The organism is Citrobacter sp. Cpo142 (genome assembly GCF_030332425.1).
Lineage (GTDB): Bacteria > Pseudomonadota > Gammaproteobacteria > Enterobacterales > Enterobacteriaceae > Citrobacter > Citrobacter portucalensis.
The window spans coordinates 1-85,651 of sequence record NZ_JAOWHW010000140.1; the positions used below are offsets into that span (position 1 = coordinate 1).

Annotated in this window: 84 protein-coding genes, 2 tRNA genes, 5 pseudogenes and 1 riboswitch; of the genes and pseudogenes, 42 read left to right on the forward strand and 49 right to left on the reverse strand. The window is 50.9% G+C overall.

Annotated elements, in window-relative coordinates; translation table 11 throughout:
- The 7 genes and pseudogenes from OGY18_RS20590 to csgB form a co-directional block, all read right to left on the reverse strand.
- Window positions 1-580: pseudogene (locus OGY18_RS20590) on the reverse strand (IS110-like element IS4321 family transposase); the annotation flags it as partial.
- A 54-nt stretch (window positions 581-634) separates the two neighbouring features.
- A pseudogene (locus OGY18_RS20595) lies at window positions 635-901 on the reverse strand (phospholipase D family protein); the annotation flags it as partial.
- Complete coding sequence (ymdB, locus tag OGY18_RS20600; RefSeq protein ID WP_003832103.1) at window positions 834-1,376, reverse strand: O-acetyl-ADP-ribose deacetylase; 543 nt, start codon at window positions 1,374-1,376, stop codon at window positions 834-836. The pseudogene OGY18_RS20595 and the gene ymdB, both read right to left, overlap by 68 nt.
- A 100-nt stretch (window positions 1,377-1,476) precedes the next feature.
- Window positions 1,477-1,797: a YmdA family protein gene (locus OGY18_RS20605; protein WP_003832101.1), complete on the reverse strand. Its 321-nt coding sequence runs from the start codon at window positions 1,795-1,797 to the stop codon at window positions 1,477-1,479.
- Window positions 1,798-1,947: 150 nt separating this feature from the next.
- Window positions 1,948-2,280: a curli assembly chaperone CsgC gene (csgC, locus tag OGY18_RS20610; RefSeq protein ID WP_020996502.1), complete on the reverse strand. Its 333-nt coding sequence runs from the start codon at window positions 2,278-2,280 to the stop codon at window positions 1,948-1,950.
- Between the two features lie 60 nt (window positions 2,281-2,340).
- Window positions 2,341-2,790, reverse strand: coding sequence for a curli major subunit CsgA (csgA, locus tag OGY18_RS20615; protein ID WP_008784338.1), 450 nt, complete (start codon window positions 2,788-2,790; stop codon window positions 2,341-2,343).
- A 40-nt stretch (window positions 2,791-2,830) separates the two neighbouring features.
- Window positions 2,831-3,286, reverse strand: a complete 456-nt coding sequence (gene csgB, locus OGY18_RS20620; protein ID WP_032941802.1) for a curli minor subunit CsgB — start codon at window positions 3,284-3,286, stop codon at window positions 2,831-2,833.
- A gap of 760 nt (window positions 3,287-4,046) precedes the next feature.
- On the opposite strand from csgB, the gene csgD reads away from it, so the two are divergent.
- The 4 genes from csgD to csgG are packed head-to-tail and all read left to right on the forward strand — an operon-like array spanning window position 4,047 to window position 6,398.
- Window positions 4,047-4,697: a biofilm master transcriptional regulator CsgD gene (gene csgD / locus OGY18_RS20625; protein WP_003832092.1), complete on the forward strand. Its 651-nt coding sequence runs from the start codon at window positions 4,047-4,049 to the stop codon at window positions 4,695-4,697.
- Window positions 4,698-4,701: 4 nt separating this feature from the next.
- Complete coding sequence (csgE, locus tag OGY18_RS20630) at window positions 4,702-5,100, forward strand: curli production assembly/transport protein CsgE (protein ID WP_003832091.1); 399 nt, start codon at window positions 4,702-4,704, stop codon at window positions 5,098-5,100.
- A 25-nt stretch (window positions 5,101-5,125) separates the two neighbouring features.
- Window positions 5,126-5,539: a curli production assembly/transport protein CsgF gene (gene csgF, locus OGY18_RS20635; RefSeq protein WP_003832089.1), complete on the forward strand. Its 414-nt coding sequence runs from the start codon at window positions 5,126-5,128 to the stop codon at window positions 5,537-5,539.
- A 25-nt stretch (window positions 5,540-5,564) separates the two neighbouring features.
- Window positions 5,565-6,398 (forward strand): curli production assembly/transport protein CsgG, encoded by an 834-nt coding sequence (csgG, locus tag OGY18_RS20640; RefSeq protein ID WP_003036082.1) that lies wholly within the window; start codon window positions 5,565-5,567, stop codon window positions 6,396-6,398.
- A gap of 46 nt (window positions 6,399-6,444) precedes the next feature.
- Here csgG and OGY18_RS20645 read toward each other — a convergent pair whose 3' ends face one another.
- From OGY18_RS20645 to ghrA, 4 genes are all read right to left on the reverse strand, one after another.
- On the reverse strand, window positions 6,445-6,927 hold the full coding sequence (locus OGY18_RS20645) for a DUF1097 domain-containing protein (RefSeq protein ID WP_032934412.1): 483 nt from the start codon (window positions 6,925-6,927) through the stop codon (window positions 6,445-6,447).
- Between the two features lie 101 nt (window positions 6,928-7,028).
- Window positions 7,029-7,583 (reverse strand): TorD/DmsD family molecular chaperone, encoded by a 555-nt coding sequence (locus OGY18_RS20650; RefSeq protein ID WP_003832084.1) that lies wholly within the window; start codon window positions 7,581-7,583, stop codon window positions 7,029-7,031.
- A 23-nt stretch (window positions 7,584-7,606) separates the two neighbouring features.
- Window positions 7,607-8,344 (reverse strand): phosphatase, encoded by a 738-nt coding sequence (locus tag OGY18_RS20655; protein ID WP_079937993.1) that lies wholly within the window; start codon window positions 8,342-8,344, stop codon window positions 7,607-7,609.
- Between the two features lie 208 nt (window positions 8,345-8,552).
- Window positions 8,553-9,491, reverse strand: coding sequence for a glyoxylate/hydroxypyruvate reductase GhrA (gene ghrA, locus OGY18_RS20660; RefSeq protein WP_149281719.1), 939 nt, complete (start codon window positions 9,489-9,491; stop codon window positions 8,553-8,555).
- 236 nt (window positions 9,492-9,727) lie between these two features.
- On the opposite strand from ghrA, the gene OGY18_RS20665 reads away from it, so the two are divergent.
- A tRNA-Ser gene (locus OGY18_RS20665) sits at window positions 9,728-9,815 on the forward strand.
- Between the two features lie 509 nt (window positions 9,816-10,324).
- Here the strand turns inward: OGY18_RS20665 and phoH are convergent.
- The 6 genes from phoH to putP all read right to left on the reverse strand — a co-directional run bounded on the left by phoH (window position 10,325) and on the right by putP (window position 16,666).
- Complete coding sequence (gene phoH, locus OGY18_RS20670; RefSeq protein ID WP_006685183.1) at window positions 10,325-11,113, reverse strand: phosphate starvation-inducible protein PhoH; 789 nt, start codon at window positions 11,111-11,113, stop codon at window positions 10,325-10,327.
- Window positions 11,092-11,388 carry a hypothetical protein gene (locus tag OGY18_RS20675; protein ID WP_188048023.1) on the reverse strand — a complete coding sequence of 99 codons (297 nt, stop codon included), beginning with the start codon at window positions 11,386-11,388 and terminating at the stop codon, window positions 11,092-11,094. The genes phoH and OGY18_RS20675 overlap by 22 nt, the downstream gene beginning before the upstream one ends.
- Before the next feature lie 247 nt (window positions 11,389-11,635).
- Entirely contained in the window at window positions 11,636-12,919 is a 1,284-nt protein-coding gene (efeB, locus tag OGY18_RS20680) for an iron uptake transporter deferrochelatase/peroxidase subunit (protein ID WP_286554218.1), read from the reverse strand.
- Between the two features lie 5 nt (window positions 12,920-12,924).
- Window positions 12,925-14,052 (reverse strand): iron uptake system protein EfeO, encoded by a 1,128-nt coding sequence (efeO, locus tag OGY18_RS20685; protein ID WP_003832073.1) that lies wholly within the window; start codon window positions 14,050-14,052, stop codon window positions 12,925-12,927.
- A gap of 58 nt (window positions 14,053-14,110) precedes the next feature.
- On the reverse strand, window positions 14,111-14,944 hold the full coding sequence (gene efeU, locus OGY18_RS20690; protein ID WP_003036041.1) for an iron uptake transporter permease EfeU: 834 nt from the start codon (window positions 14,942-14,944) through the stop codon (window positions 14,111-14,113).
- A 213-nt stretch (window positions 14,945-15,157) separates the two neighbouring features.
- Window positions 15,158-16,666 (reverse strand): sodium/proline symporter PutP, encoded by a 1,509-nt coding sequence (gene putP / locus OGY18_RS20695; RefSeq protein WP_032936247.1) that lies wholly within the window; start codon window positions 16,664-16,666, stop codon window positions 15,158-15,160.
- A 422-nt stretch (window positions 16,667-17,088) separates the two neighbouring features.
- On the opposite strand from putP, the gene putA reads away from it, so the two are divergent.
- Together putA and OGY18_RS20705 are read left to right on the forward strand one after the other, a co-directional pair.
- A complete protein-coding gene (gene putA / locus OGY18_RS20700) occupies window positions 17,089-21,051 on the forward strand; it encodes a trifunctional transcriptional regulator/proline dehydrogenase/L-glutamate gamma-semialdehyde dehydrogenase (RefSeq protein WP_286554221.1) in 3,963 nt (1,320 codons plus the stop codon).
- A gap of 59 nt (window positions 21,052-21,110) precedes the next feature.
- Complete coding sequence (locus tag OGY18_RS20705) at window positions 21,111-21,506, forward strand: lysozyme inhibitor LprI family protein (RefSeq protein ID WP_286554224.1); 396 nt, start codon at window positions 21,111-21,113, stop codon at window positions 21,504-21,506.
- Here OGY18_RS20705 and rutR read toward each other — a convergent pair.
- The 3 genes and pseudogenes from rutR to OGY18_RS20720 all read right to left on the reverse strand — a co-directional run bounded on the left by rutR (window position 21,503) and on the right by OGY18_RS20720 (window position 23,449).
- The gene (gene rutR, locus OGY18_RS20710) at window positions 21,503-22,141 is read right to left on the reverse strand and encodes an HTH-type transcriptional regulator RutR (RefSeq protein WP_003036026.1); all 639 of its coding nucleotides are present in this window, start codon (window positions 22,139-22,141) and stop codon (window positions 21,503-21,505) included. The genes OGY18_RS20705 and rutR overlap by 4 nt on opposite strands.
- A 58-nt stretch (window positions 22,142-22,199) precedes the next feature.
- A pseudogene (locus OGY18_RS20715) lies at window positions 22,200-23,114 on the reverse strand (DMT family transporter).
- 161 nt (window positions 23,115-23,275) lie between these two features.
- Complete coding sequence (locus tag OGY18_RS20720; RefSeq protein WP_003036022.1) at window positions 23,276-23,449, reverse strand: con-10 family general stress protein; 174 nt, start codon at window positions 23,447-23,449, stop codon at window positions 23,276-23,278.
- Between the two features lie 386 nt (window positions 23,450-23,835).
- Here OGY18_RS20720 and wrbA point away from each other — a divergent pair, with 386 nt between their 5' ends.
- Window positions 23,836-24,432 carry an NAD(P)H:quinone oxidoreductase gene (gene wrbA / locus OGY18_RS20725; protein WP_003832057.1) on the forward strand — a complete coding sequence of 199 codons (597 nt, stop codon included), beginning with the start codon at window positions 23,836-23,838 and terminating at the stop codon, window positions 24,430-24,432.
- Between the two features lie 20 nt (window positions 24,433-24,452).
- Entirely contained in the window at window positions 24,453-24,680 is a 228-nt protein-coding gene (locus OGY18_RS20730; RefSeq protein WP_003036015.1) for a YccJ family protein, read from the forward strand.
- A gap of 38 nt (window positions 24,681-24,718) precedes the next feature.
- On the opposite strand, the gene agp is transcribed toward OGY18_RS20730, so the two are convergent.
- From agp to OGY18_RS20770, 8 genes are all read right to left on the reverse strand, one after another.
- Window positions 24,719-25,960 (reverse strand): bifunctional glucose-1-phosphatase/inositol phosphatase, encoded by a 1,242-nt coding sequence (gene agp / locus OGY18_RS20735; RefSeq protein ID WP_061067653.1) that lies wholly within the window; start codon window positions 25,958-25,960, stop codon window positions 24,719-24,721.
- An 87-nt stretch (window positions 25,961-26,047) separates the two neighbouring features.
- Window positions 26,048-26,755 (reverse strand): ArsR/SmtB family transcription factor, encoded by a 708-nt coding sequence (locus OGY18_RS20740; RefSeq protein ID WP_286554226.1) that lies wholly within the window; start codon window positions 26,753-26,755, stop codon window positions 26,048-26,050.
- Between the two features lie 69 nt (window positions 26,756-26,824).
- Window positions 26,825-27,580 carry a sulfite exporter TauE/SafE family protein gene (locus OGY18_RS20745; protein WP_286554227.1) on the reverse strand — a complete coding sequence of 252 codons (756 nt, stop codon included), beginning with the start codon at window positions 27,578-27,580 and terminating at the stop codon, window positions 26,825-26,827.
- Window positions 27,581-27,713: 133 nt separating this feature from the next.
- Window positions 27,714-28,220, reverse strand: coding sequence for a protein disulfide oxidoreductase (locus tag OGY18_RS20750; RefSeq protein WP_048214488.1), 507 nt, complete (start codon window positions 28,218-28,220; stop codon window positions 27,714-27,716).
- Window positions 28,210-28,833 (reverse strand): DsbA family protein, encoded by a 624-nt coding sequence (locus OGY18_RS20755; RefSeq protein ID WP_149384712.1) that lies wholly within the window; start codon window positions 28,831-28,833, stop codon window positions 28,210-28,212. Before OGY18_RS20755 ends, OGY18_RS20750 begins: the two co-directional genes overlap by 11 nt.
- Window positions 28,830-30,710, reverse strand: a complete 1,881-nt coding sequence (locus OGY18_RS20760) for a protein-disulfide reductase DsbD family protein (RefSeq protein ID WP_286554228.1) — start codon at window positions 30,708-30,710, stop codon at window positions 28,830-28,832. The genes OGY18_RS20755 and OGY18_RS20760 overlap by 4 nt, the downstream gene beginning before the upstream one ends.
- 48 nt (window positions 30,711-30,758) lie before the next feature.
- Window positions 30,759-31,121: a hypothetical protein gene (locus tag OGY18_RS20765; RefSeq protein ID WP_003832041.1), complete on the reverse strand. Its 363-nt coding sequence runs from the start codon at window positions 31,119-31,121 to the stop codon at window positions 30,759-30,761.
- 70 nt (window positions 31,122-31,191) lie between these two features.
- Window positions 31,192-31,596, reverse strand: a complete 405-nt coding sequence (locus tag OGY18_RS20770) for a VOC family protein (protein ID WP_003832040.1) — start codon at window positions 31,594-31,596, stop codon at window positions 31,192-31,194.
- A 395-nt stretch (window positions 31,597-31,991) separates the two neighbouring features.
- Here OGY18_RS20770 and dsbA point away from each other — a divergent pair, with 395 nt between their 5' ends.
- The 4 genes from dsbA (at window position 31,992) to OGY18_RS20790 (ending at window position 34,841) form a co-directional block, all read left to right on the forward strand.
- Window positions 31,992-32,615 (forward strand): thiol:disulfide interchange protein DsbA, encoded by a 624-nt coding sequence (gene dsbA, locus OGY18_RS20775; RefSeq protein WP_218667509.1) that lies wholly within the window; start codon window positions 31,992-31,994, stop codon window positions 32,613-32,615.
- A 204-nt stretch (window positions 32,616-32,819) separates the two neighbouring features.
- Window positions 32,820-33,740 (forward strand): curved DNA-binding protein, encoded by a 921-nt coding sequence (gene cbpA, locus OGY18_RS20780; RefSeq protein WP_003832035.1) that lies wholly within the window; start codon window positions 32,820-32,822, stop codon window positions 33,738-33,740.
- Window positions 33,740-34,033, forward strand: a complete 294-nt coding sequence (gene cbpM, locus OGY18_RS20785) for a chaperone modulator CbpM (RefSeq protein ID WP_003832033.1) — start codon at window positions 33,740-33,742, stop codon at window positions 34,031-34,033. The genes cbpA and cbpM overlap by 1 nt, the downstream gene beginning before the upstream one ends.
- Before the next feature lie 121 nt (window positions 34,034-34,154).
- The gene (locus OGY18_RS20790) at window positions 34,155-34,841 is read left to right on the forward strand and encodes a Crp/Fnr family transcriptional regulator (protein WP_286554229.1); all 687 of its coding nucleotides are present in this window, start codon (window positions 34,155-34,157) and stop codon (window positions 34,839-34,841) included.
- A 47-nt stretch (window positions 34,842-34,888) separates the two neighbouring features.
- Here the strand turns inward: OGY18_RS20790 and OGY18_RS20795 are convergent, their stop codons facing one another.
- The 5 genes and pseudogenes from OGY18_RS20795 to OGY18_RS20815 all read right to left on the reverse strand — a co-directional run.
- On the reverse strand, window positions 34,889-35,725 hold the full coding sequence (locus OGY18_RS20795; protein WP_126318540.1) for a nucleoside-specific channel-forming Tsx family protein: 837 nt from the start codon (window positions 35,723-35,725) through the stop codon (window positions 34,889-34,891).
- A gap of 95 nt (window positions 35,726-35,820) precedes the next feature.
- Complete coding sequence (gene tsgA, locus OGY18_RS20800; protein WP_063941861.1) at window positions 35,821-36,975, reverse strand: MFS transporter TsgA; 1,155 nt, start codon at window positions 36,973-36,975, stop codon at window positions 35,821-35,823.
- Between the two features lie 38 nt (window positions 36,976-37,013).
- A complete protein-coding gene (gene deoD / locus OGY18_RS20805) occupies window positions 37,014-37,721 on the reverse strand; it encodes a purine-nucleoside phosphorylase (RefSeq protein ID WP_286554230.1) in 708 nt (235 codons plus the stop codon).
- Window positions 37,722-37,833: 112 nt separating this feature from the next.
- Window positions 37,834-37,989, reverse strand: a complete 156-nt coding sequence (locus OGY18_RS20810; protein WP_154816728.1) for a hypothetical protein — start codon at window positions 37,987-37,989, stop codon at window positions 37,834-37,836.
- 14 nt (window positions 37,990-38,003) lie between these two features.
- Window positions 38,004-38,065 (reverse strand): annotated as a pseudogene (locus OGY18_RS20815) (hypothetical protein); the annotation flags it as partial.
- A gap of 148 nt (window positions 38,066-38,213) precedes the next feature.
- On the opposite strand from OGY18_RS20815, the gene OGY18_RS20820 reads away from it, so the two are divergent.
- The 8 genes from OGY18_RS20820 to OGY18_RS20855 all read left to right on the forward strand — a co-directional run bounded on the left by OGY18_RS20820 (window position 38,214) and on the right by OGY18_RS20855 (window position 45,408).
- The gene (locus tag OGY18_RS20820) at window positions 38,214-38,753 is read left to right on the forward strand and encodes a GNAT family N-acetyltransferase (protein ID WP_188048025.1); all 540 of its coding nucleotides are present in this window, start codon (window positions 38,214-38,216) and stop codon (window positions 38,751-38,753) included.
- A 211-nt stretch (window positions 38,754-38,964) separates the two neighbouring features.
- A riboswitch (cobalamin riboswitch) is annotated at window positions 38,965-39,187 on the forward strand.
- Window positions 39,188-39,408: 221 nt separating this feature from the next.
- Complete coding sequence (locus OGY18_RS20825) at window positions 39,409-40,464, forward strand: ABC transporter substrate-binding protein (RefSeq protein WP_286554231.1); 1,056 nt, start codon at window positions 39,409-39,411, stop codon at window positions 40,462-40,464.
- Between the two features lie 66 nt (window positions 40,465-40,530).
- Window positions 40,531-41,598: a FecCD family ABC transporter permease gene (locus tag OGY18_RS20830; RefSeq protein WP_003832023.1), complete on the forward strand. Its 1,068-nt coding sequence runs from the start codon at window positions 40,531-40,533 to the stop codon at window positions 41,596-41,598.
- On the forward strand, window positions 41,595-42,410 hold the full coding sequence (locus tag OGY18_RS20835; protein WP_286554232.1) for an ABC transporter ATP-binding protein: 816 nt from the start codon (window positions 41,595-41,597) through the stop codon (window positions 42,408-42,410). Before OGY18_RS20830 ends, OGY18_RS20835 begins: the two co-directional genes overlap by 4 nt.
- Window positions 42,411-42,420: 10 nt before the next feature.
- Window positions 42,421-42,861 (forward strand): pseudoazurin, encoded by a 441-nt coding sequence (locus OGY18_RS20840; RefSeq protein ID WP_286554233.1) that lies wholly within the window; start codon window positions 42,421-42,423, stop codon window positions 42,859-42,861.
- A gap of 27 nt (window positions 42,862-42,888) precedes the next feature.
- Window positions 42,889-43,440: a ubiquinol-cytochrome c reductase iron-sulfur subunit gene (petA, locus tag OGY18_RS20845; RefSeq protein WP_003832018.1), complete on the forward strand. Its 552-nt coding sequence runs from the start codon at window positions 42,889-42,891 to the stop codon at window positions 43,438-43,440.
- Between the two features lies 1 nt (window position 43,441).
- Window positions 43,442-44,602 (forward strand): cytochrome b, encoded by a 1,161-nt coding sequence (locus OGY18_RS20850; protein ID WP_286554234.1) that lies wholly within the window; start codon window positions 43,442-43,444, stop codon window positions 44,600-44,602.
- A gap of 2 nt (window positions 44,603-44,604) precedes the next feature.
- Window positions 44,605-45,408 (forward strand): cytochrome c1, encoded by an 804-nt coding sequence (locus tag OGY18_RS20855; RefSeq protein ID WP_149384717.1) that lies wholly within the window; start codon window positions 44,605-44,607, stop codon window positions 45,406-45,408.
- A gap of 153 nt (window positions 45,409-45,561) precedes the next feature.
- Here the strand turns inward: OGY18_RS20855 and OGY18_RS20860 are convergent.
- Window positions 45,562-45,649 (reverse strand) — tRNA-Ser (locus OGY18_RS20860).
- A 142-nt stretch (window positions 45,650-45,791) separates the two neighbouring features.
- Entirely contained in the window at window positions 45,792-47,420 is a 1,629-nt protein-coding gene (locus OGY18_RS20865) for an ABC transporter substrate-binding protein (RefSeq protein WP_286554236.1), read from the reverse strand.
- 270 nt (window positions 47,421-47,690) lie between these two features.
- Between OGY18_RS20865 and yccA the strand changes: the two genes are divergently transcribed.
- A complete protein-coding gene (yccA, locus tag OGY18_RS20870) occupies window positions 47,691-48,350 on the forward strand; it encodes an FtsH protease modulator YccA (RefSeq protein ID WP_008784297.1) in 660 nt (219 codons plus the stop codon).
- Between the two features lie 88 nt (window positions 48,351-48,438).
- Window positions 48,439-48,768: a sulfurtransferase TusE gene (gene tusE / locus OGY18_RS20875; protein ID WP_008784296.1), complete on the forward strand. Its 330-nt coding sequence runs from the start codon at window positions 48,439-48,441 to the stop codon at window positions 48,766-48,768.
- Here the strand turns inward: tusE and yccX are convergent.
- Window positions 48,765-49,046: an acylphosphatase gene (gene yccX, locus OGY18_RS20880; RefSeq protein WP_003832008.1), complete on the reverse strand. Its 282-nt coding sequence runs from the start codon at window positions 49,044-49,046 to the stop codon at window positions 48,765-48,767. The genes tusE and yccX overlap by 4 nt on opposite strands.
- A gap of 94 nt (window positions 49,047-49,140) precedes the next feature.
- Here yccX and rlmI point away from each other — a divergent pair, with 94 nt between their 5' ends.
- Together rlmI and hspQ are read left to right on the forward strand one after the other, a co-directional pair.
- Window positions 49,141-50,331 carry a 23S rRNA (cytosine(1962)-C(5))-methyltransferase RlmI gene (gene rlmI, locus OGY18_RS20885; protein WP_008784294.1) on the forward strand — a complete coding sequence of 397 codons (1,191 nt, stop codon included), beginning with the start codon at window positions 49,141-49,143 and terminating at the stop codon, window positions 50,329-50,331.
- 57 nt (window positions 50,332-50,388) lie between these two features.
- Entirely contained in the window at window positions 50,389-50,706 is a 318-nt protein-coding gene (gene hspQ / locus OGY18_RS20890) for a heat shock protein HspQ (RefSeq protein WP_003035905.1), read from the forward strand.
- A gap of 67 nt (window positions 50,707-50,773) precedes the next feature.
- Here hspQ and OGY18_RS20895 read toward each other — a convergent pair whose 3' ends face one another.
- Window positions 50,774-51,187 carry a CoA-binding protein gene (locus OGY18_RS20895; protein ID WP_032942909.1) on the reverse strand — a complete coding sequence of 138 codons (414 nt, stop codon included), beginning with the start codon at window positions 51,185-51,187 and terminating at the stop codon, window positions 50,774-50,776.
- Window positions 51,188-51,359: 172 nt separating this feature from the next.
- On the opposite strand from OGY18_RS20895, the gene csgI reads away from it, so the two are divergent.
- Together csgI and mgsA are read left to right on the forward strand one after the other, a co-directional pair.
- Window positions 51,360-52,022, forward strand: coding sequence for a curli synthesis inhibitor (gene csgI, locus OGY18_RS20900; RefSeq protein WP_008784291.1), 663 nt, complete (start codon window positions 51,360-51,362; stop codon window positions 52,020-52,022).
- Between the two features lie 93 nt (window positions 52,023-52,115).
- On the forward strand, window positions 52,116-52,574 hold the full coding sequence (gene mgsA / locus OGY18_RS20905) for a methylglyoxal synthase (protein ID WP_003035897.1): 459 nt from the start codon (window positions 52,116-52,118) through the stop codon (window positions 52,572-52,574).
- Between the two features lie 32 nt (window positions 52,575-52,606).
- Here the strand turns inward: mgsA and helD are convergent, their stop codons facing one another.
- Window positions 52,607-54,661 (reverse strand): DNA helicase IV, encoded by a 2,055-nt coding sequence (helD, locus tag OGY18_RS20910; protein ID WP_149281423.1) that lies wholly within the window; start codon window positions 54,659-54,661, stop codon window positions 52,607-52,609.
- A 125-nt stretch (window positions 54,662-54,786) separates the two neighbouring features.
- On the opposite strand from helD, the gene OGY18_RS20915 reads away from it, so the two are divergent.
- The gene (locus OGY18_RS20915; protein ID WP_240389120.1) at window positions 54,787-55,233 is read left to right on the forward strand and encodes a YccF domain-containing protein; all 447 of its coding nucleotides are present in this window, start codon (window positions 54,787-54,789) and stop codon (window positions 55,231-55,233) included.
- Window positions 55,234-55,251: 18 nt separating this feature from the next.
- On the forward strand, window positions 55,252-57,405 hold the full coding sequence (yccS, locus tag OGY18_RS20920; RefSeq protein ID WP_003831997.1) for a YccS family putative transporter: 2,154 nt from the start codon (window positions 55,252-55,254) through the stop codon (window positions 57,403-57,405).
- Here yccS and OGY18_RS20925 read toward each other — a convergent pair.
- Complete coding sequence (locus tag OGY18_RS20925; protein ID WP_003831996.1) at window positions 57,383-57,997, reverse strand: TfoX/Sxy family DNA transformation protein; 615 nt, start codon at window positions 57,995-57,997, stop codon at window positions 57,383-57,385. The two genes, yccS and OGY18_RS20925, sit on opposite strands and share 23 nt — an antisense overlap.
- A 217-nt stretch (window positions 57,998-58,214) precedes the next feature.
- On the opposite strand from OGY18_RS20925, the gene sulA reads away from it, so the two are divergent.
- Together sulA and ompA are read left to right on the forward strand one after the other, a co-directional pair.
- Window positions 58,215-58,724 (forward strand): SOS-induced cell division inhibitor SulA, encoded by a 510-nt coding sequence (gene sulA, locus OGY18_RS20930; protein WP_008784287.1) that lies wholly within the window; start codon window positions 58,215-58,217, stop codon window positions 58,722-58,724.
- A gap of 357 nt (window positions 58,725-59,081) precedes the next feature.
- The gene (ompA, locus tag OGY18_RS20935) at window positions 59,082-60,110 is read left to right on the forward strand and encodes a porin OmpA (protein WP_286554241.1); all 1,029 of its coding nucleotides are present in this window, start codon (window positions 59,082-59,084) and stop codon (window positions 60,108-60,110) included.
- 88 nt (window positions 60,111-60,198) lie between these two features.
- Here the strand turns inward: ompA and matP are convergent, their stop codons facing one another.
- Window positions 60,199-60,651, reverse strand: a complete 453-nt coding sequence (matP, locus tag OGY18_RS20940; RefSeq protein WP_003831992.1) for a macrodomain Ter protein MatP — start codon at window positions 60,649-60,651, stop codon at window positions 60,199-60,201.
- Between the two features lie 185 nt (window positions 60,652-60,836).
- Between matP and OGY18_RS20945 the strand changes: the two genes are divergently transcribed.
- Complete coding sequence (locus tag OGY18_RS20945; RefSeq protein WP_286554243.1) at window positions 60,837-62,597, forward strand: AAA family ATPase; 1,761 nt, start codon at window positions 60,837-60,839, stop codon at window positions 62,595-62,597.
- 68 nt (window positions 62,598-62,665) lie between these two features.
- Window positions 62,666-63,184, forward strand: a complete 519-nt coding sequence (fabA, locus tag OGY18_RS20950; RefSeq protein WP_003035875.1) for a bifunctional 3-hydroxydecanoyl-ACP dehydratase/trans-2-decenoyl-ACP isomerase — start codon at window positions 62,666-62,668, stop codon at window positions 63,182-63,184.
- 107 nt (window positions 63,185-63,291) lie between these two features.
- On the opposite strand, the gene rmf is transcribed toward fabA, so the two are convergent.
- From rmf to rlmKL, 6 genes are all read right to left on the reverse strand, one after another.
- On the reverse strand, window positions 63,292-63,459 hold the full coding sequence (rmf, locus tag OGY18_RS20955; RefSeq protein WP_003035871.1) for a ribosome modulation factor: 168 nt from the start codon (window positions 63,457-63,459) through the stop codon (window positions 63,292-63,294).
- 256 nt (window positions 63,460-63,715) lie between these two features.
- Window positions 63,716-64,279, reverse strand: a complete 564-nt coding sequence (gene pqiC / locus OGY18_RS20960; protein WP_003831985.1) for a membrane integrity-associated transporter subunit PqiC — start codon at window positions 64,277-64,279, stop codon at window positions 63,716-63,718.
- A complete protein-coding gene (gene pqiB, locus OGY18_RS20965) occupies window positions 64,276-65,916 on the reverse strand; it encodes an intermembrane transport protein PqiB (RefSeq protein ID WP_149281421.1) in 1,641 nt (546 codons plus the stop codon). The genes pqiC and pqiB overlap by 4 nt, the downstream gene beginning before the upstream one ends.
- 4 nt (window positions 65,917-65,920) lie before the next feature.
- Window positions 65,921-67,174, reverse strand: coding sequence for a membrane integrity-associated transporter subunit PqiA (gene pqiA, locus OGY18_RS20970; RefSeq protein WP_003831981.1), 1,254 nt, complete (start codon window positions 67,172-67,174; stop codon window positions 65,921-65,923).
- Window positions 67,175-67,189: 15 nt separating this feature from the next.
- Window positions 67,190-69,097 carry an ABC transporter ATP-binding protein gene (locus OGY18_RS20975; RefSeq protein WP_286554245.1) on the reverse strand — a complete coding sequence of 636 codons (1,908 nt, stop codon included), beginning with the start codon at window positions 69,095-69,097 and terminating at the stop codon, window positions 67,190-67,192.
- Between the two features lie 12 nt (window positions 69,098-69,109).
- On the reverse strand, window positions 69,110-71,218 hold the full coding sequence (gene rlmKL, locus OGY18_RS20980; RefSeq protein ID WP_003035856.1) for a bifunctional 23S rRNA (guanine(2069)-N(7))-methyltransferase RlmK/23S rRNA (guanine(2445)-N(2))-methyltransferase RlmL: 2,109 nt from the start codon (window positions 71,216-71,218) through the stop codon (window positions 69,110-69,112).
- Between the two features lie 98 nt (window positions 71,219-71,316).
- Here rlmKL and OGY18_RS20985 point away from each other — a divergent pair, with 98 nt between their 5' ends.
- Entirely contained in the window at window positions 71,317-72,423 is a 1,107-nt protein-coding gene (locus tag OGY18_RS20985) for a YcbX family protein (RefSeq protein WP_286554248.1), read from the forward strand.
- On the opposite strand, the gene zapC is transcribed toward OGY18_RS20985, so the two are convergent.
- On the reverse strand, window positions 72,420-72,962 hold the full coding sequence (gene zapC / locus OGY18_RS20990) for a cell division protein ZapC (protein ID WP_003035852.1): 543 nt from the start codon (window positions 72,960-72,962) through the stop codon (window positions 72,420-72,422). The two genes, OGY18_RS20985 and zapC, sit on opposite strands and share 4 nt — an antisense overlap.
- 165 nt (window positions 72,963-73,127) lie before the next feature.
- On the reverse strand, window positions 73,128-74,138 hold the full coding sequence (gene pyrD / locus OGY18_RS20995; protein WP_003831973.1) for a quinone-dependent dihydroorotate dehydrogenase: 1,011 nt from the start codon (window positions 74,136-74,138) through the stop codon (window positions 73,128-73,130).
- Window positions 74,139-74,381: 243 nt separating this feature from the next.
- On the opposite strand from pyrD, the gene ssuE reads away from it, so the two are divergent.
- Genes ssuE through ssuB form a run of 5 tightly spaced genes read left to right on the forward strand, consistent with a single transcriptional unit; the run spans window position 74,382 to window position 78,632 of the window.
- Window positions 74,382-74,957 (forward strand): NADPH-dependent FMN reductase, encoded by a 576-nt coding sequence (gene ssuE, locus OGY18_RS21000; protein WP_148362161.1) that lies wholly within the window; start codon window positions 74,382-74,384, stop codon window positions 74,955-74,957.
- Window positions 74,950-75,924, forward strand: coding sequence for a sulfonate ABC transporter substrate-binding protein (locus OGY18_RS21005; protein ID WP_148362162.1), 975 nt, complete (start codon window positions 74,950-74,952; stop codon window positions 75,922-75,924). The genes ssuE and OGY18_RS21005 overlap by 8 nt, the downstream gene beginning before the upstream one ends.
- Window positions 75,921-77,066, forward strand: a complete 1,146-nt coding sequence (gene ssuD, locus OGY18_RS21010; protein ID WP_286554252.1) for an FMNH2-dependent alkanesulfonate monooxygenase — start codon at window positions 75,921-75,923, stop codon at window positions 77,064-77,066. Before OGY18_RS21005 ends, ssuD begins: the two co-directional genes overlap by 4 nt.
- 10 nt (window positions 77,067-77,076) lie before the next feature.
- Window positions 77,077-77,868 carry an aliphatic sulfonate ABC transporter permease SsuC gene (gene ssuC, locus OGY18_RS21015; protein WP_126318591.1) on the forward strand — a complete coding sequence of 264 codons (792 nt, stop codon included), beginning with the start codon at window positions 77,077-77,079 and terminating at the stop codon, window positions 77,866-77,868.
- Window positions 77,865-78,632, forward strand: a complete 768-nt coding sequence (gene ssuB / locus OGY18_RS21020) for an aliphatic sulfonates ABC transporter ATP-binding protein (protein WP_286554255.1) — start codon at window positions 77,865-77,867, stop codon at window positions 78,630-78,632. The genes ssuC and ssuB overlap by 4 nt, the downstream gene beginning before the upstream one ends.
- Before the next feature lie 71 nt (window positions 78,633-78,703).
- On the opposite strand, the gene pepN is transcribed toward ssuB, so the two are convergent.
- Entirely contained in the window at window positions 78,704-81,316 is a 2,613-nt protein-coding gene (gene pepN / locus OGY18_RS21025) for an aminopeptidase N (RefSeq protein WP_149335624.1), read from the reverse strand.
- A gap of 266 nt (window positions 81,317-81,582) precedes the next feature.
- Here pepN and pncB point away from each other — a divergent pair, with 266 nt between their 5' ends.
- The 3 genes and pseudogenes from pncB to OGY18_RS21040 all read left to right on the forward strand — a co-directional run.
- Complete coding sequence (pncB, locus tag OGY18_RS21030) at window positions 81,583-82,785, forward strand: nicotinate phosphoribosyltransferase (protein WP_003836860.1); 1,203 nt, start codon at window positions 81,583-81,585, stop codon at window positions 82,783-82,785.
- Between the two features lie 166 nt (window positions 82,786-82,951).
- Complete coding sequence (gene asnS / locus OGY18_RS21035; RefSeq protein WP_020996514.1) at window positions 82,952-84,352, forward strand: asparagine--tRNA ligase; 1,401 nt, start codon at window positions 82,952-82,954, stop codon at window positions 84,350-84,352.
- Window positions 84,353-84,952: 600 nt separating this feature from the next.
- Window positions 84,953-85,567 (forward strand): annotated as a pseudogene (locus OGY18_RS21040) (porin); the annotation flags it as partial.
- Between the last annotated feature and the right edge of the window lie 84 nt (window positions 85,568-85,651).

An 85,651-nucleotide genomic window follows, 5' to 3' on the forward strand; every position in this document is an offset into this window, starting at 1 on the left:
CTTTAATCTGCTCAACAAGATAGTGATAATGCTGTTGTAATTTCAGCAGTAACTGGCTGAGATAAAGAGGCAAACTACTGTCCTCAAGAAGGGTACTCAGTCGACTAATAACGGCAGCACCTCGCGGAACGCTGATACCAAATTCCAGCAGAAAAGCATGCATCTGATTAGTTGTTTTCACCTTATCCTGAACCAGGGATTCACGGACACGATGCAGAGCTCGCATTGCCTGCTGAGATTCGGTTCTGGGCTGCACGAAACGCATAGATGGACGTGATGCTGCTTCACAGATAGCTTCAGCATCAACGAAGTCATTTTTGTTGCTTTTAACGAATGGGCGGACAAATTGCGGTGATATCAGCTTTGGAAAATGCCCTAACTCTTCCAGCTTGCGTGCCATAAAGTGAGAACCGCCACAGGCTTCCATCGCGATGGTTGTTGCCGGGCATGTCGCCAGAAATTCGATTAGCTTTGGTCGGGTGAATTTTTTACGGTAAACGGCCTTCCCACGATGATCCTGACAATGAATATGGAAAGAGTTCTTACCCAGATCGATACCAATAAGCGCAATGTTTTCCATGATGGTTCTCCGAATGAAAGCCTGTCCTCAGCATAGTACTGGGAAGGAGGGAGTGACCATCTCATTAAATAACAATAGCCCGGACATGTCGCTTTCCCAGATGTAATACTGAACATCCAGGGTTCGTTCCGCCATTTCCGTCAACCGATAGCGAGCAGCAAACGCATCCAGGCTGTCATCCAACGTCAGAATGCCGCATTCTCCCGGGTGGTTTACGCATAGCGGCGTGATGGCACGCTCAAGTCGCGTCATATCAGTCCGTGCGTTCATCGCCTTGTTGGGTAAGTAATCTCTTGTATAGTCGAGCGTTTTCTTCATCAAAGCACACGAAGTATATTTGATCGGGAAGCGTACGCCGGGTGATAAATTTCAACACCGTTTTCACCGCGATCTCTGCTGCTGCAGCGCGTGGGTAACCATAAGCACCGGTGCTTATCGCTGGAAAAGCAATGGATTGATAACCATTGGCTAAGGCCAGTTGCAATGTATTTAGATAGGCCTCTTCAAGTCGTTCAGCCTCGTGGTGATCACCGCCTTGCCAGACGGGCCCTACGGTGTGAATAACTGCTTTTGCCGGAAGCGCGCCAGCCAGCGTGATAACGGCATGCCCGGTCGGGCATTCTCCCTGTTGTTGTATAACCTGTTTGCAGGCCTCCAACAACGCAGGCCCGGCAGCACGATGAATCGCGCCATCGACTCCACCTCCTCCCAGTAACGAGGAGTTGGCCGCATTGACGATCACATCTACCGCGATCGTCGTAATGTCGCCCTGTAACACATGAACACGCGATTGCATAAGTTCCCCCTGACAAAACACTCTCCGTTAAGTGTACAGCAGGGTTTTCCTTGAAATCTCATTTTTTAGCCATAAGCGTGCATACCTACGCCAGAATGATTCATTTATATTCAATATTCAGAATAGCCATGCTTTTCTGTTCATTGAGGTAATGCATTTTCACCGTGGCAATTTGTTGCACACTCTGAGGCGCTGTCGTGACCTGTTGCAGGTCGTAGAGACTATTACTCATCGTGCCATCACGCATACATGACAATTCAATCTGTTGTTGTCGAGTGTTAACGTCGCAAGGTGCTTCAACTATTGCACCACGAAAATGAATAACCCCGCCGGGTAAGATTTGCGTCGCCATTGCGGGGAGGGTTAAAAGAGAAAAAGCCCACAAACCGGTATTTAAAATACGCTTTAAGAATGTACACATAAGGGTTCCTCAATGATTAATCATCCTTGAGGGATCACAATGATCCTTCACCGCTGCGAGTTACGATCAAATAAAACGTTTGTTCGTTTCTATATTCATAGAACAGCACCGCACTCCCAGCCACACCCTTAATGCAAATCCGGCAAAAAATTATGGGTGACTGTTTGAGTCAGGCCATTGTTGCGACAGATGCAGAGACTGCCCGTCAGAAACGGTAACGATAATTTTAACCGAATCCTCCGGTGAAATATTAAAGCTCATTTTTGTTAATTCAATTGGCCGATTAGCAGGGACCGAAAGGCTTGTTTTCTGCTGTGACTGACTTTGTCCGCCCTTTCCTTTACGTACGGCAAGAACTTGCACTTCACATACGCACGGTTGAGCTAATGTCACCTGAGGAATAATGGTGTACATATCACCTTGCTGAGTTGTATTGAATGTTATTTGATTTGCCAACGCGGCAATGAGTAATAGCGTGTGCATAATATTCTCCCGAAAAAAAACAGGGCTTTCGCCCTGTTTATTATCAGTCAGAAAACTGAATTAGTGCTGGTTAGCTGTAGCATTGTTGCCATAACCAACCTGCTGAATCAGCACATTGGAGTCAGACGCTGTCTGATTAACCACAGCACCGTTACGACCACCGAACTGAGTTACGCTGATATCAGCATTTTTTGCATTCCACTGATTGATATCAGCACTGTTCTGGAAGCCGGTCTGTTTCAGGCTAATGGTACTGTCATCAGCACCTTGGCCGACGGTCGCACCGTTACCATGTCCGTGTTGTGTGATAGTCACGTCTGATTTACGTGCATCACTTTGCAGCGCATTCGCAACGTTACTAGAGCCAAATTGGTAAATACTCATTGAAGAGTCCGGGCCATAGTTGCTACCGCCACCATGATGATTACCGCCCCATTGCGGAACAACACCTGCCAGAGCACTGCCAGAAACTACGATTGCTGCGAATGCTGCCACTTTTAAAAGTTTCATGGTAAACCCCCATCGGATTGATTTAAACGTCGTTTATGGATTAGCGTTGAGTAACGCGAATTGCCATTTGCGACTGTCTCTGCACCACAACTGCTGTTTTTTGTGTACCGTACTGGGTAATATTGGCTTTATTACCAGAGCCTTTCTGGATAATCATCGCCGTATTACCGTAAGAGCTTTGTTTAATACTCGCATCATTAGAGCTACCCGTTTGATCAATATATGCAAAGTTATTTGATCCCGTCTGATCTGTTTTCGCCCGGTTACCTGAACCTTCTTGCGAAATGACCGACAATAACTTAGTGCCCTCCTGGCGAGTATTTGCACTATTAGCAGTACCAACCTGACCAATAATGGCTGCCTGATTAAATGAAGACTTACTTAATTCATTTACCGCAAAGTTATATTCTGAATTAGCTAAATCATAACTGGTTGCGGATGCAATCCCAGGCACACCCAGTATTGTAAACATCATAAATAACAACTTGTTTTTCATGTTGTCACCCTGGACCTGGTCATACTTGAAGTTAAATTAATTACCACTCAAATTGTTGTTAACATGACTTACATTTGTTAACGCCACGTTACGATGAAGAGTATGTCCGTGGAAACATTTTAAATAACTCACCCGCGAGTGGTATTTTTATATCCGGATTCACACCAAAGTACTAATTAACAGTGAATAACATCGCTTCAGGTCTGGATTTTATTTTTATTTTGCTATCAGTAATGAATTTCTATGCAGTCACTGAGAAAGTGCATTTTGCACGATATCAGGGCCTCTCAGTACAACGTCGAGATAGACATCGGTACAAGTCGTGACAAAGGTCATTTTTTTCCATCTAAAATTGACCAACGTAAATTGAGACAAGGATTTTAGAATTCATTAGAAATTTAAAACTCAACAATTATTAATTAAATGACTTAAAATCAATGTGTTACTATAATTTGTATGATTTTTTAAATCTATGCAGCAAAGGTAAAATGTACAACTTTCCTATCAAATCTAAACTCTAATAAAACCATAAAATCACATTTTAATATATAATTTTACAAGCTGTTACATGTTTAACACTTGCTTTAAGATTTGTAATAGCTAGATTGAAATCAGTTGAAGTCCATTTGTTTTAATATTTTCACCCCTTTGGGTCGATATTTTATATCTACACAGCAGTGCAACATCTGTCAGTACTTCTGGTGCCTCTATTTTAGTAGAGACAGCTGTCAGGTGTGCGACTAAAAAGTGGAGTTTCATCATGTTTAATGAAGTCCATAGTATTCATGGTCATACATTATTGTTGATCACAAAACCTTCTTTGCAGGCAACTGCATTATTACAGCATTTAAAACAATCACTGGCACTCACCGGAAAACTACATAATATTCAACGTTCTCTGGATGATATATCCTCCAGCTGCATTGTTTTACTGGATATGATGGAGGCAGATAAAAAACTGATCCATTACTGGCAAGATAATTTGAGTAGAAAAAACAACAATATAAAGACGTTATTGTTGAATACTCCTGATGATTACCCTTATCGGGATATCGAAAACTGGCCGCATATCAATGGTGTTTTTTACGCAACTGAAGACGAGCAGCGTGTTGTAAGCGGCTTGCAGGGTATCTTGCGCGGTGAATGTTACTTCACGCAAAAACTTGCCAGTTATCTGATCACGCACTCTGGAAATTATCGTTATAACAGCACGGAGTCGGCACTGCTGACGCACCGTGAAAAAGAGATCCTTAATAAATTGCGTATCGGCGCCTCAAATATTGAAATCGCTCGCTCACTGTTTATCAGTGAAAATACGGTAAAAACACATCTTTATAATCTTTTCAAAAAGATAGCTGTCAAAAATCGTACGCAGGCGGTCTCATGGGCCAATGATAACCTCAGGCGATAAAGCCATGAAACGCTATTTGACCTGGATTGTGGCAGCAAATTTATTCTTTGCTGCCGGGAGTCTGCACGCAGCGACAACCGTAGAGGTGGAGGTTCCCGGACTGTTAACTGACCACACTGTATCTTCAATAGGTCATGATTTTTATCGGGCCTTTAGTGATAAGTGGGAAAGCGAGTACACAGGAAACTTAACCATTAATGAAAGACCCAGTGCGCGTTGGGGAAGTTGGATCACCATAACGGTCAATCAAGACGTTATCTTCCAGACTTTTTTATTCCCAACGAAAAGAGACTTCGACAAAATAGTTGTCTTCGCATTGGCAGAAACTGAAGAAGCATTAAATCGCCGGCAAATAGACCAAACACTATTAAGCACTAGCGATTTAGCGCGTGATGAATTCTAAAACATGATTTTGTCCGGAGGCTTTCATGCGTGTTAAACATGCAGTGGTTTTGCTCATGCTAATTTCACCATTAAGTTGGGCCGGAAACATGACGTTCCAGTTTCGCAACCCAAACTTTGGTGGCAACCCGAATAATGGTGCTTTTCTGTTGAACAGCGCCCAGGCCCAGAACTCATATAAAGATCCAAGCTATGACGATTACGGTATTGAAACCCCGTCAGCTCTGGATAACTTTACTCAGGCGATTCAGTCACAAATTCTCGGTGGCCTACTCACCAACATTAATACCGGTAAACCAGGAAGAATGGTGACCAATGATTTTATCATTGATATCGCCAACCGGGACGGACAACTGCAATTGAATGTCACCGACAGGAAATCGGGGAAAACTTCGACTATTGAAGTGTCGGGTTTACAAACACAGTCGACCGACTTCTAAGTTATAGCCACGAAAGGAAATAATCATGCAGCGTTTACTTATCATGGTGGCAGTAATTTTACTCAGCGGATGTTTAACAGCCCCGCCTCAAGAAGCCGCTAAGCCGACATTAATGCCCCGAGCCCAAAGCTATAAAGACTTGACGCATCTGCCTATGCCTACAGGTAAGATCTTTGTGTCGGTATACAACATTCAGGATGAGACTGGCCAATTTAAACCTTACCCGGCAAGTAACTTCTCAACCGCCGTCCCGCAAAGCGCCACGGCTATGCTTGTCACCGCATTGAAAGATTCTCGTTGGTTCGTCCCACTGGAACGTCAGGGGTTACAGAACTTGCTTAACGAACGCAAAATCATTCGTGCAGCTCAGGAAAACGGTACGGTTGCGATTAATAACCGGATCCCGCTACAGTCCCTGACCGCGGCAAACGTCATGGTGGAAGGGTCAATTATCGGTTATGAAAGCAACGTTAAATCCGGTGGTGTCGGTGCACGTTATTTTGGTATTGGCGCCGATACGCAATACCAGCTCGACCAGATAGCGGTAAACCTGCGCGTAGTTAACGTCAGCACCGGTGAGATCCTGTCGTCAGTGAATACCAGTAAAACCATTCTGTCTTATGAAGTACAGGCTGGGGTGTTCCGCTTTATTGACTACCAGCGTCTGTTGGAAGGTGAAATTGGTTACACCTCTAACGAACCGGTTATGCTTTGTCTGATGTCAGCGATTGAAACGGGCGTTATCTTCCTGATTAATGACGGCATCGATCGCGGATTGTGGGATTTGCAGGATAAGAAACAAGTTGATAATGACATTCTGGTTAAATACCGTCATATGTCGGTACCGCCAGAATCCTGATGGGTCTATACAGCATAAAAAGCGTGAGGAAATCCCTCACGCTTTTTTATTTACTGGTCAGCGTCGACGATATTCTATTTTCACGGCGAGATGCCAGCCACAGACCACTGTTTTTCATCGCATAGCCGAATACCAGACCCAGTGCCAATGACGGAACAACCAGTCGCCAGTCCCCCTGCCCTGCAAATGTTGCACATGCGCCAATGAACGTGCCCGGTACAAATGAAAGCAACCATTGCTTTGCCTGGATACACATCAGAAACGCGACAATTCCTGTCATGACATAACCAATAATGTCCATATGCGGAGCAAGCGCGCTACCGTTAATAATCACCAACGCCCACACCACACCGCTTAACAGCGTACACGCCGAGATCCACAGTCCTTTTAACCCACCTTGCGGGCAGGCGAAATAAGCCGTACAACCCAGAAAGCCAGCCCAACTGAGTAAACCAAGAGAAACGGCCACCCATCCCCAGATCCCGGAGAGAATGCCCGTTGTGATTGCAATTGAGAGAAGTATGTTCATGCCGCGCATCTTAGCAGAAAAACGGCATGGGAATGAGATCGCGCACACAATTTATGCAAGCTTATAAATTGAGTTGCACTATTAAGTGATACACATCACATTTATTCGTCTGTATCTTCCTGCAATTCGTCCCACATCGCACCAATGGCATCACGCGTCAGCGGTGCTATCGTACGCCAGAAAGGCGTGTTCGCGTGCGCTTCAACTTTTCCAAGGAACGTACCGCACCAGGGCAGCAAGTAGTCTACAAACAAGGTTTCAAGCGCCTCACTTTCATCTTCCGCAGACTGGTCCTCAAGCCATGAAGCCGCCAGCAACAGCGTACCAATGTGATCTGCCGGTGTATCAGCCAGCGGCATGCCCCGGGCTGAAAGAAATGCACGAACATCGGATTCTTTCGCCCCTTCTACCCAGGCACTACGATAAGGCGGCACTGCACACTCGTCACCGACAAACAGCGCGTTGTAATCTGCAGCCAGCTGGGGCATATCGCAGCTCTTCTGTAAACGGGTGAGCAGTTCGTCCTGTTCCAGCGGCCAGTTGGCTGACAGTTTACCTTCACTAATCAGGGTAAACAGGGGAACCAGTAAAGGGTCCTGCGGTTGGCGGTAAAATAGCGAGCCCAGTACACGACACAGGATAGAAAACTCGTTCATTGATATATTCCAGTTAGTAACAATTACAGTTCAGCAAATTCCGCGATCGGCTCCATGCCTCGCGATTCCAGAAACGCCAATAGACGTTTAGGTGTGACGTTTAAAATTCTGTCTTCAGGGAAATTAACATCATCCAGGATTTTACGGCATTCGCCAAATTCTCCCAGCGTGAAAGCAGTATGTGAATCCGACCCTAACGCCACCCAGCCGCCGGCATCACGCACAGCCGCAGCAACCGCGCGACAATTATCCTCACTGCCCTTACGCGAATGCAAAAACGAAGAGTTATTGATTTCCAGTGCAACCTGGTACTTCGCCGCCGCCTGCGCAATTGCAGTAATATCAACGGGATACTTGGGATTTCCCGGATGGCTAATGATGTGCACATTGCCGCTGGCCATCGTGGCTATCATTGCCTGGGTGTTGGTGTCTTTATCGTGAGGTGCAAAAACCGGCTCATGGAAGCCCGCAATAATGAGGTCCAGGGAGGTAAACATCGGACCTGAACAGTCAATTTCACCTTCAATATTCTTAATATTGGCTTCTATTCCGCGCAGGATCCCCACGCCATCCACGACACGCGGCCAAATACGCATATTGATAAAGTGCCAGTGGTGAGGCGCATCCGCCATGTCCGGTCCATGATCGGTAATGGCAAACAGCTTGATGCCTTTGCGACGAGCTTCCGCGATGTAATCACTTAAGGTGCTGTAGGCGTGGGTGCTGGCGACGGTATGCATATGCAGGTCAACGGGATACATAACTCTCTCCTGTAGTCATTTTCCGTCAAGGATAGCAGGTATCGCCGCCATTAATACCCTAAATAATGCGAGTTACAGGCAGGCGGCAAGGGAGTGATGTCCGATGAGCTTTGTAGTAGGTGATTGGATGAACAACCGCAGCCAACGCACATGCAGCTTGAAGTATGACGGGTATTTTAGCTGAAACCCGGCACTTGCCGGGTTACCATCAATATCCCCGAACGCGATCGACCTGACCCGTTACGGATTTCCCATTTTCCAGCTCCAAAATCGTCCGGGAAATATAGTCCACTGCCTCTGCTGGTCGCGTTACCGCGGCAATATGCGGCGTCATTGCCACACGCGGATGCTTCCATAGCGGACTGGTTTCCGGCAGCGGTTCACGGCTATAGACATCCAGCATGGCACCTTTCACCTTGCCGCTGTCCAGCGATGCCAGAAGATCGTCTTCATTGAGATGAACACCACGCGCCAGGTTCAGTACGTACGCACCATCCTGCAACTGGCTGAGTAAACCCGCGTTAATAATGCCTACGGTTTCTGCCGTATTAGGCAGGAGGTTGATCAGCACACGAGTTTGACTCAAAAACGCGCCCAGTTCCTCAGTACCGGCGAAGCTTTCCACGCCAGACCAGGATTTACGCGTACGACTCCAGCAGCGCAGTGGGAATCCCCATGCTTGCAGGCTTTCGGCAACTTTTGCGCCCAATACCCCTGCCCCCATGATCCCGACGGTAAACTCCTCGCGAGTATATTCTGACAACGGTTGCCATTTCGCCTGATTTTTCAATGCCTGATAATCATCAAAGCGACGAAACCAGTGCAGCACCTGACTGACCGCATATTCCTGCATTTGCAGGCCCATACCCGTATCTTCCAGCCGGAAAAGCGGGATCGACGCATCCAACATTTCCGGATGAGCATTGAGTTTACTGAGAATAGAATCGACGCCCGCGCCCAGCGCAAATACGGCTTTTAATTTTCGTCCTGCGAGCATTTCAACCGGCGGATGCCAGACCAGCGCATAGTCAGCATGTGCATTATCACCCGCTTTCCACTCACGTACGTTCGCACCAGGTATTGCCTTTGCCAACGCATTAATCCACCAGGTCGTATCGAATGTTGGGTGATAGAAAATTATATCCATATTGTCTCCTGAACATTGTTGTGCGGAACTTTCTCGCACTTATTATCATCATTTTTCGAGGGAACATCAGAGTAGCAAATTTTAGGATGCTGGCAAAAAAAACAATTCCCGCTTATTTATGCTCCATGTTGCTTGAAGTTTGTGTAAATGCACATTTTTTTCAAAAAGTTGATTGACGGCGGGGCGGTGTTTCCCCTACATTAGCGCCCGTTCCAGTAGCACAGGGACAACAATATGGTGAGGTGTCCGAGTGGCTGAAGGAGCACGCCTGGAAAGTGTGTATACGGCAACGTATCGGGGGTTCGAATCCCCCCCTCACCGCCATATTTTAAGAAGAGCTCGTACGAAAGTACGGGCTTTTTTTTCGCATGTTGCACATCTGCGGGGGGATGAGAAGCCCCGACCGGGGTTCGACTACTGGCGCAGCCAGTTGGACAGACCGGGAGCGCAGCGAACGGGCTGCCCCGCAGGGGCGAGCAAAGCGAGTCAATCCCCCCCTCACCGCCATCTTTTAAGAAGAGCTCGTACGAAAGTACGGGCTTTTTTTTCGCATGTTGCACATCTGCGGGGGGATGAGAAGCCCCGATCGGGGTTCGACTACTGGCGCAGCCAGTTGGACAGACCGGGAGCGCAGCGAACGGGCTGCCCCGCAGGGGCGAGCAAAGCGAGTCAATCCCCCCCTCACCGCCATATTTTAAGAAGAGCTCGTACGAAAGTACGGGCTTTTTTTTCGCATGTTGCACATCTGCGGGGGGATGAGAAGCCCCGACCGGTCATGTACTGGCGTCAAACAACAAAGCCCGGTTTCCCGGGCCTTGAAGACGGAGTACATATCAGTTGTAAGCGTTGAGCGTCCGCTGACAAAGCGCAGAGCGGACGCAATCGTCTTTATTGAAACGAACAATCCCAACCATCTCATCTTCTTCGAAACGGGCCAGCGCATCGCTAAGCCCTGAGCGAACGTGGGCTGGTAGATCGCACTGGGTCACATCCCCATTCACAATTACCGTCACATTCTCCCCGAGGCGGGTCAAAAACATCTTCATTTGCGCCGCAGTGACGTTCTGAGCCTCGTCAAGAATGACCACTGCATTTTCAAATGTACGTCCACGCATATAGGCGAACGGCGCGATTTCCACCTTACCAATCTCAGGTCGCAGGCAATATTGCATGAAGGAGGCTCCCAGCCGTTTCACCAGCACGTCATACACGGGGCGAAAATAGGGAGCGAACTTCTCGGAAACATCTCCAGGTAAGAAGCCGAGGTCTTCATCAGCTTGCAGAACTGGACGGGTTACAATGATCCTGTCCACGTCTTTATGGATCAGGGCCTCTGCTGCTTTTGCCGCGCTGATCCAGGTTTTACCACACCCGGCTTCACCGGTGGCGAAGATCAGCTGTTTACTCTCGATAGCATTCAGGTAGTGCGCCTGAGCTTCATTCCGCGCCGTGATTGGCGTGGCGTCGCGACTGTCACGCGCCATACCAATCGCTTCTACGCCGCCCATCTGCACAAGCGAGGTGACCGATTCATCTTCACGTTGCTTATGGCTACGCGAATCCCGCCTCAGCACACGTTTTGCTTCACGACGAGCTTTGATCACTGCTTTTTGTCTTCCCATGGATAGCACCTTGAGTTGTAGGTATACATCACACGCGCCGTTGGCGGCACGATTATGCGCACGAACATCTGAGGGTTGGCTTCCTTGTAAGCCATTGCTTGCTTTCGGATAAGACGCCACACACGGCTACGCGCACCGCACAGGGCGTCAGTAACAAGGATAAGAAGTGAATGAGAGAGAGATTTAGCGGTGACGAGGTGGCTACCGGAAGAGAAACGTCCGCGTAAGGTACTGCTGTTACTGTGAAAAACGTGTCCAGTACAGGACTTTTCCATTCGCGATCTCCATAGTGAATGACTATCACCGCCGGGAACTACCGCTATTACTTATAAGTACATCATAACCTTTCGCTAATGCAACAATATTTTTACTTGTTGTTAACTTAAATTCTATCTTATCACCAGAAACAGTTTCTTACCCAGAGATGACAGAATTATTTCAGTCGCATACCGATCATAAAAAATAGTTTGTTCCTTCATCAAGATGTCAGGAAAAACCCCGCTGTACTGCGGGGCATAATCATCAGGCTTCGAGCAGAGACTGTCCCAGATAATTGTCTGCAGTTTTAACACCCGACAAAGCAAAAAAATATCCCCCACCAATCGGTTTGACATACTCTTCGAGCGCTTCACCGTTCAGACGTTTCTGCACCGTCAAAAATCCTTTTTCCAGATCGTGTTGATAGCAAACAAACAACAGCCCCATATCCAGTTGACCGGAATTAGTCACACCGAGCGAATAACTGTAGCCACGACGCATCATCAGGCTCGAGTCGGTTTCTTTCGTGCGTGGGTTTGCCAGGCGGATATGGCTGTCGAGCGCAATCACTTCGCCTTCAGGATCGCTGGCATAGTCAGGCACATCATGCTCATGCCGCATACCCAGCGGCGCGCCGGTGTGTTTATCGCGACCAAAAATCGTTTGCTGCTCTTTCAGCGGCGTACGATCCCAGAACTCAACGCGAAACTGAATGAGCCTGACGGCCTGATAGCTACCGCCTTGTGCCCAGGCAGGCTCGCCCTGCCCGTCCGTAACCCACACCACGTCTTGCATCAACTTCGCATCCGCAGCGTCCGGATTCGCGGTGCCGTCTTTAAAGCCAAGCAAATTGACCGGGGTCTCTTTGCCTTTACTACGTGCGGCGTGATCGGAAATAAAACCTTCACGTTTCCAGCGCACGCTAAGGAGATCGGGCGTATGTTTAATGATATCGCGCAACGCGTGGATGACGGTGTCCTGGGTGTTGGCACAAATCTGCAGCAGCACATCGCCATGGCACAGCGCCGCATCCAGCGAATCATTCGGGAAACGGGTCATTTTTTGCAGCTTTTTCGGCATCTGCGATTTCAGGCCATAGCGTTCATCAAACAGCGAGGAGCCGACTGACAACGTCATCGTCAGGTTGTCTGGCGCAATGTATGCGCCGAGGATACCTGAATCCATAGGGGGGAGACGCGGATTCGGCGTATCCGGCGCCGGTCCACCGGTGGTCAGAAACGCAAACCGGCTGGTCAGCAACCGGAATAACCGCTCAAGATCGGCCTTATCGCTGGCGAGAACATCGAATGCCACCAGCATCATTGATGCCTGCTGCGGCGTCAGGATCCCCGCCTGATGCTGACCATAAAACGGCTGCGCTTCACTACGTGCATCCGGAGACAACGTGCCCGGCGCGCTTTGTGATTTTTGCGCGTGGGCAACCGGACACCCACCCGCCAGCGCCAGCGCCCCACCCAGGGCGCCCATCCCTTTCAGTAAACGTCGGCGTGACGGTTCGCTCACGCCGTTTTCATTATCTTGCTGCATAGTGCTTAGTCCAGACCCAGAACACCGCGTAATTGCGACAAATCTTCCGCCAGCGTCGTGATTGGCCCTTTCAGTGCATTACGATCGGCATCAGTCAGTTTGTCATAGGTTTCAAAGCCGTCTTTGGTACGGTACTTGCTCAGAATGGTATCGACCTTTTTGAAGTTCGCATCCACCTTCGCAAGCAGTTCAGCATTGGATTTTTGCAACTGAGGACGCAGGAGATCGACAATTTTCTGCGCACCATCAACGTTGGCCTGGAAATCCCACAGATCGGTATGGCTATAGCGATCTTCTTCCCCACTGATTTTGCTGGCAGCAACTTCTTCAATCAGTCCTGCTGCCCCGCCAACAACTTTAGACGGTGGGAAAGCCAGCTCGCTAATACGCGTTTGCAGGTCAAGAACATCGCTGTTTAATTGGTCGGCGTACTTATCCATACCTTTGGTGGTATTGTCGCCAAACAGCGCTTTCTCCAGGCGGTGGAAGCCGGTGAATTTAGGATCGGCGGCTTTTTGCTCATAATCATCTTCACGTGCATCGATGCTGCCATCGAGATCGGAGAACAGTTCAGCAATCGGTTCAATACGCTCATAATGCTGACGGGTTGGCGCATACAGCGATTTCGCTTTTTCCAGATCGCCAGCTTTAATCGCATCGGTAAAGGCTTTGGTGCCCGCAACCAACTGCGCGGTTTCGGCTGTCACATAGGCTTTGTATTCGGTAATCGCGCCGCTCAGACTCAGCAGAGCATCGCTTTGCGCGGCATCCGCCGTTGCGCTACCTTTTACGATCAGTTTGCCTTTCGGGTTAGTCAACAGGCCGCAGGTCATATCATATTCGCCCGGCTGGAGGTTAGCGGTCATTTTCTGGCTAAAGCCCGGTGCAATGTTTTCGCGCTCTTCAACCACCATAACGCCTTTGAGGATCTCCCACTCCAGCGCTTTCTGGCTATGGTTCTGGATGATGAACTGCGTTTTCCCTGCATTAACCGTGATAGTCATCGGTTCACATTGTTTGTCGTTAACCGTGACTTTCACCTGCGGAATATCGGCAGCTTGTGCATTAAAAGCGGAGGCAAACAGCGCGGCGATACCTAGCTGCAGCGCACTACGGCGAAAATTAAACGTCATAACCTATCCCTATAAATAAGTATGTTGTAACTAAAAAGTATTCTGCATCGCGTTTTTATCAAGGTGCGGTACGCGATGCCGTAGTGCCTGAACGCGGCGGTAACGCAAACATAATCAACGCCGGAATCAGGTAGATAAACCAGACAGCGACTTCACTAACGCTTGGCGCTTCCTGATAGCCGAAAATGCCTTCCATCAATGTGCCAAACAGCGAATGCGTCGACAGCACGCTGCTCAGGTCAAACGCCACATCCTGAAAATGATTCCACAACCCAGCTTCGTGGAAAGCACGGATTGCCCCAGCAGCAAGACCGGCAGCCACCAGCAAAATGAACAGGCTGGTCCATTTGAAAAATGCCCCGAGATTGAGGCGAATGCCGCCGAGGTAAATCAGGTAACCCAGTACCACCGCGGTAGCCAGTCCCAGCATCGCGCCTAACGGCGGCCAGATACCTACATCCTGCTGGAATGCTGCCAGCAGGAAGAACACCGACTCCAGCCCTTCACGGGCAACAGCAAAAAAGACCATCATCACCAGCGCCCAGCCGTGATGGTTGCCACGCTGCAACGCGTTATCGACAGCCTGTTCAAGCTGGACTTTGACGTTGCGGGAAACTTTACGCATCCAGAATACCATCCAGGTGAGGATCACCACGGCAATGACCGCCACGATGCCTTCAAACAGCTCCTGTTCTTTTTGCGGAAATTCACCGGTGGTTTCGTTGATGAAAATTCCTAACGCCAGACATAACGCCGCCGCCAGCAGAACACCAATCCACATCACACCAATCCATCGACCACGCTGAGTCCGTTTCAGGTAGCTGGCAATCAGGCTGACAATCAGCGCGGCCTCTAACCCTTCGCGCAACATAATTAGAAATGGAACAAACATGCGAAGAACCCTTAAACGTTATTCTCGGTCAATTGATGAAAAGAAAAGTAAATTACAGTGATAGTGATTATCATTACAGCAAAGAAAAACTCAAGCAGAATGTTTTGAGAATGATGACTTAATGTAAACAGTTAGGCGGGTAATGATTATGCAGGTTTGCGGGGGCACAATAAAAAGCCCGCGCGCAGCGGGCTTTCAGGGACAGGAGATAAATTATTCTGCCTGTAAACGCGATGGCGGAGCTGAGTGATAATGCGCATCAGCCTCGGCAAAACGTTGCTGCATAGCCGTTGATGGCGCTTTACCCAACAGGCTGAAGACCACAATACCGATGCTGCCGAAAACAAAGCCCGGGATAATTTCATACAGACCTAGCCAGGCAAACTGCTTCCAGACGATTACCGTCACCGCACCGATGATCATCCCTGCCAGCGCGCCGTTACGGGTCATACGCGACCACATTACCGAGAACAGAACCACCGGACCAAACGCCGCGCCGAAGCCCGCCCAGGCGTAGCTTACCAGACCCAGCACGCGGTTCTCCGGGTTCGCCGCCAGCGCGATAGACACCAGCGCCACGACCAGCACCATGATGCGGCCAATCCATACCAACTCTTTCTGGCTGGCATTTTTACGCAGGAACGCTTTGTACAAATCTTCGGTGATTGCGCTGGAGCACACCAGCAGCTGGCAGCTCAAGGTCGACATAACCGCAGCGAGGATCGCAGACAGCAGAATACCGGCAATCCACGGGTTGAACAGGATTTGCGCCAGTTCAATAAACACACGCTCGGCGTTCTGGTTAACGGCACCGGCAAGCTGTGGGTTGTTGTTAAAGTAAGCAATACCAAAGAAGCCCACGGCCACGGCACCTGCCAGACACAGGATCATCCAGGTCATACTGATACGGCGAGCATGAACGATGCTATGGTGGGAATCTGCTGCCATAAAGCGCGCCAGAATATGCGGCTGGCCAAAGTAGCCCAGACCCCAGCCCATCAGGGAAATGATGGCAACAAAATTCAGCCCTTTGAACATATCCACGTTCTCAATGCTCTTTTGTTTAATCACTTCCAGCGAATCTTCAAATCCACCCACGCCAATAATGACCATTACCGGCGTCAGGATCAGAGCAAAGATCATCAGGCTGGCCTGGACGGTATCGGTCCAGCTAACCGCCAGGAAACCACCAATAAAGGTATAAATGATCGTCGCGGCCGCCCCTGCCCACAGCGCTGTTTCGTAGCTCATGCCAAAGGTGCTTTCAAACAGACGCGCCCCTGCCACAATCCCTGAAGCACAATAGATGGTGAAAAACAGCAAAATAACCAGCGCGGAGATAATACGCAGAATTCGGCTTTTATCTTCAAAGCGACCGGTAAAGTAATCCGGTAACGTCAGCGCATTGTTATTGTATTCGGTATGTACGCGTAAACGTCCGGCCACCAGCTTCCAGTTGATCCATGCGCCCAAAATAAGGCCGATGGCGATCCAGCTTTCTGAAATCCCCGACAGGAAAATCGCGCCGGGCAAACCCATCAGCAACCAGCCGCTCATGTCAGATGCCCCAGCGGATAACGCGGTCACGAATGGACCCAGACTGCGTCCACCCAGAATGTAATCGTCAAAGTTTTTGGTTGAACGCCATGCAATAAACCCTATCAATATCATGCCGAAAATATAGACACAGAATGTCACTAACATCGGTGTGCTAATAGCCATCAAAACTCTCCAAAATTATGTATCAGCAATGCCGTGGCTTGCCGTTTTATTACCCTGCCGGAACGTGGCAAAGATATCTATGTTGACCAGGGCGACCGTATCCTGCCGGAAGCGATGGTTATTCACAATCGATTTAACACACCATTTACATCAAATTTGATCCAGAGTAGATAGCATTTTTCTGTAGGTTGCACTCTCTCACATTTTTTTCGGTTGCACCTTTTAAAAGTGTTAACTACCGCAGAGAAAAAGATTCTGTAATTTTTACAGCCCATATCATAAGAGTCATTTTTATTAACATTTCATTCATTTCCAAGCTTGCAAACCAAGTCACATTTAACACGGTTGCACAAAGTTGCAACATGGTGGATATTTCTCGGTAACTATCAGACCCGTATTTCAGTACAACAGGAGTAAACGGCATGGGAACCACCACGATGGGGGTTAAGCTGGATGACGCCACTCGCGAGCGTATTAAAACAGCAGCATCACGAATCGATCGCACGCCACATTGGCTGATCAAACAAGCCATCTTTAATTATCTCGAAAGACTGGAAAATGACGACGCGCTTCCTGAACTACCGGCTCTGCTGGCGGGTGCCGCGAATGAGGGTGAGGAGTCAACCACGCCACAGAATGAAGCACATCAGCCTTTCCTGGAGTTTGCCGAACAGATCCTGCCGCAGTCTGTTTCCCGCGCAGCAATCACCGCCGCGTACCGCCGAGCCGAAACCGATGCCGTGCCAATGCTGATGGAGCAGGCTCGTCTGCCGCAACCCATCGCAGAGCAAGCGCACAAGCTGGCGTACGATCTGGCTGACAAACTGCGTAACCAGAAGACCGCCAGTGGCCGCGCCGGGATGGTACAAGGTTTATTGCAGGAATTCTCCCTTTCTTCACAGGAAGGCGTCGCGCTGATGTGTCTGGCCGAAGCCCTGCTGCGTATTCCAGATAAGGCCACCCGCGATGCGTTAATTCGCGACAAAATCAGCAACGGCAACTGGCAGTCGCACATTGGACGCAGCCCGTCTCTGTTCGTCAACGCAGCGACCTGGGGGCTGTTGTTTACCGGTCGTCTGGTTTCTACGCATAACGAAGCCAGCCTCTCACGCTCACTCAACCGTATTATCGGCAAGAGCGGTGAACCACTGGTGCGTAAAGGCGTCGACATGGCAATGCGCCTGATGGGCGAACAGTTCGTCACCGGAGAGACTATTGCCGAAGCGCTGGCTAACGCCCGTAAACTGGAAGAAAAAGGTTTCCGCTACTCTTACGACATGCTGGGCGAAGCGGCTCTGACCGCCGCCGATGCCCAGGCTTACATGGTTTCGTACCAACAGGCAATCCACGCCATTGGTAAAGCCTCTAACGGCCGCGGCATCTATGAAGGGCCGGGCATTTCTATCAAGCTGTCGGCGCTGCATCCGCGTTATAGCCGTGCGCAGTATGACCGCGTGATGGATGAACTCTATCCGCGTCTGAAGTCGCTTACTTTGCTGGCCCGCCAGTACGACATCGGTATCAATATCGATGCTGAAGAGGCCGACCGACTGGAGATCTCCCTCGATCTGCTGGAAAAACTGTGCTTTGAACCTGAACTCGCGGGCTGGAACGGTATCGGCTTTGTTATTCAGGCCTACCAGAAGCGCTGCCCGTATGTTATCGACCACCTGATTGACCTCGCCACGCGCAGCCGCCGTCGCCTGATGATCCGCCTGGTTAAGGGCGCCTACTGGGATAGCGAAATCAAACGTGCCCAGATGGATGGCCTGGAAGGTTATCCGGTCTATACCCGTAAGGTCTACACCGACGTTTCCTATCTGGCCTGTGCGAAAAAACTGCTTGCGGTACCGAATCTGATCTACCCGCAGTTCGCCACCCACAACGCCCATACGCTGGCGGCGATTTATCAGTTGGCCGGTCAAAACTACTATCCTGGTCAGTACGAGTTCCAGTGCCTGCACGGTATGGGCGAACCGCTGTATGAGCAGGTCACCGGTAAAGTTGCCGATGGCAAACTGAACCGTCCATGCCGCATTTATGCACCGGTAGGCACGCATGAAACGCTGCTGGCATATCTGGTGCGTCGTCTGCTGGAAAACGGCGCCAACACTTCATTCGTCAATCGCATTGCAGACACTACCCTGCCGCTGGATGAACTGGTAGCCGATCCGGTCGAAGCCGTTGAAAAACTGGCGCAGCAGGAAGGCCAGGCCGGTCTGCCACATCCGAAGATTGCCCTGCCGCGTGATCTGTACGGTAAAGGCCGAGAAAACTCAGGCGGTCTGGATTTAGCAAACGAACATCGTCTGGCCTCGCTGTCCTCTGCCCTACTCAACAGCGCACTGCAAAAATGGCACGCAAAACCGATGCTCGAACATCCGGTTGCTGACGGTGAAATGACCCCAGTCGTCAACCCGGCCGAACCGAAAGACATTGTCGGTTACGTGCGTGAAGCAACCCACAGCGAAGTGGAACAGGCATTGCAGAACGCGGTAAATAACGCGCCGATCTGGTTCGCCACACCGCCACAAGAGCGCGCCGTTATTTTGCATCGCGCCGCCGTTCTGATGGAAGGCCAGATGCAGCAGTTAATTGGCATTCTGGTGCGCGAAGCAGGCAAAACCTTCAGCAACGCCATTGCGGAAGTACGCGAAGCGGTTGACTTCCTGCACTATTATGCCGGTCAGGTCCGCGATGACTTCGATAATGAAACCCATCGTCCGTTAGGGCCGGTGGTCTGTATCAGCCCGTGGAACTTCCCGCTGGCCATTTTCACCGGGCAGATTGCCGCTGCGCTGGCGGCGGGCAACAGCGTGTTGGCAAAACCCGCGGAACAAACTCCGCTGATTGCCGCCCAGGGTATTGCCATTTTACTCGAAGCAGGTGTGCCGCCAGGCGTGGTGCAACTGTTGCCTGGTCAAGGCGAAACGGTCGGGGCACAGCTCACTTCCGATGAGCGCGTACGCGGCGTCATGTTTACCGGCTCAACGGAAGTCGCCACGCTGTTGCAACGCAATATCGCGACCCGCCTCGATGCTCAGGGGCGCCCAATCCCGCTTATCGCCGAAACCGGCGGGATGAACGCCATGATCGTCGACTCTTCTGCGTTAACGGAACAGGTCGTGGTCGACGTTCTGGCTTCTGCCTTTGACAGCGCCGGACAGCGCTGCTCCGCGCTTCGCGTCCTGTGTCTGCAGGACGATGTCGCCGACCATACGCTGAAAATGCTGCGTGGCGCGATGGCGGAATGTCGCATGGGTAACCCGGGCCGTCTGACCACCGATATTGGACCGGTAATCGATGAAGAAGCCAAAGCCAATATTGAGCGCTATATTCAGGCCATGCGCGCTAAAGGGCGTCCGGTGTTCCAGGCCGTGCGCGAAAACAGCGACGATGCGCGTGAATGGCAAACCGGTACCTTTATCGCGCCGACGCTTATCGAGCTGGAAAGCTTCGACGAATTGCAAAAAGAGGTGTTCGGTCCGGTACTGCACGTGGTGCGTTACACCCGCAACAATCTGGGCAGCCTGATTGAGCAAATTAATGCCTCCGGCTACGGCCTGACGCTGGGCGTGCACACCCGTATCGATGAAACCATCGCCCAGGTCACGGGTTCGGCACATGTGGGGAACCTGTACGTTAACCGCAATATGGTCGGCGCCGTCGTCGGAGTGCAGCCATTCGGTGGCGAAGGCTTGTCAGGAACCGGGCCAAAAGCGGGTGGACCGCTGTATCTGTACCGCCTGCTGGCAAACCGTCCGGAAAATGCGTTAGGCATTACGCTTGCCCGTCAGGATGCCGAATACCCGGTCGATGCACAGCTTAAAACGGCGCTCGTTCAGCCGCTGGAAGCGCTTAGCGAATGGGCAACCGATCGTCCAGCACTGCGTGCGCTCTGCCAACAGTTTGGTGAACTGGCGCAGGCCGGAACGCAACGCCTGCTGCCAGGACCCACCGGCGAGCGCAATACCTGGACGCTGTTGCCGCGCGAACGCGTGCTGTGTATCGCCGATGACGAACAGGACGCACTGGTACAAGTTGCCGCTGTAACTTCCGTTGGTAGCTTAATCCTGTGGCCAGATGATACGTTCCATCGCGACCTGGCAAAACGCCTGCCAGCCGCGGTTTCCGGGCGCATTCAGTTTGCCAAAGCGGACAACATCGCCATGCAGCCGTTTGATGCGGTTATTTTCCACGGCGATTCCGATCAGCTTCGCGCACTGTGTGAAGCAGTGGCGGCCCGCGAAGGGGCGATTGTGTCAGTCCAGGGCTTTGCCCGCGGCGAAAGCAATATCCTGCTGGAAAGGCTGTATATTGAGCGCTCCCTGAGCGTCAATACCGCCGCAGCCGGGGGGAACGCCAGCCTGATGACAATCGGCTAAGGTTGTGGTTAATTAAGGCTCCGGTAACGGGGCCTTTTTTTATGAAGCCAGAGGGAAGCATGAAACGAATCGTACTGACATGTGCAGCGCTGCTGCTGAGCGGCCAGGCGCTGGCGGATGACTGCGCCAACGCGAACACGCAGATTGAGATGAACACCTGTGCGGCAGAGCAGTATAAGGCGGCCGACGCCAAACTTAATGAAACGTACCAGAATGCGCTGAAGCGCGCCGCCCCAACCCAGCGCGATTTACTGAAAAAAGCGCAAATATCATGGATAACTTTGCGCGATGCGGACTGTGCGTTAATCAGTTCTGGCACCGAGGGCGGTAGCGTTCAGGCGATGATTTCCAGCCAGTGCCTGATGGATAAGACCAACGAGCGCGAAGCGTTTCTCGCCTCGCTCTTGCAGTGTGAAGAAGGCGATTTAAGCTGCCCGTTACCACCGGCCAGTTAACGCACGCGGATCCCTTCAATAATCATCCGCTGTACGCTCTCCACCGTTTGGTTAAAAAAGGCTTCATCACGCAGCGTTGCGCCCGTCACCGCCTCTACCTGTGGGGCAAAGTCGGCGTAGTGCTGAGTTGAAGCCCAAATCATAAAAATCAGATGATGCGGATCGACCGGAGCCAGTTTTCCGCTTTTGATCCAACCGGCAATCAGCGCAGATTTCTCATCAATTAGCGTTTTGAGATCCCCCTCCAGTTCTGCCATCAATAAAGGCGCTCCGGCCAGCATCTCCATACAAAACAGCCGTGAGGCCTGAGGGTAATCGCGCGACACTTCCAGCTTAAGGCGAATGTATTCTTTAATGGCCACCAGCGGTGCAAAGTCTTCGCGAAAAGCTTTCAATGGAGCTAGCCAGATGTCGAGGATCTGCCGTAAAACGGCGATATAAAGCACCTCTTTTGACGGGTAGTAATAAAGTAAATTGGTTTTTGACACGCCCGCCTGCTCTGCCACCTGCTCCAGGCGAGTGCCGTGGATCCCATATTGGGAGAAGATATTTAATGCCGCGGTTAAGATGGCCTGGCGTTTTGCACTGACGGCCTGCGAGCGCTTACCTGTTTTTTTCTCTGCGCGTTGGACCATGCGCCCTCTCCTTCTTGTGAGGGCGTCAGCATACCAAATCACGCGGTGAATGGTTAAATTAAAGCGATTCCGGCGGCGCCTCTTGTCCAAGCGCTTTTTTCTTTTTGAACTTCAGCTCGCTGACCAGTACGCCAACAATAATGAATGCCGCACCAAGCAATGCAAGTAGCGGTAAACGTTCACCCGCCAGACGGCCAAAGATCCCCGCCCACACCGGCTCACCGGTATAAATAACCGTCGCGCGCGTCGGCGAAACGCTACGCTGCGCCCAGTTCATGGTGACCTGAATAATCGCGCTGAAAATCCCCAGCCCCAGCGCCACCACCAGCAATCCCGTAGACATTGGCGGCACGGTCTATCCGGCCGGTCCCATCGCCATAAATGCGACTATCGAAGCGGTTGCCAGTTGCACTACCGTTACCCGACGTACATCCACTTTTCCCGCCCACGCGCTAATCAGGATAATTTCTGCCGCAATCGCCACCGCGCCGGCGAGCGTGATCCACTCGCCTTCGCCTAAAGCCAGTAAATTGCCTCCCGGTCCGGCAAGAAAAATCAATCCGATAAAGGCCAGCACAATGCCGACGCACGGCATCAGGCCAGGCATGCGCCCCAGGCATAGCCATTGTAAAAGCGGCACCAACGGTACGTACATCGCGGTAATAAACGCCGATTTACTGCTGGGAATAAACTGTAGCCCCCAGGTTTGCAGGCTATAGCCCAGCGCAATTGAGATACCGATTGCAACCCCAGCTTTGACTTCCAGCCACGTCAGCTTATGCAATGTGTGTAACGACAAAAGCGCGACCGCCAGCGCGGCAGTGGCAAAACGCACACCGACAAAGAAAAAAGGCCCGCTCAGGGTAACGGCATATTGCACTGCCAAAAATGTGCCCCCCCAGAACATGGTGATCACAATGAGGATCGCTTCCTGAGGTTTAACAGAGAAGGAATAACGAGAAAGTAATGACATGAGACACCCGATTAACTGAATGTCATTAGTCTGCGTTGCGTTTTGTTACAGTTCAACCTTGCAGACAAAAAAAACCGCCGGAAGGACCCGGCGGCGGTGGCTACGTAACGTCTGTCTCTGATACTCAGCCGTCACGACATATCTGACAGATAGCCCGACAATTACGATTTGTTGTTGCCGTGGCTATTTTTGCCCCCTTTTTTGCCTGCCTCTGAAGCGCGTTGCGGGTCATTCTTAAAGTTGCCCCCGCTGTGCTGGCCACCTTTTCGACCTGCTTCTGATGCTCTTTCGCGGTCTTCCGCAAAGTTGCCGGAACCGCCCCGATGGTTTGCCATTACTGACCTCCGTCATTGATTAGACATCATATTGCATAGGTACTGAGGAGTGATACCTCACGCAGCGTTACGGGCGATGCCCTGAAAATAACTGCGTGGGATTAAGCATAGTGAAGCGTGGACCGGGAAGACGCTAACTGTAATATCCTGCAACAGGATCAAGAGTGGCAAAGAAATAATCACCCCAAGAAATCAATAAGTCTTTCTTATGACTACCGAATTCTACCCGGTTAAATATGTATCATTTTGCTACAAAGCAGGTTGTTATAAAAATTGTTATAAATCAAAGAAGTGATTGTGAAATTTGCACTCCTGACAGTACGTCATATCTTTAAAGGTAGGTAGCGAGTCGCTACGGACACGGTTAACTCGAGGAGTAGTGTAAAATGGCAAAAGTTCTGGTGCTTTATTATTCCATGTACGGACACATTGAAACTATGGCCCATGCAGTCGCAGAAGGCGCAAATAAGGTAGATGGCGCGGAAGTGATTATTAAGCGCGTACCAGAGACCATGCAGCCTGAGATTTTCCTTAAGGCTGGCGGCAAAACACAAAACGCACCAGTCGCAACCCCGCAAGAACTGGCTGATTACGACGCCATCATTTTTGGTACCCCCACGCGCTTTGGCAATATGTCCGGTCAGATGCGTACCTTCCTCGACCAGACTGGCGGGCTGTGGGCCTCTGGCGGCCTGTACGGCAAACTCGCCAGCGTATTCAGCTCAACGGGAACCGGCGGCGGTCAGGAACAAACCATTACATCCACCTGGACTACGCTTGCCCACCATGGGATGGTGATTGTGCCTATCGGTTACGCGGCGCAAGAGCTGTTTGATGTCTCTCAAGTTCGCGGCGGTACCCCTTACGGTGCAACCACCATTGCCGGAGGCGACGGCTCCCGCCAGCCAAGTCAGGAAGAATTATCTATCGCCCGCTATCAGGGTGAATATGTCGCAGGTCTGGCAGTAAAACTCAACGGCTAATCTTCAACAGGAGGATTCGAATGCCAACTCAAGAAGCGAAAGCCCATCGCGTCGGCGAATGGGCAAGTCTGCGCAATACATCGCCGGAAATAGCCGAAGCCATTTTTGAAGTCGCACATTATGACGAGAAACTGGCGGAAAAAATTTGGGAAGAAGGTAGCGATGAGGTACTCATCAAAGCCTTTGAAAAAACAGACAAAGATTCGCTCTTTTGGGGTGAACAGACTATCGAACGTAAAAACGTCTAGTGCTCAGACTCCCCCGCGAACACGGGGGAGTTTTTCTTTTACTTAGCCGCCTCATTCAGCACGCTGTCGAACTTATCTATCGGGCAAAAACCATCCGCATCTATCGGACATCCTTTCAGCTCCAGCGTTACGCGCTGCGCAGGGGATTTCAGCGTCAGGACATCTGCATTACGCAACTGCTGCGAGCTCTGATACACATACTCGATTTTCATCAGATCACGATTTGCGTTGCTGTCATGCCAGCGCTGGAAAACGATCTTCCCGCCAATCGGCGTACGCTCGTTCTGATCGTGAAGCTGGTACGGTTTAAAATCCAGCGCGGTGAGCAGCGAAGCGATATTTGAATCATGCCCCACCAGCACGGTTATTTTCGGTGCTTTCGCGCGTTCAGTAACCAGCGCATTATCAATATATTTCACCAGTGGTTTGGCGACGTTCTGCGCCACTTCCGGGGAGGTGAACAGGCTATCCTGATAGCCGTTTTTCAGCTTCGACAGAACCTTCCACTGCTGATCGGATTTAATCTCGCCCCAGGCAACTTTGTCCATTGGGAAGCCTTCGTAATATTGCAGCGTGAAGGCATCAACCAGCGAATTCCCCACCTTCAGCGGCCCCGAAACGCCTGGCTCCTGCTGGTATTTCGCACTAAACGTATCTTTGGCATCGGTCAGGGAACACTGCTGTTTTTCTTTGCAGGACGGAGAGTCTTTGTAGTCGGTCATTTGCTCAAGCAACTGATAGCTATCGTTGAGCTGCATTTTACTACGCTCTTTCTCCATGGCCTGAACGGCCTGCTGGCTGAAGGCAGCGGAATCATCGGTGATCACCGGGTTAAAGGTGGGATCCATGGTGCCCATTTTTTCCTGATGATGGACCGGAACGTCACACCCCGGAAAAGCTCCGGTGACAAAGAACTGCGCCGTGGCGACCGTACGCTGCAGGCTGTTAGCGTAGGTATAAACCGTGTCCGGCGCTGGGCATTCGCCCGATTTCACCATCCCCTGCTCTGCCAGCCACTCTCGCATGTAGTGGCCCATATAGATTTCCAGCACACCGCCTTTAGTAGTGAGTTGTCCGCCGGGGACATCCCATTCTGGCCATTGTTTGGGGGTGGACTGTTCAAGAACGCTGCCATTATTGGCTAAAGGTGCACGTAAGTTATGCCGACTCATCATCAATACTTGTTGAAGCTGATACCCTTCCGGCGCGGTCTGCGCCTGCGCGGCGGTTGACAATAATACAGCCCCTGCCACGGCTGCGGCGATTAACGATTTATTCATCCCTACGACCTCTTGTTGTTATCAATCACAACAGAGTGTGACAGAAATATGACATATTTCCGGGAACGCTTTCGCAAAACAGACCATCTAGCGTGTCGTTTTAACACCAAACTCGGTTTCGAGTTTACGAATGCCAAGAGGTGTGAAGATGACATGGCGGCTGCCCTGTTCGGTTTTTATCCATCGCTGTTCACTGAACCAGCGCAGCAGCGTTGCGCCAAGCACACCACCAGGATGATAACGTCGTTCGCTCCAGTCCAGACAACCGCAGGTTAACTTCCGCCGGGATGAGCCCGCCGCCAGGACAGTCCCCATCTGTGCCAGCTTTTCCAGCCCAAGAGGAGTCAGCGTTTCACCATCCGGCGTTAACCACTGACGGGAAACCAGCGTATCGAACAACCTCACCGCGACCTCTCCGGCGAGATGGTCGTAGCAGGTGCGGGCATGCCGCAAACCTGACGGTGTAGTGATTCTGCGGGGCGTTGATGTCGCCCACGCAACGCCCATCAGACGTTCCAGCAGTTCAGCGATATCGGAACCTGCCAGGCGGAAATAACGATGTCTGCCCTGCGCCAACGCGACAACAAAACGTTGTTCGCACAGACGCGCCAGATGCGCGCTGGCGGTCGACGCGGATATATCCGCCACCGCGCTGAGCTCAGTTGCAGTCCAGGCGCAGCCATCCATTAGGGCGCACAACATACGCGAGCGCGATTTATCGGCCATCACTGCCGCAGTGAGTGCCATTTTCGACTCCAGATCGCCCTCTTCTTCATGTAATATCACGGATGCCATAACGACCTCATTGGCCCTGAATCTCTGAATTAACGATGCCATGAAAGTCGCGCAAAGTCACCGCACCGGTCACACAGCACGCAGCATCATCTCTGTACCCAACCCGACCAGACAAAACAGAAAACAGCGTTTAAACACGAGCGGAGAAATAACCCTTCGCACACGGGTACCTATCCATTGGCCAATCAGCGCAGGAACAATGGCCAAAGCCGACAAACTTAGCGATTGTATGGGCAGCGCGTTGTGCCACCACAGACCCAGCGCCAATGCCAGGGTCGAAAAGGTAAAAGAGATCCCGAGCGCCTGCACCAGTTCATCTTTCTCAAAGCCGAGGGACTGGATCCAGGGCACGGCGGGCATCACAAACACCCCGGTTCCGCCGGTCAATAAGCCGGTCACAAATCCAATAACGAGGGAGTATGGTTTTTCACGCTGCGGGGCCACCGCGATTTTCTTTCCCGCCAGCGTCCAGATAGCGTAGGCCACCAGCGCCACGCCGAGCGCAAACTGGGTACGGGTGGTGTCACCCCCGGTAATCCAGGTGCTGGCAAGCAGAGTCGCCATTACCACTGTCAGCAGCATTGGCCACAGTCGTCTGAGTAATTGGCGTGTATTTCCACCACCGCCAAACTGGAACAAATTGCTTATCAGCGACGGCAATAGCAGCATGGCCGCCGCGGCAACCGGCGAAATAAGCGATCCGAGGATCCCCATGGCCACGGTGGGCAACCCCATACCCGTAACGCCCTTCACCATCCCGGCGAGGACAAATGTGGCGGCAATCATCACCACCAGAGCGGGTCCAAACGCGAAAGAACTCGTCATGTTGCACTTTCCTGAAAAGAGAAGATGACTGATTCTGGACGTTAATCACCGTGTTTGCTTCGCCAGGCAACGAAATATGCCTTTCTGGGGAGGGCGACGTGATAAAAAATGCCGGGTTTCCCCGGCACATTAATCAGAACGTTTTCGCCCACCACAACCGAAGTTTCATGCCCCAGTAGCTGGTCCAGCCGCTGGTGGTTGATACCACCCGACCTTGTGACATCACCACCAGCGTGGGCGTGACGCTGATTGCCCAACTGCGGGAAATGGCCCCGTTAGCATCATTGATGACCGGAAAGTCCACGCCTTTACGCGACAGCCAGCGAGATACCTCAGCTTCATTTCCGGAACGTAACGCAATGGTCATCACATTTTCCCCTTCCGAACGCAGCCTGGCGACTTCCGGCGTCGTGAAGCGGCATACGCCGCACCAGCTCGCCCAGAAATAAAGCAACACCGGCTCGTCTTTGCTGAGCGCCGCCAGCGTGACGGTTTCACCATCCAGCGTTTGTAAAGGCGTGCTGTCAAAGGAGGCAGGGAGCTGCGGCGCGCGCCAGGCATCCATCAACAGCATCGCCCCCGCTAACAGCGCCAGTAAGATCAGCCCTTCGCGCAGCCAGCGGCGCAATTTACTGAGCATTGGCCGCCGCCAGTTTTTCTTTTACCACTTCCTCAAGGGTTTCCCACGACACTGCACCGGGAATAAGTTCATCACCAATAATCGTTGCGGGAGTTCCCTGCACACCCACCAGTCTCGCCAGTTGCAGGTTAGTACTCAGCGTTTCAGCACTTTGGGCATCCAGCGTCACCGGACTGGCCCCCGATTTTTCCTGCGCCTGTTTGATACTGACGTCGGTATGGTAGCCCTTCTTCTGCATCAGTTTTTCATGTAGCGCCAGAAACTGTTGCGGATGCTGATGCCAGGTGGTCAACACGGTCCGCGCCGCCAGTTCCGAGCTTTCACCTTTAAACGGCAGCGGTTTAATCACTACCGCCACTTCAGGATATTTCTGCACAATTTTTTCCAGCATTGGATCCAACTGCTTGCAGTATGGGCAGTTGTAATCGGTGAAGTTTATCAGAGTCAGTTTCGCCTGCTTCGCGCCAATACGCGGGCTGTTGGGATCGTTAAACAAGGCTTCCTGAATTAATGCTTCAATTTGCTTTTCCTGTTCCGGGGTAAACGGCGCAGGCTCTTTCGCGATACTGACGGCAGAAAACAGGGTTAACAGCAGAACAATCATCATTTTCATGGGGTTACTCCTTTGGCATCATTCAACGTTTGCAGTACCGCATCGCGGGTTAACAACGTGGGTAACGCCTGGCCATCCGGCAGACCGGGGCCATAAATTTGGTTATACGGCACAGCAACCTGGCCGCGTTTTTTTAGAAATTCGGTAATAGCTTCAGAAGGGAGTGTCCAGTCGCCGCGCAGCGCCACCACATCCGGCTGTTGCAATGCGGCCTGTACGTCTTCTTTATGCAACACGTTGTATTTGTTTACCTTACAGGTGATGCACCAGTCGGCTGTGACGTCAATGAACACGCGCTTATGTTGCGCCAGCGCACCCTCAATCGCCTGCTCGCTTAGCGGTTGCCAGTTGACGCTTTCTTTAGCGCTACTTTGTCCGCTAAACCCCATGTGTGGGAGCAGTAACGTCGCAAGCCAGATAGCCGAACCCAGCATCATCACGCCAAGCAGACGCCGCAAAATATTCATCCAGCGTCCTGGCCGCGGCAAACGCAGCGCCAGACCGGGACGCAGGGCCACCAGCAGCCACGGTAAGCTCATCCCCAGCCCAAGTGCGATAAACAGTCCCCACAACGTTGGCAGCGAAGCGGTCAATGCCACCGCCACCGCCGTTCCCAGGAACGGAGCGCTGCACGGCGTGGCAAGTAGTGTCGCAAATGCACCTTGCCAGAAATGTCCCGACAGACCATTACCGCCGTGAGTCGCCAGCGTGGTGGTCATCGCAGAAGGGAGTCGGAATTCAAACCACCCGAACAGGCTGGCGCTGAACGTCAGCATCACCAGTACCATGACGCCAATGAACCACGGATTCTGAAACTGGATCCCCCAGCCAAGCGCCTGATTGGTTAAACGCAGCACCGTCATCAATAGCGCCAGTGCCATAAACGAGACCAGTATTCCGGCTACCGATGCGAGGAACTGACGACGGATCTGGCGACGACTTTTTTCCTCGACCAGCAAAATAGAGCCTAACTTCATGCCCAGAACCGGTAACACACAAGGCATCAGATTGAGGATCAAACCACCCAGCAGTGCCATGAGCACCACTTGCCACAGTGGGAGTGAGGCGTTCTCAACAACCGGGGCTTCGCCAATCGCCAGACGACTCTCCTGGGCAACACCGTTATCTGCCAGCACCAGCGTGACTGACTTACCACGCAGATCCGGCGCGCCTTCTCCCCAACCATCATGTACAGGTATCGTGGCGCGTAACGTCTCCCCCTCAACATGGATTTGCGGCATGCCAAAATCCGTATCATCAACAGCATCCAGATACAGCCCCGGTGCAGTCCAGCCTCCCGCACGGTGAGCCTCGACGACTAACTCTCCCGCCCGTGCGCCAGCGCTCAGAGTATCGGTCAGGCCGCTGGCAAGTGGGATCTGTCCCATCGCCTGAGCATATTCATGTGCAAAAGTCGGGTCCTGGGCTGTGGGCGTCACGGAAAAAGGAAAATCCGTCAACAGGCAAACGTTGCTACAGGTAGATAGCGTCAAAACGCCGCTGAGCGTGGCGGGCGCTCTACCGCGCACCACCATCGGAAACGTCACCTTATCGTGATACCCCTGGGTAGTGATATTGGCGACCTCAAAACGAGCAGGGGTTGGCCAGGACCAGTCGACCGCAGGCATTTCCCCTTTCCAGGCGATAGCAGGCGCAACGCCCCCCTCGCCCGGAGAACGCCAGTAGGTTTTCCAGCCGTCCTCCAGTTTGACATCCAGCAGCAGACGGGTTTCTCCGCCTGCGGACGTATCAGCGCGTAACCGCACGCTGGCGTGATCGTTATCGGGTGAACGCAGCCAGCCGGGTTCAGCCGCCCAGGATACGGGCAGCCATAGCAATAACAGACAGAGCAACGCCTGTCTGAAAACAGTCATCATAGTTTTTCTCCGTGAATAATTATCTAACAGTCAGCAACGGCTGTTCTGTCATTCACGGAAGACGCAAAATCGGAGATGCACCCGGAGAGTGGGCGGCGAGATGGCTCGCGGTGGGAAAAAAGGTAGACGAAACGCCCGTACTGGCGCCAGCAATGACAGCAGCAGGCACAGCACCAGAATAGCACCTTCAAACAGTACGGGTGGCGCAGCCAGTAATGACTTCGCGCTCAGTTCACAAGGGGTAACGGGTGAGGCCTCGTCGGTCTGCACTTGTGCGCTGGCGGCAACGCTTGTAACGGCGGTATCCATCTGCAACGCGTGCAGGCCCGCCATGCGTTGTGCGGTGCAAACCATCACCACAACACATGCCAGACAGAGGAACCACCATCCCATCCGTTGACGTTTCGCCATTATACCCTCACTCATTGATGCGAGTTATCTTAACCACTCGCCAGGTTTTGGCAACCTTTACGCTGTAAAGTTATGTCCTGCTATCTGCTGGATATACCGCGATTTCAATCAGATTGAGATCGGGATCCCTGACATACACCGAGCGAATAGGTCCTGTCGCACCGGTACGTGCAACGGGCCCTTCAATAATCTCGACTCCGTGGGTTTGAAACGTCTCCATCACCTCTTCCAGCGTACGCGTGGTGATAAAACACAAATCCAGCGCCCCCGGCGTTGGCGCGTAGGCTTTGGGTTCAAACTCTTTTCCCCGAATGTGGAGATTGATTTTCTGATTGCCAAAGACGAAGGCTTTCCGACCTTGCGCGAAGGTTTCCAGCCTCATGCCTAAAAGCTCGACATAGAAACGAACGCAAGCCTCTTCATGATTGGTGGTTAGTACCAGGTGATCCAGGTGGTCAATCATAGCGATATCCATTTGGGTTGCTCATCTCTGACACTTACCCTATTCATTCACGCACGACAAGAAAAAGAAAATCTACGGGGGTATTTGCAGAACTTAGCGCAATACCTTGCTATTCACGCTTTAAAAACGAAATGATAATTAATCATATTACGTCTTCTTTTATTACACTATAACATTGCTAAAAATACCCCTGAAAATATCACACAAGTTATCATTCACTATTTACGAAGAATGCATGTAGATAATTCAATGACAGCACACAAATAATGCCCGCTACGTACTGATGCGTAAATGAAAGTAAGGGTCAGCGTATTTTCAGAAGATTCCATTATTATATCCAGGCGCAATGAATAACGTATTCATTAGCAGAAGATTTGTTTATTAAATGTTATTTAGAGTATATGGAAATGAAAAAATATTTATTACCCCTGATTGGGTTACTTTTTACAGTTAGCGCTCAGGCAGCATCATTTACCGACGGCAAAGAGTATATCACCCTGGAAAAACCTGTCGCTTCCGCACCGCCGGCGCTGAAGTTTTTCTCATTCTACTGCCCTTCCTGTTATCAGTACGATGAAGTTTTTGAAATCACTGATAACGTGAAAAAAGTATTGCCTGCAGATGTCAAACTCACCGAATACCACGTCGACTTTTTAGGTCCGCTGGGGCAAGACATGACGCACGCCTGGTCCGTCGCCATGCTGTTAAATGTACAAGATAAAGTTAAGCCATTGCTTTTTGATGCCGTTCAGAAAAAACAAACCGTTAAAACAGCGGACGATATTCGTAACGTATTTATCAGCGCGGGCGTCAGCGCCAGTGATTATGATGCGGCATGGAATAGCTTTGCCGTGAAATCACTGACCGCTAAGCAGCAAGAAATGGCGAAGGCAGTTGATTTAACCGGTGTGCCCGCCATTTTTATCAACGGCAAATATATGATCAATCCAAAAGGACTGAAGTCAGATGATCTTAATGCATTCGTGCGAAACTATGCTGATACGGTCCGCTTCCTGATAAGCAAATCCTGATGTTTAGCTAATCTCACTTTTCGCACCACACAACAGACGCTATAACGTTAAATGCGCCGTTGGTGGTGCGCAACCCCATCGTTTATCGCAATATCCTCCCTTCCCGGTTGGCATTCGCCGTTATCAGGATTACCCTAAACTTAGCGGTGATACCTGTTGTCAGGGTTCACCTTCTGCAAGTGTTGATTTACACGAGAGAACGCTATGGAATTAAAGGATTATTACGCCATTATGGGCGTGAAACCGACAGACGATCTCAAGACAATCAAGACCGCCTATCGTCGACTCGCCCGTAAATATCATCCTGATGTCAGCAAAGAGACTGACGCGGAGGCCCGGTTTAAAGAGGTTGCAGAAGCCTGGGAAGTATTGAGTGATGAGCAGCGACGCGCCGAGTATGACCAGCTGTGGCAGCACCGCAACGACCCACAGTTCAGCCGTCAATTCCAGCAAGGAGAGAATCAAAGCTACAGCGCCGAAGATTTCGACGATATCTTCTCCTCCATTTTTGGTCAGCGTGCGCACCAGTCGCGCCAGCGCCCTGCCAGCCGCGGGCACGACATCGAAATCGAAGTTGCCGTATTCCTCGAAGAAACGCTTACTGAGCATAGCCGCACTATCAGTTACAACCTGCCAGTCTACAATGCGTTTGGCATGGTAGAACGAGAAATTCCTAAAACGCTGAATGTGAAAATTCCGGCTGGCGTCGGTAACGGCCAGCGCATCCGTCTGAAAGGCCAGGGCACCCCCGGCGAAAACGGTGGGCCGAACGGTGATTTGTGGCTGGTGATTCATATTGCGCCGCATCCGCTGTTCGATATCGTTAATCAGGATCTGGAAGTTGTCGTTCCCCTCGCGCCGTGGGAAGCTGCGCTGGGTGCGAAAGTAACCGTTCCGACGCTGAAAGAGAGCATCCTGCTGACCATTCCTGCAGGCAGCCAGGCCGGTCAGCGGCTACGCATTAAAGGCAAGGGTCTGGTAAGTAAAAAACATACCGGCGATTTGTATGCGGTGATCAAAATAGTCATGCCACCGAAACCTGACGACGCCAGTGCCGCCCTGTGGCAACAACTGGCGGATGCACAAAAGACCTTTGATCCGCGCAAAGAGTGGGGGAAAGCATAATGGCTAACGTTACCGTCACTTTTACCATTACCGAATTTTGTCTGTACACCGGTGTGTCAGAAGAAGAGCTGCATGAGATTGTCGGCTTAGGGGTGATAGAACCCCATGAAGACGAGACGTTTGACGATCATGCGCTGACTGTAATGCGTCGCGCGGTGCGCCTTCGTCAGGAGCTGGAACTTGACTGGCCAGGGATTGCCGTTGCGCTGACGTTGCTGGAGGAGAACGCTCAGTTACGCCAGGAAAACCGCCTGCTGCGCCAGCGCCTGTCTCGCTTTATCAGCCATCCTTAGTGTGTCAGGACCAGCATGGTGCTGGTCCTTTTATTATCCGCCCCGCGCTCTTAATGACATTGCCCAGCAGATGGCATACAGTCTGAGATAAGAATTATCTTAAACAATAAGACGTTGAGTCATGCAGCTTAAACCCCTCACGAAAGGTCGTTTTCACAACATCTGGCAGCAGGATGATGCCTTGATTGAGAAGATATTTCAGGAACTGCTCTCTGAAACGCAGATTATCCAGGAAGATGAGTATCTATACCGCCAGGGACAGGTTGTCGATCGACTGATCATGGTGCAATCCGGAAGAATTTCGCTGCGTTACAGCGCGGAGAATGGTCGCCGATTCCAGTTGGGCGCCATGGAATGCGACGAGCAGCTGTTTGGTGAAATGGAGTTTTTTACCGGGTATCGCTGCCAGCTTGATATCGTCGCGGAAGAACCACTGACCGTAGCGGTGTGCAGCTGTGACCGTCTGGAAGAAGCGCTGAATCAGCATCCCAGACTGGCGATATTTTTTGCCAGTGCAATGGCGATTGATTATCAGGATATGCTGGAAATCTTCCTGCACCGGATGCCCTACCCTATCGTACATAACGTGGCGTATGACCTGTATCGCCAGCATCAGAACAAGCAGCCGATGGATGGTTTCCATAAAAAATACCAGGAAGCTGAGCGATTCGGCACAACCGACCGGGTCTATCGGCGGGCGGTTAAAGCGCTGACGGATGCCGGGCTGGTAACGCGAACGAAGCAAGGACTGGAAATTAAGGATCTGGATGGGCTGCGTAAATTTCTCGGCAATGACATCATTGACTGACACACCAATTCTCGTAAACAGAGCATTGGTGTGTCATTTCGGCGCAATCAGAACTTATAGGTGAGATTGAAATAGTGACCGAGCCCGGTGGTTCGCCCTGCTCCGCCGTGGTTTTCCATCAATGCCATGTTACGGAAATACTTCAGGCCATAACCGACTGCATAATGCTCTGAATGCCAGTAGATACCGTTATACCATTCAATCGCGTTATTGCTATATAACGGTTGATTAGCAATCTTATTCGCGGCGAACTGGTAGTCAAAGTACCCCTGATAGTTCAGATAACTGCCGTTGGCAAAGGTATAGAATGGCGTCGACCAGTTAGTCGAGAACATGTAACCATCCCACTTTCCTTCGTTATCCGCACCGTAGTTTTCACGAACATAATGCGCATAGATGTTCATTCCCACCAGACCAAACCACGGGACCTTCACATCTGTACCCAGACCAACGTAATGTTCAAATAATTCCCGGTCGCCAATGTTATTGACCGTTGCAATATAGAATTCGTTAAACGGCCCAACGGATAAATCTTTATTAAAAATGGCGTCCAGGGAAAAACGTGGAGATATCTTGGCAAAGAAGTTATCACCACCGTGACGATCGTCCTTCTCGCGATCCAAAATATCAAAGAAATCCACATAACCGTACAGATCGATAATGCCAGAGCGTGCACCAAACTCCAATTCCAGATAGGTGTCATTGCGAATACCATATGGCACTTTCGCGTCCACACTTTGCATTAAGTTCATCTGCATCCAGTTAAAATCATTTTTACGGATGTTGCCATCAGTATAGTCAGCCGCGAATGCTTGCATACAGCTCATTGCCACTACTGCACCCAGGATTGTTTTTTTAATCATTAATTTATTCTTTTTCAGCATTTTCAATTCCTTTGAGTAAGGTTGAGTATCGCCTCACCATATAAATGGTGTGGCGACTGGCTATTTAATTAAAGAGGTAAGTATTATTAGTGCTTTTAATTACGTTTGAGTTTTAATGTCGCCATTAACATAACAAAGATAATTAAATACAACACCGGTATTGCGTACATAATTTTCTGTAATCCCATTGTTTTTTCCATGAGCGCGCTGATCGCCGGACTAAACATGGCCCCGGCACTGCCGCTAATTAAAATATAAGAAACGTTCTGACTGCTCGCACGCTTCACGAAAGAAACACCATAGGCAATAAATGAGTTATACAGCGCAGCACAGACAAAGCCGTAGCTGTAGGCCAGATAATCAAGCCCGGAGATATTATCCTTCGTGACGATAATTGTGGTAATAATGCTAGCCAGCAAAATAATACTTAGCAGGAAATAATGTATCTTCACCCGAGAAACAATGACGGTTGATACTAATGCCCCGACCAGCGCAGCGCCCCAGTATTGCGTAATAATATTTCCTGCTTCTTCAAAGGGAATGCCAAATTTGTTCTTCACAAATAATGGTGCCCAGGTCAGGAAGGTGTACAGCGCCAGCATACCTAAGAACAGGCCAATGCCTCCGCTGATAATCCCTGGATTCCACTCCGATTTTACCTTGTCTGTCCGATCTGCCGTGGGCGACGTCTCGCAGGCAGTAAAGCGGGTGAGCGCCACAACGCCCAGCGTGAGTAAGGCCACCATACCCACGCTCAGATAGCTGTAACTCCACGACATATTGTGCGTCAGGGCGAAGGTGGTGATCAGCGGGAAAACTACACCCGCGACGTTGAAAGTGGCGTCCTGCACCACCAGCATCGTACTTTGAATACGATCCTGCCAGACCGATACCACAATCGTTCCTGCCACGCACAGACCGATCCCACCGCAAAAACCCACCAGGGTCATGGCGACCATCACCGGCCATAAGCCAGGGCTTAAGTGCATTACCAGAGCGCAAAGGAACACTATCGAATAGATAATGAGCGTCATACGCTTCACACCGATTTTCTCAATCAGGAAAAAGGCGGCGATGGTGCCGGCTAATGCTCCACCATTGAGCAACGAAAATATCGAAGCAACGGTATTCACATCGGCACCGTAGCGTACTGCAATCGGTTCGATTAGCATACCGAACTGACTGGCAAACCCTGCCATAATAAAATTTGCCAGAAAACTAATCAGCGTAAGTGCTATTTTATTCTTCATATAATGCCATCTCTGATTGGTTCAATTAAAAGCCGGAACTAAGCGGTAACAGCAGTATTTAGCGCCAGCTCAATCATGTTGTTAAAGGTCAATTGTCGTTCTTCTGCCGTTGTTTCTTCTCCGGTCAGGCAATGATCGGAGACAGTTAAAATAGCCAGCGCTTCAATATTAAACTGATGCGCTAAAGCGTATAAGCCTGCTACTTCCATATCTACACCCAGTACACCGAATTTTTCCAGTGCCGGTATTAAATTTTCGTCAGGATCGTAATAAAGATCGCCGCTGAAAACATTGCCGACTTTAATATCGATACCCGCCTTCTGTGCCAGCGTCCACGCCTGCTGCAATAATGGGAAATGGGCGGATGTTGCCATCGCGTAGCCCGCGCTACGTTTTAAATTTGTGACTGAATCCGTTCCGGCAGCAACGGCCAGGATAATATCGCGCATTTTGACATGATGTTGTGTTGCCCCTAAACTGCCGACGCGAATAATTCTTTGCACACCAAAATCATGTACCAGTTCATGGGCATAAAGCGTCATTGAAGGAATGCCCATTCCGTGTCCCATCACCGAAACAGGTTGCCCAAAATATAAACCGGTATAACCCAGCATATTACGTACATTGGTGACTTCGCGGTAATCCATTAAATAATTTTCGGCAATAAATTTAGCACGGAGCGGATCGCCCGGCATAATAACGGTTGGCGCGAAATCCCCTGGCTTGGCATTAATATGTGCAGTCATAACAATTCCTGAATTATGGGTATTGAAGATATGCAGGGATTGTAACCAGACGTTTGTGAGGTGATTGAGGACAAAAGTCCTGCTCAGAGGATCGGCCTCTCATTTTTGAGAGTTAGTGGTGCAGGTAAGTGGTAAAACGGAACACAGCGTGTTGGTCTTCTGGCTTGCGGTGAATAACGTCAGCACCCCAGCGCAAAGAAGCAGTACGTTGCTCATGGCAAACGTGCACTGCCAGATAAAGGCGAGGACCGCGACGGGAACCAGGCACAAGAAAGCGCCTCACCATCCGATTGTGGTCCCCCCAGATATCCCCTCACCAGCGGCGTGGCTACTACCGTCGCCAGCAGCAGGGGCTTACGATTCCCATTTATAATCCGTATGCAGAATAGCACCATAGATAATTGCATTTCTGTCTCTTGCCGCTCAATATTGTTTTTAAAGGAGGCTTATTGTTATTATCGTTTTCCATTCTAAGATTGAGTTATGCATGCCATGATCCCATTTAGATTTAGTGAGATGACTCACGCCGATATTCCTGCTGTTCAGTCGTTCCTTATTGAGCATCTTAATTTATTCTTCAATGCCGGCAGATCCATGCCTTCTGCCGAAGAAGATCTCTTTGATCTCGAACAACAGTATCTGTTACAGGAAAGAAATTTATTGCTTTGCGCATGGAGTGAAAAACAAGAATTAATCGCCACACTGGCGGTATGTCAATATAATGATCGTATTACTGAACTGCGTGGGCGCTATAACTTGCGTGAAACGGCAGAAATTTGTCGTTGCTACGTGGATGAGCGCTATCGTAGACAGGGGATTGGCAGCCAATTGTTTGCTTTAGCAGATGTATTCTGCCAGCAACATAAATATAAAATTTTGTATCTTCATACCCATCATTTTTTACCAGGAGGTTATCACTTCTGGTTGCGTAAAAATTTTAAGGTGATTATGGATATGCAGGATGAATGGCAATTGGTACATATGGAGAGTTCGCCAAAAAAGGACTCAAACGCTAATCCGCAGCATTTTTGATGGTAATCAATATGTTTTATGCGCAGAGATTGAATCATGCTTTTAATTTGATCAACATCAATCAATTCTCATTTAGCTTTCTGTTGTTATTTTCATTTATAGCAACACACAGAGCAATGCATCTATATCCTATTGTTTTTACTGGTTATTTTCTGAGCGACATTATCTTTATACCTCTTACATTCCGTGGTTGACCTTGTTAACAATTGCCGTTAGAGTCACTTTCGACAGCATTTCATTACATTTTGTGTATGAATAGGAATATGGTGAGAATTATTTAATTCAATTCCATAACTGCCCCCGCAACTGTAGGCGGATGCAGAATATCCTTGTGTGGCTAATAAGCCACAGGTCACTGTAAAGTTTATCTTTATGGGAAGGCTGATATTCTGATTACCGTGAGTCAGGAGACCTGCTGTCAATGATGTATACCATTGAGTGGACGGGATGGTCCATGGGATGAATTATTTGACACCAGCAGTAGTGTATTTATGAATAAGATTTTGGCTAAGTCAGTATTACTTGCATTTTTCGCATATCTTTATTCTTAAATTTCACGATTCAATGTCATCTATCTTCATGTCTCCTCCCGATATATGGAATGAAATGAGCCATGACCAGACATTAAGATTCTGGCATCAACGGGACGATGACAATGCACGCTAATTCTACCTTTTACTCCTCTAAAAAAACGCTTCTGGCAATTTTTGGTACCACTGCTCTGCTGCTCGCTTCCGGTTTTTCTGACGCGGCAAAAACTGAATATCCTCTGACGATTAAAAACTGTGGCCGCGATATTACATTTAATCAGGCACCAACGCGCGTGGCAACGGTGGGTCAGAACAGTACCGAGATCCTCTATTCATTAGGCCTTGCCGATCGCGTCGTCGGTACCTCATTGTGGTTTGGCCCGGTACTGGACGCCTATAAAACAGAAAATGAAAAAGTTGCCGTTATTGCGCAAAATATTCCGAGCTTTGAAGGGATTTTGGCTAAAAAACCAGATCTGATCGCCAGCCAGTTTGAGTGGCAAATCGGCCCAGCTGGCACAGTTGCCTCTTATGAACAGTTTAGTGAACTGAAAGTTCCTGTTTACACCGCGCCAGCTGACTGTGCGAAAGATAACGAAGATGGTGGTGATGGTGTCCGTAAAGGGATGTTTGATATCACCATGGTGTATCAGGAAGTCGCCGATCTGGCAAAAATCTTCGATGTTCAGGATAAAGGCGAAGCGCTGATTGCCAGCCTTAAAGCACGTGAAGCCGCAGCGAAAAATAAAATTACCGGTATTGATAAGAATGTTTCTGCCGTGTTCTGGTTTTCAAGCGCCGATTTACAGCTCGATCCTTACGTTGCCGGGAAGTTTGGCCCAGCAGCATGGATAGCCCAAACACTGGGTGTGAAGAATGTGATTGATTCTGCCGAAGAATGGCCAACAGTGGGCTGGGAAACTATCGCTAAAGCTAATCCTTCTGTCATTGTGCTCGGCGAGATGAGCCGTCGCCGCTTCCCGGCAGATGACTGGAAGGTCAAGATGGAATACCTCAAGTCCGATCCTGTCACCAGGCTGGTTCCTGCCGTTAAGGAAAACCATCTGCCGATCATTGACGTACAGACAATGAATGCTGGGATCAGAACTATTGATGGGCTGGAAAAACTGGCTGATGCCCTTGTTGAATATGGCTTAGCGCATCCGCAGGCTGCTCATTAATCTACGTTTTGCGCTATATCCTCGCACGGTATAGCGCATCTCTGTTACTCAGGAACGCAGATAATCATGAGTGATCCACGCAGGATGCGTCGTGCCGTTGGTCTGCTTGCGGTGAGAGTCGGTGGGCATGCCGTCTGGGTCAGTGCGCTGATGTGCTGCGTGCTGCTGGCGGGGATTTCCATCGGCGAAACGCTGATCCCCTGGCGGCATGTGCTCAGTACGCTGGCAAATCATCTTTTTGATACCCACTATCCTGTCGATGCGCTGGATGCTGGGATCGTCTGGAACTATCGCCTGACCCGAGCGCTGGTCTCTGCCAGTTGCGGTGCCTGCCTGGCTGTTTCCGGCGTAGTGTTACAGTCGTTGCTACGCAATGCACTCGCCGAACCTTATCTACTGGGGATTTCTGCCGGAGCATCCACCGGAGCGGTGCTGATTGCTCTCACCGGGCTTGGGGCCGGCATTATCAGCATGTCATTGGGGGCTTTCATTGGCGCGCTAACGGCATTTATGTTCGTTGCACTATTGGCAATGGCTGCTGGCGGTAGACAAGGCGGCGGTGTGACAACCCAAATCATTCTTGCCGGCATCGCCAGCTCGCAGCTTTTCAATGCAATTACGTCGCTAATCATCACCCGCTCAGCAAATGCCGAGCAAGCGCGCGGAATTATGTTCTGGTTGTTAGGTAATTTGAGCGGTGTACGCTGGCCCGATGTTGTCTTAGCCATTCCTACCGCTCTGGTCGGTATTGCGCTGTGCTTTTGTTATGCCCGCCATCTCGACGCCTTCTCCTTTGGCGCTGAGTCTGCAGCATCGTTGGGCATTCCAGTAAAACGTACCCGTGCAGTACTGATTGCCGCCGTCACCGGCATGACGGCAATTATGGTCTCCATCGTTGGTGCGATCGGCTTTGTCGGTCTGGTTATCCCGCATGCCGCTCGTCTGCTGGTCGGCAACCAGCATCATCGACTGCTGCCAGTCAGTGCGCTTACCGGCGCGATTTTCCTCATTATCGCAGATGTTATTTCCCGCACGTTACTCCCCGGTCAGGTTCTACCAATAGGCGTGATCACCGCTCTGGTTGGCGCCCCTGCGTTTTCAATCATTCTGATTAGAGGAAACCAGAACAAATGACGGTGAATCTCGTATCCCCCCTTGTGAACTCTGCACAAGCCGTTATTGAAGCCTGTAATCTGCGATGGAAGGTAAAAGGCAAGACGATTGTTGATGATATTTCACTCAGCGTAACGCCTGGTGAGTTTGTCGGCATCATAGGTCCCAACGGCTCGGGCAAAACGTCACTGATTTCACTGCTGGCCGGTTTATTGAAGCCGACTTCCGGGCATATCACTCTGCAGCAAAAGGCGCTCCAGCATTATTCGCGGCGTCATCTTGCGCAACAGGTGGCGCTGGTCGAACAACAGGCTGAAACCAGCGAGCGTCTTACTGCTTTACAAGCCGTTTCTCTGGGGCGAACCCCTTGGCTTAGCATGCTCTCCCCCTGGTCCGCCAAAGATGACGATATTGTGCAAACTATGCTGGAAAAGGTCGATCTCAGTGAATTACAGCATCGCTGCTGGCATACCTTTTCAGGGGGAGAAAAACAGCGCCTGCATATCGCACGGGCGCTGGCGCAACAACCACAGTTGTTGCTGATGGATGAACCCACCAACCACCTCGACATTCAATATCAGATTGGCCTGTTGAGTCTGGTTAAACGTGAAAAGCTCACGGTGATTGCCGCTCTGCACGATCTTAATCATGCCGCGATGTTCTGCGATCGCGTCATCGTCATGACGTCCGGACATATGGCGATGCAGGGGAAACCTTGCGCCGTTTTTACCCGCGAAAACCTCCACTCCTGGTTTGGAATCGACGCCATCATTGAAAAGGATGCGGGTGGTGAAAATTGTTTTATTCGTTATCAACGGCCTGATGAATTTTAAGGAAGAATCAATGAAATACCTCAAACAGAGTCTGCAAATTTTGTGTTTACTCGCCTTCGCCTCTTCTGCCTTCGCACAAACTCATGAAGTGTTGATGAAAAATCGTGGGACTGGGGGACCAATGGTCTATGAGCCAGATTATCTGGAGATCCAGCCAGGGGATACGGTGAAGTTTATCCGTAAACATAAGAGCCACAACGCGGCTTCAATCGCTGAATTGTCACCGGCTGGCTATCCTGGATTTATGGGAAAAATAGATGAAGAGATCGAAGTTACTTATGACAATACCGGGTTTTACGGCATCAAATGTACACCGCATTACGCTCAGGGCATGGTGATGCTGATTAAGGTTGGAGATGCCTCGTTACCAGAAAGCTACCGCGCGTTCAAAGCGCCGGGTATTGCTGACAAGCGCTTTCAGGAAATTTACGCGCGTATCGATAAACGTTAATCCGCGATACTCAGGGAGGTATACGAGGTGGCAGATAATAAACTTCCAGATGGCGAAATCCAGGAACAGCGTAGGGAATGCCTGTGTAAACTGACTAAATTTGTCGGTGCCGCAGGCGTCGCGGCTGCCGTCTGGCCGCTGGTTTCGGCCTTGGGCCCGGATGAAAAAACGCTTGGGGAAAATGAACCGATTGATGTCTCTCTTGCAGGTGTTGCTGCTGGACAAACAGTCAGACGTGTATGGCAAGGAAGGTTGATTCTTATACACCATCGCACCCCGGATGAAATTATTACTGCCAGAAGTGCCGACCTGGATACGCTTATCGACCCACAGCCAGACAGCGCCAGGGTCTCTGCAGCCCATCCTCAATGGCTGGTGGTTCAAGGTTATTGCCCACATGCCGGGTGTGTACCCAACGCCCGACCGGGGGGGATGGGTTGGATCTGTCCGTGCCACGGTTCTGAGTTTGATACCTCCGGGCGCGTGACACGCGGGCCCGCAACTGCCAACCTGGCAATCCCAGACTACGTTATTCATTCCGATGGGCAGGTCGTGCGTATCGGCACGAAGGAAGCCTGAAATGAGGAATGAACTTGTCTATTCGCTTCGCGGGCGTATCCCCTTCCCTCGCTCTGTTGCTGGACTCTGGGTATTTGCAATCGGCGCTATCCTGCTAATTATGCTCGGGGTGCAGATCTTTACGGGTATCGTGCTGGCGATGTTTTACGTGCCGACAGCTGAGCTGGCATTTGACTCCATTATTCATATTATGCGCGCGGTTCGCCATGGAGAGCTGTTACGCAACATGCATGCTATTGGCGCGTCGCTCTTTTTCTTTGCCTGCTATCTGCATATTTTTCGTGGTATGTACTACAACGTTTACCGCAAGCCCTGGACGACAATGTGGATGGTTAGCGTCACGCTGTATATCCTGCTGATGATGACCGCGTTTCTTGGTTATAGCCTTATCTGGGGGCAAAAAAGCTACTGGGCGGCAACGGTCATTACCCGCTTTGCCCAGGCTATTCCGTGGGTAGGGGATACGCTTTACGCATATTTAGTCGGCAGCCATACGCCGGGTACGCCGATGCTTGGCCGCTTTTTTGTTATCCACTTTATTCTTCCCTTTGTGATTGTCGTCGCCACGGTTATTCATATACGTACCGTACAGTCGGCGTTTGCCCAGGCGATGAAAAAGAAGTTTAGCGAGAAAGAGTCCAGGAGCCTGTTGTTCGATTACAAAATTACCGATCTCGATGCTATCAAAATCACCCTTTTTTTAATGGTTTTCGCCTGGTTTTTATTCTTCGCGCCGCACTATCTGAGCAGCGCCGACAACTTTATTACTGCGGACCCAACGATTACACCCGCGATTGTTGCGCCAGAATGGTATTTCCTTCCCTTCTTCTCTATCTTGCGCTGCTTCCCGAATGAATTCGTGGGGCTAGTCGCGATGTGCGGCTCAATACTGATTTTCTATTTTCTACCCTGGCTTGATACTTCCCGGGCTCGTTTTCGCCATTACAGCAAACTGGTTAAGTGCGGATTCTGGCTATGGGTTATTAATGCCTGCTTTTTAGGCTGGTTAGGGTCGAAAGCGCTGGTAGGCCCGGACCTTTTTGATGGCTTTCGTAATGAAGAGGGCTGGATCCGTGCCGCATCCCAGCTTTCGACACTGATTTGGTTTGCCTGGTTTTTAATCGTCTTACCTTGCCGTCGTTTTTTGGAAAAACAGGATTGAGGATGAAACAACTATTGAAATTCAGCGTCCTGTTCTTTTCTCTGTTGGGGCTGGGTTCCTCATATGCGCAGGAAGCCACGCCTGAACGCCAGGAATGGAGCTTCAGTGGTATTACCGGTCAATATGATAAGGAGCAGCTTAGACGTGGTCTGCAGGTTTATGAAGAGAAGTGTCGCGCTTGTCACGGCATGAAACATCTTACCTTTCGGACGTTGACCAGGCCCGGTGGTCCGGAACTCACGGTTGAAGAAGCGAGAAGTATCGCCAGCGGCTATCAGTTTCCTGCGATTCAGGATGACGGCCAGATAAGTGAGCGCGACGGTACGCTAAATGACAGCTTTATATCACCATATCTAAACGAGCAGGAAGCACGCTACCTTAACAATGGCGCTGAACCCGTTGACCTGAGCTATATCGTCCGTGCCCGTTCATACGATCGCGGATTCCCACAATTTTTGTTAGATGCTTTTTTGCCCTACACGGACCAGGGGGCAGATTACGTTTACGCGCTGCTAACCGGCTATCTGCCTGCCGATCCTGAACTGAAGGCTAATCGCTATTTTCCTGGCGGTGTGATTAACATGCCAAAACCGCTGACGAGTGGGGAGATCCAATGGAGCCCGGCGTCGAAAAAAGCTGAAACTGAGGAGCAATACGCCAGGGATGTTACCGCCTTTCTGGCATGGGCTGCCGACCCGGCGCTCTCTGAACGAAAGCAACAGGGAAATTACGTTATGGGCTATCTGGCTATTATGCTGGGCTTGCTATGGATAGCACGACGAATGAAGAGACGTTCGCTCATGTAGGTCTTGCGAGGCCGGGGATTACTCAGTTCACCAGCATTCAACCGGTCAGGTGCGCAGTTGCCCTTGCGCGAGTAAGACGAGTAAAGGAAGGCAAAATATAAACCGAGCAAAATGAAAAAACCCCAAGCTATTTTATAGCTTGGGGTTTATGTTTGGCGGAAGCGTAGAGATTCGAACTCTAGAACCCTTTCGGGTCGCCGGTTTTCAAGACCGGTGCCTTCAACCGCTCGGCCACGCTTCCAATGAGGCGCACTATAAACATCCCGAACGGACCTGTAAAGCACCAATGTGTTCGTTTGCCTGAAAAACAGCCAAAAAGTTGTTAATCGACTGAAATAACAACAAATTGACCATTTATTCAGCACGAATACCGGCTATAGTGCTTAATGTTTTTTGATGTACATATCTTTGGTGTAGTAATTTCCCCGGTTATCCGGCGCAAATCCCCCCACCCATGGCTTCACGAGATGCGTGCGGACATAGTGGTAAACCGGAATCGCGGGCACATCCTCACCTAAAAGGTCTTCAGCCTGCTGATAGTATTTGCCGCGTTCTTCCAGTGAACTTGCTTTCGCCGCATTACGCATCGCTTCATCAAAGGCGGGGTTACTGTACTTGGTGGTATTCTCGCTATCACCGGTCCGGAAGATATTGAGGAAACTTGAGGCATCATCATAATCGGCTATCCACGCATAACGCACGACGTCAAAATTACCGGTGTGCATAGTGTCCAGCATGGTTTTCCATTCCTGGTTTTGCAGCTTCGCCTCGACGCCAAGGTTTTTCTTCCACATCGACGATGCGGCAATTGCAATACGCTGGTGCGTTTCGAAGGTGTTGTAGAGCAGATTCAAGCTAAGCGGATGCTCAGGGCCAAAACCGGCTTCAGCCAGCAGTTTTTTGGCTTCAGCAATACGCTTTTCGAGCGGCCATGACGCATACTCCGGCGCATGCAGTTTCACCCCACCTATTTCCGGCTGGCTGATAACCCACGCTGCTCGCTGCCCCTGTCCCATCACCTTTTGCGCAATGATGTCTTTATCCAACGCCATATTCAGCGCCCGCCGCACGCGCGGATCATTAAACGGTGCGCGGGTTGTATTGAACTGATAGTAATACGTTGAAAGCTGGGGCGAGACATGCAGTTCATCCCCCATCGTTTTTTTCAGTTGCGCGAACTGATTGACCGGTACGCTATACACAATGTCGATTTCACCGGCCTTATAGCGATTTACGTCAGCCGACTCTGAGCTGATAGGCAAATAAGTAACTTTATTAATAACCGTATGCCGATCGTCCCAGTAATGTGGATTACGCTCGGCAACGATGCGCTCATTGACCACCCATTGCGATAGTTTGTACGCCCCGCTGCTGACAAAATGCTCTGGCCGGGTCCACTTATCGCCAAAACGACCTATCAACACTTTATCCAGCGGGACCAGAGATGGATGCGCCAGCATCGCCAGAAACGCCGCCGTCGGTTGCGTCAGGGTAATTTCCAGCGTGGTATCATCCAGGGCTTTGACCCCTAGTGTAGTGGGATCTTTATTCCCTTGGGCAATATCAACCGCGTTCGCAACGTGCATGTTGCCCAGATACGAAGCATAAGGTGAAGCCGTTTGCGGCGAAACCAGACGCTGCCAGCTCCAGACGACATCCTGTGCGGTAATAGCAGATCCATCTGACCAGGTTATGCCCGAGCGTAAATGGAAGGTCCAGACAGTGTTGCCTTTATTCTCCCAGGATGCGGCTAGACGGGGTTCGATAGACCCATCCTGCTTAACAGCCACCAGACCGTCGAACATATCGCTGATTAAATTAAACTCAACGTTGCTTTCGACTTTATGCGGATCCAGCGATGCCGGCTCACTACCGTTGTTTCTGACCAGTTCCTGCTTTTCTGCAAGTAATGTTCCTGCTGGAACATTTGCCGCCCTCACCGCGCCGTTTATAGACATCAAACAGACAGCCAACAGCGTAAACGTCAATATCTTCGATTTATGTTGAATCATTCCCTTTACCTTATTGCTCTGTTTTATGTAGACACCGCTGTCACTGTCAGAGAGATTCAGGAATAACGCAATATTTTTCAGTTACCTGGTAGATAGTGATCTGACATTTTTGCACATACAGTGCTAACATCTAATTCGGGAACTTTTGTTGAAATAATATGCTTAAGTCTGGCGGGTTAAAATGCGTAAAGATGGGTAAAACCGCTGTGTCATTCCCCTTGATTTCATTATCCTCCATCATTAATTACATCTGTCATAAGAGAGTGACTCATGGATCGTATTATTAGTTCTTCGCGCGAGCGTACATCGCTACTCAGCACGCATAAGGTGCTGCGCAATACCTATTTCCTGCTCAGCCTGACGCTGGCGTTTTCAGCGATCACTGCGACCGCCAGTACCGTACTGATGTTACCTTCTCCGGGACTTATCCTGACGCTGGTGGGTATGTATGGTCTGATGTTCCTGACCTACAAAACGGCAGATAAGCCGGTTGGTATTTTGTCAGCGTTCGCTTTCACTGGCTTCCTGGGCTACATCCTGGGACCAATGCTGAATACATACCTGTCTGCAGGCATGGGTGATGTTATCGCCATGGCGCTGGGCGGTACGGCGCTGGTCTTCTTCAGCTGCTCGGCCTATGTGCTGACCACGCGTAAAGATATGTCCTTCCTCGGCGGTATGCTGATGGCGGGTGTGGTCGTGGTGTTGATTGGTATGGTTGCAAATATCTTCCTGCAACTGCCAGCATTACATCTGGCAATCAGCGCGGTGTTCATTCTGATTTCTTCAGGCGCAATCCTGTTTGAAACCAGCAATATCATCCGCGGCGGTGAAACCAACTATATTCGTGCCACCGTTAGCCTGTATGTTTCGCTGTACAACATCTTCGTCAGCCTGCTGAGTATTCTGGGCTTCGCCAGCCGCGATTAAGATGTCCACACGCATTATCCAGCCCCGCTTATGCGGGGCTTTCTTTTTTGGTAAACTGCCGCCAGTTTGACTAACGAAGTGACGAATTATGTTGATCTTTGAAGGTAAAGAAATCAGTACCGATAGCGAAGGCTATCTGAAAGATACCACGCTGTGGAGCGAGGCGCTGGCGGAGAGAATCGCCGAAAACGAAGGCATTACGCTCTCCGCGGAACACTGGGAAGTGGTGCGTTTCGTACGCGAGTTTTATCTCGAGTTTAATACCTCCCCCGCTATCCGCATGCTGGTAAAAGCGATGGCCAACAAGTTTGGCGAAGAGAAAGGCAACAGCCGTTATCTCTACCGCCTGTTCCCGAAAGGTCCGGCCAAGCAGGCGACTAAAATTGCCGGCCTGCCGAAACCGGTGAAATGTATTTAATAGCGGATACTAAATCCTTTTAGCTCGTCGCCAGGACGATGTGGTTCACTGAGAACCCGATCAACCCTGGCGCTGCTCGGCCCCCCGGCTTTCAACCACTTCATCAGTTGTTCTACCCGGTTGCTTTCACCGCAGGCGACAACCTCTACGCTGCCGTCATCCATATTCTTCGCGTAGCCGGTCAACCCCAGTCGTTGTGCTTCATGCTGGGTGGTATAGCGAAATCCTACCCCCTGAACCCGGCCATAGACCCAGGCGATTATGCAGACTTTCGACATTGCGGTTCTCCTTATCATCACAGCGTGCGTTGCAAATATGCGAAAAACTCAGGACAATGGCGCCCATTTCTTTGAATTGACAGAATAGTAAATTATGAGTGTACGTTTAGTGTTAGCCAAAGGGCGCGAAAAATCATTACTTCGCCGCCATCCGTGGGTATTTTCCGGTGCTGTCGCCCGTATGGAAGGTAAAGCCAACCTCGGTGAAACCATCGATATTGTTGACCATCAGGGTAAATGGTTAGCACGCGGCGCGTACTCACCCGCGTCGCAGATCCGTGCACGCGTCTGGACATTCGACAAGTCTGAGTCCATCGATATTGATTTCTTCACCCGTCGTCTGCAGCAGGCGCAGACATGGCGTGACTGGCTGGCGAAAAAAGACGGCCTGGACAGTTACCGTCTGATCGCCGGAGAATCCGATGGCCTGCCGGGCATCACCATTGACCGCTTCGGCAACTTCCTGGTGTTGCAGTTACTCAGTGCGGGGGCTGAATACCAACGCGCCGCGCTGATTAGTGCTCTGCAAATTGTTTTCCCGGACTGCGCCATTTATGACCGTAGCGACGTAGCTGTGCGTAAAAAAGAAGGTATGGAGCTGACTCAAGGGCCAGTAACGGGCGAGCTTCCGCCAGCACTGCTGCCAATTGAAGAGCACGGGATGAAGCTACTGGTTGATATTCAGCATGGTCACAAAACCGGCTACTACCTCGATCAACGCGACAGCCGCCTTGCCACGCGCCGTTATGTGGAAAATCAGCGTGTGCTGAACTGTTTCTCTTATACCGGTGGATTTGCGGTTTCAGCATTAATGGGCGGATGCCGTCAGGTCGTCAGCGTTGACACCTCTCAGGAAGCGCTCGATATTGCCCGCCAGAACGTGGAACTGAACAAGCTGGATCTGAGCAAAGCTGAGTTTGTGCGTGATGATGTGTTCAAACTTCTGCGTGCTTATCGCGATCGTGGTGAGAAATTTGACGTCATCGTGATGGATCCGCCGAAATTCGTCGAAAACAAAAGCCAGTTGATGGGCGCCTGCCGCGGCTATAAGGACATCAATATGCTGGCTATTCAGTTGCTTAATCCGGGCGGCGTATTGCTGACTTTCTCCTGCTCTGGGCTTATGACCACCGATTTATTTCAGAAAATCATCGCTGATGCCGCAATAGATGCTGGTCGTGATGTACAATTTATAGAGCAGTTCCGTCAGGCCGCCGATCACCCGGTGATCGCTACCTACCCGGAAGGGCTGTATCTGAAAGGGTTTGCCTGTCGCATCATGTAACTTGAAAAGTGGAATATTACCCTTACATAGAGGGTATCTATTTCCCGGGAGGTGACTATGATTGCCAGCAAATTCGGTATCGGCCAGCAGGTCCGCCATTCCCTGTTAGGTTACCTCGGAGTGGTCGTGGATATCGACCCGGAATATTCGCTTGATCAACCGTCAGCCGATGAGTTGGCGGTTAACGACGAACTTCGCGCCGCTCCCTGGTATCACGTGGTGATGGAAGACGATAATGGTCTGCCAGTGCATACATATCTGGCCGAAGCACAACTGAGTAGTGAGCTACAGGAAGAACATCCGGAGCAACCGTCGATGGATGAACTGGCGCGAACAATTCGAAAACAGCTCCAGGCCCCGCGCCTGCGCAATTGATGCTAAAACAGACCCGATGGCGATTCGCTAATCGGGCCTGTGCGTTTTGTTCGGCTACAGATCAGTCTTACTTCGCCAGTCCCAACCGCGGGATCTCAATCGCCGGGCAGCGATCCATCACCACCGTCATCCCTGCATCGCGAGCCAGCACGGCTGCCTGCTCGTTAATCACGCCGAGCTGCATCCATAGGGTCTTCGCGCCGATGGCAATTGCCTCCTGAGCAACACCCCACGCCGCTTCAGAATTACGGAAGACATCTACCATATCCACTTTCTCTGGTACATCTGCCAGCGTCGCATAGCCCTGCTGCCCCAGCAGCGTTTTTCCAGCAACCTTCGGTGAAACAGGAATAACGTGATAGCCCTGATCGAGTAAATATTTCATCACCCGATAGCTTGGACGATCGGGTTTATCGCTTGCCCCCACCAGTGCAATCGTGCGGGTTGTTGTCAAAATGCCAGCAATATCGGTCTCTTTCATCGTTTTCCTCCAGGCTGTTTAGCAAAGTGTACGACAAACCTGACTTTGCAACCATTCATCCCATACTGGCGCATGAGAGCTAAACTCAAAAATATGTCTATATGTTAGTAAACATGATTATCGAAAAATTTAGATACATCTTATACAGATATTTTCTGGACAGGAGAAACCTATGAAAGCCGGCATTGTGACAGCCTTGATTGCCCTATGTTTGCCGGCAACCGTTTTTGCTACCTCTTTACGTCTGTCCAATGATATTGACCTTCTGGTACTGGACGGAAAAAAAGTCTCCAGCTCATTACTGCGTGGTGCCGACAGTATTGAGCTGGAAAATGGTCGGCACCAGCTCGTGTTTCGCGTAGAAAAAACCATTCGCCTGTCCAGCCACGAAGAACGTCTGTATATTTCGCCTCCGTTGGTCATCAGCTTTGATACCCAACTCGTCAGTCAGGTTAATTTCCACCTCCCACGTCTGAGCAACGAGCGGGATGCAACGCATTTTGATGATGCCCCGCGCGTAGAACTGCTGGATGGGGATTCCATGCCTATACCGGTTAAGCTGGATATTCTGTCAATCACGTCCACCGCAAAAATCGTAGATTATGAAATGGAAACAGAGCGCTATAACAAAGCGGCTAAGCATGCATCTTTACCGCAATTTGCCACAATGATGGCCGATGACAGTTCGCTGCTTTCCGGGGTGTCTGAACTGGATCGCGTGCCGCCTCAGTCGCAAACACTGACCGAGCAGCGCTTAAAATATTGGTTTCAACAGGCTGACGCGCAAACGCGAAGTAACTTCTTACAATGGGCGGAGAAACAACCCCCATCGTGACATTTATGTTCGTATACGCATTTTTTTTGTCTTTCTCTTGCAGCGTCAAGTGCTTCCAGTACTCTGTAACAAGGTTAACTTGGGAGCTGTACTATGGAATTAACGACTCGCACATTGCCAGCGCAGAAACATATTGCGTTGGTCGCACACGATCACTGCAAAAAGATGTTGATGAGCTGGGTTGAACGCCACCAGCCATTACTGGAAAAACACGTTCTGTATGCTACAGGAACAACAGGAAACTTAATTCAACGCGCGACAGGAATGGACGTCAACGCCATGCTGAGCGGCCCAATGGGGGGTGACCAGCAGGTAGGTGCGCTGATTTCAGAAGGGAAAATTGATGTGCTGATTTTCTTCTGGGATCCGCTCAACGCCGTTCCCCACGATCCTGATGTCAAAGCCCTGCTACGCCTGGCCACGGTCTGGAACATTCCAGTCGCCACTAACGTGTCAACCGCTGATTTTATTATCCAGTCGCCAAACTTCAACGACGCAACGGATATCTTGATCCCGGATTACGCCCGTTATCTGGCAGAACGTCTCAAATAAGCGCTAAGCAGGCGGTAATTACCGCCTGCTTTTCAGGGTTTCCGGGTCACCGGAACGTCTAATTGCTTAAGCTCATCAACAAAGCATGATGGCGCGTCTTTGCTAAACAGTAGCCATACCCGATGCCGCGCACGCGTTAGCGCCACATACAGCAACCGTCTCTCTTCTGCATCAGGAAAATCTTCAACAGCCGGGAGTAACGCCTCTTCCATAATCGACTCACGAGCCGGAGCCGGGAAACCGTCATTCCCTTCATGAAGCCCCATAACAATGACGTAATCCGCCTGCTGCCCTTTGCTGGCATGAATAGTCATAAAATCCAGCTGCAGCTTGGGCCAGCGGGTGGCCGCTTTGTCCAGGCTGGCAGGTTTGAGATGATGGTATCGCGCCAGCACCAGAATTCTCTCTTCGGCTTTCACAAAACCCGACAGCTTATCCAGCAACAGATCTAACTGGCTTTCGTCGAGCAACGTGACGGCTTTTTTATCACCGGTCGCCAGACTGTTCAGCGGTTTTTTGAGCTGGTGTGGGTTTTGCTGGATAAACTGGTTTGCGACTTCGCCAATACGGCTATTAAAACGGTAAGTCGTATCCAGATTACAGCTATCGCCCTCACCAAAATTTTGCTGAAATGCGGTTGTCAGAGAAAGCTGTGCTCCGCTGAACCGGTAAATGGCCTGCCAGTCATCTCCCACGGCAAACAGCGTAGTCTGCGAGTTTTGCTTACGCAAGGCGGCTAACAGGGCGGCGCGCTGAGGGGAAATATCCTGAAATTCATCGACCAGAATATGTTTCCACGGACTGATAAACCGCCCCTTCTCCAGAATGACAATAGCCTGATGGATCAACCCGGAGAAATCGACGGCATTCTCATCCTTCAGGGCACTCTTCCAGGCCTTGAGCAGCGGCGCCATTAGCTTTATGCGTTTACTGAACAGATCACGGATCTCCTCCGGAGCATTAGCAATCATCTCCGCCTGTGCTCCGCCATGCATACGCATCAAACTAACCCAGCGATCCAACCGCGAGGCCAGACGGCGCTGTAATTTTTCGTCATCCCAGAAGTTACCCTCGGGTACAGACCACTGCATTTCTTCTTCTAACCATTGTCGCCAGCCTTTAGCCTGAGCCTTTTTCTCACTGCACTGCTGACGCCAGGTTGTTATAAAGAGTTTGTTGCGCGCGATAGCATCATTTTCCAGTCTGCTCACCGTTGGAACTTTTTTGCTACCTTGCGAAATAATGTGCAACGCCAGTGCATGGAACGTCCGCGCGGTGACCTCATCCGTATGCAGACGCTCACGAATGCGGTCATCCATCTCCTGGGCTGCTTTGCGTCCAAACGCCAGCAACAGGATCTGTTCTGGTGCGGCTTCTCCTCGTGCAAGCAACCAACCCGCCCGGGCAACCAACACAGATGTTTTACCGCTTCCAGCACCTGCAAGTACCAACAATGATTGCTCACCGTTCACCACCGCGCGCGCCTGAGCAGGGTTCAACGGCGAAGATTCAACATGCTGGAAAAACTCGTCATACTCTTCCAGCATTGCATCGGTGTACGCCTGATTGTGCTGTAAGCGGCAGGCTTCAATGTCTTTCAGCCATGCCTGGCATTGACGTAACGCCTCCCGGCAATTTTCAAATTCCTCCAGCCGATTAACCGGGAGCGGTAACGCGGCAAAGGCACGGCGAATCTGCTGCTGCAGCCCTGATGTTTGTTCGCGCGTCAGCCACTTACTTTCACTAGTACGCGCCGCTATCGCATCCAACTGCTGCTGTAAAACCCCCGCAGCAACGTCACTCATTTCCTGGCTCCACTGTTGCCAGAGCGCATTCAAATGATGATGGAAGCGCTGGGTTTCCGCCCACTCTGTACCGTGAAGACGAACCACCTTCTCATCCGGGAGTACAAACTCCAGCTCGCCCCATACCAGGCCGCGTTTGCAATGAATAGCCAGTAACTGATTGAAGGGAATAAGATACTCGTGACGATCGCCGGAAACTTTAATCCCGGCATTGAGAATAACGGCCCGATCGTAAGGGTGTTGTGCCAGACGTTTTCCAAGAGAAGTTGCTTTCAGTTCCATAAGACTCAAGCGGATCCACACGAAGAGGTTTGCTTATCAGTGTAACCGCCAGAGAAAACGTGCTCCAGCCCAAAAAAACGTTACAATTGCCGAATTCACAGAAAACCAGAGTTAACCGAGGGTTTATGCGTACTGTTCTGAATATTTTAAATTTTGTGCTTGGGGGGGTCGCCACCACCCTTGCCTGGTTACTGGCAACGCTGGTCAGTGTCGTGCTTATTTTTACTTTACCCTTGACCCGTTCATGCTGGGAGATAACCCGACTTTCGCTGTTTCCCTATGGTAACGAAGCGATTCATGTCGATGAACTGAATCCGGCAGGTAAAAGCGTCCTGTTAAATACCGGCGGCACCGTGCTCAATATTTTCTGGCTGATTTTCTTCGGCTGGTGGTTGTGCCTGATGCACATTATCTCTGGTATTGCCCAGTGCATAACGATTATTGGTATTCCGGTTGGCATTGCAAACTTTAAAATCGCTGCCATTGCGCTCTGGCCGGTGGGTCGCCGGGTGGTTTCAGTAGAAGTTGCCCGTGCAGCGCGTGAAGCCAATGCGCGTCGTCGTTTTGAATAATCAGGACCGATGGCCTTTATGTTAAGTCCTCTGCTCAAACGCTATACCTGGAACAGCACATGGCTGTACTACGTGCGGATTTTTATCGCGCTATGCGGCACAACAGCGCTGCCCTGGTGGCTGGGTGACGTCAAGCTGACCATCCCGCTCACGCTGGGCATGGTCGCTGCCGCACTTACCGATCTGGACGATCGTCTCGCAGGCCGACTGCGCAATTTAATCATCACACTGGTGTGCTTTTTTATTGCCTCAGCCTCCGTTGAACTGCTCTTCCCATGGCCATGGCTGTTTGCTATTGGGTTAACGCTTTCCACCAGCGGCTTTATTCTGCTGGGGGGATTAGGCCAGCGCTATGCAACTATTGCTTTTGGTGCATTGCTGATCGCCATTTACACGATGCTGGGCACCTCGCTTTACGATCAGTGGTATCAACAACCAATCCTGCTGCTCGCTGGTGCTATCTGGTATAACCTGCTGACGCTCACCGGACATCTTCTGTTCCCCATCCGCCCCTTACAGGACAATCTGGCACGCAGCTACGAACAGTTAGCGCACTACCTGGAACTGAAATCGCGTCTTTTTGACCCCGACATAGAAGATGAAAGCCAGGCACCGTTGTATGATTTAGCTCTCGCGAATGGCCAACTGATGGCAACGCTGAATCAGACTAAAGTGTCGCTGCTGACCCGCCTGCGCGGTGACCGTGGACAACGGGGAACACGTCGCACGCTACATTACTATTTTGTGGCGCAGGATATTCATGAACGCGCAAGCTCCTCACATATTCAGTATCAAACGCTACGCGATCATTTCCGTCACAGCGATGTGATGTTCCGTTTCCAGCGGTTGATGTCGATGCAAGGGCAAGCCTGTTCACAATTATCTCGCTGTATTTTATTGCGCACGCCTTACCAGCACGATCCGCACTTTGAGCGAGCCTTCACCCATATAGATGCTGCACTTGAGCGCATGCGCGCCAGTGGTGAACCTGCCGACCTGCTCAATACGCTGGGTTTTTTACTGTCAAACCTACGGGCAATCGACGCGCAGCTTGCTACCATCGAATCCGAACAGGCTCAGGTACTCTCGCGCAATGAGTCTGAAAATCAGCTTGCCGATGACAGTCCCCATGGATTCAGTGATATCTGGTTACGTCTGAGCCGTAATTTCACCCCTGAGTCTGCTCTGTTTCGCCATGCCGTTCGCATGTCGTTAGTACTCTGTGTTGGTTATGCCATTATCCAGATAACCGGCATGAATCACGGATACTGGATCTTGCTGACCAGCCTGTTTGTCTGTCAGCCAAACTACAACGCCACCCGACATCGCCTGGCGCTCAGGATTATCGGCACGTTGGTTGGGATTGCCATTGGTTTACCGATCCTGTGGTTTGTGCCCTCTCTCGAGGGGCAACTGATACTCCTGGTGATCACTGGCGTACTGTTTTTTGCCTTTCGCAACGTCCAGTATGCGCATGCCACCATGTTTATCACGCTGCTGGTGTTACTGTGCTTTAACCTGCTCGGCGAAGGTTTTGAGGTTGCGCTGCCGCGTGTCATCGATACGCTAATTGGCTGTGCTATCGCCTGGGCTGCTGTCAGTTTCATCTGGCCAGACTGGCGTTTTCGTAACCTACCACGGGTAATTGAACGGGCGACTGACGCTAACTGCCGCTACCTTGATGCAATTCTCGAACAATATCATCAGGGTCGTGATAATCGTCTGGCCTACCGTATCGCTCGCCGTGATGCGCATAATCGTGATGCTGAACTCGCCTCCGTGGTATCAAACATGTCGAGCGAGCCGGATGTCACGGCCCAAACCCGCGAAACGGCGTTCCGTTTACTGTGTCTCAACCATACGTTTACCAGCTATATTTCTGCGCTAGGCGCACATCGCGAACAGTTGACCAATCCAGACGTTTTGGCATTGCTGGATGACGCTGTTTGCTATGTTGATGATGCCCTTCACCATCAACCCGCTGACGAGCAGCGTGTATACCAGGCGTTAGAAGGGCTGAAGCAGCGAATTCAGCACCTGGAACCCCGCCCGGACAGCAAAGAGCCGCTGGTCGTTCAGCAAGTTGGGCTATTGATCGCTCTGCTCCCGGAGATCCGGCGATTACAGCAGCAAATTGACGTGCTGCCGTCTAATACCCCGGTTCCGGCGTAAGAGAACTTACCCACTCAACCAGCTCCTGGCGACGCGTCGCCGGGAGCGCGGCTTCATGTATCCCCCCTACCGCGCCTTCAAGGGCATAGAGTACTTTTACCGTCAGAGCCGGGTTATTTTGCCGAAGTTTCAGCCAGCACATTTGTGCTCCCAACGATCGCATGGTCCCCTCATCTTTAATTCCAGCTTCATTCAGCAGAGTCTCCAGATGAAACGTCATATTCGGCAATTCCCGCAGACGATGCTGGGCAAAGCGACTTTGTTTCTCCTTAACCGCAGCATCCAACGAATATCGCGATAACGACACCAGCTGCTGCTGGTTTTGCCACAGGGCATCGTTCACCTGGTAATAATTAAGTACAAGAGGACGTCCGCGCTTAATAAATGTCAGCCAGACAGGAGAATTTTGTACACAATACTGGGCGCTCTGCTCACAGGCGCGAAGATACAGCTCACCATTAGCGACCATGGCAAAGACCGTATCGCCAACCGTCAGACTGTAGCCACCAAACAGTGAGCGATAGTGAATTGTCCCCAGAGAAGCCAGATATTCCTGCGATTTATAGATCCTTGCATAAGAAAGCTCTTTCATAAAAATCCTTTTTAAATCATAACGTAAGCAAATGATTTTCAGTAGCGGATCCGTTAATGACGAAAATAGGCAACTTATGCGTATGGGGCAAGATGAATTTTATTTTTCCCGTGACGACGACTAAAAATTGCGAACCTGTTTCCGAAAATAAGGTTGATCTTTGTTGATGGCAGGGTTACTGTATATCCATACAGTAACTCACAGGGCTGGATTGATTATGTACACTTCAGGCTATGCAAATCGTTCATCGTCGTTCTCTTCCACATCAAGCAACATTGCGCGCGTTTCATCAGAGAACGCAACCGCTGGGCTTATCAGTGAAGTTGTCTATCGCGAGGACCAGCCCATGATGACACAACTGCTGCTGCTTCCCCTGCTGCAACAGTTAGGGCAACAATCACGCTGGCAGCTGTGGCTGACGCCTCAGCAAAAATTAAGTCGGGAGTGGGTGCAGTCAGCTGGACTTCCATTGACGAAAGTCATGCAAATTAGTCAGCTCTCCCCCTGCAATACGCTGGAATCAATGATTCGTGCGCTACGCACGGGTAATTACAGTGTTGTCATTGGCTGGCTGGCGGAAGAATTAACGGAAGATGAACATGCCGAACTGGTCAAAGCGGCTGATGAAGGTAATGCGATGGGTTTTATCATGCGTCCGGTTCGCGCCCAGACACTTGCGGGGAGACAGCATTCCGGGCTAAAAATTCACTCGAATTTGTATCATTGAGTAAAATTAGGATTTATCCTGGAATTTTTTTTCATCTCTCAATTTGTCTTTGAGCTGTAATGTGTTTTTCGTCTGAACGCTTGTCAGAAGCGGTTTTCAGGATATCCTCAGTACATTTATTCAGCTATAAATGTTAAATATTGTGTATACAAGCCTTTTTTTTTCATATGCCTGACGGACTTCACACTTGTAAGTTTTCAACTACGTTGTAGACTTTACATCGCCAGGGGTGCTCGGCGTAAGCCGCAGATATCGGTAGAGTAACTATTGAACTGGTCCCCGGGTGAAGGATTTAACCGTGTTATCTCTCTTCGGAGATATTCATGGCGAATTTTGGATGATAACGAGGCGCAAAAAATGAAAAAGACAGCTATCGCAATTGCAGTGGCACTGGCTGGTTTCGCTACCGTGGCGCAGGCCGCTCCGAAAGATAACACCTGGTATACTGGTGCTAAACTGGGCTGGTCTCAGTTCCATGATATTGGCAACAACCGGACCCACGAAAGCCAACTGGGTGCCGGTGCGTTCGGTGGTTACCAGGTTAACCCGTACGTTGGTTTTGAAATGGGTTACGACTGGTTAGGCCGTATGCCATACAAAGGCAGCGAGCAGAATGGCGCTTTCAAAGCTCAGGGCGTTCAGCTGACCGCTAAACTGGGTTACCCAATCACTGACGATCTGGACGTTTATACCCGTCTGGGTGGTATGGTTTGGCGTGCAGACGCTAAAAACAACACTGGCTTCAAAGACCACGACACTGGTGTATCCCCAGTATTCGCTGGTGGCGTAGAGTATGCAATTACTCCTGAAATCGCTACCCGTCTGGAATACCAGTGGACCAACAACATCGGTGACGCGAACACCGTTGGCGGTCGTCCAGATAACGGTCTGTTGAGCGTTGGTGTTTCTTACCGTTTCGGCCAGCAGGAAGAAGCAGCTCCAGTAGTTGTTGCTCCGGCTCCGGCTCCAGAAGTACAGACCAAGCACTTCACTCTGAAGTCTGACGTTCTGTTCAACTTCAACAAAGCAACTCTGAAACCAGAAGGCCAGCAGGCTCTGGACCAGATGTACAGCCAGCTGAGCAACCTGGATCCGAAAGACGGTTCCGTAGTGGTTCTGGGCTTCACTGACCGCATCGGTTCTGACGCTTACAACCAGGCGCTGTCCGAGAAACGTGCTCAGTCCGTTGTTGATTACCTGATCTCTAAAGGTATTCCTTCTGACAAAATCTCTGCACGTGGCATGGGTGAATCCAACCCAGTTACTGGCAACACCTGTGACAACGTGAAAGCTCGCGCTGCACTGATCGACTGCCTGGCTCCGGATCGTCGTGTTGAGATCGAAGTTAAAGGCATCAAAGACGTTGTAACTCAGCCTCAGGCTTAAGTTATCGTCTTATAAAAAACCCCGCCATGCGGGGTTTTTTTTCATCTTTTTTCATCCAAAGTAAGCCACGTGTTAAACCAGCCGACCGCTACTCTTTTCCCAGCAACGCCTGTAAATCCTGTTTCAATGTCGACATTTTGTTCGCGTACTTCTCTTTATGCTCTGCGTCTTCAATTAGCTGCACAATAGTTTCAGAAAGCGTTTTTCCGCGCCGCTGCGCAAGACCAGCCAGACGCTGCCAGACCATGAACTCCAGATCGATGGATTTCTTCCGGGTATGCTGATGCTCAGCATTAAAGTGCCGCTTGCGCCTCGCACGTATGGTTTGTTTCATACGATTAAGCAGCGCAGAATTCATGTGTTCTTCAATCCAGGCATTAACCCGAACCGGTTCATTCTCGAGGGTTAGCAATAAATCAACGGCTTCTTTGGCAGCGCTGGCCTCGACGTAACGGGTGATTAATTCCCCCTCACGATGCTTCTTCACCAGATACTTCCATTTCCAGCCGCTTTCAAGGTTTTCAAGTTGTTGATATTTCATTGCGATCTCAATGTTACCGTGTAACTCTTATCAGAATATCAGCTTTTTCGGCATCTGAAGAAAAGAATATCCAGCCTGTGAACTGCCGCGCGTCATCACAACCGTTTCGCGGCGCTTTCCAGGTGTTTAGTGGTGAGGGTTACGGTATAATCTCGTTTTTTACAACAGACTAAAAAACATCAACTTTGACCATTACGAAACTTGCATGGCGTGATCTGGTTCCTGATACCGACAGTTATCAGGAAGTATTTGCACAGCCGCACGTCACTGACGACGCCGACACCTTACTTAGTGATACTCAGCCACGTTTACAATTCGCGCTAGAGCAGCTTCTTCAGCACTGGACAACATCCTCGTTCATGTTGGTGAAAGCACCGGAAGAGCTTGAGTATCTCAACCTTATTGCAAAGGCTGCACGTCCCTTGCACACGGATGCAGGAAGCCTGACTGGCGGTCATTACGACATCTCCGGTCACAATATTCGTTATCGTACAGCTGAGAAAGCGGAAGACAATTTTGCGACGTTGACGCAGGTGGTCAGCGCTGACTGGGCCGAAGCCGAACAACTGTTTGGCTGCCTGCGTCAGTTCAATGGCGAAATTACGCTGCAGCCAGGTCTGGTACATCAGGCCAATGGAGGTGTGCTGGTTATCTCATTGCGCACGCTGTTGGCCCAACCTCTGTTGTGGATGCGCCTGAAAGCCATTGTCAGCCACGAACGTTTTGATTGGGTAGCTTTTGATGAGTCTCGCCCGCTGCCTGTCTCCGTTCCCCCTATGCCGCTTAAACTGAAAGTTATTTTGGTGGGTGAGCGTGAATCGCTGGCGGATTTCCAGGACATGGAACCAGAGCTGGCTGAGCAGGCCATTTACAGCGAGTTTGAAGATAATCTGCAGATAGTGGATGCCGAAACCATGACGCAATGGTGTCAGTGGGTCACGCATACCGCCATACGCAATAATTTGCCCTACCCCGCTCCTGATGCCTGGCAGGTTCTGATCCGTGAAGCCGTTCGCTATACCGGTGAACAGGATACATTGCCGCTTAACCCGCTGTGGATCACCCGACAGTTCAAAGAGGTGGCTCCGTTATGCGAGGGCGAAACCTGCAACGCTGAGCAGTTCAGCCTGATGCTGGCTCAGCGCGAATGGCGTGAGGGATTCCTGGCTGAACGCATGCAGGATGAAATTCTGCAAGAGCAGATCCTTATCGAGACAGAAGGCGAGCGTATTGGCCAGATCAACGCCTTGTCGGTAATTGAGTTTCCAGGCCACCCACGCGCATTTGGCGAGCCTTCTCGTATCAGTTGCGTCGTGCATATTGGCGACGGCGAGTTTACGGATATTGAGCGCAAAGCCGAGCTCGGCGGAAATATTCATGCCAAGGGTATGATGATTATGCAGGCGTTCCTGATGTCGGAACTCCAGCTTGAGCAACAAATCCCCTTCTCTGCCTCACTGACCTTTGAGCAATCTTACAGCGAAGTGGACGGTGACAGCGCGTCTATGGCAGAACTGTGCGCATTGATTAGCGCCCTCGCCGACGTTCCTGTTAATCAAAGTATCGCCATTACAGGTTCTGTCGATCAGTTTGGTCGGGCACAACCTGTCGGTGGTCTGAATGAGAAAATTGAAGGTTTCTTCGCCATCTGCCAGCAGCGCGAACTGACAGGCACACAGGGCGTTATCATTCCTTCGGCTAACGTCAGACACCTCAGCCTGCAGCCTGCGCTGCTACAGGCCATAGAAGAAGAAAAATTCACTATCTGGGCGGTGGACGACGTGACTGATGCGCTGCCACTGTTGTTAAATCTGGTGTGGGATGGCGAAGGCCAGACAACGCTGATGCAAACCATTCAGGAGCGTATTGCCACGGCAACGCAACAGGAAGGTCGTCACCGTTTCCCATGGCCGCTACGTTGGCTGAACTGGATTATTCCGAACTGATCGGACTTGTTCAGCGTACACGTGTTAGCTATCCTGCGTGCTTCAATAAAATAAGGCTTACAGAGAACATGGTAGATAAACGCGAATCCTATACGAAAGAAGACCTTCTTGCCTCTGGTCGCGGTGAGCTGTTTGGCGCTAAAGGGCCACAACTGCCAGCACCAAGCATGCTGATGATGGACCGTGTCATCAAGATGACCGAAACCGGTGGCAACTTTGACAAAGGTTATGTTGAAGCTGAACTGGATATCAACCCGGACCTGTGGTTCTTCGGTTGTCACTTTATCGGCGATCCGGTGATGCCGGGCTGTCTGGGTCTCGACGCCATGTGGCAACTGGTTGGATTCTATCTCGGCTGGCTGGGCGGCGAAGGTAAAGGCCGTGCGCTGGGCGTAGGCGAAGTTAAATTCACCGGCCAGGTTCTGCCGACCGCGAAGAAAGTCACTTACCGCATTCACTTCAAACGCATCGTTAACCGTCGCCTGATCATGGGCCTGGCAGATGGTGAAGTGCTGGTTGATGGTCGTCTGATCTATACCGCAAACGATCTGAAAGTGGGTCTGTTCCAGGACACTTCCGCGTTCTAATCCAGAACTGCGAAGCAGCCAGACATTAACGTTTCCCCGTTTTTTCAGGTGTGCAAAAAGGCGAAACCTCCGCTCTGCGGAGGTTTCTTTTATCTAAAGAGACAGAATCAGGCCATTAAAACCCTATCCCCCATGGCTTCTCGCCAGCCTCCCAGCCAGTATGACCTCTGATTCAGCGTCTGATAGGGACACATTTCTTTTGAGCGTCCGGCAATGCCGGCCTGATATCCACGTTGATGTGCCCGTTCCAGGCGATCTCGTTTTTGTCTCTTCATGCCTCGTTTCCCTCATTTTTGGGTCTGGTGGAAAAGAAAACAGTGATTACTAAGTGTGCAATCACACTAAACGAATACCCCTAAACATCAGGCTCGTCAATGCGCAAAATTCACGCCAGTGTCATATTTGTGAGCTACTCGCTAAATCATTTGTACAAAAATAGTCAGTCAGAACAGCTATCTCCACGGCTAAAAAAATAAAAAAAACCGCCCCGGGCAATGAACCAGGGGCGGTATAATTTACAATTATTTAAGCTTAAGGGATGCGTTTCAGCTCTTGAGCAATGGCCATTGCTTCCTGACTCCAGGCATTGGCAAGAACCTTCACCATCTCATCGTAGCCGTCTTTAGTCTGTACAGCTTCGATGTGGAATGGACGTTTGATCAGTTGTCCCTGATGATTCAGCAACCATTCACCGCTCACGATAACCTTACCATCGTACCGACCGTGGAAGCCGGTTACGGTAACGTTCAGCGTGTCCTGAGTGCTTCCCAGCGGCTGTGAAGCGACAACCCAGCCAGGCAACTGCATACTGAGGTTCGCAACCAGCGTATTGCGCAATTGCTGATCTAATGGGCTGGCCCAGAGATTATTATTGGCTATCACATATTGCACATCGCTGGTCTGGTAAACCACCCCATTACCGGCCAGATAATCAGGTACCGCAATCTGTTCAACCCACAGCAGACGGTTTCCCTGATTGGCAGAGCTCTGCACACCGCCTTGTGCGATAGGGAGCTGGTAATAGCTTTTATTTTCTCCGCTGGAGCTGCATGACGTCAGCCAGACCGCCATCATCACCACTAGCCACTTTTTCATTGTTTCGCCCTCTTCGGCTCTGGATCTTTTTTGTCCTTCGCTTCAAATACCAGCGCATTACTCTTATCGTTCAGCGTTTTCAGTACCGGTTGCAGTTCACGCAGTACCTGATCAAGACGCTGCATATCCGCCACCATCTTGTTGTAGGCCGCGGAACCAGGCTGGAAGCCCTGCATACTACGATTTAGTTCACGCAGCGTGTTCTGCATATCCGCCGGCAGATCCTGCATCGACTGACTGGACGTGATCTTGTTCATGTTATCCAGCGTGGTTTGCAGATGTTTCATTGTGCGCTGGCTTTCCGACAGCGTATTAGTTGCCTGCTCAATCATCGGGTTCAGCGGCAGATTGTTAATCTTATCCAACGCTTCCATCAGACGCTGTTGGATCTGCGCCAGACCACCGCTCACGGTCGGAATAATTTGATAACCATTAAATTCGCGCACACCAGTAATCGGCGGCTCTTTCGGGTAGAAGTCGAGATCGACATACAGCGCGCCGGTTACCAGGTTCCCGGTTTTGAGCGATCCTCGTAATCCGCGTTTAAGCAGTTGCTCCAAATGAGCGCCAACATCGGTATCCTCTCCCAGTTGCGCCTTCAGACGTTCTGGTTCAATACGTACCAGCACCGGAATGCGGTAATCATTGTTAAATACCTGACGCATATTCGGTGAGAAGAAAGGTACTTTACTCACCGTACCCAAGCGGATGCCACGGAATTCCAGCGGCGCACCAGGCTGCAGGCCACGAATCGAATCTTTAAAGAACATCAGGTAATCAATATGATCGGTATACAGTGAATCCTGAATACTTTTTTGATCGTCATAGAGATTAAACGCTGATTGTTGTGCGACCGGCTCGCCCTGCTCTAAACCTTCTGGCACATCAAAACTTACGCCTCCGCCAAACAGCGTGGAGAGCGATCCCATTTCCACGCGCATACCTGCCGAGGTAAGATCAACGGCGATCCCGCTGTCTTTCCAGAAACGCACATTACTGGTCACCAGACGATCGTTAGGCGCATTGATGAAAAGCTGATAGCTGATGGTACGCTTTTGGGCATCAAATGTGCTGGTTTCAACCGAACCTACACGATAGCCGCGGAAAAGTACCGGATCGCCTGGACTCAACTGACCGGCTTTTTTGCTGTCCAGAATCACACGGATCCCTTTTGCATCTGGCGGGGCCAGCGGCGGTGAATCCAGCAGTTGGTAATTTTCCAGCCTACTGCCTTTATTGCCAGGCTGCAGTTCAATATAAGCCCCGGACAATAGCGTGCCGAGTCCACTGATACCTTCACGTCCAACCTGCGGCTTCACCACCCAAAAGACAGAATCTTTATGCAGCAGCTTTTCCATTCCGGAGTTAAGACGCGCTTTAATCTCCACATGGGTCAAATCATCAGTCAGGGTTGCGCTCTCGACGATACCGACATCCACGCTGCGGCTTTTAATCGTCGTTTTGCCCCCTTCAATACCTTCGGCATTGGTGGTAATAAGCGTGACCTGTGGCCCCTGATGACTGTAGTGATAAAACAGTACCCACGCGCCAATGAGTGCAGTGACGATAGGGAATATCCATACGGGCGACCAGTTTTTTACCTTTTGCACTTTGGCTTCCCCACTTTTAGATTCCATGCTGTCAGGACTCCTCATGGCCTGGTTCTGGTTCACGGTCCCACGACAGACGCGGATCAAATGTCATCGCAGAAAACATTGTCATAATGACGACTAAAGCAAACATCAAAGCACCCATTGCAGGATAAATGTTCATTAACCCTCCCATGCGCACCAGCGCAGAGAGTACCGCAATCACAAAGACGTCGATCATTGACCAGCGACCGACAAATTCCACAACTTCATAAATCAGGTGCATACGTTCGCTGTCGCGTTTGCCATGCCCTTTGGCATCCCAGCATAGCCAGGCAATGGCGATCATTTTCAACGTCGGCACCATAATACTGGCGATAAAAATAACCGCAGCCACCGGATAAGAGCCTTCGCTCCAGATTAAAACCACCCCCTCAAGTATCGTTGATGGCAGCTTTGACCCGAGCAGATCGGTAATCATAATCGGCAAAATATTGGCAGGAAGATAAAGCATGATTGACGTAAACAGTAATGCCAACGTCCATTGCAGACTGTTTTTACGCCGCACATAGCCTTTCGTCTGGCAGCGCGGGCACACCCGTTCATTAGCGGGAAGTATCGCAGTGCAGCAAGAGCAGGAACGCAGTCCCTGTCGAATGCCGGGCACACCAGGTTTTAACTCCTGCTTAATCACTGGCATTGGCGCAATATCATCCCACAGCCAGCGACGGTCAACGCACTGGAATGCGCGCAGTTGCAAAACGCAAAAGAAGCACCACGGAATAAAGCTGCTGCCCACGCCGATATCGCCGTAAGCCATGAGCTTAACGAAGCTGACCAGCACGCCGGCGAGGAAGATTTCCGCCATCCCCCAGCTTTTTAACTGGAACAGGACGCGTGCAAGACCCGCCTTAAGTCTTGCGGGCATCTGCACCCGATTCACCAGCAGCAGGATAGTCAGCAGGCAAAACGCGGGGACCAACTGCACGAATAATAAAAAGAAGGTGCCGAGACTGGCGTAGTCTTCAGAAAAGAGAACGCTGGGGATCTCCAGCAACGTGACTTCGCTGCTCACCCCTGCAACGTTCATATTCACAAAGGGGAAGAGGTTTGACAGAAGCAGCATGAATAATGCTGCTAAAACATAGGCGGTAGGACGCTGCCGCGGCGCGTCCCACTCCACCGTTAACGTAGTGCCACATCGTGGACATGCCGCTTTCTGACCATGCTCAAGGCGAGGTAACGCCACCAGCATGTCACACTGCGAGCACAAAATATGCTTCGCGGCATGGTGATGTTCGCACATATGTGCTCCTTTAAATTATGCGCCGTTCTTCAAAGACTCAAGATACTCCCAGCGCTCAAAGGCTTGCTCAAGTTCTTGTTCCGCTTCGTTCAGACTAGCTAATACCTGTTGTGTTTGCTCATGTGGCTGACTGAAAAAAGCGGCGTCAGCAACCTGCGCTTGTAGCCTTTCCAGTTTAGCTTCCAGTTCTTCAAGCTGCGCGGGGAGTTGCTCGAGTTCGCGCTGCAGTTTATAGCTTAGTTTGCTCGTGCCACGTTTGACAATTTCTGCTTTAGGAGCAACGGCTTCCTCTGTTTTTTTCGTGACCGGTTGTTTAAACGCCACATACTGAGATTGCTGGCTGCGCGCATCATGATAACCACCGACATAACGACCAATTTTACCGCCGCCTTCGAAGATCCAGCATTCAGTTACAGTATTATCCACAAACTGACGGTCGTGGCTTACCAGCAGTACAGTCCCCTGATAGCTATCAATTAGTTCTTCAAGCAGTTCCAGCGTTTCGACGTCAAGATCGTTCGTTGGTTCATCGAGAATCAAAAGATTGCTGGGTTTCAGAAAAAGACGCGCCAACAACAGGCGATTTCGTTCCCCACCAGAAAGCGCACGCACTGGTGTCATCGCGCGTTTCGGATGGAACAGGAAATCCTGCAGGTAACCCAGCACATGGCGAGGTTTACCGTTAACCATCACCTCTTGCTTACCTTCAGCCAGGTTGTCCATCACGGTTTTATCTGGATCCAGTTCGGCGCGGTGCTGATCGAAATAAGCCACTTCCAGCTTGGTGCCGACGTGAATGCGTCCACTGTCAGCCTGAAGCTGGCCTAGCATCAGCTTCAGCAGCGTTGTTTTGCCGCAGCCGTTCGGTCCGATTAGCGCAATTTTGTCGCTACGTTGTACCTGTGCGGAGAAATCTTTTACCAGCTGCTTTCCATCAACCTGGTAATCCACGTTCTCCATTTCGAAAACAATCTTGCCTGAACGGCTCGCCTCTTCGACCTGCATCTTCGCCGTGCCCATCACTTCGCGGCGTTCGCCACGCTCGCGACGCATGGCTTTCAGTGCGCGCACGCGGCCTTCGTTGCGGGTACGGCGCGCTTTGATCCCCTGACGGATCCAGACCTCTTCCTGCGCCAGCTTGCGGTCAAACTCTGCATTTTGTAACTCTTCTACGCGCAGAGCTTCTTCTTTCTCCAGCAGATACTGATCGTAATTCCCCGGATAAGTCACCAGCTTGCCACGATCGAGGTCGACGATACGTGTCGCCATATTGCGTATAAATGAACGGTCGTGGGAAATGAAGATGATTGTCCCATTGAAAGACTTCAGGAACCCTTCCAGCCAGTCGATAGTTTCAATATCCAGGTGGTTCGTTGGTTCATCCAGCAGCAGTATACGCGGATTGCTCACTAACGCGCGGCCCAGCGCTGCTTTACGCAGCCAACCGCCAGAAAGCGAAGAAAGTGCGGAGTTTGGATCCAGCCCCAACTGCTCCAGCACTTCATTAATACGGCTTTCGAGCTGCCACAGATTGTGGTGATCGAGCATTTCCTGAACCCGCGCCATCTCATTCAGATTTCTGTCGCTCGGATCAGTCATCACCAGACGCGAAATATCGTGATAACGCTTCAGATATTCGGCCTGTTCTTCGATACCCTCGGCAACGAAATCATAGACGCTGCCCTCAACATTACGCGGCGGATCCTGTTGCAGACGCGCCACAACCAGATCCTGCTCATAAATAATACGTCCGTCGTCAAGACCTTGTTCACGGTTCAGGATCTTCATCAGCGTCGATTTACCTGCGCCGTTACGGCCAACCAGACAGACGCGTTCGTTATCTTCGATATGCAGTTCTGCATTATCAAGAAGTGGCGCATCGCTGAACGACAGCCATGCACCATGCATACTGATTAATGACATTTATTTATCCTTTCAGGCTGCGGTAATCAGCCAGCAATTGTGGATCTGACGGTTACGGGCAAAGTCCTGAGAAAGCGTTTTTTGGGTAATTTCTTGTGCTTTCAATCCCAGTTCAGCCAGACCGTCGAGATCCATACGGAACCCACGCTTGTTGTTGGAGAACATGATCGTGCCGTCTTTACGCAGCAGACGTTTCAGATCTTTCATCAGCGCCAGATGATCGCGCTGCACATCAAACGAGTCTTCCATACGTTTTGAGTTAGAGAACGTCGGCGGATCGATGAAAATCAGATCAAACTGTTCATTGGCATCACGCAACCAGCCCAGGCAATCGGCCTGAATTAAACGGTGAGCGCGACCGCTCAGGCCGTTCAGACGCAGGTTACGTTCCGCCCATTCCAGATAGGTACGCGACATATCGACCGTCGTGGTGCTACGCGCACCGCCCAATCCTGCATGTACGCTGGCGCTGCCGGTGTAGGAAAACAGGTTAAGGAAGTCCTTACCTTTACTCATCTGCCCCAACATACGGCGCGCAATACGGTGATCGAGGAATAAACCCGTATCAAGGTAGTCAGTCAGGTTCACCCACAGGCGAGCGTTGTACTCGCTTACCTCAATGAATTCACCCTTCTCATTCATCTTCTGATACTGATTCTTGCCTTTCTGGCGTTCACGGGTTTTCAGCACCAGTTTATTGGGCGCGATTTCCAGTACTGACAGCGTTGCGGCAATAATGTCAAACAGGCGTTGGCGCGCTTTTTGCGCATCAACCGTCTTCGGCGGGGCATATTCCTGAACCACGACCCACTCACCGTAACGATCTACTGCAACGTTGTATTCCGGCAGGTCAGCGTCATACAGGCGATAACATTCAATTCCTTCCTGACGCGCCCATTTTTCCAGCTTCTTAATATTCTTGCGCAGGCGGTTGGCATAATCTTCCGCTACCGTGGCAGGCTTGCTGTCCGCAGTGGTCTCTGCAACGTGATAATTCTTCTGCACACAATCCAGCGGGCCGTTTTTCGCTTTGAACTGCTTGTCGGCACGTAATTGCAGACTGCTAAGCAGATCCGGCGAGGCGCTGAACAGCGACAAATTCCAGCCGCCAAACTGGTTTTTCATCGTACGGCCCAGCAGGCTGTGCAGGGCAATCAGCGCCGGTTCGCTATCCAGACGTTCACCATAAGGCGGATTACTGATAACCGTCCCATACGGTCCTTTCGGCAGCGGATTGCTCAGTTTAGCGACATCTTTAACGTCAAACGTCATCAGATCGGCGATACCGGCGCGGCGTGCGTTACTACGCGCTTTTTCAATCACGCGCGCATCGCTGTCGGATCCATAAAAATGCGAGGTATAGTCAGCCAGTCCCTTACGCGCACGCACCTGCGCTTCGGCTTTAACTTCTTGCCAGACGGCTTCGTCGTGCTGCGCCCAACCGCTGAAACCCCAGTACCCACGGTGCAGACCCGGCGCGCGATCGGTCGCCCACATTGCCGCTTCAATCAGCAGCGTGCCGGAGCCGCACATTGGATCGAGTAACGGTGTGCCCGGCTGCCAGCCAGAACGCATAACAATTGCCGCGGCCAGCGTTTCTTTAATCGGCGCCTGACCCGCGCGATCGCGATAGCCACGCTGATGCAAACCGTCACCGCTCAGATCGAGCGCAATGCTGGCAGTATCTTTGTTCAACCAGACGTTGATGCGCAGATCCGGAGATTCACGATCCACATTCGGACGCGGCATATTTTTGCGGGTAAAGGCATCGACAATCGCATCCTTGACCTTCAGCGCGCCGTACTGGCTGTTACGAATGGTCTCGTTCAGTCCGCTAAAATGGACGGCAAACGTAGCACCAGGGTTAAATATCTCTGTCCAGTCGATTGCCTGAACGCCGAGGTACAGATCAAGATCGCTGTAGACCTTGCACTCTCCCATCGGCAGGATAATGCGCGAGGCCAGGCGGCTCCACATCAGGCTCTGGTAAACAAGCCGCGTGTCGCCCTTAAAATGGACCCCACCCTGAACGACCTGACACTCCAGCGCGCCGAGGTTTTCCAGTTCAGTTTTTAACAGCTCTTCCAGCCCGCGGGCCGTACTGGCAAACAGAGAATTCATAATGTCACTTTTACTCCGAGAAAATTGCTGCGCATTATAGCTAATATGGGCTGTATGTCATAAAGTTGAAGGCTTATTTTCATTCGAGGGGCTGTACAGTGGTCACGTTAACCCGACTTTATATTCATCCGGTTAAATCAATGCGCGGCATTGGGCTTACGCATGCCCTGGCAGATATTAGCGGTCTCGCCTTTGATCGCATATTTATGATCACTGAACCTGACGGAACATTCATAACCGCCCGCCAGTTCCCACAAATGGTCCGTTTTACGCCTTCCCCATTCCACGATGGGCTGCATCTTACGGCGCCAGACGGCAGCAGTGCGCTCGTACGATTTGCCGATTTCGCTCCTCAGGGTGCACCAACAGAAGTATGGGGAAACCATTTTACCGCGCGTGTTGCGCCAGCGGCTATCAACCAGTGGCTTAGCGGCTTTTTCTCCCGTGAAGTGCAGTTACGCTGGGTCGGCCCGCAGCTGACGCGCCGTGTAAAACGCCATGTTGATGTTCCTTTATCCTTCGCTGATGGTTATCCCTATCTGCTGGCCAACGAAGCATCCCTGCGCGATCTGCAACAGCGCTGTCCGGCAAGCGTCAAAATGGAACAGTTTCGCCCCAATATAGTGGTTTCGGGAGCAGGTGCCTGGGAAGAAGATACCTGGAAAGTGATTCGTATTGGCGACGTCATTTTTGATGTAGCAAAACCCTGTAGCCGCTGTATTTTCACGACAGTTAGCCCGGAAAAAGGCCAGAAACATCCATCCGGTGAACCGCTTGCCACATTGCAAACCTTCCGTACTGCGGTAGATAACGGCGATGTCGATTTCGGTCAGAATCTTATCGCGCGTAACAGTGGCGTTATTCGCGTCGGCGATGAGGTAGAAATTTTGGCAACCGGCCCCGCCAGAGCGTACGGCGCGGCTGAATCAGACGAAACTACACCCGAACAACAACCTGATGCCACGGTGCTTATTGACTGGCAGGGACAGACCTTTCGCGGAAATAATCAGCAGGTATTGCTTGAGCAGTTGGAGAACCAGGGTATCCGGGTTCCCTATTCATGCCGGGCAGGCATTTGCGGATGCTGTCGAATTCGACTGGTAGAAGGCGAAGTTAGCCCGTTGAAGAAATCAGCGATGGGGGACGACGGAACGATTCTGTGCTGTAGCTGTGTTCCCAAAACGGCAATCAGGCTGGAGAGCTAAACCGCCTGTTCAAGGCTGAAACTGTCAACAACGGCCTGCGGTTTCAGTCTGTCATTCATTATTTTAATCGCATCGCCAAGCTGCATCGTACGCCCGGCGATAACCACGCCAGGTTGCGCAAGCAGGCAAAGCGCGGCGTTTTCACCCGGCTCAACCACTAACAGGTTTACCTGTTCATCGGTATCGCTTAAATCAACACAGGCTGCGTCACCCACGACCGGCGACCAGTTAATACCGTGTGCGACAAAGTGCCAGCTTTTTGGCATTTGCGGTTTGAGATAACGAATCGCCACCAGCGCATTAAGCACCAGTTCCGCTTTTTGTTCTTTGGCTAAATCCAGGTAGCGACATTTTTCTTCAAAGGAAAAATAAAGCGCGGCGTCATCAACACAAAAACCAGACGGAGAAAATGCATCAGGAGTGAGCATTTTACGAGCAAAACGCGAACGGAATAACATGCCATTGGCTAAATCGAGCATCATACGATCGTGCTCTTCATCATAATACCAGCGCCAGTTATCGTCGGGTTTAATTCGCATCAGTTTCTCTCCTTTCCTTAATCATCACCGTTACGACAGTATCCTTTTGCCGCTTCGTTTATTGCCCTAATAATAAAAGCTCAGAATGTTTAAATAAGCAACAGTAAAGGAATATAAAACAACCAGGGCCAGAAATAAAGCCCTGGTTTGTGATTAAGGTAGCATTCAGATATTGCTGACGATTTCTTTTATCAACGGCGGACCTTTAAAAATAAAGCCCGAATAAATCTGTACGAGGGTTGCACCAGCAGCTATTTTCTCACGTGCAGCAATCACCGAGTCGATACCACCAACGCCAATAATCGGCAGCTGACCTTTTAATTCCTGAGACAACTGGCGAATAATTTCTGTACTTTTTAATTGTAACGGTCGACCGCTCAGACCACCCATTTGATCGCAATTTTTCATTCCCTGAACAAGAGAACGATCGAGGGTGGTGTTAGTCGCAATTACGCCATCAATATTATGACGAACTAAACTATCGGCGACCTGGATCAGTTCTTCCACAGAAAGATCCGGCGCGATCTTTACCGCCACCGGAACATATTTATGGTGGATCGCTTGCAGATCGTTTTGCTTATTTTTAATTGCCGTCAGGAGATCGTCCAGCGCTTCGCCGTATTGCAGCGTACGTAATCCCGGCGTATTCGGTGAAGATATATTAATCGCGATATAACCAGCATAAGCATAGACTTTTTCCATACAAATCAGATAGTCATCTTTGCCGTTCTCTACTGGGGTATCTTTGTTCTTACCAATATTAATACCCAGAATACCGTCAAAATGCGATTTTTTAACGTTCTCAACCAGGTTATCAACCCCGTGGTTATTAAACCCCATGCGGTTGATCAGACCTTCTGCATCGACCAGACGGAACAGACGCGGTTTATCGTTACCCGGCTGAGGGCGTGGCGTCACGGTACCAATCTCAATGGAACCAAATCCCATCGCGCCGAGCGCATCAATGCACTCCCCGTCTTTATCCAGTCCGGCAGCAAGTCCGAGCGGATTTTTAAACGTCAACCCCATACAGGTAACCGGTTTTGCCGGTACTTTCTGGCGCACAAGCGCTTCAAGCGGTGTGCCGGTAATGCGACGTAATTGCTGGAATGTCAATTCATGAGCGCGCTCTGGATCGAGCTGAAAAAGGGCTTTACGAACGAAGGGGTAGTACATGAACTCTCCTGGATTCCCGGTGTGCAAACCGGGGGCGTATTATGTGCTATCGCGAGCAAAAAGGGAATTGACCTGCGGCAATAAATAGCAATCGTTTTCCTCACCTCTGCCTTTTTATTCAATTTCCAACTTTTCTATCCCGTATAAATCATTTCGATAAACAAAATCTCTCTGCCAGACTGCACGAATTGTTATCAATGTTAATTAAAAGCAAACAATTGGTTATAAGGGGAGATTGAAAATATGCGCGTCATCACTTTGGCGGGAAGCCCACGCTTTCCCTCTCGCTCCAGCGCGTTACTGGAATATGCCCGAGAAAAACTGCACGGTCAGGATGTCGAAGTCTTTCACTGGAACCTGCACAATTTTGCCCCGGAAGATCTGATCTATGCTCGTTTCGACAGTCCAGCGCTGAACACATTTATCGAACAACTGCAGGATGCTGACGGGCTGATTGTCGCAACCCCGGTCTATAAAGCCGCTTACTCTGGCGCCCTGAAAACCCTGCTCGATCTACTCCCCGAGCGGGCGCTGGAAGGGAAAGTGGTTTTGCCGCTGGCGACCGGCGGCAGCGTGGCGCATTTACTTGCCGTCGATTACGCGCTGAAACCGGTACTGAGCGCATTAAAGGCCCAGGAGATCCTGCACGGTGTGTTTGCTGATGATTCACAGGTAATTGATTATCAACATAAACCTCAGTTTACGCCCAACCTTCAGCAGCGTCTGGACAGTGCGCTCGATACCTTCTGGCTGGCGTTGCATCGTCGCGATGTCCAACTTCCTCAACTGAACACCCTGCGAGGTGCCGCTCATGCTTGATCTTCTCAGGCGTCACACGTCATGGCTGGCACTGACCGGGGTGTTGTCGCTGTCAACTCTGGGGCATGCCGCAGAATCGGCCCCCGATGCTCTGCGTATTGGTTACCAGAAAGGAAGCGTCAGTATGGTGCTGGCCAAAAGCCATCAGCTGCTCGAGAAACGCTATCCGCAGACTAAAATCTCGTGGGTCGAATTCCCGGCTGGACCGCAAATGCTGGAAGCACTCAATATCGGCAGTATCGATCTCGGCAGTACCGGTGACATTCCGCCGATTTTCGCCCAGGCAGCCGGGGCCGATCTGGTTTACGTGGGCGTCGAGCCGCCCAAACCGAAAGCCGAAGTGATTCTGGTGCCAAAAAATAGCCCAATTCAGAGCGTCGCGCAGCTTAAAGGACATAAAGTCGCCTTCCAGAAAGGCTCCAGCGCCCACAATTTACTGCTCCGGGCGCTGCAACAGGCCGGACTGAAATTTACCGATATTCAACCGACGTATCTGACTCCCGCCGATGCGCGAGCGGCCTTTCAGCAAGGGAACGTTGATGCGTGGGCTATCTGGGATCCCTATTATTCCGCCGCGTTACTGCAAGGTGATGTACGCGTACTGAAGGACGGCTCAGACCTCAAGCAAACCGGTTCGTTTTATCTCGCCGCCCGTCCTTATGCCGAGAAAAATAGCGCTTTTGTACTTGGCGTACTGGATACCTTTAGCCAGGCCGATGCGTTAACGCTCAACCAGCGCCAGCAAAGCATTACCCTGCTGGCCAAAACCATGGGGCTGCCCGAACCGGTGATTGCGTCTTATCTGGATCACCGTCCGCCAACCACCATTGTGCCAGTCAACGCCTCCGTTGCTGCCCTGCAACAACAAACCGCCGATCTGTTTTATGACAACCGTTTGGTGCCGAAAAAAATCGATATTCGCCAGCGTATCTGGCAACCCACCCAGCAGGCAGGAGAAAAATTATGAGTCTGAATATGTTCTGGTTTTTACCCACCCACGGTGACGGTCATTATCTTGGAACGGAAGAAGGTTCGCGCCCGGTCGATCACAGTTATCTGCAACTAATCGCGCAAACGGCCGATCGTCTTGGATTTACCGGCGTCCTGATCCCAACCGGTCGCTCTTGCGAAGATGCCTGGCTGGTCGCCGCTTCGATGATCCCGGTCACCCAGAGATTAAAGTTTCTGGTCGCGCTGCGCCCAAGCGTCACCTCGCCAACGGTTGCCGCACGTCAGGCTGCGACGCTCGACAGACTCTCAAATGGCCGGGCGTTATTTAACCTGGTGACCGGCAGCGATCCACAGGAGCTGGCAGGTGACGGCGTGTTCCTCGATCACACAGAACGATATGAAGCCTCTGCTGAATTTACTCAGGTCTGGCGGCGCTTGCTGCAAGGTGAAACGGTGGATTTCAACGGCAAACATATTCATGTCCGCGGCGCGAAGCTGCTTTTCCCTCCCGTACAACAACCCCGGCCACCGCTTTATTTCGGCGGCTCGTCTGATGTCGCACAAGACCTTGCTGCCGAGCAGGTTGATCTCTATCTGACCTGGGGCGAGCCGCCGGAACAGGTGAAAGCGAAGATTGAACAGGTGCGGGCCAAAGCAGCGGCGCTCGGGCGCAAGATCCGCTTTGGTATTCGTCTGCATGTGATCGTACGGGAGACAACCCACGAGACGTGGCAGGCAGCGGATCGTCTGATAGCCCACCTGGATGACGACACCATTGCCAAAGCCCAGGACGCCTTCTCAAGAACGGATTCGGTTGGTCAGCAGCGAATGGCTGCACTGCACAATGGTAAACGCGACAAATTGGAAATTAGTCCGAACCTGTGGGCAGGCGTTGGACTGGTACGCGGTGGCGCGGGTACCGCGCTGGTCGGAGATGGTCCGACTGTCGCGGCGCGTATCAACGAGTATGCCGCGCTGGGAATCGACAGCTTTGTGTTGTCCGGATACCCACATTTGGAAGAGGCATACAAGGTTGGCGAGCTGCTGTTCCCGCATCTGGATGTTGCTATACCGGAAATTCCGCAGCCGCAATACCTGCAACAACAAGGTGAAGCGGTGGCAAACGAATTTATCCCGCGCAAAGTCGCGCAAAGCTAAGGAGCGGCTAATGGCAACGCCGAAAAACAGATGGTTATTACGCCTCGCGCCCTGGTTTTTACCGGTAGGTCTGGTGGCGCTCTGGCAGCTCGCATCTTCAATGGGCTGGCTGTCCACTCGCATCCTGCCCTCTCCGGAGGGTGTTATCGAAGCCTTCTGGACGCTTTCCGCCAGCGGCGAGCTTTGGCAGCATCTGGCCATCAGTTCCTGGCGCGCGCTAATCGGATTCTCCATCGGTGGATCGATTGGCCTGACACTGGGACTTATCAGCGGTCTTTCGCGTTGGGGAGAACGTCTGCTGGATACCTCAGTGCAGATGCTGCGTAACGTACCGCATCTGGCGCTGATCCCGCTGGTGATTCTGTGGTTCGGCATTGATGAATCCGCCAAGATCTTTCTCGTTGCGTTGGGCACGCTGTTCCCGATTTACATCAACACCTGGCATGGGATCCGTAATATCGATCGTGGACTGGTAGAGATGTCGCGCAGCTATGGATTATCCGGCTTTTCACTGTTTGTTCATGTCATCCTGCCCGGCGCCCTGCCCTCGATTATGGTCGGCGTACGTTTTGCTCTCGGTCTGATGTGGCTGACGCTGATTGTGGCAGAAACCATTTCTGCCAATGCTGGTATTGGTTACCTGGCGATGAACGCCCGCGAATTTCTGCAAACCGATGTGGTCGTGGTGGCCATTATTCTCTACGCCTTGCTCGGCAAACTTGCCGACGTCAGCGCCCAATTGCTGGAGCGAGTCTGGCTACGCTGGCACCCGGCTTACCATGTAAAGGAGGCTACCGTATGAATACCGCTCGCTTGAACCAGGGTACGCCGCTATTGCTGAGCGCCGTGACAAAACAATACGCCGCCAATACGGTGCTCAATCAGTTAGATTTGCATATTCCGGCCGGACAGTTTGTTGCCGTAGTTGGCCGCAGCGGTGGTGGTAAAAGCACGTTGCTGCGTCTGCTGGCAGGGCTGGAATCGCCGACCTCAGGCGCATTACTTGCCGGAACCACCCCACTGGCGGAAATTCAGGATGATACGCGTATGATGTTCCAGGATGCGCGTCTGCTGCCATGGAAGACGGTTATCGATAATGTGGGCCTGGGTCTGAAAGGTCAGTGGCGCGATGCGGCCCGAGATGCGCTGGCCGCCGTTGGGCTGGAGAGTCGTGCTCACGAATGGCCGGCTGCGCTATCCGGTGGACAAAAACAGCGTGTAGCCCTGGCACGGGCATTAATTCATCGCCCCGGTTTGCTGCTGCTGGATGAACCCCTCGGCGCTCTGGATGCCCTAACCCGCCTTGAAATGCAGGATCTGATCGTCTCTTTATGGCAAGAGCACGGCTTTACCGTACTGCTGGTCACTCATGACGTCAGTGAAGCGGTGGCAATGGCCGATCGCGTGTTGCTGATTGAGGACGGAAAAATCGGACTGGATCTTACGGTGGATATTCAGCGCCCCCACCATTTGGGATCGGTACGGTTAGCCGATCTGGAAGCGGAAGTGTTGAACCGGGTTATGCAGCGTGGCGACAATGAAGTTCAGTTACGCAAGCAGGGTTAAAAATGCCGGATGGCGCTACCGCTTATCCGGCCTACGCGTGAAGGGTAGGCCGGACCCATCCGGCAATATTATCAGGCTAACGCTTTAGAGATCTTCTCGAACAGATCGCCTGAGAGATTCTCCAGACCTTTCAGCTGTTCCAGCGCCGCACGCATTTTCGCCTGACGTTTTGCATCATAACGTTTTAAGCGAATCAGCGGCTCAATCAGACGTGACGCCACCTGCGGGTTACGACTATTAAGCTCAGTCAACATGTCGACCAGGAACTGATATCCACTACCATCTTCCGCATGGAATGCCGCCGGGTTGCTACCTGCAAAGGCACCGATCAGCGAACGGATTCGGTTCGGGTTACTCATACTGAAAGAGCGATGCTTCAGCAGGCCGCGTACGGTTTCCAGCACGTTTTTCGCCGGGCTGGTGGATTGCAGGATAAACCATTTGTCCATCACCAGACCGTCATGATGCCACTTATCATCATACTCTTGCATCAGCGCGTCGCGACATGGCAGCTGCGCCGCTACTGCCGCGGATAGCGCCGCCAGCGCATCGGTCATATTGTTCGCTTCACGATACTGCTTGCTTACCAGCGTGTCAGCCAGATGGGTTTCGCCAAAGGCCAGGAAACGCAGGCAGGCGTTACGCAGCGTACGCTTGCCAATATCGGCATGCTCAACGCGGTACTCATCAAGATGATTAGCGTTATAGATGGCGAGGAATTCATCTGCCAGTTCGGCGGCCAGCGTGCGGGTTAATGCTTCGCGTACTTCGGTTATCGCCACCGGATCGATGATGTCGAACAGTTCAGCTATTTCATTTACTGAAGGCAGCGTCAGGATCTCTGCCGCCAGCGCCGGATCGATTTTCTCATCCAGTAAAATTGCGCGGAATGCATCAGCCACGTGTACCGGCAGCGACAGCGGTTGTCCCTGCTGATGACGGGCAACGTTAAGCTTAATATAGGTCGCCAGCAGGCTTTGCGCCGCGTCCCAACGAGAGAAATCGTTACGCGCATGACGCATCAGGAAGGTCAGCTGCTGATCGCTCCATTTGTATTCCAGTTTTACCGGCGCGGAGAATTCGCACAGCAGCGCCGGAACCGGCTGGAAGTAGACGTTATCAAAGACAAACGTCTGCTCTGCCTGGGTGACGTTGAGTACAGAATTCACCGGGTGCCCGCCTTTTTGTAGCGGGATCACTTTCCCTTCGTTGTCATACAACTCGAGGGCGAAAGGAATATGCAGCGGCTGTTTTTCGGCCTGATCCGGCGTGGCCGGCGTGCGCTGGCTGATCGTCAGCGTATACTGCTCAGTTGACGGATTGTAGTCATCACGCACGGTCAGAATCGGCGTACCGGACTGACTGTACCAGCGGCGGAAATGGGAGAGATCAACGTTAGAAGCATCTTCCATCGCCTGCACGAAATCATCACAGGTTGCAGCACTGCCGTCATGACGCTCAAAGTACAGTTGCATCCCTTTCTGGAAGTTAGCCTCACCGAGCAGGGTGTGGATCATACGAATCACTTCAGCGCCCTTTTCATACACGGTCAGGGTATAGAAGTTGTTCATTTCAATGACCATATCCGGACGGATAGGATGCGCCATCGGGCTGGCATCTTCAGCAAACTGCAGACCACGCATGGTGCGCACATTGCTGATGCGGTTTACCGCGCGTGAGCCGAGATCAGAACTGAACTCTTGATCGCGGAACACGGTTAAGCCTTCTTTCAGGCTCAACTGGAACCAGTCACGGCAGGTCACACGGTTGCCGGTCCAGTTGTGAAAATACTCATGACCGATAACGCGCTCAATATCGAGGTAGTCTTTGTCGGTGGCGGTATCGGTACGTGCCAGCACATATTTGGAGTTAAAGATGTTCAGACCTTTATTCTCCATCGCGCCCATATTGAAGAAATCCACGGCGACAATCATATAGATGTCGAGGTCATACTCGAGGCCAAAGCGCTCTTCATCCCATTTCATGGAGTTTTTCAGCGAGGTCATCGCCCACGGCGCGCGATCCAGATTACCGCGATCGACGTAAAGTTCCAGCGCCACTTCACGCCCGGAACGGGTAGTAAAAGTATCGCGCAGGACGTCAAAATCACCGGCCACCAGCGCAAACAAATAGCACGGTTTCGGGAACGGATCCTGCCACTGTACCCAGTGACGACCATTTTCCAGTTCGCCCTGCGCCACACGGTTACCGTTGGAGAGCAGGAACGGATATTGGGTTTTATCGGCGATAATTTTGGTGGTAAAACGCGCCAGGACATCAGGCCTGTCGAGATACCAGGTAATATGGCGGAAACCTTCCGCTTCACACTGGGTGCACAGCGCGTCGCCAGACTTGTACAGCCCTTCCAGCGCGGTATTGGCCGCCGGGCTAATTTCATTCACGATACGCAGCGTAAAACGTTCCGGCAACTGACTAATGACCAGAGCGCCCTCTTCTTCTTTATACTCTGTCCACGGCTCGTCGTTCACGTGGATCGACACCAGGGTCAGATCTTCGCCATTCAGGCGCAGGGGCACATCGGACGCGCCATGACGGACAGCCTGGCTCACTGCGGTGACCACGGTTTTTTCAGCATCCAGGTCAAAGGTCAAGTCAATATCAGTAATCTGGTAATCCGGCGCACGATAGTCGTGACGGTATTTGGCTTGTGGCTGTTGTGTCATAAAAAAACCTTTAGCATCTTTAATAGAGTCTCGGCTTCAGTCTATTCCTGTTGCGTAAATCGCGCTACGCAGAATGTTCATCTTTTCAGGCACAAACACCCTTTTTGCTACATTTTCATAACACGTGGCACGAATTGCCCTCGACCAGAAAGAGAGCTTATGGTGTGATCGGGGTTCAATAAATCGCTAAACAGGGTATACTCCAGCGGTTTTCTTAGTTGTTTATTGTACTAAACGCTCCCGTGAGAGGATGCTACTGCGCACCTATGACACAATTCGCTTCTCCTGTTCTGCACTCGCTGCTGGATACAGACGCTTATAAGTTGCATATGCAGCAAGCCGTTTTTCACCACTACTACGATGTACAAGTAGCGGCTGAATTTCGTTGCCGTGGCGATGACCTGCTCGGTATTTATGCCGATTCTATTCGTGAGCAGGTGAATGCTATGCAGCACCTGCGACTGCAGGAGGATGAGTACCAGTGGCTCTCCGGCCTGCCTTTCTTTAAAGCTGATTACCTTACCTGGTTACGTGATTTCCGCTATAACCCGGAACAGGTTTGCGTCACCAATGATAACGGCAAGCTAAACATCCGCTTAACCGGTCCGTGGCGTGAAGTGATCATGTGGGAAGTCCCGCTGTTAGCGGTGATTAGCGAACTGGTACACCGTTACCGTTCACCTGAATCAGGCGTCCCGCAGGCACTCGATGAGCTGGAAAGCAAACTAGTAGAATTCTCTGCTTTAACGAAAGATGTCGATATGTCCCGCTTCCATTTGATGGATTTCGGTACGCGTCGTCGTTTTTCGCGCGAAGTACAGCAGGCTATCGTTAAACGCCTGCAGCAAGAGCCCTGGTTTGTTGGCACCAGTAACTACGATCTGGCCCGCCGCCTGTCATTAACCCCAATGGGTACGCAGGCGCATGAGTGGTTCCAGGCTCATCAGCAAATCAGTCCAGAACTTGCCACCAGCCAGCGCGTAGCCCTGGCTGCCTGGTTAAATGAATACCCTGATCAACTCGGCATTGCATTAACCGATTGCATCACCATGGACGCATTTTTACGCGACTTTGGCGTTGAGTTTGCTACCCGCTATCAGGGTCTACGCCATGACTCAGGCGATCCGGTGGAATGGGGTGAAAAAGCCATCGCCCATTATGAAAAACTGGGGATTGATCCGCTGAGCAAAACGCTGGTCTTCTCAGATAATCTCGATCTGAAAAAAGCGATTGAACTCTACCGCCACTTCTCTTCCCGCGTACAGTTGAGTTTTGGTATTGGGACACGGCTAACATGCGACATTCCGCAGGTTAAGCCACTCAATATTGTGATCAAGCTGGTGGAATGTAACGGCAAACCGGTGGCGAAGTTATCTGACAGCCCGGGTAAAACCATCTGCCACGATAAAGCATTTGTTCGTGCACTGCGCAAAGCCTTCGATCTCCCGCATATCAAAAAAGCCAGTTAAGCCTTCCAGGGAGCCATTTTGGCTCCCTTTTTCGCGTTTATTTCCGAAATCTTTCACTCCAGCTACGAATTCTGCTTGTCTGATTGCAGATGCCAGGTAACATAGGTATCCCCCCATTACGGGTGGACATGTGTTTATATATCCGACTATTAACAGAGAGAATATTATGAGCGTTGTGCCTGTAGCCGACGTACTCCAGGGCCGCGTAGCCGTTGACAGCGAAGTCACCGTGCGCGGATGGGTGCGTACCCGCCGAGATTCAAAAGCTGGCATCTCCTTCCTCGCCGTTTATGACGGTTCCTGCTTTGATCCTGTACAGGCCGTCATCAATAATTCTCTGCCCAATTACAATCAGGACGTACTGCGCCTGACGACGGGTTGTTCAGTTATCGTAACGGGTAAAGTCGTTGCGTCTCCTGGACAAGGACAGAGCTTTGAAATTCAGGCCACTGAGGTTGAAGTAACGGGCTGGGTTGAAGATCCTGACACTTACCCAATGGCAGCTAAGCGTCACAGCATTGAGTATCTGCGTGAAGTGGCGCACATGCGTCCGCGTACCAACATGATTGGTGCGGTAGCGCGTGTACGTCATACGCTGGCGCAGGCTCTGCATCGTTTCTTCCACGAGCAGGGTTTCTTTTGGGTATCGACTCCGTTGATCACCGCTTCCGATACGGAAGGTGCCGGTGAAATGTTCCGTGTTTCTACGCTGGATCTGGAAAACCTGCCGCGTAACGATCAGGGTAAAGTCGATTTCGACAAAGACTTCTTTGGTAAAGAGGCCTTCCTGACCGTTTCCGGTCAGCTGAACGGTGAAACCTACGCCTGCGCCCTGTCTAAAATTTATACTTTTGGCCCGACGTTCCGTGCAGAAAACTCTAACACCAGTCGTCACCTGGCAGAGTTCTGGATGCTGGAACCAGAAGTGGCTTTTGCTGACCTGAACGATGTTGCAGGCCTGGCTGAAGCGATGCTGAAGTACGCGTTTAAAGCCGTACTCGCAGAGCGTGCGGATGATATGAAATTCTTCGCTGAACGTGTCGACAAGGACGCGATTTCACGCCTGGAACGTTTCATTGACGCTGACTTCGCGCAGGTGGATTACACCGACGCGGTAAGCATTCTGGAAAAATGCGGTAAACAGTTCGAAAACCCAGTTTACTGGGGTGTGGATCTGTCTTCTGAGCATGAACGTTACCTTGCTGAAGAGCACTTTAAAGCGCCGGTGGTAGTGAAAAACTACCCGAAAGATATCAAAGCGTTTTATATGCGCCTTAACGAAGACGGTAAAACCGTTGCTGCAATGGACGTACTGGCCCCGGGAATCGGTGAAATCATCGGTGGTTCTCAGCGTGAAGAGCGCCTGGACGTGCTGGATGCCCGTATGCTGGAAATGGGTCTGAACAAAGAGGATTACTGGTGGTATCGCGACCTGCGTCGCTACGGTACCGTTCCGCATTCCGGCTTCGGATTGGGCTTCGAGCGTCTGATCGCTTACGTCACCGGCGTACAGAACGTCCGTGATGTTATTCCGTTCCCGCGTACTCCACGTAACGCCACCTTCTAAACGTGCGTTATTGTTTTGAAGGCCAGCATTGCTGGCCTTTTTTATACCCTTTTCGTGTTATCTGGATACCCATCTCACGTTAAACACAACCTTTCAATCTCCTCCACCTGTTACGTAATATTTCATCGCAATACATTTGCACAAAAAATAATCAGCAATTTTATTGTGGATTAGCATTTTCTGATTAAATAGTACATTTTTCAGCCTCTCGCACGGCACTCCAGACGTCCAAAAATCGTTACCTGTAAAATCCGAACTTTCCGGCAGAACGGAGAAAAAATGACCTTAGCAAAATTAAACATAAGAAAATCATATAAATAGAAATAAAAACGAGAATTTTAAGCGCAGGGGCATCCGAAGTTTGACGCTGTTCACAAAGTTGCACAAAAATAACATTTTGTTACACATTTTTTCTTTTTGAAACCAAATCTTTATATTTGTAGCACTTTGACGGTAGCGAAACGGTAGTTTGAATGGAAAGATGCCTGTCAGACACATAAAGACACCAAACTCTCATCAATAGTTCCGTAAATTTTGATTGACGGAATTTATTGGCGGCAGTGGCAGGTGTCATATAAAAACCGATGAGGGTAATAAATAATGATGAAGCGCAATATTCTGGCAGTGGTTATCCCTGCTCTGCTGGTAGCCGGGGCAGCTAACGCTGCAGAAGTTTATAACAAAGATGGCAACAAAGTAGACGTATACGGTAAAGCCGTTGGTCTGCATTATTTTTCCAAGCACAACGGTGATAACGCCTACGCTGCTAACGGCGATCAGACATATGCCCGTCTTGGTTTCAAAGGGGAAACTCAGATTAACGACCAACTGACCGGTTACGGCCAGTGGGAATACCAGTTCAGCGGCAATAACGCAGAAGGCGGTGACGATGCCCAGAAAGGCAACAAAACCCGTCTGGCGTTTGCTGGTTTGAAATTTGGTGACGCAGGCTCCTTCGATTACGGTCGTAACTACGGCGTTGTATACGATGCTCTGGGTTACACCGATATGCTGCCAGAATTCGGTGGTGATACCGCTGCTTCTGACCAGTTCTTCTCCCAGCGTAACGGCGGTCTCGCAACCTACCGTAACTCTAACTTCTTCGGTCTGGTTGAAGGCCTGAACTTCGCTGTACAGTACCTGGGTAAAAACGAACGCTCTAGCAGCCCAACCCGTTCTAACGGCGACGGCGTTGGCGGTTCCGTAAGCTACGAAATGGGGTAATGGTGCCAACTTACTGATTTAGTGTACGATGGTGTTTTTGAGGTGCTCCCGTGGCTTCCATCTCCATCAGTTGTC

Coding starts and splice junctions, on each gene's coding strand:
- ymdB (WP_003832103.1), bottom strand. CDS start 1,376: ATGCAATCGCGTGTTCATGTGTTACAGGGCGACATTACGACGATCGCG.
- OGY18_RS20605 (WP_003832101.1), bottom strand. CDS start 1,797: ATGTGTACATTCTTAAAGCGTATTTTAAATACCGGTTTGTGGGCTTTT.
- csgC (WP_020996502.1), bottom strand. CDS start 2,280: ATGCACACGCTATTACTCATTGCCGCGTTGGCAAATCAAATAACATTC.
- csgA (WP_008784338.1), bottom strand. CDS start 2,790: ATGAAACTTTTAAAAGTGGCAGCATTCGCAGCAATCGTAGTTTCTGGC.
- csgB (WP_032941802.1), bottom strand. CDS start 3,286: ATGAAAAACAAGTTGTTATTTATGATGTTTACAATACTGGGTGTGCCT.
- csgD (WP_003832092.1), top strand. CDS start 4,047: ATGTTTAATGAAGTCCATAGTATTCATGGTCATACATTATTGTTGATC.
- csgE (WP_003832091.1), top strand. CDS start 4,702: ATGAAACGCTATTTGACCTGGATTGTGGCAGCAAATTTATTCTTTGCT.
- csgF (WP_003832089.1), top strand. CDS start 5,126: ATGCGTGTTAAACATGCAGTGGTTTTGCTCATGCTAATTTCACCATTA.
- csgG (WP_003036082.1), top strand. CDS start 5,565: ATGCAGCGTTTACTTATCATGGTGGCAGTAATTTTACTCAGCGGATGT.
- OGY18_RS20645 (WP_032934412.1), bottom strand. CDS start 6,927: ATGAACATACTTCTCTCAATTGCAATCACAACGGGCATTCTCTCCGGG.
- OGY18_RS20650 (WP_003832084.1), bottom strand. CDS start 7,583: ATGAACGAGTTTTCTATCCTGTGTCGTGTACTGGGCTCGCTATTTTAC.
- OGY18_RS20655 (WP_079937993.1), bottom strand. CDS start 8,344: ATGTATCCCGTTGACCTGCATATGCATACCGTCGCCAGCACCCACGCC.
- ghrA (WP_149281719.1), bottom strand. CDS start 9,491: ATGGATATAATTTTCTATCACCCAACATTCGATACGACCTGGTGGATT.
- phoH (WP_006685183.1), bottom strand. CDS start 11,113: ATGGGAAGACAAAAAGCAGTGATCAAAGCTCGTCGTGAAGCAAAACGT.
- OGY18_RS20675 (WP_188048023.1), bottom strand. CDS start 11,388: ATGGAAAAGTCCTGTACTGGACACGTTTTTCACAGTAACAGCAGTACC.
- efeB (WP_286554218.1), bottom strand. CDS start 12,919: ATGCAGCAAGATAATGAAAACGGCGTGAGCGAACCGTCACGCCGACGT.
- efeO (WP_003832073.1), bottom strand. CDS start 14,052: ATGACGTTTAATTTTCGCCGTAGTGCGCTGCAGCTAGGTATCGCCGCG.
- efeU (WP_003036041.1), bottom strand. CDS start 14,944: ATGTTTGTTCCATTTCTAATTATGTTGCGCGAAGGGTTAGAGGCCGCG.
- putP (WP_032936247.1), bottom strand. CDS start 16,666: ATGGCTATTAGCACACCGATGTTAGTGACATTCTGTGTCTATATTTTC.
- putA (WP_286554221.1), top strand. CDS start 17,089: ATGGGAACCACCACGATGGGGGTTAAGCTGGATGACGCCACTCGCGAG.
- OGY18_RS20705 (WP_286554224.1), top strand. CDS start 21,111: ATGAAACGAATCGTACTGACATGTGCAGCGCTGCTGCTGAGCGGCCAG.
- rutR (WP_003036026.1), bottom strand. CDS start 22,141: ATGGTCCAACGCGCAGAGAAAAAAACAGGTAAGCGCTCGCAGGCCGTC.
- OGY18_RS20720 (WP_003036022.1), bottom strand. CDS start 23,449: ATGGCAAACCATCGGGGCGGTTCCGGCAACTTTGCGGAAGACCGCGAA.
- wrbA (WP_003832057.1), top strand. CDS start 23,836: ATGGCAAAAGTTCTGGTGCTTTATTATTCCATGTACGGACACATTGAA.
- OGY18_RS20730 (WP_003036015.1), top strand. CDS start 24,453: ATGCCAACTCAAGAAGCGAAAGCCCATCGCGTCGGCGAATGGGCAAGT.
- agp (WP_061067653.1), bottom strand. CDS start 25,960: ATGAATAAATCGTTAATCGCCGCAGCCGTGGCAGGGGCTGTATTATTG.
- OGY18_RS20740 (WP_286554226.1), bottom strand. CDS start 26,755: ATGGCATCCGTGATATTACATGAAGAAGAGGGCGATCTGGAGTCGAAA.
- OGY18_RS20745 (WP_286554227.1), bottom strand. CDS start 27,580: ATGACGAGTTCTTTCGCGTTTGGACCCGCTCTGGTGGTGATGATTGCC.
- OGY18_RS20750 (WP_048214488.1), bottom strand. CDS start 28,220: ATGCTCAGTAAATTGCGCCGCTGGCTGCGCGAAGGGCTGATCTTACTG.
- OGY18_RS20755 (WP_149384712.1), bottom strand. CDS start 28,833: ATGAAAATGATGATTGTTCTGCTGTTAACCCTGTTTTCTGCCGTCAGT.
- OGY18_RS20760 (WP_286554228.1), bottom strand. CDS start 30,710: ATGATGACTGTTTTCAGACAGGCGTTGCTCTGTCTGTTATTGCTATGG.
- OGY18_RS20765 (WP_003832041.1), bottom strand. CDS start 31,121: ATGGCGAAACGTCAACGGATGGGATGGTGGTTCCTCTGTCTGGCATGT.
- OGY18_RS20770 (WP_003832040.1), bottom strand. CDS start 31,596: ATGGATATCGCTATGATTGACCACCTGGATCACCTGGTACTAACCACC.
- dsbA (WP_218667509.1), top strand. CDS start 31,992: ATGAAAAAATATTTATTACCCCTGATTGGGTTACTTTTTACAGTTAGC.
- cbpA (WP_003832035.1), top strand. CDS start 32,820: ATGGAATTAAAGGATTATTACGCCATTATGGGCGTGAAACCGACAGAC.
- cbpM (WP_003832033.1), top strand. CDS start 33,740: ATGGCTAACGTTACCGTCACTTTTACCATTACCGAATTTTGTCTGTAC.
- OGY18_RS20790 (WP_286554229.1), top strand. CDS start 34,155: ATGCAGCTTAAACCCCTCACGAAAGGTCGTTTTCACAACATCTGGCAG.
- OGY18_RS20795 (WP_126318540.1), bottom strand. CDS start 35,725: ATGCTGAAAAAGAATAAATTAATGATTAAAAAAACAATCCTGGGTGCA.
- tsgA (WP_063941861.1), bottom strand. CDS start 36,975: ATGAAGAATAAAATAGCACTTACGCTGATTAGTTTTCTGGCAAATTTT.
- deoD (WP_286554230.1), bottom strand. CDS start 37,721: ATGACTGCACATATTAATGCCAAGCCAGGGGATTTCGCGCCAACCGTT.
- OGY18_RS20820 (WP_188048025.1), top strand. CDS start 38,214: ATGATCCCATTTAGATTTAGTGAGATGACTCACGCCGATATTCCTGCT.
- OGY18_RS20825 (WP_286554231.1), top strand. CDS start 39,409: ATGCACGCTAATTCTACCTTTTACTCCTCTAAAAAAACGCTTCTGGCA.
- OGY18_RS20830 (WP_003832023.1), top strand. CDS start 40,531: ATGAGTGATCCACGCAGGATGCGTCGTGCCGTTGGTCTGCTTGCGGTG.
- OGY18_RS20835 (WP_286554232.1), top strand. CDS start 41,595: ATGACGGTGAATCTCGTATCCCCCCTTGTGAACTCTGCACAAGCCGTT.
- OGY18_RS20840 (WP_286554233.1), top strand. CDS start 42,421: ATGAAATACCTCAAACAGAGTCTGCAAATTTTGTGTTTACTCGCCTTC.
- OGY18_RS20850 (WP_286554234.1), top strand. CDS start 43,442: ATGAGGAATGAACTTGTCTATTCGCTTCGCGGGCGTATCCCCTTCCCT.
- OGY18_RS20855 (WP_149384717.1), top strand. CDS start 44,605: ATGAAACAACTATTGAAATTCAGCGTCCTGTTCTTTTCTCTGTTGGGG.
- OGY18_RS20865 (WP_286554236.1), bottom strand. CDS start 47,420: ATGATTCAACATAAATCGAAGATATTGACGTTTACGCTGTTGGCTGTC.
- yccA (WP_008784297.1), top strand. CDS start 47,691: ATGGATCGTATTATTAGTTCTTCGCGCGAGCGTACATCGCTACTCAGC.
- tusE (WP_008784296.1), top strand. CDS start 48,439: ATGTTGATCTTTGAAGGTAAAGAAATCAGTACCGATAGCGAAGGCTAT.
- yccX (WP_003832008.1), bottom strand. CDS start 49,046: ATGTCGAAAGTCTGCATAATCGCCTGGGTCTATGGCCGGGTTCAGGGG.
- rlmI (WP_008784294.1), top strand. CDS start 49,141: ATGAGTGTACGTTTAGTGTTAGCCAAAGGGCGCGAAAAATCATTACTT.
- hspQ (WP_003035905.1), top strand. CDS start 50,389: ATGATTGCCAGCAAATTCGGTATCGGCCAGCAGGTCCGCCATTCCCTG.
- OGY18_RS20895 (WP_032942909.1), bottom strand. CDS start 51,187: ATGAAAGAGACCGATATTGCTGGCATTTTGACAACAACCCGCACGATT.
- csgI (WP_008784291.1), top strand. CDS start 51,360: ATGAAAGCCGGCATTGTGACAGCCTTGATTGCCCTATGTTTGCCGGCA.
- mgsA (WP_003035897.1), top strand. CDS start 52,116: ATGGAATTAACGACTCGCACATTGCCAGCGCAGAAACATATTGCGTTG.
- helD (WP_149281423.1), bottom strand. CDS start 54,661: ATGGAACTGAAAGCAACTTCTCTTGGAAAACGTCTGGCACAACACCCT.
- OGY18_RS20915 (WP_240389120.1), top strand. CDS start 54,787: ATGCGTACTGTTCTGAATATTTTAAATTTTGTGCTTGGGGGGGTCGCC.
- yccS (WP_003831997.1), top strand. CDS start 55,252: ATGTTAAGTCCTCTGCTCAAACGCTATACCTGGAACAGCACATGGCTG.
- OGY18_RS20925 (WP_003831996.1), bottom strand. CDS start 57,997: ATGAAAGAGCTTTCTTATGCAAGGATCTATAAATCGCAGGAATATCTG.
- sulA (WP_008784287.1), top strand. CDS start 58,215: ATGTACACTTCAGGCTATGCAAATCGTTCATCGTCGTTCTCTTCCACA.
- ompA (WP_286554241.1), top strand. CDS start 59,082: ATGAAAAAGACAGCTATCGCAATTGCAGTGGCACTGGCTGGTTTCGCT.
- matP (WP_003831992.1), bottom strand. CDS start 60,651: ATGAAATATCAACAACTTGAAAACCTTGAAAGCGGCTGGAAATGGAAG.
- fabA (WP_003035875.1), top strand. CDS start 62,666: ATGGTAGATAAACGCGAATCCTATACGAAAGAAGACCTTCTTGCCTCT.
- rmf (WP_003035871.1), bottom strand. CDS start 63,459: ATGAAGAGACAAAAACGAGATCGCCTGGAACGGGCACATCAACGTGGA.
- pqiC (WP_003831985.1), bottom strand. CDS start 64,279: ATGAAAAAGTGGCTAGTGGTGATGATGGCGGTCTGGCTGACGTCATGC.
- pqiB (WP_149281421.1), bottom strand. CDS start 65,916: ATGGAATCTAAAAGTGGGGAAGCCAAAGTGCAAAAGGTAAAAAACTGG.
- pqiA (WP_003831981.1), bottom strand. CDS start 67,174: ATGTGCGAACATCACCATGCCGCGAAGCATATTTTGTGCTCGCAGTGT.
- OGY18_RS20975 (WP_286554245.1), bottom strand. CDS start 69,097: ATGTCATTAATCAGTATGCATGGTGCATGGCTGTCGTTCAGCGATGCG.
- rlmKL (WP_003035856.1), bottom strand. CDS start 71,218: ATGAATTCTCTGTTTGCCAGTACGGCCCGCGGGCTGGAAGAGCTGTTA.
- zapC (WP_003035852.1), bottom strand. CDS start 72,962: ATGCGAATTAAACCCGACGATAACTGGCGCTGGTATTATGATGAAGAG.
- pyrD (WP_003831973.1), bottom strand. CDS start 74,138: ATGTACTACCCCTTCGTTCGTAAAGCCCTTTTTCAGCTCGATCCAGAG.
- ssuE (WP_148362161.1), top strand. CDS start 74,382: ATGCGCGTCATCACTTTGGCGGGAAGCCCACGCTTTCCCTCTCGCTCC.
- OGY18_RS21005 (WP_148362162.1), top strand. CDS start 74,950: ATGCTTGATCTTCTCAGGCGTCACACGTCATGGCTGGCACTGACCGGG.
- ssuD (WP_286554252.1), top strand. CDS start 75,921: ATGAGTCTGAATATGTTCTGGTTTTTACCCACCCACGGTGACGGTCAT.
- ssuC (WP_126318591.1), top strand. CDS start 77,077: ATGGCAACGCCGAAAAACAGATGGTTATTACGCCTCGCGCCCTGGTTT.
- ssuB (WP_286554255.1), top strand. CDS start 77,865: ATGAATACCGCTCGCTTGAACCAGGGTACGCCGCTATTGCTGAGCGCC.
- pepN (WP_149335624.1), bottom strand. CDS start 81,316: ATGACACAACAGCCACAAGCCAAATACCGTCACGACTATCGTGCGCCG.
- pncB (WP_003836860.1), top strand. CDS start 81,583: ATGACACAATTCGCTTCTCCTGTTCTGCACTCGCTGCTGGATACAGAC.
- asnS (WP_020996514.1), top strand. CDS start 82,952: ATGAGCGTTGTGCCTGTAGCCGACGTACTCCAGGGCCGCGTAGCCGTT.